Genomic DNA, 115,343 nt, shown 5'->3' with positions numbered 1-115,343 from the left:
TTTTTGCCGCTCTTCCTTGCCGTTCCATGCCTGTAACTTGCGGTAAATCGTCGACGGACTGACATCAAGGTATCCCGCCGCTCGAGGAATATTGCCATCACATGCTTCAATCGCTTGCTCGATTGCCATTTTTTCCGTCATCCATAATGGCATAATCTCAGATGCGGTCATCGCTTTCGGCTCAATTAATTTAGCCACAGACGACGGACGGTCAAGCGGTTGATTCAACGGTGGCGGTAACATGTCCAACGTAATCTCTTTACCGTTGTTTAGAACAACGATATTGCGTAGCACGTTTTGTAACTGACGAACGTTACCCGGCCACTCATAGCTGTTGAATCGCTCGATGACATCAGGCGCAAAACGTATGAAGCTTTTTCCTTCTTCGTGTGACATGTAACCTAGCAGTGAGTATGCAATTTCAATAACATCTTCGCCTCGTTCGCGTAAAGGCGGTAAATGCAAAGGAATGACATACAAACGATAGTACAAATCTTCACGGAATCGACCTTCTTGTACCTCTTTCCAGGGATCACGGTTAGTGGCACAAACAAAGCGCACATCCACGCTCTTCATTTTTGAGGAACCCACTTTTTGGAATGTGCCCGTTTGAATAAATCGTAGCAACTTGGTTTGTAAATCCAAGTCCATCTCACAAAGCTCATCTAGAAAAAGTGTGCCGCCATCCGCTAACTCAGCTGCCCCTTGACGATCATTCGCAGCGCCAGTAAAGGCCCCTTTTACGTGACCAAACAGTTCACTCTCAATCAAATCTTTTGGAATTGCAGCACAGTTAATTGCAATAAAAGGTTTGTCACCACGTTTACTTGCTGCGTGAATAGCCTCGGCACATACCTCTTTACCAGTACCACTTTCACCTGTGATAAAAATACTCGCTTTACTGCTCGCCGCTGAATCTATCGTACGGTAAACCTGCTGCATGGTTTGGCTACTGCCGATAAACCCCTGATAGCTCTGATTACCTGGATTATCGGCTTCATTTTTTAGCTTGGTCGCTTTACGAATTGCATTGTTAACCGTGACACGTAAACGGTCTGCTTCACACGGTTTAATTAGAAAGTCTTGTGAGCCATGACGCATGGCCTCAACAGCGGTATCGATAGAACCGTGAGCGGTCATAAAAATTATAGGTACGTCGGGATGACTCTTTTTAACGGCATGTAAAACGTCCATCCCCGTCATATCTGGCAGACGGAGATCGAGTAAAATAAGATCTGGAATTCGATGATTTAGGCTCTCAATGGCATCCCTACCTGTGCCGACAATATTGATATCTATGCCAAGCGGTGTCAGGTATGAGCGGTACAGAGCCGCAACAGATGCGGTGTCCTCGACCATTAAAAGGTAACGAGACTTTGGGCCTTCGGGTTTTTGTTGCATAACCTAGCTATTATTTTGTTGTGTTTTAAACAATAATCGCATTACGCTTTGCATTTTGCAAATAACATTAGCTAAATTATGGGCAAAGGAAAAAATTCAAAAATAATATCAATTATTTAAAAAGTGGCACAAACCATGCTGTAACGATAGTGACCCCTCGGGTCACCTAGCCAACTGACGTTGTTAGTGAACGATATGTTCACAAAACAAGCCAATAGACCCGACTGCCTATTGGCTTCTTTTTTTTACAAGCGACCTAAAATGCTTGGATAGTTAAATCGGTAAGTTTGTTCAACTATTTGCGATGAACTGCGCTCGTAGTTTTTCAATCTCGTCACGCTTTTGTGCCGCTAACTCAAATTCTAAATCTTGCGCATGCTGATACATCGCTGCCTCCAGTCGACTGATTTCTTTTTCTAGCTGCTGAGGGGACAGTGCCTCGTAAGTTTGCAAAGGCTCCGCCACTTTCGATAATGGTACCTGTTTAGTGTTACGCTGGCGTTTAGACTTAGTGATATCGCCAAGTTCCATGATGTCTTTGATATTTCGTTTGAGCGCTTGTGGCGAAATACCCATTTCTTCGTTGTACGCTTCCTGCTTCTCGCGACGACGGTTAGTTTCATCCATCGCCTTTTTCATTGAGTTGGTGATTCGGTCAGCGTATAAAATCGCCTTACCTTCGATGTTTCGTGCAGCACGACCAATGGTCTGAATGAGTGAGCGTTCAGACCGCAAGAAGCCCTCTTTATCCGCATCCAAAATTGCAACTAACGAGACCTCTGGCATATCCAGGCCCTCTCTCAATAAGTTTATTCCCACCAGCACGTCAAATTCCCCAAGACGAAGGTCACGGATAATTTCCACACGCTCAACAGTATCAATGTCTGAGTGTAAATAACGTACCTTAACATCATGTTCGTGAAGGTATTCGGTGAGATCTTCAGCCATTCGTTTGGTCAGTGTTGTAACCAGAACTCGTTCATCTTTAGCAGCGCGAATACGGATCTCAGACAATAGGTCGTCGACTTGGGTCGCTACTGGACGAACTTCCAACTCAGGGTCAAGCAAGCCTGTAGGACGAACGACTTGATCCGCTACATCACCCGCCGATTTTTCTAGTTCGTAATTTCCAGGAGTAGCAGAGACGAAAATCGTTTGTGGCGCTAGTGCTTCAAACTCCTCAAACTTCAGTGGACGATTATCCAAAGCTGAAGGTAACCGGAAACCAAACTCCACCAGCGTTTCTTTACGCGAACGGTCGCCTTTATACATGGCACCTATCTGCGGTACTGTCACGTGAGATTCATCGATGATCAACAAGCCATCATGAGGTAAGTAGTCAAACAGGGTTGGTGGCGGCTCACCTTCCGAGCGTCCACTGAGATAACGAGAATAGTTTTCGATACCGGAGCAAAAGCCCAACTCATTCATCATTTCGATATCGAATTGAGTGCGCTGGCTAATTCGCTGCTCTTCCAGTAGCTTGTTGTTATCTAGAAGCTGCTTTTTGCGCACTTCTAGTTCGACTTTAATATTTTCAATCGCTTCAAGAATGCGATCTCTTGGCGTCACATAGTGCGTCTTGGGATAGATGGTATAGCGCGGCAAGTCTCGTTGTTTCACCACGCCTGTCAATGGATCGAACACACTGATGCAATCCACCTCATCGTCAAACATCTCAACGCGCACAGCGTCTTGGTCTGATTCAGCAGGGAATATATCAATCACCTCGCCACGGACACGGAACTGCCCTCGCTCAAAAGCAACATCATTGCGCGAGTATTGGAGCTCCGCTAAGCGACGAAGCATATCACGCTGATCAATCACATCTCCACGTCGCAAATGAAGCATCATTTGTAAGTAGGATTCCGGATCACCCAAACCATAGATAGCTGAAACCGAAGCAACGATAATAGCGTCTTTCCGTTCCAATAAAGCTTTAGTGGCAGACAGTCGCATTTGCTCAATGTGGGCGTTAACCGAAGCGTCCTTTTCAATGAAAGTATCTGTTGTGGGAACGTATGCTTCAGGTTGGTAGTAATCGTAGTAAGAAACAAAATACTCAACCGCATTATTAGGAAAGAATGACTTCATCTCACCATATAACTGAGCAGCAAGCGTTTTGTTTGGCGCAAGTAATATTGCAGGTCGTTGGGCTTGAGCAATCACATTCGCTAGTGTGAAGGTTTTACCTGAGCCTGTGACCCCCAACAAGGTTTGATGTGCTAGCCCAGCATCGAGCCCCTCAAGCAACTGATTGATCGCTCCTGGTTGATCGCCCGACGGCTGATAATCGGAGACCAATTCATAGACTTTACTCATACCCTTCCTCAATTTTACTGCGCTTTGGCTGTATATATATACACCTTAGCTAATGAAATCTACGTCTATCGAGAATTTAACCATCATTGTTAATAAATTTTCTTGTTTGTCTAGAATGCTATAGCCATACAAAAGTGACTCTGATATAGTACTTCGCCCTAGTTGAAGAGCTACACACATTCTTTACATTATAGTTTCCACAACTTTTCCCCAAAAATTAGCTTAAAACTTTCTTATCCCCAAAAGATTGATTTTTATCCACTTTGAATACCTTTTGATTAACATCGATAAATCTCTGTTTTATTTGCTTATTTTACGCATAACTCTGACTAAAGATTCATTAAATAAAAACTTAGTTGCATATCAATTTTCTTTACCCAGATCTCATCAACATACTTATCCACAAATTTAGTGGATAACTAACCTCGAGCCTTTACTGGCAAGCCATACAGAAAAGTAAAGCCCTTAACTCAATATTTTTTTCTAAAAATGTATTTTTTTACTGTTGACAGTAGTTTGAGTGCTCGGTAAGATTCGTCCCGCTTTCAAGCAAAGCAATTCCTCCTTAGCTCAGTTGGTAGAGCGACGGACTGTTAATCCGCAGGTCGCTGGTTCGAGCCCAGCAGGAGGAGCCAGATTATAGAAAAGCCGTGTCGCAAGACACGGCTTTTTTTGTATCTTAATCGCCATGAAATCTAAGCCAATCTAGGCGTCATAAAATCACACCGAAATAAGTTCAAATTACAGAACTCATAACATTGTCATAGATAGTGTTCTCACAGTACCACACATTTAATTCTGTCTCTTTTCTAGCAAAAAACAATCATAACCAATTGAATCTATTATTAATGCAATTTAATCATTGAAAAAATGAAAAGCATTCATTTTACTCATATCAAATAAATCCATACGATTAAAAGGGTTAAGAATGGTTCCGTCCTACTCGTCGCCTCCATTCTAATTATCAATAACTTAGGGATTTACTTATGACTATTCCGACAACTGACATGCTAGATGCATGGGCTGGATTTACTGCTGGTGAATGGCAAAACTCTGTCAACACTCGTGACTTCATCCAAAAAAACTATACACCCTATGAGGGAGACGAGTCTTTCTTAGCCGAGGTTAGCAAATCCACTTCAGCATTATGGAACCAAGTGCTTGAAGGCATAAAACAAGAAAGCCGCACACACGCCCCTATTGATTTTGACACAGACTTGCCCTCAACAATCACTTCCCACGATGCAGGCTACATCAACAAAGATCTGGAAAAGATCGTTGGCTTACAAACTGATCAACCGCTAAAACGTGCAATCATCGCCAATGGCGGGATTCGCATGGTAAAAAACTCGTGCGAAGTTTATGGCCGCGAATTGGATCCAACGGTTGAAAAAATCTTCACTGAATACCGTAAAACTCACAACAAAGCGTGTTTCGACCTTTACACCAAAGAAATTCTAGCCTGTCGTAAATCCGGCATCATCACGGGCCTTCCTGATGCTTATGGCCGTGGTCGTATCATTGGTGACTATCGCCGTCTCGCCCTATACGGTATCGACTTCTTAAAAGCAGACAAAAAAGAACAATACAATTCAACACAAACGTTCTTAGAACAAGGCAACGATCTTGAGAAAACACTTCGTCTTCGCGAAGAAATAGCCGATCAAGTTCAAGCACTTGAAGACATTCGTCAAATGGGTCTGAAATACGGCATTGATATGTCGCTACCTGCAAAAACAGCACAAGAAGCGATCCAATTTACCTACTTTGGCTACCTAGCGGCGGTTAAATCGCAAAACGGCGCAGCAATGTCACTGGGCCGTACTTCGACTTTCCTAGACGTCTATCTAGAGCGCGATATCGCAAACGATTTGATTGATGAATCACAAGCGCAAGAAATGATTGACCACTTCATCATGAAGCTACGCATGGTTCGCTTCCTACGCACACCAGAATACGATTCATTGTTTTCTGGCGACCCAATCTGGGCAACCGAAGCCATGGCAGGTATGGGTGTTGATGGCCGTACACTAGTATCTAAAACGACATTCCGATACTTACATACGCTACATACTATGGGCCCTGCTCCTGAACCAAATATGACGATTCTTTGGTCAGAGCAATTGCCTGAAGCGTTCAAACAATATGCTGCAAAAGTGTCGATTGATACCTCTTCGGTTCAATACGAAAACGACGATCTAATGCGTCCTGATTTCGACAATGACGACTACGCGATTGCCTGTTGTGTGAGCCCGCAGGTTGTTGGTCAGCACATGCAATTCTTTGGTGCACGTGCCAACCTTGCAAAAGCACTGCTTTACACCATCAATGGTGGTATCGATGAAAAATCGAAAGCGCAAGTGGGTTCGGTAGTGGACAAAGTTCAAGATGAAATTCTCGACTTTGACGCTTTGATGCCTCGTTTCGACAATATGTTGGAGTGGCTAGCAACGCAATACGTCACAGCGTTGAACATCATCCATTACTCACATGACCGTTACAGCTACGAGGCGTCACTGATGGCATTGATGGATCGCGACGTGCACCGCACCATGGCGTGTGGTATTGCAGGTCTGTCTGTTGTCGCTGACTCTTTGGCGGCAATTAAATACGCAACGGTAAAGCCTGTTCGTGATGAAGATGGCATCGCCGTTGATTTTGAAATCGAAGGTGATTATCCAAAATTTGGTAACAATGATGCCCGTGTTGATGACATCGCTTGTGATCTGGTTGAGCGCTTCATGAAGAAAATTCAGAAGATGCACACCTACCGCGAAGCAGTGCCAACTCAATCGATCCTAACGATCACATCTAACGTGGTTTACGGCAAAAAAACGGGTAATACACCAGATGGCCGTCGCGCAGGTATGCCTTTTGGCCCGGGTGCAAACCCAATGCACGGTCGTGATGAAAAAGGGGCGGTTGCGTCTTTGGCATCGGTATCTAAACTGCCGTTTGCTTACGCGAAAGATGGTATTTCTTACACCTTCTCAATTGTGCCTAACGCACTGGGTAAAGATGAATTAAGTCAGAAGAAAAACCTAGCCGCGCTAATGGATGGTTACTTCCATCACGAAGCAAGCAACGAGGGCATTGCGATTGAAGGTGGTCAACACCTTAACGTCAACGTTCTAGACCGAGAGATGTTATTGGATGCGGTTGAACATCCAGAGAAATACCCTCAGTTGACGATTCGAGTGTCTGGTTATGCGGTACGTTTTAGCTCTCTAACGACAGAGCAACAGCAAGACGTCATCACTCGTACCTTCACGAATAAGATATAAACACAGTCCATCAAGCACTCAGAAAGTTTAAATAATTAGCTTGTAAATATGCATTGCCCGCCCCTCTTTTCTACCTGGGAGAGGCGGGCTTTTTTTAAAATCACACATTAGATGAAAATTAATAGGTAGTATCCTCTCGCTAACAATACATTCAGCAAACGATTCAATTTCTTATTGATTCATCAAAATAGATCAAATAGACGACTATTTTTCCATCGTGTATGTAAAACCACATCGTTCACTGGTTGTTATTGGTGTCACAAAACACGATAATATCAAGATCGGATTTTAAGAACGTAATAACTATGACCGAATATGTTTTGTTGTTGGTCGGCACTGTGCTGGTGAACAACTTTGTACTGGTGAAGTTTTTGGGCCTATGTCCTTTCATGGGCGTGTCCAAAAAACTGGAAACAGCAATAGGTATGGGCTTAGCGACAACTTTTGTGCTAACGCTCGCGTCAGTGTGTGCGTATTTAGTGGAAAGCTACATCCTTCGTCCACTGGGTATTGAGTACCTTCGAACCATGAGTTTTATTTTGGTGATAGCCGTTGTGGTGCAGTTCACCGAAATGGTTGTGCACAAAACCAGCCCGACGCTTTATCGCTTGCTTGGCATTTTCTTACCGCTGATCACAACAAACTGCGCAGTATTGGGCGTGGCACTTCTTAACATTAATGAAAACCATAACTTTATTGAATCGATCATCTACGGCTTCGGCGCCGCTGTTGGTTTCTCATTGGTGTTGATACTTTTTGCATCCATGCGAGAGCGCATAGCCGCCGCCGACGTTCCTGTACCTTTTAAAGGTGCATCAATAGCAATGATTACAGCAGGTTTAATGTCACTCGCCTTTATGGGCTTTACAGGTTTGGTGAAGTAAGCGATGAGTACGATTTTAATTGCGATTATCGCGTTAGCGGTTCTGGCTGCGATTTTCGGCGCGATACTTGGTTTTGCTTCTATTCGCTTTAAAGTTGAAGCGGACCCTATTGTGGATCAAATCGACGCCATTTTACCGCAAACTCAATGCGGTCAATGTGGCTACCCTGGTTGCCGCCCTTATGCTGAAGCAATTGCAAATGGCGACCACATAAACAAATGTCCACCTGGTGGTCAGGCAACAATCGAAAAGCTCGCCGACTTAATGGGTGTTGAGCCAGAAGAATCTGCGCACGATCTCGACAGCAAAATTCCAACCGTTGCGTTTATTCATGAAGACATGTGTATTGGCTGCACTAAGTGTATTCAGGCGTGTCCGGTGGATGCAATTGTAGGCGGAACAAAGGCGGTCCATACCGTAATCAAAGACGAATGTACGGGCTGTGACTTGTGTGTTGCCCCATGTCCGACTGATTGTATTGAAATGATTCCTGTGGCAACGACCACAGAAAGCTGGAAGTGGCAACTTCACTCCATTCCGGTACTTAACATTACGGATGCTGCCGACAATGCAGCGAACGTGAAAGATTCAATTAAGTAAGGTTTCACATGTTGTCTTTGATTGAACAAATTCGTACAGGCGCGCTTTGGGATTTCCCAGGTGGTGTGCATCCGGCAGAAAATAAAAAGCAGTCCAACAAAACTGAACTCGCTCATGCGGCTATCCCGTCAGAAATTGTATTGCCGCTAAAACAGCACATTGGTAAAGCGGGTAACCTACTGGTTGCCGAAGGTGACTACGTATTAAAAGGTCAGCCATTAACGCAATCGGAGACCGGCTTTACGGTTCCAGTGCATGCTCCAACATCAGGTACGCTCACCGCGATTGAGCCACGAACTGTCGCGCACCCTTCTGGGTTAAGTGAATTGTGCGCTGTCATCACGCCTGATGGTAACGATGCATGGTGTGAAAGAAACCCCGTCGCAGATTACCAACAAGAAACCCCTGACGCACTGATTGATGTTATTCGTCTCGCTGGTATTTCTGGTATGGGTGGCGCAGGCTTCCCTACTGCAAAAAAAATCCAATCAGGTTTTGCTCGTACCGAGATTCTTATCGTTAATGCAGCAGAGTGCGAGCCATACATCACGTCTGATGACAAGCTCATGCAAGAACATGCCGAAGAGCTTATTCAAGGTATCGAAATTGTCGAACATATCCTGACACCAAAGCTCACGATTATTGGCATTGAAGACAACAAGCCAGAAGCAATCAAAGCGCTAGAAGCTGCGGCTATAAACAAAGATATCGTTATTCGCGTTATCCCGACTAAATACCCTTCTGGCGGTGAAAAACAGCTGATCAAAATTTTAACCAATAAAGAAGTACCAAGTGGCGCGATTCCAGCCGATATTGGTATTTTGGTTCAGAATGTTGGTTCTCTTTACGCTATAAAACGCGCAGTCATCGACGGTGAACCGATGATAAAGCGCATCGTGACTCTCACTGGTAAAACCTTCAAACAACCACGCAACGTTTGGGCATTGTTAGGGACACCAGTACAAGCACTGTTGGATGAGTTTGGCTATAAAGCAGATAAGAAGTTACAGCGTTTAATTATGGGTGGGCCAATGATGGGCTTTACCCTTCCTCACTCCCAAGTGCCGATTACCAAGACAGCAAACTGTATCCTTGCTCCGACTCGTCGTGAGATCTCTCCGCACCAGTATGAGATGGAATGTATTCGCTGTAGCCAATGTGCAGAAGCGTGCCCTGCTTCGCTGCTGCCTCAACAACTGCAATGGCATGCAAAAGCTGAAGAGTATGACAAACTCGAAGAGTTAAACTTAAAGGATTGTATCGAGTGCGGCGCTTGTGCGTTTGTGTGTCCAAGTGAAATTCCGCTCGTACAGTACTACCGCCAAGCGAAAGCAGAAATTCGAACTAGAACACAAGAAGCGGAAGCTGCAGAGCGAGCAAAACTGCGTTTCGAAGAGAAAAAAGCGCGTATGGAACGCGAAAAAGCAGAACGTGAAAATCGCTTCAAGAAAGCTGCCGATCAACGCCGTAAAGAGATGAAGTCTTCTGGCGGCGATGATGCGATAGCAGCAGCAATCGCACGAGTGAAAGCTCAAAAGACAGAAACCACAGAAAAAACAGAGCCAGCAGTAAAACCAGCCGTAGCGGCAGCCATTGCCAAAGCGAAGGCGAAACAAGCGGCAGCAGCTAAAGCAGGCTCTAGTGAACCTGATAACTCAGAAATGGCAAAACTGCGCGAAGAACGCAAACGTCTTGCTCGCGAACGGAAAGCGCAAAAAGAACAAGGCGAAACGCCAGACAATAACGCTGATGATAAAAAATCGGCAGTTGCGGCCGCCATCGCCCGAGCTAAAGCGAAAAAAGCACAACAAGAAGATTCAACTGAATCTGTAGAATCGGAAACGTCTGCGCAGCAAGACGGCGATCCGAAAAAAGCCGCGGTTGCTGCTGCCATTGCACGTGCCAAAGCACGTAAAGCGAAGCAAGCAGACTCAACTGAAGCGGAAGAAGCTGACGCACCTGCTGAGCAAACCGACGATTCGAAAAAAGCCGCAGTTGCCGCTGCAATTGCTCGAGCCAAAGCGCGCAAAGAGAAGCAAGCAGACTCAACCGAAGCGGAAGAAGCTGACGCACCTGCCGAGCAAACCGAAGATCCGAAAAAAGCCGCCGTGGCTGCCGCGATTGCACGTGCCAAAGCACGTAAAGCGAAACAAGCAGACTCAACTGAAGCGGAAGAAGCTGAAGCACCTGCTGAGCAAACCGACGATCCGAAGAAAGCCGCAGTGGCTGCTGCCATTGCACGTGCCAAAGCGCGTAAAGCGAAACAAGCAGACTCAACTGAAGCGGAAGAAGCTGAAGCACCTGCCGAGCAAACCGACGATCCGAAAAAAGCCGCCGTGGCTGCTGCCATCGCTCGAGCCAAAGCGCGCAAAGCGAAGCAAGAAACGCAAACAGAGCCTGTTGAAGAAGCAACCTCCGAAGAACCAGAAGTGGATCCGAAGAAAGCCGCGGTTGCCGCAGCAATTGCGCGCGCGAAGGCACGCAAAGCGCAACAAGAAGCTAATAAAAATAATACTGAGGAGAACGAGTAGTGTCGTTTTTTATTGCCAGTTCACCGCATACCCACAGTCGTCGTAGTACGCCAGACTTAATGAAATGGGTGGCACTTTGCGCACTTCCAGGTTTAGTAGCTCAAACCTACTTCTTTGGCTGGGGTACGCTTATTCAGCTGATTTTTGCCATTGCAGTCGCTGTATCCCTTGAAGCCTTAGTCATGATCTGTCGTAAACGCTCACCAATGAGAGCGCTACGTGATAACAGTGCAATAGTTACCGCTTGGTTATTAGCCGTTGCTATACCACCATGGTCTCCGTGGTGGATTATGGTGATCGGGCTTATTTTTGCGATAGTAATCGCTAAACACCTCTATGGTGGCCTTGGACAAAACTTATTCAACCCTGCAATGGTCGCTTATGTGGTCTTGTTGATCTCTTTCCCAGTACAAATGACGAGTTGGAGTGCACCGACATCACTCATACCTGATCATGTAAATTTTGCAGATACACTCTCTTTAATTTTTACGGGCTATGATTACGACGGCTTATCACTTCAGCAAGTTCGCTCAGGAGTTGACGGCGTGACAATGGCGACACCACTTGATGCATTTAAGACTGGCATTCTTACAGGTGCCACTCCAAGCGAAGTAATGTCGCAGCCAATATTTGATGGCTTAGGTGGTATTGGTTGGCAATGGGTAAACCTTGCTTACCTTCTTGGCGGCATAGTCATGATCAAAAAGCGTATCATCCAATGGTATATTCCAACAGGTTTCCTTGCGAGTCTGACTCTGTTTAGCCTAGTGTTCACGTTGCTGACGCCAGGGGAAACTGCGTCGCCAATTTTGCACTTGTTATCTGGTGCAACCATGCTTGGCGCATTCTTTATTGCAACCGATCCCGTTTCGGCGTCTACCACCGTCAAAGGACGTTTAATCTTCGGTGCGCTTATTGGTGCTTTGGTCTTTATAATTCGCAGTTGGGGCGGTTTCCCAGATGGTGTTGCATTTGCAGTGTTGCTTGCAAATATGTGTGTGCCACTGATCGATTACTACACCAAACCTAGAACTTACGGTCACTGAGGTAAACATGTTAACCGCTATTAGAAAAAATGGTCTGACACTCGCGATATTTGCCTGTGCAACAACCGGATTAGTCGCCCTGACTCAGTACCTAACAAAAGACCAAATCAAGGTACAAGAGCAAAAACAATTACTTTCTGTTTTGAATCAAGTCATTCCAGAAAGCATGCATGACAACGCACTCACGCAAGCTTGTACAATGGTCACGTCTCCAGATCTGGGGACATTACGTGCGATGCCAGCCTACCTCGCCACGAAGAATGGTGAACCAACAGCAATCGCAATAGAATCTATCGCGCCAGATGGCTACAATGGTGAGATAAAAGTAATTACTGGGATTGATAATCAGGGCAATATTTTGGGGACACGCGTCCTAAACCACCAAGAAACCCCTGGTCTGGGCGATAAAATCGATCTTCGTGTCACCGACTGGATCCTGAGCTTTACAGGAAAGCAAGTCACGGAAAACAATTGGAATTCGTGGAAAGTTCGTAAAGATGGCGGCGATTTCGATCAATTTACTGGTGCAACGATCACGCCAAGAGCCGTCGTAAAAGTGGTGCGAAATACCGTTAACTACGTAAACCAATCTCGTAAAGACATTCTTAGCCAGCCGTTAGGCTGTGAAGGAGAGCAGTAATGAATGAGAATAAATTACTGATGAAAAACGGTATGTGGAGTAATAACCCTGCTCTCGTACAGCTGCTGGGTCTGTGTCCACTACTAGCGGTTTCTTCCACGATAACCAATGCATTAGGTCTTGGTATTGCAACCTTACTCGTGCTAGTTGGATCCAACGTAACAGTTTCTCTTATTCGTAACTATGTGCCAAAAGAGATCCGTATACCTGTATTCGTGATGATCATTGCCTCACTCGTTACCTGCGTTCAGTTGTTAATGAATGCCTATGCGTACGGTTTGTACCTGTCTCTAGGTATCTTTATTCCTCTGATTGTAACGAACTGCATTATTATTGGCCGAGCTGAAGCATATGCTTCAAAAAATGATGTTGCACCCGCTGCGCTAGATGGTTTGTGGATGGGCCTTGGTATGACGAGCGTCTTGGTTGTTTTAGGTGCCATGCGCGAATTAATTGGTAATGGCACACTATTCGACGGAGCAGACCTTCTCCTAGGAGACTGGGCTTCAGCTCTACGGATCCAAGTTTTCCAATTTGATAATAGCTTCCTGTTAGCGCTTCTCCCACCTGGTGCATTTATCGGTGTTGGGCTGTTGATAGCGCTCAAAAATGTCATAGATAATTCAATTCAGGCACGTCAACCAAAAGAAGAAAAACCAACCATAGAACGTGCTCGCGTCACTAACGCATAACAAGATAAGGCTCTGTCATAGGAGCCTTTTTCATAAACCGCAGAGACGGTATTGGAAGTCAGCAATGAACAAAATAAAAAGAATCGAAATTCTTGAGCGATTACGAGAAAACAATCCGAATCCTCAAACTGAGCTTAACTGGAGCTCCCCTTTTGAGCTGCTAATCGCTGTATTACTATCAGCTCAAGCAACCGATGTAAGCGTCAATAAAGCCACCGACAAGCTTTTCCCTGTAGCGAATACACCTCAAAGCATTCTTGATTTGGGAGTCGATGGCTTAAAAGAATACATAAAGACCATCGGTTTGTTTAACTCAAAGGCAGAAAACACAATCAAGACTTGTAAGATCTTGTTGGAAAAACACAATGGTGAAGTTCCTGAAGATCGTGCAGCGTTAGAAGCGCTGCCAGGCGTAGGTCGCAAGACCGCAAACGTCGTGCTCAACACCGCTTTTGGTTGGCCAACTATTGCCGTCGATACGCACATTTATCGCGTGTCGAATCGCACTAAATTTGCGATGGGAAAAACGGTTGATGATGTCGAGCAGAAGCTATTAAAAGTTGTGCCAAAAGAGTTCAAACTCGATGTGCACCACTGGCTCATTCTTCATGGTCGTTATACGTGCGTAGCAAGAAAGCCTCGCTGCGGTAGCTGCATTATCGAAGATTTGTGCGAATATAAAGAGAAAGTATACCCAGATAGCTAACGCTATTTGTAAATCAAAGCTAGGAGCAAAAAATGTCAAACGGTCGAATTCTCCACACTATGCTTCGCGTAGGTGATCTAGACAAATCCATCAAGTTTTACACTGAAGTTATGGGCATGCAGCTGCTTCGTACTAACGAAAATAAAGAGTACGAATACACGCTAGCGTTTCTTGGTTATGGTGACGAATCCCAAGGTGCAGTGATCGAACTGACTTACAACTGGGGTAAAACTGAGTATGACTTAGGTACCGCTTTTGGTCATATCGCCATTGGTGTTGATGATATCTACACAACTTGCGACGCTATCAAAGCGGCGGGCGGTAATGTGACTCGTGAGCCAGGTCCAGTAAAAGGCGGAAGCACGCACATTGCATTCGTAAAAGACCCAGATGGTTACATGATTGAGCTTATTCAAAACAAGCAAGCTTCAGCAGGTCTTGAAGGCTAAGCGGCACTTCTAATAATCACTTGTACTGCAAGTTGAACTCCGATTACAGGCAGGTCTGCGATCTGCCTGTCCTTTTATAAACAAAACTCTTTACTTGATAATAGTTATCGTTTAGATTTATCCGCAACTTCGATATGCGGGATTACGATAATGATCAGTGAATGGGAAAAACACACACTTCTAGCCGATACGGCACTTCAACTAGATGACCCTGTTCGCAGCATTCTTCATTACCAGCAAGCCCTAAGCCTGAGTGAAGATATCAGCGAATGTGTGGAAATTGAGGCGGACGAGCGATTATTAATTTCTGTGATTTCTTGTCATAACTTAGCTCAGTTCTGGCGTTGGGCTGGAGATACTGACTATGAACTCAAATACCTTCAACTGGCCTCTGAGAAAGTCTTAACACTTATCCCACAATGCCCAAATAAAGAGTGTGCAAGCTTTATCGACTCGATAGGATGCTGTACTAAGGCGTTGATAGACTTTATGAAGCGTCACCCTAATCCAGCTATTGCCAAACAGGTTGAAAAAATAGATACCGCAACCAATTGCGAAGTCATTGCCAAATTCCGCTTAAACTAACATTCAAATTATACAGCAGGAATCACCGAAAGGTGCTTGGCAAAATACCACTAAAATATTATTAACAACGTCAGTAAATCAAAAACGCCGAAGCTTTCAGCTTCGGCGTTTTTATATGCATCACACTTGGGTTCGCCCTAGAGATATCACGACTCGGCGGTTTTTGTCTTTTCCTATTGGCGAACCGTTATCTGCAATAGGACGACGCTTGCCGTACCCTTGCACTTGAATTCGATCTTCCGGTAGCCCTAGAGACTGAAAATAGTCACGAAGTGACTCTGCACGTCGCTCTGATAAACTTTGACTCGCACTTTTACCATCGGTTGAATCTGTGTAAGTCGCCACCAGCACGAGATCGATATCTTGATTATGTCGGATATAATCTGCAATTTGTGATAAACGCTTTTTAGAAGCCTTGGTTAACTGATCACCTTGTCTTTCATAGTGCAAAATCGTAAAAGCAATGTCCTCAAAACTGTATTTCAATAAGTTTGAAATACAGTCGCTAAACGCGTTGTACTTGTTTTGAAATAGTACTGATGACAATGCGACTTCAATTCTCTGATCTCGGCTCTGCCAATCTTGGTAGCTAAAAGTCGGATAACGGCCTTTTTCCAGCTCAGACAAAATGCCCCATGCTGTTTGCCCTCCGACATAACCATCAAACTGTTTAAAAAACTTTAGGTTTGTAATTCGATCGGCGTGTTCACCTGGTCGCCAAGGTGGCGGCATAGAAATGAGACTGACGTTACGTGTTTCTCCCATCGGGCGACGCATTTTTAACTCAAAGTCTAAATTGATTTTTTTATTCGCACGAGATGAAAATACCGCATCTCCAAAGCTTGGAATGGGGTGCACAAGCTGACATTCTAATGGTGTATTGACCACCATTTCCCATTGAGATTGCTGTGGAGTTGCAGCATAACGTTTGCCCATCAAAGCGAAGCTGCTTGTGCTAAACAACGAAAATACAACACCACTGGTAATCAGCCATTTCTTCATCTAATACTGTCTCTTAAACGGCAGTCTGTTGCCGTCAATTTGCATCAATAAAACCACTTCAACCGGCATGCAAAAATCTCGCCAATATAGGGTTATCTGTCACACTGCCATTAATGTGAGCCACCGTGTTCCAATCACCTTAACCGCCACTTAGCGTTTTACTTCCTCATGTTTTATCGGTTTACATGATGCAAAGTATGGCGAATAAACGTCTACATAATATGCAATACAAACTTATTGATTGGATGCAAAATAGAATTCCGGTTTTCTCTTAAATTGCGGTTTTTCTCATCGGTATAATCTGCAATAATGCAGCCTTCGTCACACAAAAATAAGCCAACATGACACTAGAAAATGAAGCTCTAACCTTGAAAAAACGCTTTCGTGGTTATTTCCCTGTGGTAGTAGACGTTGAGACCGCTGGTTTCAATGCTCAAACTGATGCACTTTTAGAAATCTGTGCCGTTACGTTGAAAATGGACGAACATGGCGTGTTGCATCCGGCCTCCACCATTCATTTTCATGTGGAACCATTTGAAGGCGCTAACTTAGAAAAAGAAGCGCTTGAATTCAATGGTATTCGTGACCCTTTCAGCCCTCTTCGAGGTGCTGTTTCTGAGCAAGAGGCGCTAAAGGAAATTTATAAGCTTATTCGCAAAGAACAAAAAGCCGCAGATTGCTCACGTGCAATTATGGTTGCTCATAACGCAGCATTCGACTTGGGTTTTGTAAATGCAGCAAATGAACGCTGTAAACTAAAAAGAGTCCCTTTTCATCCCTTTGCTACTTTTGATACGGCTACATTAAGTGGCCTTGCTTATGGCCAAACAGTTCTCGCTAAAGCATGCAAAACAGCCGGGATGGAATTTGATAACCGTGAAGCACACTCTGCGCTTTACGATACACAAAAAACAGCAGAATTATTCTGCGGTATTGTCAACAAATGGAAGGCCCTCGGCGGTTGGCCGCTTGTCGACGAAGAATAATAAGTAAACACAACATATTAGGAAAAGTATGAATCCTGTCGTTATATCAGTGTGCGTCATGCTCGTGTTAGCATTGATGCGCGTAAACGTGGTGGTTGCCCTCACGTTTAGTGCCATCGTAGGCGGCCTAGTCGCAGGCATGAGCCTTGGGGATACGGTTGCCGCATTTGAAAGTGGTCTAGGTGGCGGTGCAACTATCGCGCTAAGCTACGCCATGTTAGGTACTTTCGCTGTTGCCATCTCGAAATCAGGCATCACGGATCTACTGGCCAAAAGTGTTATCAAGCGCTTAAATGGCAAAGAAAACTCCGCTTCCACTACTGGCTTAAAGTACGCCGTGTTGGTGGCATTAGTGCTTGTTACGATGTCGTCTCAGAACGTAATTCCGGTCCATATCGCCTTTATTCCAATTTTGATTCCACCTCTTTTGGGCGTATTTGCGAAACTTAAGCTCGATCGACGTTTGGTCGCGTGTGTTCTTACCTTCGGTTTGATCACACCTTACATGATCTTGCCTGTTGGTTTCGGCGGTATTTTCTTAAACAACATTCTGTTAAAGAACCTACATGACAACGGTTTGGAGAATGTGGTTGCAAGCCAAGTCCCAACCGCCATGTTACTGCCTGGTGCAGGTATGCTGTTTGGTCTATTACTGGCTATCTTTGTTAGCTATCGTAAACCGCGTGTCTACAAAGAAACTGAGTTGACTGTCGTTGACGAAACCGATCATGTCATCAATAAAAAGCACATCTTGGTTGCGGCACTTGGTATTGTCGCTGCATTGGGTGTTCAGCTTTACACGGGTTCAATGATTATCGGTGCTCTAGCTGGCTTTATGGTGTTTACTTTCGGCGGCGTTATTGCATGGAAAGAGACGCACGACGTGTTCACTAAAGGTGTACACATGATGGCAATGATTGGCTTCATCATGATTGCAGCAGCAGGTTTTGCAGCAGTAATGAAGCAAACTGGCGGTGTTGAAACACTAGTACAATCGCTATCAACCAGCATCGGTGACAATAAGCCTCTAGCTGCACTACTGATGCTGATCGTTGGTCTATTAGTAACAATGGGCATTGGTTCATCGTTCTCTACGATTCCAATCCTTGCAACTATCTATGTGCCTCTTGCGCTAGCATTCGGTTTCTCGCCGATGGCAACGATTGCCCTGGTAGGTACTGCAGCTGCGTTAGGTGATGCAGGCTCTCCAGCTTCTGACTCTACATTAGGCCCTACATCTGGTCTAAATGCCGACGGTCAACATGAGCACATTTGGGAAACAGTCGTTCCAACCTTTATCCATTACAATATCCCTCTAATCATCTTTGGTTGGATTGCAGCAATGGTGCTTTAATACTATTGTTTGGATGGATATACATTAGTTACGAAAAAGCCGCTCAATGAGCGGCTTTTTGTTATTCATAACTGTGGTTATTGCGCTGGCATATTGTCAATAATACGCTCACGAATCAGCTTCAAGGTTGGTTCTGTCGACAGGTAATCGACGGCAATCGGAAAATAAGCGTCGTTAATTTTTAGAACCAAGCTAGGGTAAGAGTTCACACCTAGGCTCTTTGCAAGGCTCAATTGATCTTCGAACACACCTTCTAAGAAAGAGCCATCCATGTCATTCTTGAATTGCTGAACATTCAAGCCAATTTCTCTCGCTAATTGCAAGTGAGTGGCTTCTTCATGAGGAGGCATCGCACGTAAGTAATACGCATGCTGAATCGCTTCTAGCATCTGCTCATAAGAATCTTGAAAGCCCGCTGCAATAACCGCACGACAAGATTGGTAAGTGCTTCTTACTGGTGTACAAAGCTTCCAGAAATCGTAGTTAAACTTAGTGCCTAACTGGCGCTCAATCTGCTTCCAAATACCTTCGAGTTTTTGTTGCATCTCGGGCGGCATCGGTAAATTAGTATCTGGCGCAAGACCACCAACCACATACTCAAACTGAATCACACCTGGCAGTTGCTGTTTTAGTTTATCCAGCGTTGGTTTGTACCCCCAACACCAACTGCACATTGGGTCATGCACGTAGTAAAGCTTTATATCCACTTTAATAATTAAACCTTTAAAATCATTTAGTTAAATCAAACAAAAACATTAAGTGGCGATGAAGTGGCGACACATTTAAATCTAATTGCTTGGTTTAGGCTTCGAAGTTAACAAGTTGTCCGGCAAAGAAGCAGGCTTTGGCTCTTCTCATGCACTCCCCACGAAAACAGCGATTTCTTACCGTTAACTTCAAAGTCATTTCAAAATCTCAGAGTAATTATACAGTCTCATAAATTGAAAAACTTATTTATCTTGGCAATTCACCTTCAAGCCTGTCTATACAAGGCTTCGTAAGCTTCACAATTGATCGTCTCTTTCTTCTTTTGATCGTCTTCATTTATGACGAAAAACACACTCACTCCATTATTTTCAAACACTTACCAATCACCACCTGATCTTTCCAGATCATTAAAATTGCAATTTCCTGAAATTCTTTTCAACTTTTGAAATTTCTAAAATGGCTCTAGAAGCGATTCTTAGAGGTCTTGGGGATTCTCGAACCCCGCTATGGCTAAGGCTTCGCTTGATATCTACCGTGTTACGTAAGCAGCTGAATTTCGACATTTGAGAATTGCGAAAAAACCAGATCGAAAAGCGCGCAGGTGGGGAGGAGGAGTGCGGATTCCGTCACATAGATGTGAGTTTACGCGTGTAAACTAATTGTATGTAGTGACGTTAGTCTCAGTGTTGGATGCTATTCTTAAATTTGGATCTGCTTATTGGAAGAAGTGTGTCGATTATGGCTACGATACAGAGGGCTCTAGTCGATTCACTAAAACACTCTAAAGTGGATGAACCAGGGCGTCACTCTAAGTACAAATCTAATTTACGTGATGAGAAGGAATTATAATGAGTATTGCGCAACAAGTTGATGATGCGAAGTTTTTAGCAGATAACAAAAGATATTTAGGCGCACTTACTAACTTAATGCTAGCTGTTGCGGCCTCATCCAGAAAAACTTTTCCAAAAGGTAAAACTAAATCGCTAGAAGACCCTAATAAGAATATGTCTGACAGAGAAGCTTTTACCTTATTCGTTGGAGGTAGAATCAACCAGATACTGTTCTGCGAAATTGGTAGTGCACACATAGGCAACAGTGGAATTAGTATCAGTTTTAAAGGAAAGCAGCATGACGTTGCTTATATTCTATATAAATACTACCGCTGTGAACTAGTCCATGAAGGTGAGCTACCAGCAGGAATTGAATTCGGTCCTTCAAGTTCTGCTCATAATTTGCTTTTTAGAAATAGCGGGCTCAATGTATCGATTGGTTGTGGCAGCACTATGGTCCTTGATTACGGCTGGATCGAGCTATTAATAGAAGTAATAGTGTACGCGCCATGTAATGCAAAGGCTTTTGGAATTAGATCGTTCAACTTAATTCCAATTGAAGGCACGACCGAAAAGGAGCATTGTGACTTAATGGTTCAAACTTATGGAATAACATCAGATCGCTTTCAACTGCTAAAGGAAGTTGCGCGTCACTTGACTCCTATACGTATCGTTAGTGATGACGATGAGCAATTAATTAGGGGGTTCGGTAATCTCGTATCAAAGGAAATTATTAACCGCGGATCTATAGTTGGACTTAGTCGTCAAAATTTATCGGATATAAATGGGAACCTACTACCTAAAGGTCTTAATATTTTGAAATATATTGGAGTTTCTTACAACTTGGTTGAAGTTGACGCTTAAACCAACATTTTGTACTAGTCCTCCATGAATATTTAACCATTCTCATACGTTTACACTATTGAATGCTGCCCGGCAGAGCTGCCACTCGATATGTTTGCCTTGGCATTTTGTGTGATTTCGTCATACACAGCATTGGCGATCGCTTCTGCCATCTTTCCTGCCATGGCGAATTCACCTGTTAGAACGAACCCTTGTGCTTGTAGTTCACTTGCCAACTTTGCTTTCAGAGATGCTTTACTCATTGCCATGTTATTTACCTGCCTTAACTGTCGATGACAAATCAGAGTGAGGCTTGCCTGTGTAAGCACAAATACAGTCACCTTGCACAACACCTTTACCACCATTCATGGTGATGAGGTCAGCCACTTCTATGATTTTCTTGGCAGTCGTGGTTTTATTGTTTGTGATTTCTTCTATTTTGTCTTCCAACACTTTGATGCGTTGATTTAAACATTCGGTGATGTTGTCTTTGTCTGTCTTGCTTTCAAAGTTACCTTCTTCGTCGACCAGTTGGTAAACACCTTGGCGTTGTTGATATCGGCTTTCGCCTTGCTTAATCGCGGGTAACTTGAATCCCAATGGCAGAACACAACGAATAAAAGGCTTATCCGGCTGGCCGAACATAAAGCCTATTTCTACAATGCTTCCGATTGCCGGTGGCTCCAGTCTACCGGCGTATTCACCCACACCTGGTATTGGAAGTGGTACCGCCTGAAGTGGTGATTTGTCTTTGAACTCCACGCCCTTTTCATCAAGCAGCTGAACGTCCACCGCATAATGCGGGTAAAAGCGATCAGACATGTCGCCCTCTTCAGGCAGCTCAGGTAGCGCAACCACCTTACCCCATCGTGGCAAATGCCAGCGTCCGGTCAGTTCTGGAAACAATCGGAAGATAATCCTCTTAATTGCATTTACGTCCATGTTAGCTTCACCTCTGTTCCTTGGAAATCAACGCCGACCAAACGCAGGCCATTGACGATTGCACCCGGTCTTAACTTAGGGCTTGCGGGTATTTTCACGGACTTGGCCGCAGTGTGCCCCGTCATTAGGCTATCAGGAATAGTTACCGGCTTATCTGCCCAGTAAGAATCCTTCCAAGTGCCCACATAGATTTGGCCGTTACCCTGCTGTTGCCAAAACAGGTCTTCAATACCGAAGGCTTGAGACAGCTCGTCCATCACTCGATAGCCATTACCATCACTGTAAAAGCAAGGGATTGATGTTTTGCTGTAGGTCGCTTCTGGTACCACAAACTGCAGTCCAGTTTTGTTGGTCACATCGCTGAGTAATTGCATTAACGTTGGGTGGCGAAGCGTGATATCGAGCGGCTTAAACAACAATGCCGCCAACTCGCGACAAAACAGTTCTGACCATCCTTTTTCTGATGCTTGAACCCGTTCGATGTAACCAAGAAATACCCGCGAGATGCTTTCACCCCACCCGATATCCACCGCGATAATGGTATTAACCTTCGGAGAGCCTTCAACGGAAATCGAGCAGCGACCAGGTGTATTCACATCAAAGAGAATGCGATGATTCTTTGCTTTAACCTTTTGATTCCCAAGATAGGCGCGGCAAACAAACTTATGGTTTGGTTCCATAACCTCCCCCTATGACAATATTTCGTCTAGTGATTTGAGAAACTTAATGATGCCTGTGAGTTCGACACTGGTATCCGGCGGAACGTCTTCACTTTGACCCGTTTCAACCGGAGTGGTTACCCCTTGCACCTGCTGCTGTGTTGCTGGCTTATCTTCCTGACGCTGTTCAACACGCTCAGGGACAGACAAGTGCTCGACTAACTCAAAAGCCACGTTCCATTGTCGGTTGCTCTCTTGCTCATCGGCTCGAATAGTGCCTTGGAACTTCACCTGGCGAATCTTGAGTGCCGCAGCCGTGTTATTGCTGATGCGGTAAATCTGGCGGGCACTGTTATCTTGCCCGCCTGCCATGGTGAACAGGTTGCTTAGGGTTTCACTCTTATTGAATGGGATCACGCCACTTACGGACAACACTTTGCCTTTGTTGCCCGTTTCAGCTTGGTCAGTCGATGAGGACTGGCCGGACATATCTTGTCCGGCGAGCTGTTGGCGAACGCTAATGCGCAGGTTCTTGAGTGAGATTTGAGTGCCGTTTAGGGTTAGCATCTTTAGTCCACTTCCTAGGCAACTGGCTCAAAACGGCTATCTGAAAGATACCCATTAAACATCATGGAAGGCGTAACACTACCTGTTATCACCACATCTTTTTCAACTAGCACTCCTTGAGAGCTGCGTAAATAACTCGCGGTGTATCCTGCATCCGTTTTTAAAATGCTACATCCTCTGAGATGATGCGGACCAAACTCTGGCTTTCCGGTACTATCAACGGGTAATGGCATGATTTGGCAATTGTGAAACCACGCGATACCGTCTGAAGCAAATGAGCCGGAATATTGATCATAAGCCACACATGATCCACCGTGAACTTCCAAGTAATGGGATACCGTAATTTCAACATCAAACATGGTGCACTGGCTAATCAAAATACGAAGCTTGATTCTATCCGCACCAATGTTTCTTTCATTAGTATTTGGAGCATATTGAACCAGCGTTTCTGCACCAGGAGAATTACCCTCGTTATACCTTGGATTACGGTTCGCATTAAAAATTCGAGAAACAGACCAAACCGCATTGTGCGCCCCATCCGCAGCATCGCCCGCTTCAGCATTCATTTTGACATACAAATCCTTAGGTCCGTTCACGGCAGATATGTAGGCATTAGGGTTTTCTTTTGAGTAGTTGACGTTGTCGATAATGACTCGCGCAGGAAGTCGAGTCCCTGTAGTAATGGCATTGTTTGAGAAATCCACACAAACAACACCAAACGCCTGATAAGTGAGATGAGAGTCCGGAGCTTCAATCACCACGTCTTTGATGATGATATTTCTTGCCCACTCGACGATATGGCTTGCTCCATAGTCGCCATCACAATGGAACTTAACTATCTGCAATCCAATATCACGCGACATGCTGGTATCCACAATCATTCTCAGACCATCAATTTCTATGGTACCTCGCCATTCACTTGCATAGTCAGGACGCAACTGAACTACATCACTAAAACCGTAATCTTTAGAATTAAGCTTGGTCGACTTTCCAAAGAACTTAGAGCAGTTCTTTAGCTTGAGGTAACCGCCTCCAGAACCAACCAATATCCCCCATTCTTTAAAATGGGTGTCTTCTGCTAAGAGATCCCAAAGACCGAAGTGCCCATCAAATCGATTGATTTTACAGCTCTTCAACGTCACCCCATTGACGAGGTTCATACCCGCGAAACCATAACCACAATAGGCGTTCAGGTTTTCCAGATATAAGTCCACGACGCCCGTTCCGGAAAGGCCGTAAGTGCCGTCTGTCCCATCCAAACGAGTCGGTGCTTCTGCGTTAACGTCGATGAGACGAACGTCAGCACACATTGAATAGCTCATTGGAGCACGGATATTTTTTTGGTCTGAATTGGTTTTATCTTTGAAACCAACTAGGTGCCAAATCGTATTGTTGCGCGCTATTTCTAAGAAGATATGGCTAGGACTGCCATTTTGGTCGAGGAACCCTCCCTTAATGGTAATGTAGCACTGCTCCATATTACGATACTGAACGGTCAGTGATTCAGATTGCGTGTAATCAAATCGTAAAGGCTTATTCAACTCACCGTTTTTACCCACTCGGTTTGGCTCTCGTTTATTTTCAAACGTAGAGGATGATGGGTAACGCTTGATATGAGGCGTATCAGAATCAATGAATATAAACGCGTTATGAAGAGTCGCCAGTGATGGCAACCAACTTGACGATTCGTAGAACTCACTTTTATTCAGCGGCAAAAGGAAGGTTTCCAGCGGGTTTCCTTCCGCTCGAAATAGGACGGGCATGCTCCAAGTCGCCGGGTTTCCAACACTTGAATCAATGATGAATTCTGTCATTCCCCAATCCACATTCGTGTTAATAACCACTAAGTGGCTATCATCAATCAGTGCTTTCCCATCTTCATTCTGAACTGGAACCAGCTTTAGATTCGCGCAATCATGACAGTCTTTAATTTGCTGCATTACCGAAGTTTGACCGTCTAATACCGCACCAAACTGGCGATAATTCAAAGGGCTGCTGACAATTTCAAATTCCCTACCCTTCGAATCGTAGACTAACCCAATGTCGAGATGCGACTTACCCGCTTCTTCAAGCTTAACGTTCCCTGTAAATGTAAATTCTGCTGAACCTTTATCGCCTGGCGAATAGTAGCCTCTGGTGATGACATGTTCACAGTCCAAGCTTCTATCAGTGAATGACGTAAAAGTTGGTAATGACATTGTCATCATTTTCGTGCCACCAATGCCTCGCAAATCACTCACTGTTCCATCAGCCAGCACCTTCGCAATTTTGCACACGAAATGCGAGATACCTTTACCAGTCGATGAATCGATGTAATCGTCTTTCTCTTCGGCCGTGATAACGAAATCAAACAGAGTCACCTGCTCACCTGTTGCTGTACCTTCGCGGTGCGCATCGATGTAGATGAACGAGGGCTTATTGGGTACCTGAATACTTCGGTCAAATTCCATGCTCACTCGGTTACCTGATACATAACCGGCACCCGATTTGATGTTGTATGCACTGCCTGATGGCGTCACCAAGAAACCATCTTCGATAAACCAGTCTTTGCCGTTCTGGTCGATGATGGATTGCGCCACATCACTGTCCATCTTCTTCATTCGATCAGTGGCGTTGTATTGCCAGCTGGATGCATCCACCGTGATGTTGGTGATTTCCGCGATGTCTTTGTATTCAAGTACGACCGAACGCACCAAGGTATTACCCGCAACACCTGGTTCATCTGCCGTCTTTGGTGTTAGCGCGTGATGGTCAATCGTGACTAATACGCCATATTCAGAGCAGTATGCGCCTGTCCAGTTGAACTCAAACGGACCAACATCGCTGGTCAAGGTGGTGCTGTAAATCACCGAGTCAGCAGAAAGTCGGCCGCGTTGCTCAACCTGCTCTTGATGAACAATGTCGTCAGTTGGTACCACATCATCTGGCTGTGGGAGCTCTGGGCGGTTGGGAATATTCGCAAATATCATTTTGTCGATGATAAGCGGCTTTTCTTCAGCGTTGAGCTGTGCCAACAGTGCTTTACCTGCGGCAGTTAAAATTGACTTGTCAGTGGTATTTGCCATGTTTAGTAATTCCTTAACCCTTCACTGTGGCTTGGTAATATTCGCAGTCGACGTTCAGCACACATGGAAGCATGCCAACGTTGAGCCTAGTCTTAACGTGAGACGTGGTGTATTGCGCTTCGACGTTCTTGCTTCGAGCGGCCAACGGCATTTCAACATAACTGGTGTATTGATATCGGCGGCAAGTACGCCCGTACTGTCTAATGACGGTATCTAACAACTTAGGGACATTGGTTAGGTCACCGTCGCGGATTTTTACGCTGATCACATCCCAATCCACATTAGCCAAACGCTCATCTTGTCCAATGTGCGGATAACCCAACTTGGCAAACATATCTTCCCAGCCTGCTATCGTGCCCGCGTCACGTGCGAAGCCATAAGCGTGAGCCACACGGGTTCGAAATAACGCTTCCGGCTCTTGGCCTAGGCGTTCTATATCGCGTTGCCAGGCAAGGATATTCACCAGTGCTATTGGTGCAGTAAGTGGGTCATGCTGCTGCAATGGCATTTCGAATGCCGACCTCACATGTCCCCAGTAGTTACGCATGGCTCGGGCGAACTTAGCCAGTTCGCCACGTCCCATCCAGTAACGCAGATTAATCTCAGGAATTTTCAACGGTCACCCCCAGAGAATTAATGCGCGGTACCGTCAAGTTATTGATGATGTCGGCATTATCGAATTCGAGCGATTCAATCTCCGAAAACTGCTCATGCAGCTCTTGCCCTAATCTTGAGAAACTGAATCGAAGCACCGGACTAGTAACTGTTGGCGAGTAATCGGTGTTCTCACGGAAAGCCGCACTAATAAACTGCTCCACTTTCATTTTCAACGCATCTCGGTCTTCCATCGTTAATGAACGAAGTGGCCAAACCCGGCAGACAATATCGTGGGCTGTTTCTGGCATGGCGAGGACTTGCAGATCATCACCATGTCCGTGCTGACCTTCGACACGGATGTACTCATTCAAATCCGCCAACATTTCTGCCGATGGTTCCCCCGTATCTAAAAGGATGAACGCGTTGGCGGTACCTGGACCACGCGGAGCGTTGTGCTCAAAATAGACATTATCGTCATTGATACCTGCGCGACTGGTGAGCAGTGAACGGTAAGCTGCGTCAATGTGCCATCTTGCTACTGCGCTCCATTGGTTACGAATACGTAGGCGGAGTTCGTCATTACTCTCTTTGTCTGCCCCAGCTTCATTCAACCATTCAGCAGGGTTGGTCACTGCGCCAATGCCCGGAATGGCTGTTGGTAAAATGTGGTAATACCCTTCACCTAGGTTGTAAGCCGCGCCCTCGTTCTCTGCCTCGACTTCTGCCATCACCATGGTGTCGTTCTCAGGCATCGTGGTATCAGCAAGCACCTTCACCCGGTAAATCGTGCCGTTAATCGGTTCGGTCTGTACCCACGTATCTTTGGGGATCACCAACGCAGGGCCTTTAACCGCAGAACGTTGAAAAGCGATCATTCCTTTGGCTTTGGTTGCCCCTTTTCGGGTGAGTTTGCATTGCCACGCCAACAAGTCGAGCCATTGGTCTACAGCGGTCGCAACAAACATATTCGGCAAGACATAGCCAACCAATAAGGTATTGATGAGCCACATCGTGACTTTCACTACGGTGGCTTCAATGAGTCGCCAAAATGGAGAAAACGGCGAGTCGTTTGAGATGATGGAACCTTCTTTATCCATCTCCTCTTTGAGTACTTTCTTCCACCCTGCTTCATCGGTTGGGATACCGGATTGCTTCACCAGTTCGGAATAATCCGGTTTTGGAATATCAGTCATTAACGCTCTCCGTTATTCACTATCTCTAATTTCAACTCGCCAAAGTCCATGGTGTCGGCAAACACGTAAATCGTGCCCTCAGTCGGTTCATCCAAACGCACGGTACCCGGTACCAATCGAACATCTTCTTCAACCAGCAATTCCAGCTTGGTGCGGATATCGGCTTTCTTGGATGGGCTTCGCTCAGCGATTAAATCCACCGCTAAGTTGCTCTCGATGATGGCGTGTTTGATGTCTTGGGCAATAACCGCTCGGTCTTGAATCAAGATTGGGTTGCGGCCTGCATCGAGCACCACATCCCCGTTCTCAATCAAAATGTCTTGGTATTTGTAATCCGCCATTAGCCTGCCGCCATTTCTATTTCACTCGCCATGTCTTGCGGGCTGTTCATGTAGGTTGGATAAATCGCCACACCACCGTAGTTCGTCGAACTGGTTTGATAGCTGGCAATGTTCTTGGCTGCGCCCCCAGGTTGAATTTGAGCACGAGGCGTAGCACTTTGAACGGATTTAGATTTCACTTGAGTAGCTTCATCATCGCTACCGAAGCCCGGTATCCAATCAATGAGTCCTTTCACGGAATCCCAAATTCCCGCTAGGCTCTGGGTAATCCAATTGAACACTCCGGAAAAAACCTCCTTAATTGAGTTGGCCATATCACCGATAAAGGCAAATCCACTAGTGTCGGTAAAGCCGCTCATGACCCATTGCCAACCTGCCTTGATGAACTCAAACATGGCTCTGAATGGAAGTGTGATTAAAGTGATTGCCCCTTCTAGTACTTGGAACCAGGTTGTGTCACCCAACGAGGCTTTCAGATCATCCCAGTAGAAGATCAGCGCACCCACTGCGGCGATTGCGGCAACGACAGCACCAGTAATGAATCCTATTGGGTTCGCCATCATTGCGATGTTTACCGCTAGCATTGCAACGCGAAGCGCTGCCATTCCTTTGGTTAGTAAAAAGTTCACCCCTGTAAACATCTTCATGGTGAGCATATAAGTCGCCATGACTTGTTTACCGACACCCATCATTAAGGTAAAAACACCACCTGCTGCTGCTGCACCTAAAATCGCCATGGCAGCAAAACCAATGTACTTGGTCAGGTTCGGGAACATCTCTGTCCATTCGATGATTTCTATCGCACCATCAGCCAAGCTTGAAATCACAGGCAAGAGAGAAGGCAACAACGCGGCACCAAAAGCAGTGCGAACTGCAAACACGCCTTGTTCGAGTCGTTCCCATTGGTCGGTCATCGCTCCGGCCATGTTAATTGCCGTATTTAAGTTACTAGCATCATTTAGGTCTTTGACGCTGGATTGCAGCTCATTCGTTTTGCCTATCAAGTCGGTGATAAGCAGCACGGCTTCATCCGAGCCGAAAGCTTGCTTAATCTGATCAATTTCCAGTGAATCTAAATCACCGAATTGGTTGCGTAGTTTCGACATAATGTCGAACATGGGCAGCATTTTTCCGTTGCTGTCTGTAAACGACATACCAAGCTTGTCTTGTGCTTTGACAACACCGTTCATAAAAGCTTTGTAACGAGTCCCCGCCTCACTACCAGTCATAGAGCCTTGTAGTAGGCCAAGCACGGCCATTTGCTCTTGAATGGCTACGCCGTGAGTTTTACCTAATGCGCCAACACCTTTAAACGCATCCGACATGCCTTGACCCGTGGTTTTGAACCTCTCGACAGATTTTGCGGTCATACCTGCAACTTGTTCAGCCCAGTTGTCTTTACCAATCCGATCGGCTTGGTCTTTAAAAACCGAGTACATGGTGCCCATGTAGTTGGTAATGGTGGCTGTATCTGCTTTAGTCGCAGCGGCTAAAATAGCCGAGCTTCTTGTGACACCCGCCAGTTCATCACCTGTCATATCTCCCATAGCAGATTTGATATCATACGAAGCCGCCACAAATTCAGTGGCCGACTTACCATATTCAACCGAAAACTTCATTGCGGTTTGGGTAAGGGTTTTTAGTTGGTCATCGGCAACACCAAGTGATTTCACTTCACCTAATGCCCTGTCCATCTCAATTGCTGGCATCAAGGCTTGTTGCAATGCAAAGCCAGCACCCACCATGCCTGCCGCGCCAGCCATCATGGTATGAGTACCCTGACGGTAGGTATTGGTGACATCATGCAAATTGCGTTGAATATTGCCCAGAGGTTTAGAAATCTGGTCAATCAATCCAACTTGAAATCTGAGTGCTTCTGGTAACATCGTGTTCCTTATCAGCTAAACGCCCTGGCAACCCCATTGGCGGTGGCAGCTTGCATGTTTTCCCAATACTGACGCTCTAACCAAATTGCCCTTGCAAGGTTCTCTTCGCTGTCTGTCTCACCCGGCAACCACTTACGGCGCCAGGTAAGCATTTGTTCGAGCTCGTTGGAGTCCATAGCCCGAACAAGGGCATCTATTTTTTTACTTTGATTTGCAGCTTCGGCGTGTACTCCTTGAGAACTTCACCCACAACCTGAATCGCTGCACCTGGGTTCTCGTTCGTCAGCTCACGGAATACTTCTTTGCTTTCTTCTGTAACGGTGTTCATCAGAAAGTTATGCGCAGAGTTCACGATTTCCCCCTGTGCCAACGCGTTCATGTAGTCGTTGTAATCCGCTTCTGTTGGGACGAACGTGATATCTGCATCACCGACCGTTAATACAATTTGCTTGCTCATGCTACATCTCTCTCTTTATCTAGCTTGGTTTCCAAACGGTCGAACCGTCCGTTAATTGAATCTTTCAAATCATCTACGGCTTCCCGTAGTTCGTGCTTGGTGGCGTACTTTTCAGCGACATCACCACGCAGTCGCTCAGTGGCTAGCTCATTGGCATGGATACGACGATCATGATCTCGGGCGGTGTTCTGCCCTTTATCCGTTCTGCCGAAAACCACATTGATGATGGCGATAAGCAGCGCTATCGTTGCCACAATCGCCGATATCCATGATGAATCCATCGCTATTCCTTCAGTGGCACTTCTTTCAAGCGTTTGCCTTGTAAAGCGTTGATGATGTCATCCACGGTTTCTTGCAGAACATCGTTTGTGCTCAGGCCTTTCAAGGTTTCCAAGCCCCATACCACAAGACGTGTGGCGAAGCGTTCAAGGATGATTGACCAACTGATTTGAAAGAACAGACCTTTCAGTACTTCCAACAATGTCTTGCCAACGATTCCAGTTATGAAACTCATGCTGCTTCTCCGATTAGCGATTGATATGCTTGCAGGTAATCTTCTGCGGTTGCTTTCCCTGCGCTCGTGTTCCAGTACTTCTTCGCGTACCGAGCCAAGCCTTCTAGGTCATCGGCTTCAGGCAAGGCTTCCGGGAACCGAATTAAATTGAGTCGTGCGGTTGCCACTGCGAACTCGGGTGAAATCACCATGTAACGAGGGTCTAAGTGCTCAACGGGGCAAAACATCGACAATGCATCCAACAAGTGAGGGCGGCTGTTACCTAACCACTCGACAAGCCAGTTGAAGGTGGCTGGCTCCATTTGGGTAAAGCCCAATGCAGGACCACGCACTTGTTTTGAGTAAGTAAACTTTCCAGACTCATGGGCAATAATCATCAGGATCAGATTAATGGCCGCTTGAGTGTTCATTGTGCCTTTACCACCGGATGCCATGTCTAAGTGGTCAAGGACTGGCTTCATGATTTTCTCAACAAAGAGCTTTGCTAAATTCATCGGGTCATTCGCTCCAATTCGCTTTGACACTGGGTGCAGTAGATGCAACCTGGTACTTTTTGGCGGCGTTTTTCTGGGATTGGGTCGCCACATTCGCCGCATTCATGTGCGCTTTCCCGTTTTTCAATTTGCTTAGCCCTTGCCAGTTGGTTGGCAAGCGCCACTTCTGTGAATTGGGTTTCAATACCGCAGGCATGGTCGATAACATCTGCCATCATGCCTCCTTGTTATTGAACCAAGTCTTCGGTTTCATCCGGACGTAGGTACGGCACACCGTTGATGCTGACAAAGTCTGGGCTTGTCACCTCGAATGGCAGCTTGTGAACTAATGCACTACCGCCATTCGAATCGGCATCAAGTAGGTCAGAGATTTTGATACGACATCCGAAGGCTTCAATTTTGAGCTCATCTTTATCAATCTTGCCGTAGAACAACGCGTCAAAATCAGGCATTCCTCGCCAAGAGCCGGCTTGTTTCGCTGCTTTGCTTAGTAGGTTAAATTGCTGCGTGGTCAGCTCCATCTCACCGCTAGCCTCAACATCTCCGTCGACGTAACCATCTGGCACACCAGAGGTTTTATTGACGGCGGAATTATCGGTGATGGATAACGAGACTTTTTGTGCTTTGAGCTTGTAGTCACCCAAAGAGAAATGCATGTTCTTGCCAGAAATTCTCATGGATTACGCCTCCAAATCTGCAGGGTTAGCAAGATCAAGCGCGATGTTGACCACGATGTGTTTCGGGCAGTTATGAGGACGAACCATCAAACCTATCGACACTTTGGTTTTGGTTACCCACTGAATGGTGACGTCACCATCTTCTGGCGGCATGATTTCACCAGGGAAGGTAATGCCGCCAACTTCTGTCGTTTTCGACATATCACGCATATCTTTGCGAAAGTAAGTGCGGTTCAGCTCAATGCTTGCAGGCGTTGAGTTAAGAATGCGGTCGGCAATACGTCGAATAGCTTTGATACGCACACGGCGGTTAAGCTTGTGCACCGGGCGAACGTATTCGAGGTACTGATAATCACCGCCTTTGGATTCCAATGTGGTTGCGTCCGACCAGTACACCCCTTCTAAATCGGCGTACCATTGCGGCAGTGAGTAACGTGCGTCGGCTAGCGTTGCGATGGTGCTCATCTCTAATGCTTTGCCTGCGCTGTCCGTTGGCATGTCACCCAAGCTCAATACTGAGCCTGTTGCGACACGCATTGGGCTGTCTGCTACCGTGACGTTTCGATCACATAGACGACCAGCAAGTACACCCACGTTATTGCCGTTAAGCTGAGGAACGGGTGTCACGAGGTTTGCAGAAACATCTTTCACCAGATCAAGCATAACGGTTTCGTACTCTGCCCACGTTTGGCCTGTATCCGGGTCTGAATCAATACCGGCACAAGCTGCAAGGAAGAACACCCAACGGCCAAGTTTGCTAGTCAGTTCGGTTGCTTTCGACTGCATATCATCAAACTGAGTTTTTACCGTGACTGGGTCACAAATGGCGATGCCTTCGAATGAGTCAGTCAGATTCGCCAAATCAACAGCGTGTTGCCAGGTATCATCTGCATCTAAGCCAACAATCGCACCCGTCCAGTTTTGTTTGCCGTTAAGCTGAGCGGCTTTCACGTTCAGACCAAGCGCATCATCGGCGACAACTTCGTCAAGGTTGGTCATGTTATTAATGCGGGTCACTTTGCCTTGCAGTTCTACCTGGTCAGTGCGCCCGATGAAAAGCACGTGACGTTCTATCTCAGGGATACCGCCTTGTGCCAAATTGAGATTGTTAACCTCTACCTTTCCGGTTGCCATTGGTTATTTCCTCTGTTTTGCCTGCTCAAATATCTTGATGAGCTGGCGGTTCACTTCACGTTCTTTACTACCGAGAATCTGACGCTCTGCTAATGGAATATCCCAACTGGTGATATTTGGTTGATTAGAGAGTTCTCGAATAAGTTGTCCTGCTTGTCCGTGGGTGATGGTTGCCATCAACTCACGTAAACTGGGTTTCTTTCGCCCTTTTCCGCTTTTTCTTGGTACCGTGTAACCCAGTTCTCTTAGCTTTCTCGCTTGCCCTTTGGTACAAAGTGCTGAGTAATCTGGTTTACCCCATCGCTTTTGCATTTGGCGCTTGGTCATCTTTTGCTTTTGACCAAGGTGGTGCCTTGCTGCGATTTTTGCGGCTAACTTGTTACTCCAAGTCAAATCAAGCTGGTTGGCGTTTCTCACATAAGGCGTTAAGCCCTTTGCCATCCGCTTTAAAACCTTGCCTTTCTTCTTTCCTTTCTTTGGTTGCAGAGCGCGTCCGTTAATGTCTTTTTGGGAGCGAATGCGTTTGCGAGTATTGGCTTTTTCCCAACGGCCAAGGGTTTTCAGTATCCAGACTCGCTTTTTAGGTGGCAGAGCCAGCATGGCCAGCTTTTCCTGCATGTTGAGCACATCGCGCTCATTGACCTTAATTTGCGGCTTCATTCACCAACTCCGCTTCTTCTGCGGTGTAGATTTCAACGGCCTGTACTCGGTAGGTTTCCCCTCGCCAAGTGATCATTCCCGCAGGGTCAGGGATCAGCTCAATCGGCTCCATCATTTCCAGTTCAATGGCAACGTCGGCTACTTCACTGCTGATCACATCAACCGAAAGATCTGGGTCGCCTAACTCATCTTCATTACGCGTGGTGTCGTAATCGCTCAGCCAACAAGCAACCAGAGCAAGTAAGCAGCGAGGGTCGAGAAGTCGGTGTGGAAACTCTTCAATACTGATCACGGCGTTGTACTTCCAGTGACAAGCGATATAACCGCCGTTCCCTCGGTCTTCACCGTTTGGCACGATAGAGCCGTTTTCCTGCCAGGCGTCGATTTTGTTATCGAGTACATTGGTATTCAGGTGACTGACGATGTAATCCGTCAGGTGTTCCAGCTTGGTTTTGTTGTAAGTGGTTTCGCTCATATCGAGTCAATCCCATTCGCACTACGGCCTAGCAGCAAACGCACATCAACATTACTCTGGGTGATAAAACGTGCCTCTTGTTCCGGTTCATCCGTTGCCACGCTTTCACCCTCTTTTCGGCGGTCTTGGGTCGCAAACTCTTTCAGCAGCTCAGCATGAGCCCGACCATAAACCGCACGTTTGTAGAGCATGATTTTCGGGTTGCTCAGCACTGGCTTTTCACCATCGACGATCAAGCTTTCTAATCGTTCTTGGATATTTAGCGAGGCGATGGTCACCGCATAGTTCAAAGAGTCGTTATCAAACGTATGTGGAACACGACGTAAACTGCGAAATTCAGCCGTGGATAAATCCGGCCATCCTTCACCTGGTATGGCGATATCGACTGCGCTGTTAACATTTCCGCCAAAGCTCATAACGGTTCCTTGCTTATTTAAATTAGGGCGCCTCTAAGCCACTGGGTCGACGGTATCGAGTTAGCCGATTGGCTTCTCTTACCTCACCAGCCGAGGCGCGGTGGCGTAGGAGTCTTTACAAATTCTTGCCTTCGTTAATGGCGCGAATACGGGCTTCAATCTTTTTGATTTGGGTACCCACCCCCACTTTGCTGTTCTTATCGTGAGCGTGTTGAAGCAGAGCCAATGCTTTTTCCAACGTTTCCACATTTCCGACTGCCGTGGCTTGCGGCTGGCCTTCTTCATTTCGAATCAGGTATAAACCCGCGAACTTGTACCACTTGGCGTGAACCTTCTCGTGCAAACGCCAGTCTTTCTCTACCTTTTCGAATACCTGGGAGAAATAAGGCTCGATGGAATGACCACGTTCGGATTCAGTTTCCGCCCATGCCAACACTTCGTCAGCACAGAACGTCGGCCAGTCACGACGGAAGTTTTCTGGTGTAGGTAAGTCCAGCTCAATGGCTTTCATGCACCATTCGATTGCGATATCCAGCTCTTTAATGTCGAATAGCCAAACCACCAAGTTGGTGAAAATTGGGTTTTCGAACGCTTCGCCACTTTCTAAGTAGGCCTGAACGTACGGCTTGTACTTCGGTACCAGCACTTCACGCTTATGCTTAATTCGATCAGCGATGGCATTTAAAGAGCGCAAATACTTGCGGTCTTCTTCAAACTCAATCAGCTTGATGTGCAGGCTGTCGGTATCTGCACCGGAACTCACTCCCGGTGCAGACTGGTTAGCTTGCTTTTCAATGAGCTGTCGACGCTGTTTTGCTAATGGGCTAACCATGCGTCACTCCTTAAGCTGCAGGCTCAACCACGGTCACCGCTTCAATCGCAGCGAACTTGTTCAGGTTGCCTACGGCATAACCTTCCATGCGGATGTGGTTACTCTCAAATCGCATACGATCAGTATTGTTCTCTTGCTTGCGCCATTGGGTACCTGACTGAGTCAGAATCTGTAGATTCTTCAAGCTAGTGACCCAAACCGCATTCGCTGGAAAGAACGGTGGTGTGTATGCTTTTTTGCCAGCAATGGTTTTCGCCAAAGATTGAGCCGCTTTATGCTCAGTTGGTGTGTTGGCTGATTCCAATAGTCGGTGCTGCTCAGCAGCGACTAAGTTAGAGCCGATCACCACAACTAGGTCGTCGTCTTGGCGATATTGCTCTGCAATGGTTGTGTTGATTAGGTCTTGAACCAACGAGTCCAGGTTCTTGTAAGAATCTGCCGTTGCGCCTGTTGCATCCAGTTGTGCAGCAGGCAATACCTGAGCAGCTTTCTTCTCTTTGACGATGGTCAGCCAGCCTTTGTTAACGTCCTGACCAAGTGGATTAGCAACGGGGTCGGTTGTTGCAGCGACACTTGTACCGTTGAAGCCGATGCGCAGCATGTCTAATGCAAAGCGTTTGGTGATGGCACTTTTCATTAGATTCATCCACTGGCCTTTACTGCCAGAGTTAATCCATTGAGCCATGAGTTCCCAAGGGATGTGCGCACCTGAATCTGTTTTTACTAGTTGATAGGTGTTGCCATTTTGACCCACTTCCACGCTGAAGCGGCCATCTGCACGACCCGTTGACAGACCGTCGTCACCTACATCAACCACTTGCCCTTGGATTTGGTCAACAAGTCCTGTGTGGATCATGCCTAGAAATGCATGGGAATGTTTTAGTGCTTCACGAAGCTTGGTTTCCATTACCGGTGTGATGGAAAACATTTTCTCGTCTGCTTCGGCATTCGCTGCTTTAAGAGTGCCGCTGATAAATTCTGCTAGATAAGTTTTAAAATGTACTTTGCTCATTTAGTAGAACTCCATTGTGGTGTTAGCGCCCTCGCCTTCCGGCTCTTGACCCGGAACTTCTTTCGAAAGTTCAGCGAATTGGTTTTCTAAACCGTTCACTTTCTCAATTAACGGTTTTAACTTTTCATCCAAAGAGGCAGAGAACAGCTCAATGGTTGCACCCTGCTCTTCTGGCTCTGGCGTTTCTGGTTCGTTTTGCAAGTTGAATTCTTCAGCAAGTTCTTTCTTGAACTCACCTTTAAATGCAGAAAACTGTTCTTGCAGAGCGGCTTTAAGTTGCTCTTCGGTCACTTCAGTATCCTCTGTTGATGTAGTTTCTGGCACTTCATCGCCAGAAGAGAAAAATTCATTGAATGCCGCGAAAAAGCGGTCTTTGCGCGTGAAGCAATCGGAAAAATCGACTTCTTCCAATTCGCTACACTCTAATTCGGTGGTTTCGCCAGATTGACGAGAGAATTGAAGGCGCGATGTACCTGTGGAGGCTGGGGAGTCAGTCGCAGCTAGGCCCATTAAATAGCAACGCCCTTCGCCCTTGTAATCGGGATTAGGCTCGATGGATGTGAACAGCTTTTGCTTTTTGCGGTTGGCTTCAAGCATGAATTCATTTGGCTCAAGCTTCGCGAACAGACGTAGTTTGCCATCTTCTTCTTCCGCTTTAAGCTCAACAACATTGCCCCAGTTTTCACCGTAGCCATAAAATCGACGGTGTTCTGGCCAGATTAGCGCGGTGAACTCTTTCGGGTCATAGCTTGCCGCCATTTGCTCAATCCAATCACGGGTAATCTTGCGCCCGTCTACGGTTGGCCCCTCAGTAGCAATGATTTTCCAGTCACTAATCTTTGGCATTTTGGTACTCTAACTTGTCATTCACATATCGGTGTGAGCAAACAATACGCCTTTGAATAACGGCTTTCAGCCACTTCATTTCCTAAGAATTCGGATTTAGCCAAAATCCGAATTCATCCGAATTTTAGTTAGTCATTTGCGAGTTTTCGGCGCGTATGATGCAGCTATGGCATATTCAGATGAAATAAGAGAAGCCGCGAAAAAGCTCTATTTACGCGGTGTTCCTCCAAAAGAAATTGCAGCGCAACTGAACCTCAATAGTGAGCGCATCCTTTATACCTGGGCGGAGAAATTCGGCTGGGCTTTGTTGCTGAACGAACTTTCTGTTGAGGAAATGATTAACCGCCGTTTGGCGGTGCTGATAGATAAAGATGAAAAAACCGATCAGCAGCTCAAGGAAATGGACAGGCTTATCGATCACCACGTTAAGCTGTTAAAAGCTCAAGCTGATGCAAAAGCCAAAGCAGAGCGACACCTTTCACCAGGCAGCTCACCAAAGAGTGATGGTGACTCATCAAAACAAAGCAGCAGTAACGGCAACCGCAAAAGAAGCCGTAAGAAAAACAGCATTGAGCACCTGACAGAAGATGACTTTAAAGGCTGGCACGAATCTCTGTTCGAATACCAGCACACGATGCGCAATAACATCAAACAGCGTATTCGTAATATTCTTAAGTCTCGCCAGATTGGTGCTACTTACTATTTCAGTGGTGAAGCCTTAGAAGATGCGATTCTGACTGGTGATAACCAAATTTTTCTTTCTGCATCACGCGCACAGGCTGAGGTTTTCCGCAGCTACATCATTGCGATTGCGAAAGAATTCTTAGACATCGAGTTAACCGGCAACCCTATCATTCTCTCTAACGGTGCCGAGCTGCGCTTTTTGTCCACCAACAGCAAAACCGCGCAGAGTTATCACGGCCACGTTTATGTCGATGAATATTTCTGGATCCCTAAGTTTGACGAGCTGAACAAACTTGCTTCAGCAATGGCAACGCATAAGAAGTGGCGAAAAACCTATTTTTCTACGCCATCGTCGAAAATGCACCAGGCTTACCCGTTCTGGACTGGCGACCAGTGGCGCAAAGGTAAAGACTCCCGCGCCCACATCGAATTCCCGACTTTTGATGAATTCCGAGACGGTGGCAGACTCTGCCCAGACAAGCAATGGCGTTATGTTGTCACTATTGAAGATGCCGCGAATGGTGGTTGTGACCTATTCGACATTGATGAACTGCGCGAAGAATACAGTGATGACGACTTCAAAAACCTGTTTATGTGTGTGTTTGTCGATGGTTCGTTGTCTGTCTTCAAATTCTCTGACCTTGAAAAAGGCATGGTGGATGCCGCTCACTGGCAGGACTTCAAGCCAAATAACAAACGACCGTTTGCCAATCGAGAAGTTTGGTTGGGTTACGACCCAAGCCGAACCCGAGACAATGCCTGTTTGGTGGTTGTCGCTCCGCCTGTCGTCGCGGGTGAGCGTTTCCGTGTTTTAGAAAAGCACTATTGGAAAGGCCTGAACTTCCAATATCACGTTGCGGAAATAGATAAAGTATTTCAGCGCTACAAAGTGACTTATATCGGAGTCGACACCACTGGTATTGGCGGCGGTGTTTGGGACTTAATTTCGAAGAAATACCCACGTGAAGCTCATGCTATCCACTACAGCAACGAAAACAAAAACCGCTTGGTAATGAAGATGATTGATGTAGTAGAAGCCAAACGCCTGCAGTTTGATGCCGAACACAAAGACATTGCTATGGCGTTTATGGCGATTAAGCGCGTGCCAACGGCCAGCGGTAACGCCATGACCTTTAAAGCAGAGCGTAGTGAAACGACCGGACACGCCGATGCATTCTGGGCGATCTCTCACGCCATCATTAACGAGCCGTTAGATCACTCAACACCAACTAAATCAACCTGGGCCACTGCAGCATGACCGAGCAAATGAACACTTTAGTCAAACAAGAAGAACACGCGCCAGAGTCGGTCTATCACATCGACTCCTCACCAGAGGCCATCGACTCAAACAGTTGGATGACCACCTATTCAGATTTGTTTTACAACGATGGTGACGACTATTGGGAGCCACCAATTTCACGCAGTGGTTTAGCCGATATCGCTCGGGCCAACGCCTATCATGGCTCACTGTTGATTGCCCGGGCAAACTACGTAGCCGGACGTTTCCAAAGTGGAGGCGCAACCCGCCGCCGTCATATCCAAGCTTTTTGCCGTGATTACTTCACCTTTGGTGATGCTGCTTTTCTTAAAATCCGCGACGGTTTCAAACGTGTGGTTCGCTTGCATCCATTACCTGGCATGTACCTTCGCAGACGCAAAAACGGTAATTTCGTCATTCTGGAACGCGACAACCAGCAGCGCGAATATAAAAAGGAAGATGTGATTTTTCTGCCTCAGTATGACCCACAGCAGCAAATCTACGGTTTGGCGGATTATCTGGGCAGCATTCAGAGCAGCTTGCTGAATAAAGACGCAACCTTATTCCGTCGTCGCTACTATAAGAACGGCGCACACATGGGCTTTATTTTCTACGCAACCGACCCAAACCTTAGTGAAGACGATGAAGAAATGTTGAAGCAGAAGATCGCCAGCTCTAAAGGCGTGGGTAACTTCCGCAGTATGTTTGTAAACATTCCTAATGGTAAAGAGAAAGGGATTCAATTGATTCCGGTTGGCGATATCGCCACGAAAGATGAGTTTGAGCGCATCAAAAATATTACCGCGCAGGACATTCTTGTCGGCCACCGCTTCCCAGTAGGTAAAGCTGGCATTATTCCGCAGGGCACGACCAGTTTAGGCGACCCAACGAAGATAGGCAGTGAATACGCCAAGGATGAGATCATTCCTGTATGTGAGCTGATTATGGATGAGGTGAACTCAGACCCAGAGGTACCTAAACACTTACGGCTTAATTTTAATTTAATACATGGAGACACTGCCTAACCACCCATCCAAAACTGTATAAAAACACAGCCTTTTGACGTATGATTATTAAGTCAGTCAATAAGCTAGGTGTTTTATATGAGAGTGTTGTGCCCGGAGTGTGGAAGCAAAAGCCGTATCCAAAAATCCAACCGCTTAACCAACAGTCATTCAGATTTGTATTGCAGCTGCAGTGACCCCGAATGTGGACACACATTTGTGATGAATTTGTCTTATAGCCATACGTTGAGCCCATCGGCAAAAACGACAAGCCAACTGGCATTCAACTTGTGTAAGGCGTTGCCGCCAGAGGCACGGCAACAGCTCAAACACCAACTATCTATGTTGTAAATTAATTCGACATAAAAGCAGTACTCTCAGTTTCGCAAGCCATCTCGATAATACTCAAGATGGCTTTTTGTTTTTTGGAGTCCAACTGCCCTTTCACATCCGCCAGTATTAAGCCTGCTATGTAGGCACCTGCCGCTCGAGTTCGCTCTGTCGCCTCACTATTTGCTACACCATCAATGACGATCTCTAAAGCAGACAACATGATATCGTTTTGATTTTTATCCGACATATCAACACCCTTACTAATCACCAGTAAAATATACTGTATATACATACAGGTTTCTACAGTAGTTTTTAGACTTGATTCACTCATTAGGGATTTTTTGATACGTCGAATCCATGGAAATCAAACACAATTAAATTTCATACAATAAGTTACTCTCCGTCAGCATCATTCGCATTAGAACTCCTCTTCCATTTGAGCATCTTTCCGTTTTTTAAACTCTACAAGCTCTGGACTCAACAACAGTGTACCTACTATAGAATCAGCTCCATACTTATCTAAGGTAGACTCATAGTCGAACGGGTTTATAACGTCATATGATTCCGACTCTGATATTTTGCGAATTTTCGCAAAAGTTTGACTCAGTGAAGTATTGTGACCAAAAGCTCGTTGCTTATATAGACACACAAAATCAAACTCACAGGTATTTTGTTGTATTGTGTGATACTCCAGAAGGCCTTTCATATTTAGATGTTCGAACATCGAATAACGCTCAACTAAAAGTGTGTACTTCAAATAGTCTTTACTTGTAGTACGGCCAAAGGCGCAGTTGTTTGCTAGGCCAAAAATCAGGTTACTTGGTATCATCGCTCTCACCAAACTGGAATATGCTTTCTCATCCGCAGAAAGGTCTGAGCCTAAATATTCTTCAGAAAAATTTCTTTTCGTATTGTTTGGGTGATTACGAGCTATGAACTTTAACAACTGATAAAGGACACGATAGTATTTACATAAGCTATTGTTTCCTAATATATCTATGCTAGCACCTTTGGCTCCGTAGTAACTTTCGAACTCCAAAACTTTCTGAGCCTGCTCGTCTCCTGCAATCTCAGATAGTATTTTGTTGTGTTCTGATAGAAGTGTTGCAAAGGTATTATCAAACTGCTGCTGGCGAGCCGCTTTGACCTGCTCTGTTAACGCCTCAGCTTGCTTATCGTTGGCTTCTGCTGTTTTTGCTAGCTCTTGTCGCGTCATAGCTAACTCTTTCGACTGCAATCTAATGGTGTGAAGCAGAGCCATTAATGAACAGAACGCCAAAAATGGATTTAACAAACCACCAAAGTAATCTCCTTTAGTGCCCAAAATTCCTGCTTTATCTGCTAAAGACATTGTGTCCTCTGCATTGGGATAAAGCGTATTGTTGTATTCAACGTATAAATAAAACGTAAAGAATAATATCGACACAATCAAAATTGCGAAGACAATACTCCTAAGTAAATTTTCGTATTCTGATGAGTCGACATCAGTATTTTCTCTGCTCATATGCTTTAGTCATAGTAAAAATGGAGTAGTACCTTGGATTATTCAAGCAGTAATTTCAAGAGGTTAAAGATTATTTCAACAATTCAGGTCTCCTTGTATTTATTTTAGTTGAGCTGTTTTCCCCACTCTATTGCAAGTTAATGCCACCCCATTAGTTAGATTCATTTCGGCGTTATTCGACCATCTAGATAATCTGCGGTAACACCATTCCAATAGCATTGTTCACTTTCGTCGATTTCAAAGTGGGGAACGGGCTCATTCAGCAATGACTGCCAGTATGACTGATTGTCTTTAAATCGATGATATTCCGTTTGATAATAGTAGGTTGCACTCTGTTTGATGTCACTCAAATCCACATCTCTACAATTCAATGACCACCCTCTAGCGCCTGCAGCCCAAAGCATAAAATTATCGACCTTGTCCTTGGCCTGTTCGCCTTCAAAAGTGATGCAGAATCGATTACTCGTATTAACATGCACTCCCCTGCTATGTAAGTTCTGGCTCAGCTTTTCGGCCTGCTTCTCTAATCGAATGATTCGCTGATAAAGCTTGTTTTGGTACTCCTCAGGTTTATGCTGCTTTTTAGCGATCGCTTTAGCCTTGATGGATTGCTCTTTGGCATTTCGTAGCTTGCGGATTTGCCGTTTAATTGGTTTCTTCCATTGCTCAAGCTTGTAACCCAGCTCCTTAATAATCGCGGTCATGTTACCCGCTTCAAACGAAGCAAGAGTTTCCCAGGCAGGTGCTCTTGAGCACTTCGCGATGTTGTATCGATTTCCCTTGATAAGCCCTTGGTCAGCGTTTTCACCTTTCGCAGCATAGCCGACCGCTTTGATAATGTAAGAGCCAGCGGCTTTTGGCTTTTTGATTCGCTCTAATTTCGCAAACCCATGACCCCATATCTTTTCGAGCCGTTTCGCCCAGGGACTAAACAGATGTTCTGGGACTGTCCATCTCAGCAAAATATGAACATGTGGATTGGGCTCGCCATCTTCATTAGCCGGACATTCGGCTACCCAAATATAATGGAAGTCTGCAGGTTGATTCGTTGGGCCAACATCGCTGGGTTGAACGTACTTAGCTACTTTCTCGTGAGTTAAATCACAGTACTTTTGCCCGCTGTCTGTATCGGTTTGAATTGTGTGGTCTGCAACCCAGCCGCGCTGGTACATCTTCTTTGCACCATCGAGAAAACGAGAAACCTCTTTGCCTATCGTGGTCTCCAAGGTCTTTTCCATCGAGAATTCTTGCTTTGGCTTTTGTTTGAGATCGCAATACGGCCCAGCAATGACGCCGTTCTGGTTCATCACCTTCACTCGCTTGCTATCTCTGGTCGGAAACAGCCAGTATTCACCGCCAATATCAGTGATTGGCTGGTCTACTTTCTTTTCATCGCGCTTTGGATGCACCGTCACCATGTTGCGTCTATAAATTATCGGGTAATGCGAACCCATGCTGACACAGTCACTTCCATCCAACATTCCCCCGAATATGGCCATACGCTGTGCCTTGGTGAACGTAAGCGTCAGGAACGTTGAGAACCCACCGTGACAAGCTGCAGTGTAAGCGCCTGCCTCAAAAATTTTAGAAACAGAACGAGAGGTAAGTTTTTCCGAGAACCTTTCACCGCAGTTTTCTGCAGGTGCAGCACTGGACGGCGTTTCAGTTACCGCCTGAAACTTGTAAGTCTCGTTCCAAGACCGGTGCATTAACTGCATCGAAATTGGAATCTTATTCGGTTCGCCTTTTGCTCGCTTACCATTCTGATTAAGAATGCTAGGTTTTGAGCGCTCGTTAACCTCATACAACGCGTCGTGACTGAAGTTAGCGTCGGTATTGCTTACGATATGTTTAGGACGCAGAGACTTACTCAGGCTCATCAACTGCCTAATTTGCTTATCCTTTCTGTGACGAAATTTCTCTGTCGGACTTTTGCGCCCTTTGACTAGCCTATACTCTTCGGCGATTCTCGCCGCCGCTTCGCGGTCGTGTTCCGAGAGATAATTTGCAGATTTATAGAAGTCAGTTCGCTCTTGAAGATCTCGTTCACGCTTAGACTTTCGGTTAGGAACGCGGTCATATATCGCTATTTTTTTGACCATGCCACTATCTAAAAGGGCTTGTTCCTGGTCTGAGTAAATTTTGGAACCTAAAAAACCAGCATTATAGCTGGCGTCATTTTTCCTGATTCGGTCCAGGGGCATCACTGCCCCACCGATATAGAGAAGGTCAGATTGGTTCATACTCTATCCCTAATTTTTCTTTCGAAAACTTAACAAATAGTCTCTGTGTATCAGGAGACTTCAGAAAACCTTCGACCTCTTCGAGTCGAATAGTCATGGTTATGCCCCATCCTTCCGGCCCAGCAAAATATGCAATAGCACACTTTTCATATGTCTTTGTTCGTCCTTCCAAAATTTGAATGACATCATCACCGACACTAACTGAAGTGATCCTTTTATTTTTCATACCGCCTCCAGTTCTTGGGTCGTTACCAACATAAAGCCGCCTTTCCCATTGCCTTTGCTCAAAACGCCTTTGGTTAAATGAGTGCAACTGAGGGATACGCACGCTTGTTCGATCGCTTGGTCTAGTGAGTCAAAGTCGCCAACCATTACATTGGCGACTTCTTTCGTGTCTTCATGGCGGATGATGCCGCCATCTGGGCAAAGCATTATTGCGGCGTATTGCATGACGCACGCTCCTGTTCTTCTAAGTAGCGACTCGCCTCATCAATAAAAGAGCGCCCGTCTTCCACCGTTAACTCTGCATCAATAGTCGTGTATCCGGCAGAACGCGTAATCTCATATCCAGCTTCGATGCAGTCACAACACTCTTCCAATCGGTCTTTCAACATTTCAATTAACTGGTTGGCCTCGCTCGAACTAATACTCATGCCGCATCCTCCGATTCCATTTGGTCGCGGCGAACAGCAATGCGTTCAATCAGGTAATCTTCAATATTTAGTAGTTCTTCTAGCGCACGCTCTTTATCAATCAATACAACGTTGTGAGCGTGATTTGTTGTGTTCTCATCAAACACAATCACGTTGAGAAGACTCATTTTTGATGAGTACTCGATACGAATACTGATGACATCTGAGCTATCCAACGCCAAAGCGAACAGACTATTGATGGTTGTTTGGATAGCGAGTTTGTTTGCAACTTCATTTAGATTCATCTTTTATGCTCCTACGCTAAGACGAAAAAAGCCCCCTGTTAAAGGGGCAAAGGCTTGGAGAATTAATGGGTACTACTGAATTGGTAATGTTTGAGGCGTCGAACGTCACCAAGATTGCGATCGAACAACGTCGCAATTTCTTTAATCTGTTGCATGCCGCTACGGATTTTTTGAAGCTCCAAATCATTAAAGCTTTCAAACTCTCGCACATGCTCCGAGGCTTTCAGATCACCAGCGACTAAAACCATACCGCGAAAACGCGGTGGCATAGCGCCCCACAATTTTTTCAACTTGCCGCGTGTAGCGGAACCATTGAACAAGGCTTTACAAGCGGCGATGCTCTCGCTGGCGTTAGGTATTTGCTTTTGTTGTTCTTGTTGAATAGCTAGCTGACTCATTAGTTCTCCTTAGGCTAAACCCGGAAGTGGCGCACCATTGGCGAGAAAATCTGTGCCCATTTGCATGAGTGGCTGAAAGCCGGTGGTGCGGTTTTCTAAATCGTTGACGAGCAAAACTAAGTTGCCGATGGCCGCTTGAACCTTGGCAATGGTTTTGCGCTTTTGACTGCGGGGTAAACGGTCTGCGCTGCACATGTGCATTGCATCGCTAGACAGCTCACCTGAATATTGGTTGTTAAGTAACGTGCGCTCTAAAAGGTTCTTATCTTCCCCGTCTTGAGGTAACTGAACCGTCACCACACCTAAGTCAGCAAAGAGTGTATTCACAATGGTGTAATCGCCGGATTCTTTACTCAGCAATGCCAAATCCACAGGGTCCAGTTTGTGAGGCTGTTCTGGATTTAGCTTGTTACGCAGCATTCTCCCAGTCAGGCCAATGCGTGGAGCCAGCTTTTCCATATTGTGATTGATGGCGAAGTCGCAGCATGCAGCGTTAAAAGATTGCTGTTTGCGTTCGCGGAATCCGCACATAGCGATATTTGCGTCCATGATCCACACTCTTACATGAAAGGCGGTACGAGAATGACAACCAACGCGAACACATTTAGCCACATTGGGCAGTGCGTTTTAGTTGGAATAAGAGAAGAAAAGCCCATTACTTACCCAAGCGCAGCAATGGCTTCACGTGCCGCCATTTCGTGCATAGCAACCATGTTAATCAGCGGCTTATCGCGGCGTTTGTCTTTTGGCTTGATGATCACGCGACCTTCAGTCACGTATTGCTTGATGGTGCCCATAGGCAAACCAGTAAGGCGGGAGTATTCTTCGTAAGTCACATATGGACTCAGTGGAGGTATCTTGTACGTTAACATGGTGATATCCTTGCATTTATGTCTATCTTCTTCGGTTGTCTCTTGCTTTGGTCGGCGTGACATCCGAAACACACAAGAATTATTGATCGTCATTTGCGAACTTTCAACAAAAAATGACAATTTAATTCGAAAAAGAGAACTTTTCAGTCATGAGCATTCGTAGAATAGAACCTTTCGATTATTTGAAAGGCACTGATTTCACAGAAAATTTGAAGCGTTTGACAGGGTGTAAGAACTTTCAAGAAATGGCGTTCGTATATGGCGTACCAAAAAGCACTTTCAGCACTTGGAATACTCATAATCGAACTTCTCATGAGCTTATGGTTAGAGCTCACTTAGCTTTGGGAATTCCAATCGTGGAGTTGGCGTTAAAGCCAGAAGATCGGCAGAAGGCTCACTCAGCAACAAAACATACTGCCGAAGACGCGAGCACTTCACCTTCACCGCAATACAACTCAGTCCAGATTAAAAGCTATTGCCTAACCAATGGGGAGCTTTTAGATACTGGTGAGTTACCTTACGCTATCCGCAGGTTTAACAGCTTTAACCTCAATGCTGACGCGACGATTGAAGTTGAAACTAATGAAGCTTTATATCTCGTTGACAAAAGCTCTACAAACCCAGCTTCGGGCAAGTATTTAATAGATATTGACGGTACTTTGTCGATCAACCTTATCCAACGCTTACCAGGCAAAAAACTGGCCGTTGTGTTTGGGGACAGTACAGTTGAAGTTTCAGAAAAAGATATAAAAGTAATTGGCCGAGTAGCGGTGACATTAAGGAAAGAATAATTAGGGAGTTACATATGGCATTTTCATGGCAGTGTCCGTATTGCAACCATAATGCGACGATAGATGATCAGCAATACTCAGTTGGAATACATGATTTTAGTTCAAACAACAAACACAAAGCGATACTAAGACTATTCACTAGAGCAATCGTTTGTCCAAACCCTGACTGCAAAGAATATAGTATTACCGCAGAGCTAGGATTAGCTCATCCCTATCACGTAAACAGTATTCAAAAGTCTCTTAATTCTTGGAAATTAAAGCCGCAGTCTACTGCCAGACCACTTCCAGACTACATCCCACAAGCTATTATTTCAGATTACGAAGAAGCTTGTTTGATTAAAGATCTCAGCCCTAAATCATCAGCGACTTTAGCTCGAAGATGTTTACAAGGCATCCTACGTGACTTTTGGCAAGTTAAACCAGCTCGTCTGGTAGACGAAATTAAGAGTATTAAAGACAAAGTAGACCCTATCACATGGCAAGCGATTGACGGTGTTCGCGGTATTGGGAATATCGGCGCTCACATGGAAAAAGATATAAACGTGATAGTTGACGTCGAACCACAAGAAGCTCAATTATTGATTGGTTTGTTAGAGCATTTGATTAAAGAGTGGTACATCAACAGGCACGAACGTGAAAAGCAAATGCAAGCGCTCATTGGTGTGGCCACTCAAAAGCAGGAAGATAAGAAAAAAGTCGCTGAGTAGATGCGCTATTGGCTGTCACCTCTCAGGTTATAGCTTGGGCAAATAGCTTTCCGCATAGCAATAATATTAACAAAAGAATAAGAGATCGAGAATGGTGTTGACTGGTATGGAAACAGTAGCGGCAGGCGCATTCACAAAACTTTTTGTGACTAAAATCTTTGGCGAAGGAGCTAAATATTCAGCCTCTTTTATAACAAAAACTAGGAAGTTAAATGACCTAGAAAAGTCCAAACAGAACTACTTGAAAGCCTGTGAAAGAATAAAACGAGTCCGAACGCTCAGCTACACCGAGAAAGATGCAGCATTCGATGAAATCTATGTGCCTTTAAACGTCAAGTCTAGCTCTAATGCTACGTACCTAATTGATAGCAATGTGAATATTGCGTACCAACGTGTGATTAATATCGTAGGGCGCGCAGGGCAAGGTAAATCGACAATTTTACGCAAATTGTTCTTAAATAAACTGGCTGAAGGGAAATGCCTCCCCTTCTTTTTTGAGCTTAAGTATTTCAAATGTGACACTCTCGAGCAAAACCTCATTAATGAATTTAAGAAATGGGGGCTAAACTTCGATGAAGAAACCGTTCTAGAATTTATTTCTAATAACGATGTCGTATTATTCCTAGATGCATTTGATGAAATACCTACTGAATACCTAGGTAAAGTGTTCGAGCAAATTACTCGAATTAACAATTCGTGCCAGTGCGAATTGATAATGACTAGTCGACCAAATACAAGTATCTGCAATGCAGAAAATATCGACGTATTTAGAATGGCGGACCTTACCACAGATCAAGTTGAGGCAATTTTGGATGTTGTTTGTACTTCCAGAAACCAAGCAACTCATTTAAAGCAAGCATTGAATAAAAAAGAGCATGTGCTTGAATTTATTAAGTCACCAATTCTCACCGTATTGCTTCAAATTGTTTTTGCTCATTCAAATGCTATCCCCACGTCACTTAATGACTTCTATAACCGAGTTTACCTTACTCTCTTCCACCGCCATGATGAGCTAAAGACTAATGTAGCCAGAGGTTTCAAAACAGACCTAACTTGCGATGAATCCGAAAAGGTATTTCAGGCATTTTGCTATCTTGGACTTAAAGAAGGCGATGTCGCTTTTACTAAAGAGAAAGCGCTGCAATACATGACCAAAGCCTTAGAGTTAAGGGGTTTTGAAGGGGTCAAGGCCGAACACTATTTTAATGATGTTTTTCACGTAACAAACATCATTCAAGAAGATGGCTACGACAACTATGTATTCTTCCATCGTTCGCTACAGGAATTTTATGCATATAAGTTTGTAGCTGGATATTTTAGTAGCGACCAACAAAAAACATTTTTTACTCGTTGTATTGAAAACATAGCTTTCAGGAGAAACTTCTCTCTGGTGCTTAGCTTTTTTGATGACGATAGAGAAGCGACGAGCTATCTAAAATATTATTACCTACCACTATATGGCATTATTGTTGGAGAAGATAAAGAATATGATATCGAACAAGCAGCTATTAACGTAATACATCAAATGTCAATAAGGTTAGGCTGTATAAATAGAACCCAACGCCTGACTCATCACGAAATGAATGACATAAGTGAAATTGAATTGGTGGCTACGGTGTCAGCAAACCACCTTCTTGAAGAGATACGAAATTTTAAAAGTAGTCATGGAAGACGAGTAAATAACGCCATTCATCATCCAGCCTTCGCTTTTGGAGACGGCCAAACAAGAAATTTGAATGATGTTCTTGAGGCACTCGAAGGCAATTATAAGTTTATTGATGATGAAGATATGGGCGACATAATTTTTGATGGTAGCGACTACATAAACAAGGTAATGTCTCAAAGTCAAAGAGAACACTATTTACGATCTTTCAAAAAGCTTATTGAAGAAGAAGGTTTAATATCAAAGTTCAAAGAGCGGAAGGCTAGGCTAACTCGCCTTGAAGATAGTTCGAAGAACATTGTATCTGATGATTTGATCTAATTAGAGATTGGAGCGGATATCCGAAGCTCCTAGCTAGTTCTGATCAGTAACAATCAGTCAAAAATGAATAATAGATAGAACCAAAATGCCCAAAACACTAAGGTCGGTACACTATCTATTATTCTCATCATTACGCTATGAAATGCCTCCGGCCAAGTCATTTTACTTTCTTGTAGATTCATAGGACACCTCATGGAATTACAGACTCAACTTACCATTCATAAAGATTTTTCTGATCATGTGTACAGTATACTTGATACACATTCAATCAAACACCACGAACTCCAAACTTTCTCAACAGGTCATTTAGATTCGGTAATACTCATACTACAAAACGCACCTTGGGAAAGTATCGCCGCCGTTATCGGTTCTCTTTGCTACTTAAAATCAGAGAAGGCCAAAGCAGGAGCACGGAAAAAAGTTGTCATATCTTATCCAGATAACAGCAGGGTTGAGATTACTGGTGACTACTCTGTAGAAGACATCCAAAAAGTCACGCATCCACATAAGCAACTCTATGTCTCAATGTTTGAAGAAAATGAGCGTCCATAATCGCTATACTACTGCATAGACGAAACCCCTCTTCCGTTTGCTTAAACTAACACTTTCGGCATTAATGATATGAATAACATTGTAAGTTCTGTATCAGACCCAAGCTTTACCCAAACAGGTAAAGGTCTTATGACGATCTTCATCATTGGTTTGATAAAAATTTTTCTAGGTATTCATTTTACAGATTCGACCATTTCTATACCTTGGCTTCCCCAAGTTCATTTCGAGAACTTGAACAACATTTTTTACCTTTACCTTCTTTTAGTGTTCTACGCTACTTTGCGATATCGACTCCACCAAGAAACAGAATTTCAAAAGTACGCTATAAAAGCACTTTCCAAAGGAATAAAAAGTGGCACGTGGGGCAAAATGTTTATAGGAAAGTACATCCTTGGTACCAATGAAGCTTTCTCTATTCAATATCAACTAAATGACAAAAATAAATGGCCACAAGAGCAATCAGTGATTATTCGTTCATATAATGATGAGTTTCCGACAGAGAGTTTCTATCTAATATTTGAAGACGCTGCACACGTTACCGCTGCGGCAGCAAGTGTTTCTTGTTCTTTGGGAAAACTGCAGAAAGCCATTGCTGATGAAGCCACAGCTAAGAAATGGGGAAATTTCATCGATTTAACAAGAGAACAAAATGATTCACAGAATATTTATTATCGAAGTAACCGTATCACTAATAAGTTCATGGGGTTACAACTCCTTCTTATGGTGAAGTATTATCAGTTGAAGTTTACCTGGCAAGATGCCGGTGCTCTTGATTTATACTTGCCATGGTTTTGCAATATTGGGTTACTTGCATTCTGTTTATACAGGGACGTATACCTACCTTTTTTATAACGCTCTAAGCGTCAAACAAAAGTTAATAAGTTCTTATTAACTTTTTACGGAACGAAAGGCACTATCCAATCGTGAGTCTCAATTGTTGGCACTCCGCCAATGAAAAGATTACTAAGGAGATTTTATGAGCATAGTTGTACCTAAAGAAGAAACATTCGAAAAATATGAGCTGATTGATAGAAAGCCATTTGCTGATTATCTTACCACTTTCCTGAATACCAAAGCTGAAAAAGGTTATGTAATTAACCTTAACGCTGAATGGGGAGCAGGTAAAACGACTTTCTTACAATGCTGGTACAATGAACTCACCCAAAAGCACCCAACAATTTATTTTGATGCTTGGCGTTCGGACTTTTCCAAAGACGCGATGTTGGCTTTGATTGATTGTTTTCATGCCCAGTTAGCTAACCCAATAACTGGTAATGAAGAGCTAATAAAGTCGTTATTTGATAAAGGTAGCTATTTTATTCGAAAGTCCGTTCCTTCCCTCCTAGTTGGGTACTTGAAACACAAAACAGGAACTTCTGAAGATGAGTCCCTAATCGAAGATATTAATAAGCAGTTTGGTATAGAAATCGCTGAGAAAGAGTGTGGCGACGCATTAAAAGACATCTTAAAAGATATTCTAGAACAACGACAAAGAGTTGAAGGAATCGAAGCCTTCCAAAAAGTACTTGTAAAACTGGCGAAAGCTTTCGTAGATACATACGAAAAAGATCCAAACCCAAAACAGTATCCTGTCTACGTGCTTATAGATGAACTCGATCGCTGTAGACCAAGCTACGCCATCGAGATAATCGAGAGTGTTAAGCATTTCTTTAACACAAAAAACTTCGTCTTTGTCATCGCTACTGATACTGAACAGCTCCAGCATTCTGTCAAAGCGGTTTACGGTGAAGGCTTCGATGCTTACTCATACCTAAGCCGATTTTTTCACAAGACAGTAACCCTGCCAGCACCAAGCATAGAAGATTACTTGGTCTCCCGACTATCACCAATAGTCGAGGCTGACTTTGAATTTGATGCACCTTTCTTACTTGATTTCCTAGTTGGGATATTCGAATGGCATAATATGACGTCACTTCGTGAAATCGACAAGGTAATACAAGATATCGAGATAGCAAAATCAACTGAAAACGCTAGCTTCAAAATCATTCCCCTAGTATTACTTTCCGTTCTAAAGAGACTATATCCACAAACGTTTAGCGGATTCATTAATAGTGCTCTAATACCTTATCGCTCTCAACAACAAAATGGGTCAAGCGACACAGTTTTTTTACCTAGAAATAATAACGTTAGCTCTATTTCACTTAATAGCAACGCGGTCATAGCCTTCGAAAACGCACTGTATTATGTTATCCAGTCTGTAGATCGAATTCCAAGTGAAAGTATAGAACAACTGAAAGATTTAGGTATGCATAGCGTCTCTACTGGCGTTTTTGCTATTTGTAACGCTTATAGGATAAATCCGGATAGTGAGTTAAAAGGTAAAAAGGGTTGCAGTAAAATACTAAATTTAGCTGGGCATTTTGAGTAAAAACAAAAGCCCCATTAACTAGGGGCTCATTTATTCAGAATGGGAGATACTTCGACCTAATAAGTGCCTGAATTACTATGCTCTACTTTTTCGGCCTCATCTTCAGCTACAACATTCATTTTACGGAATGACAAATACTTCGTGAAACCAGTGGAAATGATGGCCTTATTGTTAGGAGAAATACCGACATGACCAACGACTATCACGTCAGAGCCATCAAGCTCACCAACATCTTTAATCTTAAAGTTTCTAAGGAGCTGGTCTTTTAACTCTGGTCTAAGACTTATGCTAGGTTCAGTCCTATAGTCACCATAGTTCAGCCAAAGAACTCCATTATTATCAACGTTTAAGTTGTTTATTGGACCCCAGAATATGTATTCTTTTCCTGTGTGCTTGTCACTTGCTTCTGATATGGGAACTAAGAAGTCTGCAAGTTGGCCTTTAATTATCTCTCTTCCACCGTCCGTCACAATGTTAATCGTCTGTCCCTTATCCGCATAATTGGGGTTACGACATAGGTTTGTTAACAGTGCCCTCAAAGATTTATTTAGTGGGAAACCTGAGCCAGAACCAACTCCAGATGCCGGCCTTGCCGTTACTCGTGTTGATTCCTCTTCACCGTGCTTGCCGTTATCTTGAGATACATACAATGAGTTGTTATTGGCTTTATCTAGATCAACACGAATGTCAGAAGATAAATCTCCTTCTCCCGCTGATTCATCTTCCCCATCAGGTTTCATCAATACCGTCGAAGCGTCGCAATCAGGTTTATGGCGAGCACCAAAACATGCCATACGGTCGATTTTTGCTGTCTTATACCCCTTAACAAACCAAGCTTTTTCTCCACAAACTTTGCAGTCAATTAATCCTCGAAATTTAACCGGATCGTCTTCATACATTTCCGTTGTACAATCCGACCCATCTTCCCTATAGATACAAACAAGCATATTCACCTCAACACATAAACTGCCGTACTAATCCCGATTTATCAGCAATTTGTATATCGGTCAAACCGTAGTCTTCTCTTTGCGATATAGAGCATACTCATTCTTGTTCGTTCATTCTCAACTTAAACATTGCAAAAACTACCACACACAAATACTGTATATAAAAACAGTCACATTTATCTCATTATGACAATCCGAAACCTCAAAGACAGCAGCAAAAAACCTTGGCTTTGTGAATGCTACCCACAAGGTCGAGCTGGTAAACGCGTCCGTAAGCGCTTCGCCACCAAAGGCGAAGCTACCGCTTTTGAGTTGCATCTAATGAAAGAGGTGGATGACAAACCATGGTTAGGGAGTAAACCCGATCACCGTCGATTATCTAACTTGGTGGAACTTTGGTACATGCTCCACGGAAAGAACCTAAAATCTGGCGAACATACTCGTCTACGTTTAGAGAATATGGTTGAAGACTTAAGCGACCCGATCGCAGCTCAACTAAACTCGAAACACCTCGCGACTTACCGAGCAGCACGCATGAACAAGGGGCGTGGCCAAGAACACAAAGAGCTTTCTATTGCATCCAACAATGTGGACTTTGGGCTACTAAAAGCGATGTTCAACAAGTTAATAAAGCTTGGTGAGTGGAAGCTACCAAATCCAGTTAGCGGTATTGAGGCAATCAAAAAGCCTGAGTCCGAGCTTGCGTTCCTGACCGAAAAGGAAATTCGCTACTTATTTGAAGTTGCTCAACAAAGCCCAGTTGGTGATGAACTAACGAAGATATATAAAATATGCCTAGCGACAGGAGCGCGAATCAGAGAAGCGATTTATCTGAAAGGTACCAACCTGACGAAATACCGCATTACCTACAACAACACCAAAGGCAAACGGAACAGAACGGTACCGATTTCTGAAGAGTTGTATAGCCAAATTTATAAGCCAACCAATGACCGCCTTTTTACTTGCGGTTACGGCGTAGCATACAAGTGGTTAACTAAAGCCCTCCCCCATTTACCTGAAGGACAAGCGACTCACGTTTTACGTCATACCTTCGCGAGTCACTTCATGACGAATGGCGGTAACATTCTTGTACTGAAGGAAATCCTAGGCCATCAGCATATCGACCACACGATGATTTACGCCCATTTTTCACCAAACCATTTGAGCGATGCGGTACGCTTTAACCCACTAACAAATCTCAATATCTAGCCGCCACTAATGGCGACAAAGTGGCGACAAAGGTCAGCTTTCTTCGTTATTCATAAGTCACCATCAGATTGGTGATTTTCTTAAACTCTATATGTAGTAAGGGATAGCAAAGATTGAAGAGGTTAGGAAAGACTGCAGCACATAATAAAGCTTTATGTTCATTCCACTAACCTAAAAAGAAAAAGGAGCCAGTACGGCTCCTTCGTATTCTATCGCTAAATGTGAGTATTTACGAATTACTCAGCTTGATCTTCAGCGCGCGCTGCTGCTTCTTTGATTAGAGGCTGCAGTTCACCTTTTTGGAACATTTCTAGAATAATGTCACAACCGCCGATAAGCTCACCTTCAACCCATAGTTGAGGGAAAGTTGGCCATTGCGCGTACTTTGGTAACTCAGCACGGATATCTGGGTTTTGCAGAATGTCTACGTAAGCGAACTTCTCACCACATGCCATTAGTGCCTGTGACGCTTGAGAAGAGAAACCACAGCTAGGTAGTTTCGGTGATCCTTTCATGTACAGCAGGATTGAGTTTTCAGAGATCTGCTGTTTGATTTTGTCGATAGTTTCCATCGCTTCCTCATTCATGGGTTTGAACTTTATTTATTTGCCACATTCTACTCAATAACGACAGAATAAAAACCATATAATTAATAAGGCTTAATTTTAGGTTGCTCATTGGCGAGCAATGCAGCACTTCACCACTGCTAACCTCTTAAAATATTTTCATATCGGGGTTTTAATAAAGTAAAAACTTGCTAAAATACTTAGCAAGTCAGCCTTAAAGGCGACATAGCTATAAAAAAACACTGGAAGCAATCGAAAGGTCATCCTTTCAAATCAATGGAGAATCGAGTAATGGCATTTGAACTACCAGCTCTTCCTTACGCGAAAGACGCACTAGAACCACACATCTCAGCAGAGACTCTAGACTACCACCACGGTAAGCACCACAACACTTACGTTGTTAAGCTTAACGGTCTTATCCCTGGTACTGAGTTCGAAGGCAAAACTCTAGAAGAGATCATCAAGACTTCTACTGGTGGCGTATTCAACAACGCAGCGCAAATCTGGAACCACACGTTCTACTGGCACTGTCTTGCTCCAAATGCGGGCGGCGAGCCAACTGGCGCAGTTGCAGACGCAATCAACGCAGCATTCGGTTCTTTTGAAGAATTCAAAGCGAAGTTTACTGATTCAGCAATCAACAACTTCGGTTCTTCATGGACTTGGCTTGTTAAGAAAGCTGACGGCTCTCTAGAGATCGTTAACACTTCTAACGCTGCTACTCCTCTAACAGAAGAAGGTACAACACCACTTCTAACTGTTGACCTATGGGAACACGCGTACTACATCGATTACCGCAACGTACGTCCTGATTACATGAACGGCTTCTGGGCTCTAGTAAACTGGGACTTCGTAGCTGAGAACCTAGCGAAGTAATATACTTCCCCCTAAGTTCAATTTAGTCTTATTCAAAAGCTCGCTATTTAGCGGGCTTTTTTGTTTCGCCTTCCCTAGCACCTTTAAATAATTCCCTCTTTTACTAAAGTTCTTCTTATCCACGCCGTTAAAAGAGCATCGAGCGAGGAACATCATGCAAATTCATACGTTAGACAAAGCTGCAATTATCAACGAACTTCAGTTCGGTAATGGTATTAACCATGCCGTACACGAAGGTCGTCGTGCGGATTTCTCGCTGATTCTGTCTATGTTCTCTAATGATGTTCGCGATGTGGTCCCGGTTGAAGAGGTCCAGGAAGTCATCACCAGTGACAGTATTTTTCGCCAACAATTGGGTTTATCGCAACCTCAAGCTCTTCGTTCTGATAGCAGCAGCTATGAACTCGCAGCTGAACAAGCGAAACAGTTTCACGATGCAGGATTGCCTTCCGCAAAGCTGAGCCATTACCTAAAACCAGATGCGCTGACTTACCTGCCTGAAGACACATTCAACCTACCAGAGGAGGTTTATCACAACCTATCTGGTCATGAGCGACGCAGATTGGGCGAACGAAACAAACAACTGATCCCAGATGCTGGGCTATATAATCAGCTAGTGACGGCTCAACGTCAGCATCAAATTCAAGCTAAAGCATAGAGATCCGCTTTTTATCCAATAGCTTGCAATACCTACACGTCAGAAATGTGACGTCTTACAAATTACCGCACAATAGTCCTCACTCGAAAGCGTTAGTTTGAAGCCTTTCACACTGAACCCAACGAATTTCAACCATGCTATTAGCACAAACCACTGGTGTATTGTTTTTCACATATGGATACAGTGAAGGTGCTATGGATATCAAAGAATCAATTATTCTCGTCACGTCTGCAGGTTCGGTTATAGGAAGAACCTGTGCAAATCACTTTGCTCACCTTGGAGCAACGTTGATTCTTTGTGACCAAAATTCTAGCGCTTTGAGAGCGAGCTATGAGCAAATCAGCGCTTTCACTGACAAAGTGTATGCGATGAATGTGTGTAGTGATAACACAACGTCCATTAACTTATTGTTTGACCAGATAGAATCACAGCTACGTGCGACACCAGATGTGATTGTTAATTGCTGGACCAGCTCTCCTATGCCTGGCTTAATGGCGCCAGAACCAATGAGTACTTACATTGATCACTTGTCGTCTGCGGCACGCTTCCTTTATACCTACGGCCAAGTAGGAGCAGAGCGCTTTCGAGCCAGAAACAAGAAAGGCGTCATTGTTAACGTCATTTCTCATGACAACCATGAAGACTTTACGGGAGTTGAAAGCATGGCGGCGTTGGTGTCAGGTTTTACTCACAGCTGGGCAAAAGAACTCACACCATTCAACATTCGAGTGGGCGGCGTTATTCCCTCGGTAAATCATACAAAAGAAGAGCTCAACGAGAGGCACTGGGCTGAGATCCAAGACGAACTAGTCCGCAACACAGCATACATCGTCGCGAATGAATACTTCAGTGGCCGAGTAGTTGTGACCGAAGTGTAAGCATACACAGCAACTCTGTTTTCCCAAGCCAGATGTAACTCCTGCACCAAAATAAAAAAAGCCCCAGTCATTTGACTGGGGCTTTTACCTTTTCCCGATTAAGGTTCCGTGCTAGCGAAAACCTTGCTCACTCGATTTTTTAATTACGCGTCAGCTTTTTCTTTCTTTGCTTTAGGTGCTGCTTTTGCTGCTTCTTGGTCTGCTTTCTTCTTGATAACAGTTGTACCTTCGAAAGTTTCGCCTTCAACAAATGCTTTACCGTAGTAAGAAGCCATCAACACATCTTTAAGTTCGCTGATTAGAGGGTAACGTGGGTTCGCACCAGTACATTGGTCATCGAACGCTTCTACCGCTAGCTCATCCAGTTTCGCTACGAAATCTGATTCAGCAACACCTGCCGCTTGGATAGACATTGGGATGTCTAGGTTAACTTTTAGTTCATCCAACCATGCTAGTAGACGTTCAATCTTCTGAGCAGTACGGTCACCTTCTTGGCTTAGGCCTAGGTGGTCAGCAACTTCAGCGTAACGACGACGTGCTTGTGGACGGTCGTATTGAGAGAACGCAGTTTGTTTAGTTGGATTGTCGTTCGCGTTGTAACGTACCACGTTAGAGATAAGTAGTGCGTTAGCTAGGCCATGTGGCAAGTGGAACTCAGCACCCAGTTTGTGAGCCATTGAGTGACAAACACCTAGGAATGCGTTCGCAAATGCAACACCAGCGATAGTAGCTGCGTTGTGTACTTTCTCACGAGCGATTGGGTCATTTGCACCGTTCGCATAGCTTGATGGTAGGTACTCTTTTAGCATCTTAAGTGCTTGAAGAGCTTGGCCATCTGAGTATTCGTTAGCAAGAACAGAAACGTAAGCTTCTAGAGCGTGAGTTACGGCATCGTAACCACCAAATGCTGTTAGAGACTTAGGCATGTTCATTACTAGGTTCGCATCAACGATTGCCATGTTTGGCGTGATTTCGTAGTCAGCTAGTGGGTATTTCGCACCAGTCTTGTCGTCAGTAACAACCGCGAATGGAGTAACTTCTGAACCAGTACCTGAAGTTGTAGTGATACATACAAGCTCAGCTTTTTTACCCATTTTAGGGAACTTGTAGATACGTTTACGGATGTCCATAAAGCGCATTGCTAGTTCTTCAAAGTGAGTTTCTGGGTGCTCGTACATTACCCACATGATTTTCGCTGCATCCATTGGTGAACCACCGCCTAGCGCTAGGATAACGTCAGGTTGGTAGCTAGCCATTTGAGCCGCACCTTTTTCTACTACAGACAGTGTTGGGTCAGCTTCAACATCGAAGAATGTTTGAACTTCCATGCCTTGAGCTTTTAGTAGGCTTACTACGTCATCTGCGTAACCGTTGTTGAATAGGAAACGGTCAGTTACTAGGAATGCACGTTTCTTACCTTCTAGGTCGCCCAGTGCGATTGGAAGGCTACCACGACGGAAGTAGATTGACTTAGGTAGTTTATGCCACAACATGTTTTCAGCTCGCTTCGCTACAGTTTTCTTGTTGATTAGGTGTTTAGGACCTACGTTCTCAGAGATAGAGTTACCACCCCAAGAACCACAACCTAGCGTTAGAGATGGCGCAACGTTGAAGTTGTACAAGTCACCGATACCGCCGTGAGTAGTCGGGATGTTGATTAGGATACGAGCTGTCTTCATCTTGTCACCGAAGTAACGGATACGATCAGCGTTAGTATCTTGGTTAGTGTAAAGACCAGATGTGTGGCCGATACCACCAATCTCAACCATAGTTACCGCTTGAGCAACCGCGTCTTCGAAGTTGTCAGCACGGAATAGACCTAGAGTTGGAGATAGTTTCTCGTGAGCGAATGCGTCATCGTGAGATACTTTGCCCAGACCTTCACCAACAAGAACTTTAGTGTCTGCTGGAACTTTAACGCCTGCCATTTCAGCGATTGCTGCTGCTGGCTGACCTACGATTTTCGCGTTTAGCGCGCCATCGATAAGAAGCACTTTACGAACTTTATCAGCTTCTGCTTTGCTTAGGACATAAGCTTTGTGAGAAGCAAAACGCTCTTTCACTTCGTCGTATACTTCATCAACTACGATTGCCGCCTGCTCAGAAGCACATACTACACCGTTGTCGAAAGTCTTGGACATAAGGATAGAAGCAACAGCACGTTTGATGTCTGCTGTTTCATCGATAACAACAGGAACGTTACCTGCACCTACACCGATTGCTGGCTTACCAGAAGAGTATGCTGCTTTAACCATGCCTGGACCACCAGTTGCAAGGATAAGCGCGATGTCATCGTGTTTCATTAGAGCGTTTGAAAGCTCAACAGAAGGCTGGTCGATCCAACCGATGATGTCTTTTGGTGCGCCTGCTGCTACTGCTGCATCTAGAACGAGTTTAGCTGCATCGTTAGTTGAGTTTTTCGCACGTGGGTGTGGTGAGAAGATGATACCGTTACGAGTCTTCAAAGAGATTAGAGATTTGAAGATCGCTGTAGAAGTTGGGTTAGTCGTTGGTACGATACCGCAGATGATGCCTACAGGCTCAGCGATAGTCATAGTACCTAGGTTGTCATCCTCTTCTAAGATGCCACACGTTTGTTCGTCTTTGTATTTGTTGTAGATAAACTCAGAAGCGAAGTGGTTCTTGATTACTTTATCTTCAACAATACCCATACCAGATTCTTCTACCGCTTGTTGAGCTAGCGGGATACGGGCCTGGTTAGCTGCAAGCGATGCTGCACGAAAGATTTTATCTACTTGCTCTTGAGAGTAAGTAGCGAACTCTTCTTGCGCTTTCTTAACGCGAGCAACCATTGCATCTAGTTCAGCCATATTAGTTACAGGCATAGGGAATCTCCTAAAATTAACAAATATTAAAAACTTTTTACTAAGGCTATTACTTATCGTTTTTACTGTTTATCAGTCACTTAGAAAACAAACGTCTTAGTAAATTGCTTTCAGGACTGAGTATAATATTTCAGAGTGTGAAAAAAATTGACTTGGATCAGTTCTCACCACCTAAATACTACCAAAGTGGTGCCTCATCACACCAAAATGACATAAATCACTGATAAACAAATAAATTAACTTTCATTTTTTATTGAGTAAAAAAGAAGCAAATGGACAAATAAATAAAAGAAACTACAACAACCTGTAAAAAAGTTTCATTTTTAACCAACAAAATTACATGTAGGCCCAATTCTTTGTGCTACTGAGAGTATATCGAACCGAATACATCTCTCTACAAACCACCTTGGTTTTTATCAAAAATGTGCGAATGTTAACGTTTATGTAAAACAGCGCAATTTATCAGCAACTTTATACGTAACATTTCCTTTCCAGATTAGATACAGTTTATTAAAGAATTAGTTTTTCTCACTTAAATGGCAGGGAATGCGTTAGTTTTTTTCATTTCTTACAACCTAACTTTTGCCTTACATTACGCCCAAATTACCCCTTCTCCTTTTCACTAATGTGAACTTTGATGAGTACGCAACATGCAAACTTTTGAACTTGCTATCTTCTTGCAGTTTTTTCTCGGTTTGGTCGCCGCAGTAAACCCTGTTGGTATCATGCCTGTGTTTGTGTCACTAACCGGGCATATGACTCCAGACGAAAAGCGCAATACGGCAACAACAGCAAATGTGGCTGTTGCGATCATCCTGATCATTTCGCTTTTTGCTGGTCAGTTACTGTTAGACATGTTCAGTATTTCTCTGGATTCGTTTCGTGTGGCTGGCGGGTTGCTATTACTTAGCATCGCATTCTCGATGATGAGCGGTAAACTGGGGGAAGATAAGCAGAACAAACAAGAGAAAACGGAATACGTCAGTCGTGAACAGATTGGTGTGGTCCCTCTTGCAATGCCTTTAATGGCAGGTCCTGGTGCAATCAGTTCGACTATTGTTTATGGTGCACGCTACCCAAGCATGTTCGATACCGTGGGCATTAGTATTACGATTGGTTTGTTCTGCCTTTGTTCATGGCTATTGTTCCGCTCTGCCCCATTGATCGTACGATTTTTAGGTCAAACTGGAATCAACGTCATTACTCGTATCATGGGTTTGATATTGGGCGCGCTTGGCATAGAGTTCATTGCGAATGGCTTACGCAACTTATTTCCAGGATTAGCCTGAGTTTCTATAAAATTGTATGATAGAGCGATTCAACAATGGATCGCTTTGTCATGACGACTGACTCTCTTAAACATACTCTATATGTCACCATTTTTGGTACTCATACCAAAGCTGGTAAAACGTTCGATATTGCTCTCATTATCGCGATCATCAGTTCGTTAATCGTACTGGTGTTAGATTCGATACCCTCCGTTCGGGCCGAGTGGGAAAAAGAGCTGAAGTTTATTGAATACACATTTACTGGCCTATTCACGATTGAATACCTTCTAAGGCTTTATTGCTCTCCTAAACCTGCCGCCTACGCAAAGAGTTTTTATGGTGTCGTCGATTTACTTGCGATTTTGCCCACCTATTTAGCACTCTTCTTCCCATCCGCTTCGTTTATGGGTGTGATCAGGGCGCTGCGAGTGATGCGAATATTCCGCATACTCAAGTTAGTCCGATACCTCCAAGAGTCCAATATCCTCTTACGTTCACTGCTTATGGCGCGCAGAAAGATTTTTATCTTCTTTAGTTCCGTCGCCATTATGGTAACGATTTTCGGCTCGTTGATTTTTATCATTGAAGGACCTGAAAACGGATTTACTAGCATTCCTAAGAGTATTTATTGGGCGATCGTGACCATCACAACGGTTGGGTATGGTGACTTGGTCCCTCAAACAGACCTAGGTAAAGGGCTTGCATCACTCACCATGTTACTGGGTTATTCCATTTTGGCGGTACCTACAGGTATTTTCACTGCCGAACTGCACCAAGAGATGCAATCGCACAAAGTATTGGTGAAATGCCCAAACTGCTCCCACGCAGGGCACGACTCTGACGCAATTTACTGTAAACATTGTGGTAGTGAACTGGCCGATCCAGACAAAAGAGTCGTTCGAACGGAAGACGACGCATGAAAAAAGAGCTCCCTAAGGAGCTCTTTTATTTTGTCATCAAATAAAGGATTGATGTGATTATGCTTTCTCAGACAGAATAATTCGCAGAGTACGACGCAATGGCTCCGCAGCACCCCAAAGCAGTTGGTCACCAACAGTGAAAGCATTTAGGAAATCATCACCCATTGCCATCTTACGTAGACGACCCACTGGTACAGACATTGTGCCCGTAACTTTTGCCGGCGTTAGCTCTTGAGCAGTGATGTCACGGTCGTTAGGAATCACTTTCACCCAATCGTTATGAGTGGCGATGATTTCTTCGATTTCGTCCATTGGTACATTTTGTTTAAGCTTGATAGTAAGTGCTTGAGAGTGACAACGCATCGCGCCAATACGCACACAAGTACCGTCAATTGGGACAGGTGAACTTTGAGAACCCAAAATTTTATTCGCCTCGGCGCCCGCTTTCCACTCTTCTTTACTCTGACCATTATCGCGCTTCACATCGATCCATGGGATCAACGAACCAGCTAGTGGCACACCGAATTTATCGGTAGGGAAAGAGCCGCTGCGCATTGTATCCGCGACTTTCTTATCGATATCTAGGATAGAGCTTGATGGGTTTGCAAGTTCAGAGCTAACAGAGTCATTGATAACGCCCATTTGCGAGATCAATTCACGCATATTTTGCGCACCAGCACCAGATGCGGCTTGGTAAGTCATTGCGCTTGTCCACTCAACAAGACCTTTCTCAAATAGACCACCTAGCCCCATTAGCATTAAACTAACCGTACAGTTACCACCGACAAATGTGTTCGTGCCACCGTGGATGCCTTGTTGGATTTGCTTTAAGTTCACTGGATCAAGTGTGATGATCGAATCTTCAGCCATACGTAGCGTAGAGGCCGCGTCAATCCAGTAGCCTTTCCAACCAGCCTGACGAAGTGCAGGGAAAACTTTTTCTGTGTAGCTACCACCTTGACAGGTGATTACCGCATCAAGCTGTTTTAAGCTTTCAATATCATACGCGTCTTGCAGTAAGCCTGCGTCTTTTCCTAAGTTAGGAGCAGGAATACCAACTTGAGAAGTACTGTAGAATACTGGTTCGATTAGGTCGAAGTCTTTCTCTTCAACCATACGCTGCATAAGGACTGAACCAACCATACCGCGCCAACCAACTAAACCAACTCTCATCGTATTAACTCTCCATGTATTAAAAAACCTACCCCATAGTTAATTTTTCACAGCAAAATCTCAACCCCTATTTTGTAAATAAGCGCGTTTTTTAACCTTTTCCTCTGAAAAACCGGGTTACACGAGATTTTTTAGTGTTTGGTTTGCGGTTTTAACCATTTTTCAAGTAGGGAAAGCACTTTAGTCCCCTAATTGGTCTTACCACTCAATGAGAAAATAACACATGAAGCACAATAATTTCACATTACACAACATTTAAAACCAAAAAAGTTAAAACAAACCAACAGTTAATTTCACAAGCAAACGTTTTTACCGACGAACATCAAGATAAAACACCAAATGTTCGAAATATAATTTTTGTTAATGTATGTTATGCGCGATTACAACAAGGAGCGCCTTCCTCTATTGCTCCAAGATTGACAGAGGCACATATGAAGCAAGTTACACCACGCCTACCAAGCTTGATACAGGTATTTATCTCGCTCGGTTTATTTCTCCTGCTGGCATTTTCGTTCACAGCCAAGCTAGACCTACCGATTCAGCTAGCGCTATACATCGGTTGGTTCATTGTCATGATATTGGGCATAAAGCTTGGCCATCAGTATAAAGATCTGGAAAAAGCAGCACTAAATGGCATTTCCAATGGACTTGGAGCCGTTTTAATCCTTTTGGCCGTTGGCGCGCTTGTAGGTACTTGGATCTCTGGTGGTATTGTTCCAACCATTATTTACTACGGCCTTAAAGCAATCCACCCTTCCATCTTTTTGCTCGCGACCATGATCATCTGTTCATTGACTGCGCTAGCGACTGGCACATCTTGGGGTGCGGCTGGCACGGCAGGTATTGCAATGATGGGTATCGGTCAAGGTCTTGGTGTTCCTGCGCCAATCACTGCAGGTGCCGTACTTTCAGGCTGTTACTTTGGTGACAAAATGTCGCCTCTATCGGATTCAGTAATCCTTGCTTCATCTATGTCTAACGTTGAAGTGATGGAACATATTAAAGGCATGTTGCCGATAGCACTCATTAGCTACATTATTACAGGCATTATGTTTACTGCATTTGGCTTCCACTACGCAGGTCAAGTTGACATGAGCCAGGTAGACTCTGTCATTAAAGCGATGGAACAGCAGTTCTACATCACCCCTTACTCATTTGTTCCTGTGATCATCGTATTGTCACTTCTAGCGATGCGTATGCCTTCATTCCCAGTGATCAGTTTTGGTTCTCTGCTAGGTATTATTTGGGCAGTGATGATCCAAGATGTCGATTTCCTAACCGCGTTTAACACGGCTTGGGCTCCGTTTGCAATCTCATCTGGCGTAGATTTCATTGACTCAATCCTTAACCGTGGCGGCATGTCTTCAATGCTTGGGTCGGTAGCGGTTATCGTATTCGGCCTTGGTTTTGGTGGTCTACTAGATAAAGTAGGCGTGCTAGAGACTATCGCGAAGCTGTTTGAAAAACGCGTTCAAAGTGCAGGTTCATTGGCAACAAGCACAATTGGTACGGCCTTTATGGGCAACGTATTTGGTTCAGCGATGTACGTTTCACTTATCCTGACCCCAAAAATCTGTGCGAAGAACTATGACCGTCTAGGCTACAAACGTAAGAATTTGTCTCGTAACGCAGAATTTGGCGGCACGCTAACCTCAGGTATGGTCCCTTGGAGTGACAACGGTATCTACATGGCCAGTATTTTGGGTGTTGCTACACTGTCTTATGCCCCGTTCATGTGGCTGAGTTTTGTATGTATCATCGTAACGATCTTCACTTCTTACATGGGTTGGTTTGTTGATAAGTGCGAACCAACAGCAGAAGCAGTTGAAGAAGCTGAAGGCGAATTAAAGCAGCAAACCGCTTAACTTCGCAGAGATAGGAAGAACCTCCCTTTCGAATTCAATACTAAAAAAGAGCGCTTTAAAGCGCTCTTTTTTTATTTCCAAAACAAATCGTTAGCTTTGTTTGACTGGCGTTTTCACGGCTGCACGCTTCCCAAACCAATAGCCCAAGCCAAGCGGTGCAAAGAATATAACGGCAATGAACAGAATAAAGTAGATGATGGTACTTTTGACAAGTTCAATCAGCTTAGTCATTGCGAGATTCACAACCTCTTGCGACACTCGATCCATATCTTGAGCAAACTTCTCGCGCTCATGGGTAATGATCTGTGCGATTTCTTGGCGCTCTCTGGCAACCATCAGCTCTATAGCTTGGCGTTCTTCACCCAACTGAGATAAACGCGCCTCCGTCCTTTGATCGATATCGTCAACCAAAGGTTGTAACTCCAGCGCCATTTGTTCTGCCAAATAACGCATGTACTCTGGGTTGTTATCGATAAAATCCCTCATCGAATCAGCGGTAACTTGCAAACTATTGAGCGCCGCATTGACTTTTTCGATGCTGGCAGAGCTATTCAAGGCCAACAACTGCGCTTTCCACGTCATTATTTTTGGTGTCTGTTCTGATACCAGACTTAGACGATCAGAGACATCCCCAAGTGCTTCTGGCATCGTGCCTAACGTTGTAACGGCTTCCTCTTCGCTAATTTGGTTTGCATCTAACCACTTACGGTAAGCCGGAGTCCTAATCATGCTTAAATCAGCGAATGGATGCTGCTTGGCGAACTCTGCAACAAACGTTTGTGTCTTGATGTATGCTTCTTTCTTCAATAAAGATTGAGCCAGTTTATCTACCTCTTTCGCTAAATAAACGGAAACTAACTTGGCCTCATCAGACGCAAAGAGCTCATTACCAGAAGCGGTAGTAAAGAACTGTTCCATTTGTAGCGTGAAAGTCCATGTATCAATCAGTGCAGCCATTGGGGACACTTGATACGCAGAAGCTTGGATGCCTTCTTCAGCATTTATCTTCCAAAGTAAAATATAAGATTGATGAACTTTATCATGAGGCTCATATTGTTCGTGTAGTGCATCTGCTGCTTGCTCAACCTGAGCAAAAAACTGCTGCGCATACTCACGAGTCAAAAGACGCATATTGAGCTCTTGTTTGGTAAGAGGGACGGTTTGACTCTCGATCTTGACTTCGAGCAGGGAGCACCCTGAAAGCATCATAACCAGCCCTATCAACATCATTGAAGACATTCGGCGAACGGACATGAAAACACCTTTAACAAATTGTATAGAACGGGAATAAAGCGAACTAAGTCATATAGTTCGAGCCTTTATTACCTCAACTCTTATGACATTAAGTCAGAGCAATATCAATCTGTTAGCGCTTCTGTTATCTTTTCACTATTGAGAACATTATTAGCAAAAAGTATGGTTTGTTTTAGGACATCATCTAAACATGCCAACTTCTCTTCCGGCACTTTTTGCCCTTGTTTAATCAACAGTTCAATATCACCCGAAATACAGTGCAATGGCATTGCACCTAAACTCCCTGAGACCCCTTTAAGACTGTGTGCGGCTCTTTGCGCTTGCTCTTTATCCTCTTCTAACAGCTGATACATTTTAGTGCCATCGCCAGAGTGATCCTGAATAAAGACCTCCAGTAACATCCGCACAGCGCCCTCGTCACCAGACAGAGAATCTAACATTTTATTGATATCTATGTACGGCTCACGTTCCACTACTTCCACTTGTGATGAATTCACCTCATTACAACTTTCTTCGTTCATTTGGACGTTTTGAAAATTTTCAGACTGAGCTGAGGGAACAGCGTTAGCTCCATTTTCATCATCGCCAACTTGCTCTGACTTTTTATCATCGGTTCTGGGTAGTGGTATCGGTTGAATCGTTTTTGGGGAGAAGGCTCCCCATGAAATGAGGAAAAGGAGCAAACCACTGATTACAGACAACCAAACAATAAAAGTCATTAGCTTCTGTTCCAACTGATCATTTATCGAAGTTAACTGGTTCGGGAAATCTGGATTAAGCAGTTGATTAGATAAATAACTGCCCTGTGCCTGAGCAGATAGTGCGCTTGAGGTTTGAGCAAGCTGGCGCTGAAGAGCGCTTCGCTCTTCGGGAGAGAGCGTCTCTGATTCAATAAAAAGTCGGTCTAAGTCACGGTAAGTATCGCTATTCGTTGCAGAGTCACTAAAGACAGACTCAAAAACAAGCGCACCTAAGCGATAGTACATTGCCTGAATTTGCTCAGAGTTTTCTGTTCGAGCACGGCTGCTTCGTAACTGTTCTGCTAACGAAACCAATTCACTGTCACTTCTTACAAAAGCTCGAGCACTTTCTAAAAATCGGTCGGTCGTATAAAGTAATTGAGTGATGTCTGGTGTGATTTTCCCTTCAGAAAACTCACTTTCAAGCTGTAAGCGAACTGCATAAGCTAACTGAAGTTTCAGTGAAATTTGGTCGACGTGTTTAACACGGTAAGGCAGATCGAAGTTAAAAAAGTGCCTGACTTCTTCAACTTTACTTCCTAACTCATTTACAGTCGAAATCGTTTGAATCGTTTGTTTGGCTTGCAGCCAAATGCCAAGTGCTAAAACACACCACAAAACGAACCAGAACCAAACAAACCGCCGTATTCCTTCTTTTAGCTTCAGCAACACTTGCCCCTCGCATATCTCCATTAATTACAAGCATATACTATGGATGTTTCTTATTCACATAAAAAAAGAGAGCCGTTTGCTCTCTTTATTTAACGATATGATTTTAATTGCGACTTAACTGATCTTTTAGATTTGGAGGCGTCCCTTTAATCGTTAAGGTATCCGTCTCTGGATCATAAAAAATACGCTCGCCAAGTAAGAGACTATCGAAGCTAATATTCAAACCACCACCAGCTCCAACAAATTTAGTCAGTTTGCGAACCGTCGCACGATCACCTGGGAAAGACTCTTCAAGTTCGTACCCTTGCTCTTTGGTAAAATCCATAAAGCTTGTGCCATCTTGGCTTGGAGGAAGTTCTCCAGAAAGCTCTGAGATTTGAACTTCATCACCGGATTTAATTTGCTCATTGCAGTAGTCGTAAACTTGTTTCTTGTACTCGTTCACTTCTTGCTTTTCTAGCTTCGAGTCAGCACAAAAATCATCCACCGCCTGCATCAACACTAAGTTTTGTTGTTTAGTATCTAAGCCAATATCCGCTTGCAGAAAATCTAGGAAGAAGTCCGCCACTTTACGGCCAACGCGTCCTTTAATGTATTGCAGATAACGATTGGATTCCTTGTCGGTCTCGTAGCTCGACAGGTCGATGCGTGCGGCAATATCCATTTTGGTGATATCTAAGTAATCTGTCGCACTGATGTCCAAACCTTCGGTCACTTTTAAACTCTGATTCATTGGTAAGATACCGATGAACAAGTAGTCCGTTGCTAAACTCTGATACTCAGCGAAAACCAAGATACCTTCATCCGCAAATGGGTACTTAATCAACTCTTCTTTCAAGCGATTTGCACTAATTTGTGAGAAGTCGTAAAAATCTCGCTCTCCTTTGCGCATTTCTTGAAGCCAAAATTGAAATTCGCTGTCTGACTGGAAAGCGCCAAAACCTTTACCAGCTTTAGAATGGAATACTCGGTGAAGCTCAGCGACTAAGTTTTCTGTAGATGCATCGTTCTCTAATGATGCTGGACGAAAGTTTACAACCAGCTCGTCCTGATCGTTTTTGCACAGTTGATGCAGAATAACGTTTGAAAGATGAAGACTCATAGTGATTTTATCTTGCTACAAGGTTTTAGTTGATGGGCATTGTAGGTTATCATAAGCCGCTTTTACTATCATTATTAGAGTCTTTATGCCGATTACATCTAAATATACTGACGAGCAAGTAGAAAAAATTCTTGCTGAAGTAGCAACAGTTCTTGAAAAACATGCTGCTTCTCCTGAGTTGACGCTAATGATTGCCGGAAATATCGCAACCAATGTCTTAAATCAACGTGTTGCTGCTTCACAACGCAAAGCGATTGCTGAAAAATTTGCTCAGGCGCTAATGTCTTCTTTAGAAACACCAAAAACACACTAATCACGGACAATAGAACACATACATGGTAGACAGCGGAAACTCATACGGCGAACGTGTATCTCGACTAGTTGGTTGGGGTCACTGGTTTGCATTCTTCAATATCGTTGCATCGATGTTGATAGGCACACGCTACATTGTTCAGTCTCCTTGGCCCGAGACGTTACTTGGTCAGTTTTATCTGGCGGTTTCTTGGGTTGGTCACTTTGGCTTTCTAGTTTTCGCACTTTACTTGCTTGTTCTATTCCCGTTGACGTTTATCCTGCCATCGCGGAAGTTGTTCCGTTTGGTGGCAGTGATTTTCGCAACCGTTGGGCAAACCATATTATTAATTGATACCCAAGCGTATCAGTCGATCAATTTGCACTTAACTCCCGTTGTCTGGGAGTTACTATTCAGCGAAGACAAAAGTGCACTCAGCACTGACCTACAACATTTATTTGTTGTGATGCCGCTGATCTTCCTTATTCAACTCGCACTATCCGAATGGGTATGGCGAAAACAGCGCAAACTATCTCATAAGCACGTAGGACGCCCTCTCGCGGCCGTCTTTTTCCTCAGCTTTATGACCAGCCATTTGGTTTACATTTGGGCAGATGCGTATTTTTACAACCCAATTACTAGCCAGCGTTCAAACTTCCCGTTGTCTTACCCGATGACAGCGAAGAGTTTTATGGAAAAACATGGTCTACTTGACCGTGAGGAATACCTAAAACGTTTAGCAGAAAACGAAGGCAACGTAGAGTTAGTCAACTACCCTCTTGAAAAGCTTGAGTTTAACCGCCGAGTTAATAAGCTCAATGTGTTGATGATCAGCATAAACAATTTACGAGCGGATGCGCTGAACCAAGAAGAGATGCCTAACCTCTATGAGTTTGCTGAAAACAATCAGAACTTCCGTAATCATTACAGCTCAAGTAATGATACATACGGGGCCTTTGGTTTGTTCTATGGCTTACCGACCAGTTATGCATCAAGCATCAAGGCGCAAGGTGCTTCCCCAGTATTGCTCGATGTACTGAAAGATCAGGGCTACAACTTTGGTTTATTCAGTGGCAGTGGGTTTGAAGATGATCTCTACTCAGAAATTATTTTCCGCGACTTGAACTTAGCGGAAGACCTAGATGGCACGCAAGCTCATACCGATAAACAATCTATCGCAAACTGGAATACATGGTTAGCAGAGAAAGCAAGTCAGCCATGGTTTAGTTACATCGAAGTCACCACCGTTGATAATTTTGAATCGATTCCTTCAAATAATGACGAAGAAATGCCCGCAAGTGAGCGATTCAAAAAAGCTTATGAATATGCAGTGAAGTCGGCGGATAGAACTATCGCAGGTATTATTGATGAACTAGAAACGACGGGACAACTGACAAACACCATCGTAATCATCACTTCTAATCACGGTAGTGAATTTAACGAAACCAACACGAACAGCTGGGGAGCAAACAGCAACTACAGCCGTTATCAATTACAAGTTCCGATGGTGATCCATTGGCCTGGAATGCTAGCTGGCGAATTTAATCACAGCACAAGTCACTTGGACCTCTCAGTTACACTGTTGCAAGATATGCTCGGCGTATCTTCCAACCCATATGATTACAGTAGTGGTCGCAACCTATTCGATGAAAGTCGTCGTCGCTGGATCTTGGCGGGCGATACTCGCGAGCTTGCCTTAATTACTAGCTCGCAAACCACAGTGATCGATAAGTTTGGCAACTACAAGCTGTATGACAAAAACTACAAACGACTTAGAGATGATGCACCGAAGTTGCCAGTTTTGATGCAAGGTTTAACTGAGTTACAGCGTTTTTATTCTAAAAACGATTAATACCTAGCAATCCATATACTATTCAAACTCCCCTTTTTGGGGAGTTTTTGTTTATTTAAACAACACAAACCACAAATTTGCGCAGTAAACATCCAATCAGTTCAACTAGGGGTTTACAACATTTTCAAAGCCTTATATTATGCGCCTCAACAACGGAGAGATGGCTGAGTGGTTGAAAGCACCGGTCTTGAAAACCGGCATACGTTAATAGCGTATCTAGGGTTCAAATCCCTATCTCTCCGCCACTTTTAGAAAAAGCCCGCTAAGAAATTAGCGGGCTTTTTCGCATCTCCAGACTTAAAAAGATTTGTACAAATCACTTATCACTTCTTGAACGCAACTAAGCACTCCGCCACACTCAGAAAGAACCCACAAAAAATTAATGCCCTTTTCGTTCGTTCCAGTGTCCCGTGTTGAATCAATTTGATATTTACATCTAGTTGTATCTACTCATCAATAAAGACTTCTTTAGCGGCATTGATAAGCTGCAAATGGATTGGGACGAGGTCAGCATGATTCGTTCGATATCCACCTCCAACGACAGCTGCGACAGGGATACCTCGAGATTTCATTGTTTGCATTAAAAATCTATCACGTTCTAAAATCCCTTGCGTCGACACATCAAAATATCCCAACTCATCGTCTTGATGTATATCGACACCAGCATCGTAGATAACTAAATCAGGGCGATGAAGATTAAGTGCCATATCGACCACTTCTTTAAACGCCATTAAAAAATCCTCATCACCTGTTCCTCGCACCAAAGGCACATCTAGGTCAGACTGAGGCTTCCTCGCTGGAAAGTTTTTATCACAGTGGAAAGAAAGCGTGATGATATCTGGCTCATCGTCACATAAAGTTGCTGTTCCATCCCCATGATGAACATCACTGTCAATGATCAATACTTTATCGACATGCTCAACTTCGAGTGCTTGCCTAGCCGCGATCACTAAGTCATTAAATAAACAAAAACCACTACCAAACTCTTTGTGTGCGTGATGATACCCACCACTCAAATGAATGGCCACTCCGTACTCAAGTGCCTTTTTTGCGGTCAGAGCCGTGCCCGCTGCTGAAGTTAGCGTTCTGGTAATGAGAGACTCACTCCAAGGAAAACCTATTCGGCGCATCTTCGCAGCTGGCATGTTTCCACTAACAAGCAACTCGACGTATTCCTCGTCATGAACACGTTTTACTTCCCCAACAGTTAATGCTTCGGGCTGGAAAAACTGCGTGTGCTCTTTCCAGTTATCTTTCTCCATATGCACCAATACCGATTCATAGAGGTACTGGTATTTCATAATTGGGTAACGATGCCCCTCTGGCAACTCAAGTTGAGAATAAATCGGGTGGTAGATAAATGGCAGCATGAGAAATTCTTAATAACAATGGTAACGAAATAGTATCAACTTAAAGGGTTGAATAAAACGCAATTTAATTGATAATGATTTTCAATATCAATTAAATTTAATATACATATGAATTCTACTTTCTTTGCTATTCTCGGCGCACTGTTTGGCTCTCTTTGTGCCCTGTCCCTATTTTCATCTCTTGTTGTTGGTGCGTGGTGGTTGGTTGATTTTATTGTGCTTAACTAACACAATGACTTTCAACTGAAATCAAAAAAACATAGGTGTTTGTATGAGTCAAACCGTCTTTATTACCGGAGCAAATCGCGGCATTGGCCTTAGCTTAACTGAGCTGTACCTGAAGCAAGGCCACCAAGTACATGCTACTAGCCGTTCCTTAGAGAACAGTTCAGAACTACAAACTCTAGCCTCACAATTCAGTAATTTGGTTTTGCACGAACTGGATGTCACTCACTACGAACAAGTCGCTAAGCTTGCCGATAAACTCCCTGCCATCGACTTACTCATCAATAATGCAGGATATTACGGCCCCAAGGGATATGGCTTTGGAAACACTGACGTAGAAGAATGGCGTAAAGCCTTCGAAGTAAACACCATTGCACCGTTAAAACTGGTTGAGCACTGTTACCCTCGCTTACAACAAGGCAAGATAAAAAAGATTGCTTGTATCTCATCAAAAGTGGGGAGCATGACCGAAAATACGTCCGGTGGCGGTTATATTTATCGCTCATCGAAAGCGGCGCTTAACTCGGTTGTGAAAAGCTTAAGTAATGATTTAACACCTGAAGGATTTACCGTTTTAGCGCTTCACCCTGGTTGGGTAAAAACGGCGATGGGCGGGCCAAATGCTTTGATAGATACGCAAACCTCCGCGCAAGGCCTAGCGAACGTGATAGAGCTGAGCACACCGCAGCTTTCAGGTCGATTTATTAACTACGATGGTACTGAGTTACCTTGGTAGCAGCATTAAGACACAACCATCACTAAACCAAATACCATCAAAGCCAGGCTTCATAATCGTGACTTGGTTGGCAAACATAATGTTCATCAGTGATCCACCAGCATAATTCACGCAATCTAACTTGAATTTATCTACATCCAATCCAGACTTAGGAAAAAGTAGAACAAATAAGGAGAAAGCACGATGGCAGCAGATAGGGATTTGGTTAATTTTAGCGAAGAGCACGAACTAAATTACTGCTTGAGAAGTGCTGGTAAACGCCAAACTCAAGCGAATCGAGATACATTAGTTGACTTGGGCAACCAGGTGAAAGAGGTACTGGACAAACGCGTGTTAACTCAAGGTGAAGTAAGAGGCGCGATCCAAAACCACGGTGACCTGTTCGAGTAATCTATTTTCAAGCATGCGCGGTGTTTAATTACACCGCGCTTGTCCTATGCCTGCTTACCTTTGGTTGCACGAGATTTAGTCGCGCCACCATTCTTTGAATAACTGCGCTTTTTACGTTTAAACGCAGGACGTTCCACCTTGGGTAAATGACGTAATGAATCAGGGATAGGGCCTGCTTTTACTTGTGCCATCAAGCTATCAATGCGTTGTTCCAGTGCTTGCATGAACGGCTGATATGCTTGATTTCTCTCTGCCATACCTTGTAACTGGTGCTCCCAATGAGCCGTCATATCAGGGTATGTTGAATCTTCTGGCAAGGCATGAATGAGACCTCTTCCCGCAGGAGAACTGAGAATTGACTTACCTTGACGCGTAAGCAGTTGGCGTTTGAACAGCGTGTCCAAAATACCAGCGCGAGTCGCTTCCGTGCCTAGCCCATCAGTGTCACGAAGGATTTTTTTCAGTTCTTTATCCGCAACGTAACGGGCGATCCCGGTCATCGCTTGCAACAGCGATGCTTCGGTAAAATGCTTTGGTGGCTCGGTTTTTCGGTCTTTTATTTCCCCTTCACGACAAGTTAACACGGTGCCTTCGGGTAGCGGTGGCACGGCATCAATACCTTCATCTTCCTTGTCAGTTTTGCCCATTAGCGCTTTCCAACCCGGCGAAACTAACTGACGACCTTTCGCGACAAACGTACCACCAGCGATATCGAAAACCAATTTCGCTTCTGCGTAAACCGCCGCCGGATAGAACTGCATGAGGTACTGGCGCGCAATCAATTGATACACTTTCATCTCATTGCCGGAAAGCGCATTCACATTAGCTTGCTTCGGTGTAGGGATAATCGCATGGTGCGCATCCACTTTTTTATAGTTCCAGGCTTTGGACTTTAATGTTAAGTCTGCTCCCTGAACGGCAACTTGCAACTCTTTTGCGTTATTCGCAATAGCAGTTGTCACCGTCCCTGCTTGTGAGTAGTGTTCCATCGGTAAATAGCGACAATCTGAACGCGGGTAAGTGATCAGCTTGTGCTTTTCATACAATGCCTGACAAGTATCTAGTACTTGTTGCGCACTCATACCATAGCGCTTCGCGGCATCGATCTGTAAAGCAGATAACGAATAAGGTAATGGTGCTGATTGCTTGGTTTGCTTTTGTTCCGACTCTGTCACTTTTGCGGGTTGATTTGCAATACGGTTTGCAACATTTTCTACCAACTTACGGTTTAATACTCGACCTTCTTCGTCCTGCCAAGGCTTACATGCCTCACTTGGCTTCCAACGAGCACGAATATCAAAAGTACCATTGGCATCTTGATATGGGATCAGAGCATGTAGGGTAAAATAGTCCTTCGGGACAAAGTTTTCGATTTCTTCATCACGACGCACCACTAAGCCAAGAACTGGCGTTTGCACTCGCCCTACCGAGAGAACACCTTGATACCCTGCTTTTTGACCAAGCAAGGTATAAGCACGAGACATGTTCATACCATACAGCCAATCAGCCCGAGAGCGGGCCAATGCTGAAACTGAAAGTGGGATAAACTCGCGATTACTGCGCATAGAACTGAGAGCACGTTTAACCGCAGGTAAGTTCAAGTCGGAAATCAACAAACGCTGTGTAGATTCCTTCTTGGTTTTAGATAACTTGCAATAGTCCAGAACTTCATCAACTAACAGCTGACCCTCTCGATCTGGGTCTCCTGCATGAATGACTTCGTTAGCTTCTTTGAGCAATTTACGAATCACTGTTAATTGCTTACTTGCACTTTTCCTCGGTCTGAGCTGCCATTGCTGCGGAACAATTGGTAAATCTGCCATATTCCACTTTTTATAACGCTCATCGTAAGCGTCGGGTTCGACTTGTTCGAGTAAGTGGCCGATACACCAAGTAACGATATCCCCGTTCCCACAGCGGATGAATCCTTGATCTTTCTTTTGAGGGTTTGGCAGTGCAGCGGCAATCGCACGGCCTAAACTTGGTTTTTCAGCAATAAACAGACGAGACATAACGTTTTGGAAATAAATATAATTAGGGCCACATTATCGAATGTAGCCCTAATAAATCAAGAAAAACTGTATAAATAAACAGTCAGTTTATTTAAGTTTTTAGTTATAGGAATTCAACAAACTGAGAAAGGTCACGCTCAGGAACTTTCATCGGTGTACAACCAGGCGTGCCTAAGTACAAGAAACCAACAATCTCATCGTCACCCTCTAAACCAAATGCTTGATGAACTTCTGGATGGAACATCCACTTACCTGAGCGCCAAAACCCTTGAAAGCCTTGCGCTACGGCTGCCATTTGCATCGCTTGTACAGCGCATCCCGCAGATAAGTGTTGCTCTAGTGCTGGTACTTTCTCATGTTCTGTTACTTTAGCAATCACCGTGATCACCATTGGTGCGCGAAATGGGGCATTCTTTACCTTTTCGACCACCGCTTCATCACTATTTTCAGCTTCTGCCGCTTTTACCAATATATCTGACAGTTTTTTCAAACCATCGCCCTGTGCGATAACGAAACGCCAAGGGGTTAATCCCGCATGGTCAGGCGCACGAAGGCCAGCACGAATGATGTTCTCAAGTGCTTTACCTTCTGGAGCAGGCGCGGATAACTTCGCGATAGATCGGCGATTGAGCAAAAGATCGAGAGCGTCCATGAAAGAATCCTTATTGAATATCGTTGTTATTTTGTTTACGCCACTTTAGCACAATCTGCTCCTGCGAATAACAACCGGTTTTCTGTGGGCTTGATAACGTGCTTCACTTAACATCAATCTGGGTTTAATGTTAATTTATTCGCGAAATGAATAAGTTGAACATAGGCAGGTTGATGAACAAGGACAAACAAAACAGCATTTACGAAAAGATCGTTAATGACGAAGATGCCCGTGCCTGTAAGGCGATTCCTGAATCAGCTTGTCATCAAGTTCCCGGCAACTTTCTTAAAATCATTCTCGCTCAGTTTTTAACGAAGGTCGGCGATGCGTTAATCAACCCTAAAGTCACGTTGCCGTGGATACTACAAAGTCTCGGGGCACCGGTTTATTTAATTGGTTGGCTGGTTCCTATTCGTGAGTCAGGATCCCTTATCCCACAACTTAGCATCGCGCACTACATCCGACGCATTCCAGTAAGAAAATGGGTCTGGGTAATTGGCAGCATCTTGCAGGCTCTTTCCATATTTGCAATCGGATTGGTCGCATTAACTCTAACAGGAGCAGCTGCGGGTTATGGTGTGGTTGCATGTCTTGTGATCTTCAGCCTCTCACGCGGTTTAAATTCCGTCGCATCAAAAGATGTATTGGGCAAAACCATCCCTAAAAACCAACGAGGTCAAGTCAACGGCTGGTCTTCAAGCGCTGCTGGCCTGGTTACGCTGCTTTTCGCTAGCCTTCTGGCACTAGCCTGGTTATGGGACGTAGAGCCGACAGAGCGCTTTTACGGTCTGAGTTTAGGCTTAGCGGGCGTCATATGGCTCATCGCGGCATTAGTCTATGCGCGAATTAATGAGTATGCCGGTGAGGTAGACGGTGGTCGAAATGGCGTCCTCGAAGCATTTAAACAACTCGCGTTACTTAAGACAGACGTGACCTTTCGTCGATTCGTTATCACGCGGACACTATTTTTATGTTCTGCGCTGAGTGCACCGTACTACGTTGTGCTGGCACAGCAATCTCTGGGTGGACAGCTCTGGGTGCTAGCTCTCTTTATGTTTGCGAGTGGCTTAGCCTCCTTTGTGTCAGGTCCTTTCTGGGGAAGAATGTCCGATCGCTCTAGCCGCAGTGTGATGGTCATAGGCGCAATGATGAGCGCGCTACTTGGTGTTGTGTTATTTGTTTACGATACATGGGTCACCGCTAGCCAAAGCTTCCTATTCGTGATTCCTCTGCTTTACTTTTGTGTTTGTATTGCCCACGACGGAATACGAGTCGGACGAAAAACCTATTTAGTTGATATCGCAGAAGGTGACAAACGGACGAGCTATGTAGCCGTGAGTAACACAGTGGTTGGGATAATGCTGCTTCTAATGAGCTCTCTTGGTGTTATGTCGAACTTCTTGAGCCTTTCAGCTGTGGTGTTAGTGTTCTCTTTTATTACTTTTGCTGGCGTGGTAATGGCCAAACAACTGCCAGATATCAGTGACTAGTTCTATACAAAAAAGCTGCACTCAAAGCGCAGCTTTTATGGTAAACACACATTAAAAGGCTAGAGTTTTACCGCCAATTTAACACCTTGACGAATCGCACGCACAGCATCAAGTTCACCCGCATGGTCAGCTCCGCCAATGATATGAATCTTCTCTCCAAGTTCAGACCATTTATCTTCAAACGGACGTACAGACTCTTGCCCAGCACAAATGATAACTTTGTCTGCATTAAGTACCTGCGCGCTTCCGTCTACATGAATGTGCAAACCTTGATCATCAATTTTATCGTAAGACACGCCGCCGACTAAATGTACGCCCCGTTTTTCAAGAGTACGTTTATGGATCCAACCTGTCGTTTTACCCGGACCTTTACCTACACGACCTTTACGACGCTGAAGTACCCAGACTTCTTTATCGCTGACCGCATCAGGGTAAGGGTATAAACCGCCCGGCTGAGACATCTCCTTGTCGATTCCCCATTCATGCAACCAGTCATCCAATGTTTGTCCAACTGGCTCTGTGAGCATGGTCGCGACATCTACGCCAATGCCACCAGCACCTACGATAGCCACTTTCTCACCGACTGGCGTTTTGTCTCGAATGAGAGTTTGATAGTCGACGACTTTCTCTGGGTTATCAATTCCATCAATATTGACTTTACGTGGCTCAACACCCGATGCCATCACTATCTCATCATATTCTGTGAGTAAGTCATAGTTCGCTTCCGTCGATAAGTGCAGATTCACGCCTGTTTCATCAATACGGTTAGCGAAATATCGTATGGTCTCTCGAAACTCTTCCTTACCAGGGATCTGCATCGCAAGACGGAACTGACCACCGATGCGGTCGTTCTTTTCGAACAAATCAACCTTATGGCCACGTTCAGCCAGTGTGGTCGCACAAGCCAAGCCCGCAGGGCCAGCACCAACAACTGCAATGTTTTTCTTCTTAAAGGCTGGTTCAACAACAATTTCGGTTTCATAGCACGCTAGAGGGTTCACTAAGCAACTGGCGCGCTTACCTTTAAACACGTTATCTAGACACGCCTGATTACAACCAATACACGTATTAATAAGCTGCGCTTTTTCCTGTTCGGCTTTAGCAACAAAGTAAGGATCGGCCAAGAATGGGCGCGCCATCGAAACCATGTCGGCATGACCTGAAGATAAAATGCGTTCTGCTTCATCTGGCGTATTTATACGGTTGCAAGTGATAATAGGAACCGAAACGTGAGGTTTAACTTTTTCCGTAACCCATGTAAACGCACCACGTGGTACTTGAGTCGCAATGGTCGGAATTCGAGCCTCATGCCAACCGATACCCGTATTAATAATCGTGACGCCAGCCTCTTCAAGTGCTTTCGCCAATTCGATAACGTCTTCAAAAGTGCTGCCCTGCTCGACAAGATCCAGCATAGAAAGACGGAAGATGATGATGAACTTGTCACCCACCGCCTTGCGTACCGCTTTAACAATTTCTAGCGGAAAACGCATACGTTTTTTATAGCTGCCACCCCATTCGTCGTAACGCATATTAGTACGTTTACATAAGAATTGGTTTATCAAGTAACCTTCCGAGCCCATTAACTCGACGCCATCATAACCAGCAAGCTGTGCTAACTCCGCACTATTAGCAAACGCGTCGATGGTTTTCTTTATCTGGCGGTCGCTCATTTCACTCGGAGCAAACTTTGCAATCGGCGCTTTAATGCCAGATGCACTTTGCGAGAATGGATGCATTGCATAACGCCCAGCATGGAGAATTTGCAACGCAATTTTACCACCGTGCTTGTGCACCGCTTCTGTCACAACTTTATGGGCTTTAGCATGTTTTGGCTTGCTGAATTCAGCACTCAACGGGTGTAAACGACCGCGTAAGTTAGGAGAAAAACCTCCGGTTACAATCAGTCCGACACCGCCTTTCGCGCGTTCTTCATAAAAAGCAGCGAGCTTCTGTAATCCTTCTTTGTGCTCTTCTAAGCCCGTGTGCATTGATCCCATCAGAACTCGGTTTCGTAATTGTGTGAAACCGAGGTCCAGTGGCTTTAATAGGTTTGGGTACATGGCAGACATCACTTAACATCCATTGTTATTATCATGGTCTGACCAGATTAAGCCTGCTCAACCAAAAAATCAAACAAGCGTTTACATTTTTGTAACACCGATCAATCTCGTGTGAAAATATGCCAATTGTTGAGTGGTCGTGATAAGCTAAAAAAATGTTATCTTTTGAGATCTTAGAGATAAGAACCCATACTTTGTTAGACTCGGCGTAACTATCTCGTTATGGAGACAAGATGAAAAAACTCTTCAAATTTATTGGTTTGATATTTAAAGGGATATGGAAAAGTATCACTTTCATCAGACTCGCACTGGCAAACCTAATTTTCTTGCTGATGATTGCCGTTTTCTACTTTGCCTTTACTTATACCGGAGACGGTCAACCTGTCGTCGAAAAAGAATCGGCATTGGTGATGAACCTTTCAGGCCCAATTGTCGAACAAAGACGTTATGTAAACCCAATGGACTCTTTTGCTGGTTCCCTTTTGGGTAATGAGCTACCGAAAGAAAACGTCCTTTTCGATATCGTTGATACTATTCGCTACGCGAAAGACGATCCTAAAGTGTCTGGATTAGTGCTAGCACTGCGAGACATGCCAGAAACAAATCTCACGAAACTACGTTACATCGCGAAAGCGTTGAACGAATTTAAAGCGTCAGGCAAACCCGTTTACGCCGTAGGTGATTTCTACAACCAAAGCCAATATTACTTGGCAAGTTACGCTGACAAAGTTTATCTGGCACCTGATGGTGGTGTATTGATTAAAGGTTACAGCGCTTACTCAATGTACTACAAAACGTTACTTGAAAAGCTTGACGTTTCTACTCATGTTTTTCGCGTAGGTACTTATAAATCCGCTATCGAACCGTTTATTCGTGATGACATGTCCGATGCGGCGAAAGAGTCAGCAACACGCTGGGTTACTCAATTGTGGAGTGCTTTTGTTGATGACGTAACAACAAACCGAAACATTGATGCGAAAGTGCTTAATCCAACCATGGATGAACTGATTAACGAGATGAAGTCTGTAAATGGCGATATTGCTCAGCTCGCAGTCAAACTGGGGCTAGTGGATGAACTTGCGACACGCCAAGACATTCGCACTCTATTTGCAAAACAGTTTGGTAGTGACGGCAAAGACAGCTACAACGCGATTGGTTACTACGACTACCTTGCAACGATTCGTCCCGATTACACACTACCTCAGCACGACATCGCCGTTGTTCTAGCCAGTGGCGCGATTATGGACGGTCAACAACCTCGCGGAACTGTTGGTGGTGACACGGTCGCAAGCTTGCTGCGTCAAGCACGCAATGATGAAAAAGTGAAAGCGGTCGTATTACGAGTAGATAGTCCAGGAGGCAGTGCCTTTGCTTCTGAAGTGATTCGTAACGAAGTAGAAGCTCTGAAGCAAGCAGGTAAGCCGGTTGTTGTATCCATGTCGAGTTTGGCCGCTTCTGGTGGTTATTGGATTTCAATGAGCGCAGACAAAATCGTTGCTCAGCCAACAACCCTGACGGGCTCCATTGGTATATTTAGTGTCATCACCACGTTTGAAAAAGGCTTTAGCAAGTTAGGTATTAATACTGATGGCGTTGGCACATCGCCGTTCTCAGGTGACGGTATTACCACTGGCCTTTCTGAGGGCGCGTCTCAAGTGTTCCAATTAGGTATCGAACACGGTTACAAGCGCTTTATTTCTCTAGTTGGCGAGAATCGCGATATGTCTCTAGAGGAAGTTGACAAAGTTGCTCAAGGTCGAGTTTGGACTGGCCAAGATGCACTATCCTTTGGTCTTGTCGATCAAATGGGTGACTTTGATGATGCTGTAGAGCTAGCGGCGAAACTAGCGAACGTGACCGATTACGGCATTTACTGGGTAGAAGAGCCTCTTTCACCTACTGAACTATTTCTGCAAGAGTTTATGAAACAGGTGAAAGTCTCTCTAGGTATTGATGCAACAAGCTTGCTACCAAAAAGTCTTCAACCCGTAGCTCAACAATTCGAACAAGACGCAAGCTTGCTCCAAAGCTTCAACGATCCTAAAGGTCAATACGCATTTTGTTTGAACTGCCAAGTGCAGTAGTTTTTCCATCAATATTACAAAGGGCACTTCTACTTGAAGTGCCCTTTTTATTAGGCTTTGCATCTCCTCAGATGACTTTCTGATGCTGTGCGTATAGCCTCGCATCTCAAGGTTATTTAGGTATATAATCCCCGCCTCTGTTCCCCTACACGAAAGAAAAAACGATGACTAGAAAACACATCTACATCGCTTACACCGGTGGTACCATCGGAATGCAAAAATCCGACCACGGCTATGTGCCTGTTGCTGGCTTTATGGAAAAGCAATTAGCAAGCATGCCCGAATTCCATCGTCCTGAAATGCCGGATTACACCATCCACGAATACGACCCTCTGATTGACTCATCAGATATGACACCTGCTGACTGGCAGCAGATTGCGAATGATATTCGTGACAACTATGACAAATACGATGGTTTCGTTATCCTACATGGTACTGACACCATGGCGTACACAGCGTCAGCATTGTCTTTCATGCTTGAAAACCTTGGTAAGCCAGTGATTGTAACGGGTTCACAAATCCCTCTCGCAGAGCTGCGTTCTGACGGCCAAGCAAACCTATTAAACGCGCTACATATTGCAGCAAACTACCCGATCAACGAAGTAACTTTGTTCTTCAATAATCAATTGATGCGTGGTAACCGCAGCACAAAATCTCATGCGGACGGTTTTAATGCCTTTACTTCACCAAACCTTCCTCCACTATTGGAAGCTGGGATCAATATTCAAGTTAGCAACAGCGTAACCGTTGGTGCACAACCAGAAGGTGAGTTTAAGGTTCACAACATCACGCCACAACCAATCGGTGTGATCACCATGTACCCTGGTATTTCACACGAAGTTATCCGCAACACGCTTCGTCAGCCCGTGAATGCGATGATTCTTCTGACTTTTGGTGTCGGCAATGCTCCTCAAAACCCTGAGCTGCTTGGTCACCTGAAAGAAGCCTCTGAGCGCGGCGTTATTGTCGTAAACCTAACTCAGTGTTTGGCAGGTAAAGTGAATATGGGCGGATATGCCACAGGTTGTGCGCTCGCAGACTCTGGTGTTATCAGTGGCTTTGACATGACGCCCGAAGCGGCGCTGGCAAAACTACACTACCTTCTAAGCCAAAACCTTTCTTACGAAGAAGTAAAAGAGAGAATGCAACAAGTACTGCGTGGTGAAATGAGCCTGTAAGTTCAAGCTTTCTGCGATCTAAAAAGCCCAATACAATTTGGGCTTTTTTCTTTCAAAATCAAAATAATAAAATTTTGAGAAATAAGGCGTAAGGATTAATCAATGTTCGGATTGACACGAACAATATCGCTCTCTTCTCCGCTGAATTGTTTTTTAAGCTCTTGTTTTGATTTAAAACTGATTTCACCACCGGCTGCAACCGTCATATGCTGCGCATCAGTATTATGTTTTGATTGATACAACATCACAGCTTGCATACACGAATCTCGCTGCTCTTTAGAAAGTGTTGTACCCTCAGGCCATCTTCCCGTTTCTACTGCATAGACTAAGCGATCATAAACTTCTGGAGTCATCGCTTGTAATAGTTGTTCTGCGTCCATAGTGTACCTTCTTATTACATTCTATCTACAGAACATAACGGGTTAAGAAACTGAGTCAAGAATACGAAAATGAATTGGTGTAACGGATCACAAGCAAAGCCATGAAAAGAACAAACTGGTTACTTCTCAGCCTCGCATGTTTTGTGCTATCGGGCTGTTTTGAAGGTAACGTGACAACCGAAGAGTTGTGCCAAAAAACACCAGAACTGCGTTGCGAGCAGCTCAATATGGATGACGGCCAATGTCGAATTCCAAGAACAAATTTGGTTTGGCATCGGTTTGAGCAATTGAAAAACCCATCGGAAGCCAACCAAATCATCGAATACGGTCTGGTCGCTGAATATAGGAAATGCTTAGAACTCGCCTCCCAAATCACCCCTATTGATCAAAGTGCTCTCAAAAGACAACGCTTTAATGCATTGGTACACAGTATTGATGAGCTAGAGCGCATTGTAAACGAGTTAAAAGGCTCAGAAGACCCGGCTACTTTGTATTTCTTATGGTCTCAAACGGGAGATACTCAAGCTCGGCGCGCATTTTTACAAATGGAAGGGTCTCCCCAATTAAATAATGCTGAGATGCAATATGCATTAGCCACTTTTTATACCAACCGAGATACCAAGAAAACCCTGGAGTTTCTTAATAACGCGTTGTCTTTATCTGATGAAGACAACATCAATCCGGTCATTCTCAAGTCAATGGCAAGTATTCATCAGGGGCTTGGAGACAAAGAGCAAGCGTATCTATGGGCAATGGTCGCGAAAAGATTCGACGTACCGCTTGCTGATGAAAAGCAGCTCCAACGTATGTTCAATTTCAGTCATCCAGAGCGATATAAGCAGTTGGATGAATTAGCCGAATCGGTGGCGAAAGCCATAGAGAAAGGTATCTATTCCCCAGCAATGATACCCAGTGAGATATAAACGAAAAACTCCCGCAATGAGCGGGAGTTTTTCTTTGGGTCAAACTACACTCTGTTTTCTACTTACAACAAATCGTATTGAAAGGATAAAACACTATCGAGCACAATTTTGTCGTTATTGTTCTGATTTGTTGAAAATTAACGACACAGAATTAACACAAAAACGCTCTCCTGTGGTCTGTGGGCCATCTTCAAAAACGTGCCCTAGATGGCTATCACACGTTGCACAACGAATCTCTGTACGTACCATTCCGTGACTTAGATCTTCTAAATAGCGCACCGCTTGATCGTTGATAGGCGCATCAAAACTTGGCCATCCGCAGCCAGAGTCATACTTGTTATCAGAGACAAAGAGAGGGGCATTACAACAGGTACAAGCATAAACACCAGTTTCCTTATTATGCAGTAGCTTACCGCTGAAAGGAGGCTCTGTACCTTGCTCTCGGCAAACACGGAACTCTTCATCAGACAGTTGCTCACGCCACTGTTCATCTGACTTCGTCACTTTTTTCCCGCTTTGTTCCACGACTTTCGGCTCCTTATTTACTGTTCTTGGTATTGACTTTTTTAGCAAAAAACTTGCTTCTCTTAACAGTTGTAGCACATACTTTCTCACCAGGACACCATGCGTAATTAATTTGATAAGAGCACTTATCTCACCAGTTATATTACGCCAACTGGGCTACAGAAGAATCAGTTAAAAGTTTAAAAAACGTACATTTGCAAAGAATTGTTAAAAAAAGCGTCGCTTTTTTTTGACTTTAAACAAGTTAAGTCCGATTATCACTTGCAGATGTTTACTGGATTCTGTAATTTTACTACCAGTTATCTTTAATCAGAAATTAAGTTGTGGAGCAACTATAATGACTATCAAAGTAGGTATTAACGGTTTTGGCCGTATCGGTCGTTTCGTATTCCGTGCAGCGCAAGAGCGTGCTGACATCGAAGTTGTAGGTATCAACGACCTTATCGACGTAGATTACATGGCATACATGCTTAAGTATGACTCAACTCACGGCCGTTTCAACGGTACTGTTGAAGTTGAAGGCGGTAACCTAATCGTTAACGGTAAAACTGTACGTGTTACTGCAGAGCGCAACCCTGAAGACCTAAAATGGGACGAAATCGGTGTTGACGTTGTAGCTGAAGCAACTGGTCTTTTCCTAACTGACGAGACTGCACGTAAGCACATCACTGCTGGCGCGAAAAAAGTTGTACTAACTGGTCCTTCTAAAGACGCTACTCCAATGTTCGTTAACGGCGTAAACTTCGACACTTACGCTGGTCAAGACATCGTTTCTAACGCTTCTTGTACTACTAACTGTCTAGCGCCTATCGCTAAAGTTCTTAACGACAAGTTCGGTATCGAATCTGGTCTTATGACTACAGTTCACGCAACTACAGCAACTCAAAAAACTGTAGATGGTCCTTCTGCTAAAGACTGGCGCGGTGGTCGTGGTGCTTCTCAAAACATCATCCCATCTTCAACTGGTGCTGCTAAAGCTGTAGGCGTTGTACTTCCAGAAGTAAACGGCAAACTAACTGGTATGGCTTTCCGCGTACCAACTGCTAACGTTTCTGTAGTTGACCTAACTGTTAACCTAGTTAACGGTGCTTCTTACGAAGACATCTGTAAAGCGATGAAAGAAGCTTCTGAAGGCGAACTAAAAGGCGTTCTAGGCTACACTGAAGATGCAGTTGTATCTCAAGACTTCATCGGCGAAGTTTGCACTTCAGTATTCGATGCTAAAGCTGGTATCGCGCTAACTGACAAATTCGTTAAGGTTGTATCTTGGTACGACAACGAAATCGGTTACTCAAACAAAGTTCTAGACCTAATCGCTCACATCTCTAAGTAATTAGAAAGTTAGCAATTAGCGAATAACTTCGTTAAAGAAAAGGCGGCTCTAGAGTCGCCTTTTTTGTATCTGGAATTTGAGAGAATGCAGGCTCGATGTTGCATTTAATGTGCGAAGCGCGTCTAAAAGCTCTCCCCAGCGATAGGAAACTACACATGGATTTAAAAACTCTCCCAGCCCTAACGGTGCTATCTGATAACGTCACTATCGTTGAAGTTGATCAGATAAAAATCGTCCGCGTGATTCATGACAAAGCAACGGCAGGCATCTCGCTACACGGTGGTCATGTCGTGTCGTTCACGCCTAAAGGTCAAGAAGATCTGATCTGGATGAGCGAAAAAGCTGTCTTCGATGGTAAAGCTGCTCTTCGCGGTGGTATTCCGGTTTGTTGGCCTTGGTTTGGGCGTATTGCTGCTCCAGCTCACGGCTTTGCCCGCACCGCAGAATGGGAGTTGGTTGAACATCGTGAGAACCATAACGGTGTGATTGTTGAACTTGCTCTGTTCCCGACAGAAGAAATCCACGATATTTGGCCCCATATGTTTGACGCTCGTTTGGTGATTGAAGTGGGCGATGAGCTAAAAGTGACGCTCAAAGTCATGAACATTGATGACGAGGCTTGGACCTTCTCTGGCGCATTACATACTTACCTAAACGTTGGAGACATTAAGCAAGCACAAACGACAGGCATGGGTGCCGAGTACATTGATAGCTTGAAAGCTGATGCGGTATGCCAAGGTGGTAATGTTCTACAACTAACTGACACCATTGATCGCGTTTACACGCAACCAGAAGCGAAAATTTTGGTAAAAGACCCGGTATTGGATCGTACGCTAAGCGTACACAACCAAAGCCACAACTCAGCAGTATTATGGAACCCTTGGGCAGAAGGTGCGCAAAGCATGGGTGACATGGCTGACGATGGTTATCAAACCATGTTGTGTGTGGAGTCTGCTGTTCATGCACCAAGTATTGAGCAAGGTCAAACCCTCCAACCAGGTGAGACACATGAACTTGTCACTGTCATTTCAGCGCAGTAAGAATCACCATATAAAGGCCGGGATACCCGGCTTTTTTTGTAATAAAAGCTCTGCTTAGATGGTCCTATCTTTACTAACTTATTGGTTACTGGTCACTTTTGACGGTTTCATTAATAAATATCAAAAAAATTGATCATGTAAACCGATAGCATACCGATACAAAACTCATAAATAATAAAAATATCAGGAATTAGTCTATGTTAGAGAGATACCGAAATCAAAGTGTCGGATTCCAGTTGAAACTGGTGATCACTTTGTGTCTATTCATTGCTTTCAGCAGTATTGCAGCGCTTGTTTACCGCAACGCTTCCGATGTTCTATTGGAAAGCACACTGAAAGAACACCAATCTAAAGTAGAATCAATGGCAAAAACTATTGCTGGCCAATTCGATGCTTACCTGCACACCGCTAAAGTCCTCGAATCTACTTTTCGCAATGGCTACCTTGCCGGTGTCTATGTCGAAAATTACACGGTTGACTTCATGGGACATGAAGTACCAAACATCACTCAATACAGTGAAAGCTTAATTAATGACACCAAGTTGGTCGACAGTTTCACACGTGATACCGGCGCTATAGCAACGCTATTCGCACCATTGGGTGACGACTTTATTCGGGTGTCCACCTCCCTAAAAGATCCACAAGGTCAGCGAGCGGTCGGAACCACGCTAGGCATCAACCATCCTGGTTATCAGCAACTTAAAGCAGGACAACCGTATTACGCTCAAATTAAATTGTATGGCGAGCGCTACATTACCTACTATGCCCCAATCAAAGATGCGACAGGAAAGGTAGCAGGCCTATCGTTTATTGGCTTACCAGTAGACCAAGCGACACAAACCTTATTCGATGCACTCGAAGAGATAAAATGGGGCGACACTGGTTACACCATTATCGTTGATAACGACGAAAACAATCTTGGTAAATACCTACTTCATCCAGCAAAAAGCGGCTCAGATTCGTCAATACTAGAAGTCGCCGACTACAATGGTCACAAGCCTTTTGGCCAGATTTTCGAACAATCTAGTGGATTAATTCGCTACCCTTTCGAGTACCAAGGTAACGTAGGCGAAAAGTATCTTGTCTACACAGAGGTTCCAGGTTGGAACTGGAAACTGCTAGGTGGTACGTTTATCAAAGAAGTAACAAAAGGTAGCGACACGCTTCTCACACTCATTGCCATCATTTCTTCGGTAGCGGCAATCATTACTTTTGTTGTACTGACGCTTTTCTTGAATCGCAGCTTACAACCTCTCACAACTCTAAACTCATACATGACTCGCTTAGCGGGCGGCGAAGTCAGCTTGAACATTCCAGCGTCTCGTAAAGCATCAAAGAATGAAATTACGAACCTGAGCTCGGGTGTCGCCAGTATGGCAAGTCAGCTCAATGAACTCGTTGGTAAGATCCGTTCAACAAGCGACTTAGTGGAGAGCAACTCCACCAGCGTTGCCAACGATGCACATAGCAATTTGACCCAAGCCGACCGACAACAACAAGAAGTCGAGCAAGTTGTGACAGCGATTGAAGAAATGGCCTCTTCCGCTCAATCTGTCGCACAACAAGTCGAAAGCATTGCGGAAAACGTACGCTCAGCAAATACCGATAGTCAGTCTGGTCTCGCGATTGTTGAAGGCGTATGTATCGACGTTGCTCAACTTAACGATCAATTGGATCAATCAGCAACGGCTATCGAGCAAGTAAATCGCGATAGCGAGAGTATTCAAACCGTCACTAAAATGATTGATGAAATTGCTGAGCAAACCAATTTACTTGCCTTGAATGCCGCCATTGAAGCAGCACGAGCAGGTGAGCAAGGGCGTGGCTTCGCAGTTGTAGCAGATGAAGTGCGCACACTTGCGCACCGAACCCAAAGCTCAGTTCAAGATGTCGTGGAAATTATCGAGAAACTAAAAGGGTCGACTCATAATGCAGTTAATATGATGACAGACAGCCAACGCAGTGCAAACCAGGTCTTGGACAAAGCACAAGACGCGGGCACAGCATTAGAAGCCATCGCAGTACAAGTGCAGTCGATAGCCTCTCAAGCCGACGCCATTGCAGCGACTTCAGAAGAACAAGCTCAAGTTTCACAAGAAATTGCAGCAAATGCCCATTCTATCAGTGAACTTAACCGAGAAAGCCGCAACACGAGCGCAAAAACCTCGCAAAGTGCCATTGAACTTCAACAACAAGCACGAAACTTGAAAGAGCAAGTCGACTTCTTCCACTAATACTTAATAAGAGCCGACCCAGTCGGCTCTTTTTGTTTCACTTGAGACCATGCTTTTTGATAGAATTTGCCGCCCTACTTTCTGTTCGAGATCGTCATGAACTATCAATGCCCTCTATGCCACCAAGCTCTAGCGTTAAATGAAAAAACATTTAAGTGCGAAAACAATCATCAGTTTGACTTAGCAAAAGAAGGCTACGTTAACTTGATGCCAGCGCACCACAAACGTTCTAAAGATCCTGGTGACAACAAAGAGATGATGCAAGCTCGTCGTCGATTCCTCGAAGGAGATTACTACAACCCAATGCGCCAAGAAGTGGCGCAGCTGTGTGCAACATACACTGAGGGGAGCACCCATCAATTATTAGATATTGGTTGTGGTGAAGGTTACTACACAGATCAAGTACAAAAGACGATAGAAACACAAGCGAACCATGCCACGATTTATGGCTTAGACATTTCCAAAGTTGCCATTCGTTACGCGGCGAAGCGTTACACGCACTGCAACTTTAGTGTGGCTTCTAGTCACCGACTTCCCTTCGCAAATGAATCCTTAGATGCCATTTTGCGCATTTATGCCCCGTGTAAAGCTGAGGAGCTGCAGCGCGTTGTAAAAAACGACGGCGTTGTTGTCACGGTTACTCCTGCTAGTCGCCACTTATACCAACTGCGTGAGCGGATTTATCAAGAAGTTCGTCTTCACAATGAAGAACCAGAACATATTGAAGGGTTTGAATTAGAGCACCAGCAGCATCTTAACTATGTTATGGACTTGAAAAACGGAGCCGCAGTCGATTTATTGCAAATGACGCCATTCGCATGGAAAGCAACCGATGCTCTTCGTGAAGAGTTGAAATCCGCTACACTTTTCCAATGTGAGGCTGATTTTATGTTGCGTGTATATCGCAAAAAAACACTCAATTAATACGTCAAAAAAACAACAAACGCAAATAGTTATCATTTATATTGATTCATTGCTCAGCCTCCATTAATATCATCCGGACATTTTTGGAGGCTTTTCAATGCGCTTTTCTACTTTGAGCTTGCTCTTTGCAGGCTTACTTACTGGTTGCTCTTCATATACGCACACCAACTCTCACGCAACCTCAGCGGAAGTCACTAGTTTTTACGACTACCAACTATACACCCCTTCTGGCGAGCACATCGCTCTAAGCAAACTGCCAATTGAGCTGCAACAAGCAGATGTCATTCTTATTGGTGAATGGCACACACACGCCGGCATTCATCGCTTTCAAACCGATATGCTCAAACAACTTACGTCCTACGACCGCTCACTCGCGTTATCTATGGAACAATTTACCCGCGACAAACAACCTGTTGTTGACGCTTACCTACGTGGGGAGATCGGCGAACAGTACTTAATGAAACAAGCCAACGCTTGGCCCAATTATGAAAGCGACTATCGCCCTCTCGTGGAGTTTGCTAAGCAGAAAAATCTCCCGGTCATTGCAGCAAATGCACCAAAGAGCATTGTCCGATGCATTGGTCGACAAGGGCTAGATTACATTAACAAGCTCGATGATGATCAGCGGATGTTCATTGCACAAGCCATCAACACTGGTAGTAGTCCGTACAAAGAAAAGTTCATGGCATCCATGCATCACGGTAAGCCAGAGCAGACGGAAAAACAGTTTGCAGCTCAAGTTACTTGGGATGAAACTATGGCGGAATCTATCGTTAGCTATCTAGACGACAACCCAGGCGCTCAGATTGTCCATGTTGCGGGCAAGTTTCACACCGAGCAAGGGTTGGGTACGGCAGCATCAATCTTAAGCCGCAACCCGAGCTTAAAAGTGGTTGTAATTAGCCCAACAGATAACGTGCTTTCTGATAATACAGACTATCAGTTAGAGGTTCTCGCACCACCAGTACGGTATGTACAAGATGCTCACCGCATGGCGGCATATCAACATCTAACTAAACGCAATAACGATCTTCAATGTAAGTAGCTGGTCTTCAATTTAAGTTACTACCTTGCCGTTGCGTTGCATCATCACACCGCTTCGAGTTCATAGAGTGACAAGGGTCTGCTTCCTGCTGGTCTATTTTTTGCTTATGATCACCAATAGAAACTAGAAGCGGCAAAAGCAGACCTGTTTTTATCCAAATAGCTTCAGAAATAAACTTTGCCGCCGATAAAAATATAACTGCTTTTTACCCGCACTCAGTGACCGAGTGTCGATGTTCCAAGGAGTATTCGATGAATCCAGTAGGAAGCACTTCTGTTAATAGCTATGCCAAACAACCTGTCGCCTCTAAACAAGCAAGTATTGCACAAGAAGAAACTAGTGCTTCGCCGCTGAAAGTCGAACACAATAAGGTGACGCTTTCGACCGAAGGCAAAGCGCTACTTGCCGCTCTGCAACAAATCGAGCACGACAGCAAAAAAATAGAAGCAGAAGATAAATCTGTTGGTGAAAAGGTCGAATCTTTCACACATGGTGCGCTTGGCATGGATCACCCCGATAAAATCGAGAAAGAAGAGGATGGCTCATATTCTGCGGGTCAATACCTTTCTGCGGCACTTACCGTTGGTGGCATCATACTGGCATTAGTCTGATAACCAGTCTGATAATCGTCACGACAACAAATCCTATTTGAACCAAACACTTACTGCAGCCCATAATTTAATAAGCCAAAGAACGATATGATGCAAACGTAAGTGAATTCGACCGCTCTTGTGCCCCGATAATATATGCTCGTTTATTGCTCCCTAAACTAGGTTTCTTGTGAAGGCACTGAATGGATAACTTTAGTCCATGCTTTCAACTCCTAAGCGTAATCCAAGCCCACGTTTGTGGGCTTTCTTCTTTCCAAACTAACGAACGTTAGAGAGCGACTCATTTTTTCTGCAAAACCAAACAAAAACGACAATTTGGTTAAACTTTTATTACCGACACAAAACTTTCATAAATCATTGCTTTAATGCCTGCGCTTTCAATAAACAAGGAAAATATAATGAAGCGCTTAGTATCTCCAATCGTTACGGCAGTGGCTGCATCTACCCTCTCTTTCAACGCACTCTCAGCTGAAATCAAAAACGTCATTTTGATGATCGGCGACGGCATGGGTCCTCAACAAGTTGGTTTACTCGAGACCTACGCAAAACACGCACCTAACTCGGTTTACAAAGGCGAAAGCACAGCGTTATACAAACTCGCTCAAGAAGGTGTGATTGGATCATCACTAACCAATCCAGAAGACGCAATTGTCGTCGACTCTGCGTGCTCAGCTACGATGCTAGCGACAGGAATCCCTACCGCTTCTGAAGTCATTGGCATTGATAGCCAAGGCAACCATGTCGAAACTATTTTGGAAAAAGCCAAAAGTAAAGGTAAAGCGACAGGGCTCGTCTCTGATACGCGTATGACCCACGCAACGCCAGCAGCATTTGCCGCTCATCAACCACATCGCTCCCTAGAAAACAGTATTGCGGCGGATATGCTCGAAACAGGCGTAGACGTGATGATGTCTGGTGGACTTCGTCATTGGATTCCAAAGTCGACAAACGACAAGGGAGAGACATACGAGCAACTTGAAAAGCTCACTCAAGGTAATGTCTACCTAAAATCGAAACGCAAAGACGAACGCAACTTGCTTGCCGAAGCGCAAGACCAAGGCTATAGCTTAGCTTTCAGCCGCGATATGCTCACACAAGCTAAAGGTGACAAATTACTTGGACTTTTTGCTTACTCGGGCATGAACGATGGTATTGCCTACAGTCAAAGCAAAAACGATCCAAAACGCACGCAGCCATCGCTGAAAGAAATGACCACCAAAGCAATCGACATTCTTTCAAAAGACAAAGACGGTTTTTTCTTGATGGTTGAAGGCGGCCAAATTGACTGGGCTGGCCACAGTAACGATGCAGGTACGATGCTGCATGAAATGCTTAAATTCGATGAAGCGGTAAACTCAGTTTATGAGTGGGCAAAAGGCCGTGATGACACCCTGATCATTGTTACTGCTGACCACGAAACCGGCTCTTTTGGCTTTAGCTACTCATCAGCAAACTTGCCTAAACCACAAAAACGCGACGGCGAAGCATTCAAAAATCAGGATTACGCGCCAAACTTCAACTTTGGTCAGTTCGAGATCCTCGATGGTTTATACAACCAAAAGAAAAGTTACTACGGCATGATCAGTGAATTCCAAGCGCTTGATAAGAAAGAGCAAACTCCAGAGAAGTTTGCGGAAGTCGTGAACGCAAATAGCGATTTTTCGATTACGCCTGAGCAAGCAGAACGCGTATTAGCAAGTAAACCAAATCCATACCGACTCGCTGGACACAAATACTTAAGCGAAGAGAACGTACCGACAATCAATGACTTTGATGCTTTCTTTCCTTACAACGACCGTGGCAACTTGCTAGCGCGTGAGCATGCAACAAAGCAAAACACAGTATGGGGGACGGGTACTCATACGCATACTCCTGTCAACGTATTTGCTTGGGGACCTGCAGAAACTATCCTTCCGGTATCAAAAATCATGCACCACTCGCAACTAGGCGAGTACTTGAAGCAACAAATTAAATAATCAACTTGCACTTACTTCACAACTCGTGATGTTTCAACGCTCTCGCAAGGGAGCGTTTTTTTATGCATGAAAACAGTTGACGTTTTAAATCGTACACCACAATAATTATGGGTCTTTAATTATATGAATAAAGAAAATGTGCGAAATCTTTGCTAAGCAACCCCAAGACAACTATCAGTTCATCACCCGCTCTATCCGTATTGATGGTCACGCGACCAGTGTAAAACTTGAAGCGAGCTTTTGGACAATTCTTGAGGAAATCGCTAGTGCTCAAAACATGACGGTTCCTAAATTCATAAGCACTGTTTATCAAGAAGCACTCGAATACAATGGTGAAGTGAACAACTTTGCCTCCTTACTTCGATGCGCTTGCCTCACTTACGCCCGCCAACCTCAAGAGACCACTCGTCAAGCACTTGCGCAACTTAACAGTTAATAGCAACCAACCGAGCAATAACCATCCTAGGCTATGCATCCGTATTATAAACCCTTGAGCATCTTCTAATTTGTCGTACTAGAGTACTACCCAGACTCCTTTTGAAATCGCTAACCTGTACGGACTATCAAGGAGTACCTATGACAAAAATGATTCACACCATGATCCGAGTAAGTGATCTGGACCGCTCTCTACAATTTTACTGTGACGTACTTGAACTAGAAGTCGCTGATCAATACATCTTTGATGGCTTTTCTCTAACCTATCTAGCCAACCAAGAAACTGGCTTTGAATTGGAACTGACGCACAATCACGACCAAAGTGAGCCCTACACTCACGGCTCAGGTTACGGCCACCTTGCCGTCAGCGTGGAGGACATTGAACAAGCCCACAAACGCATTAAATCTCTCGGCATTGAAACTGGTGACATCAAAGCCTTTGACCATCAACAAAAGCATTTAGCAACGTTCTTTTTTGTAACCGACCCTGATGGTTACAAAATTGAGTTCCTGCAACGCCAAGGGCGTTACCTATAACAAAAAGAGTAAACATTATGATTCACTTGACGGCTACCTTTCATGCACAACCGGGAAAAGAACAAGAGTTGAAAGAGGTACTTACCCGAGCGCTTGAACCTACTCGCAATGAAGAAGGTTGCGTTCGTTATCAATTGTTCCAAGATAAAGACAATACATGCCACTTCGTTTTTCAGGAGCAATTTAAAAACCAACAAGCATTTGAGCTTCATGGTAAAACAGAACACTTTGCTCTTTTGATTAGCCAGATCGACAACTTGTTAGAATGCGAGCCTAAACTGGTGTTCTTTAACGAACTGTAACTATAGCGCTAACCGAAGATCAAAAAAGGCACTCTATCTAGAGTGCCTTTCACTAGTTGGGACCTGTGATTAAGCGTCTTGCTTCTCCACCATATGCAAATGCACATCTTGTTGTGGGAAAGGAATCGAAATACCTTCTCGGTCGAAGCGTAGTTTCACCTCTTTTGTCACATCCCAGTATACATCCCAGTAATCATCCGTTTTTACCCAAGGACGCACAATAAAATCTACAGAAGACGTATTTAATGTATGAACTTTGATCATTGGCTCTGGAGTGCGAAGTACCGAAGGGTGAGAGGTAATGATATCAGACAATACTGACTCCGCTTTTAAGAGGTCATCCGCATAGCCAATGCCAAACACCATATCCACGCGGCGAATGCGTTCATGCGTGACGTTCTTAATAACATCTCCCCAGATTTTGCTGTTAGGCACAATAATAATTTGGTTATCAAACGTACGGATTGTGGTGTTCACCAAACTCATATGGCTTACCTTGCCATCTACACCGCCAGCATACACAAAATCACCAACATCAAATGGGCGATAAATAAGCAGCATCATACCCGCCGCGAAGTTGGATAACGTGTCTTGCAACGCGAAACCAATAATCACACCAGCAATACCGAAACCGGTTAGGATTGGCGCTAGGTTCAAGCCAAGCTGAGATAAGCCTACCATGATACCGATCACCCACACGAATTTGCCGGACATCGAGATAAAGAAGTCCTGCATCAAGTGGGAAAGTTTTAAGTTTTTCGATGCAACTGCCTTACGGACCACTTTGCGCGTTAACTTAGCCAGTCCACGAGCGATCAATAAAATCAGCGCAAAAACAAACAACTGGAAGATATGCTGCGGTGCATTCTCGGCAAACCAATCCAGTGCCGAGTTGGACCAGTGACTCAGTATTGACCACACAACTTTGGTATTCAGTAAATCATGGGTGATATTACCCGTCACTTCAAAAATTTGGCGTTTGTATTCAGACGTTTCTAAACCGACTTTATCACCAATTGAAATCAGGTTGCGTAAGCTTTCTGTCGCAATATTTAGCCTTTGTTTAGTAATGAGCTGACTAAGTTGCAACGACGCTTTTTCCGACTCTGGGCTAGACGAAAGTTGGGAGCCAATGATCTCACTTTGCTGACTCAAGTACTCAATTGAAGCAGACAGTAAGCGCATACGTTTATCAATTTTATCTTTTAGTTCCGCTTCTGCGCGCTCGTTTTGGGCCCCTAGCTCCTTCAACCAAGCGAGATTTTGCCAGCTCGAATCGAAGCTAACATCAAGATAACGCTGTAGCTCTCGATAATCATTAACAAGAGCAAGCTTCTCTTCATCCTTAGCCTTATTTAAATCCTCGACGACTTTCTTTATTTTTTCCGATAGATAGTTCGTTGCGTCCTCAGAGTATTGTTCTTGTTTTTTAACTAGCAAGATCAGCTTGTCGCGAGAGATAGTTTCACGTTCAATCGCTGACGCTAACTGGCTTCTTAATTCTTCATTCTTTTGGAATAGTTGCAGTTGAAGGGCATCACGCTCGTCGCCACTCGCTTGCGAGAGGCTTTGGGATAAATCCACAATCTCTCGGTTCAAGTTGTCAATCGAGATTTCGGCAGCAGAAGGCTCTTGGATATCGTCAGTAGCAGTCGCATGAACAGCCATTGGGGAGAACATAATGACGGCAAGTGCGAATAATGTCACCCAAGATGTCAGGCGCAGTTTCTGGGGGAAATGAAACGTCATGTTTACCTCATAGGAAACAATCCTGATCAAAACAATCAGGAATAGAAGTGTAAAGCGTTGAAATCATACTCCTAAGTTTACAACACTAAACAATAAACTGAGCATCATTTCGTTAGCGAGACGTCAAAGTTGGGAGCCCCAATAGCAAACAAGCCTTTCATTTAATCAATGAAAGGCTTGTTTTTATTCGACTAAGGACGGCTGGGATGATTTAAAATATGGTCTTCCCAATCCACCACATCAATCTCGTAAACAACTTTGTTACGGACACTTTCCCCAGCCGCATGCATTGCGGACTTAGAGCCTGTAATCAACGGATGCCATTCTGGTAAAGGCTGCTTTTCAGCCAACAGACGGTAAGCGCACGTGTGTGGCAGCCAAGTAAAATCGTCGATGTCTTCTCGGGTCAGCTTGGTGCACTCTTCACCCGAAGTGAAACGGTTTGGGTAATCCTTACATGAACACGTTTTACTGTTCAGCCAGCTACAAGCCACATTGGTATAGTAGATTTCATCGGTATCTTCATCCATCAACTTATGCAAACAACATTTGCCACAACCATCACAGAGAGATTCCCATTCCTCTTCTGTCATCTGCTCTAACGATTTACTTTGCCAAAATGGAGTGCTCATACTTCAGGTCTCACCAAGGGAATTTAGGGGGCGATTTATACTCTTCTCAACGCAAAAGTTCAAGTTTTGAGAAGATCTTGCATCCTTCCCACATAACGGTGGAGATATTCAACTACTTTCGTTTTACTGTTCTATCCTTAAACAAGTTTCCATTACTCAATTGATCAAGAAGGCATTAAGGAGTTTTCATGGGTATTATTTCTTGGATTATTTTGGGCTTAATCGCCGGCGCACTTGCTAAATGGCTCATGCCAGGAAAAGATGGGGGCGGTTGGATTGCAACAATGTTACTTGGTATTGCAGGGGCATTTGTAGGTGGCTTCCTTGGCGGCATTCTCGGTTTCGGCGGAGCAACTGGCGTCAACATTGGTAGTATCATTACCGCAACACTAGGCGCATTTATTCTGTTGTTTGTTTATAACCGTTTCTTAAAATAATCACGATGATTTAAAAGCAAAAAACCAAAAAGGGAGCGTAATGTTAAGCGCGCCCTTTTATTTTTTTCTTTCTTCACTCTTCCAATCCACGTCAAAATGACCATAATTGCCCCCTTAATTTTTAAGAGGTTTACATTATGGATTGTCGATTAGGATGTGGAGCGTGCTGTATTGCGCCAAGTATCTCTTCACCAATACCTGGAATGCCCAAGGGCAAACCTGCAGGTGTTCGTTGTGTGCAACTCAACGACGACAATTTGTGCAAGCTATTTGGTAAGCCTGAACGCCCCAAAGTCTGTCACGATTTTAAACCGTGTCCGATTGTATGCGGCAACACCAATCAAGAAGCACTCGACAACATCACTGAATTAGAACAATTGACGTAATGCGACTCTAGACCACACGTTTAAAGTTAGTACCTCGGTTGTTTCTCTCCGAGGCAGTAATCAAAGCAAACTCAAGATTTAGCACTTCCCCCCCCCCCTCTGCTTTTTATCTCACCCTTGAGAACTCTTGCCACATAGCGTTCCATTTGCGGTTTTTGCGCGATCTTCCTCACAATTTATTGACAATTCTCGACTATGTTCAGCGGGTCATTTAATTAAAGATCAGGAAAGAACATGAATAAGTATTTGGCTGAGGCTTTTGGCACGTTCTGGCTAGTGTTGGGCGGCTGTGGTAGCGCGGTGTTGGCTGCGGGTTTCCCTGAAGTGGGTATTGGTCTGTTGGGCGTTTCTTTGGCATTCGGTTTAACCGTTCTGACGATGGCATTTGCTATCGGTCATATTTCAGGTTGTCACTTGAACCCTGCAGTGACAGTTGGCCTTTGGACTGGCGGTCGTTTTGAGACAAAAGACGTTGCTCCCTACATCATCTCACAGGTGATCGGCGGGCTTATCGCAGGTGGCGTGCTTTACGTTATTGCATCTGGACAAGCAGGATTCGATGTTGTGGGTTCTGGCTTTGCCGCCAATGGTTATGGGGAACACTCTCCAGGCCAATACTCGATGATCGCTGCACTTGTGACTGAAGTTGTCATGACGATGATGTTCCTGATTGTCATTATGGGTGCAACAGACAAACGTGCGCCACAAGGCTTTGCACCTATCGCAATTGGCCTGTGTTTGACTCTCATTCACCTGATCAGCATTCCTGTCACCAATACGTCAGTAAACCCTGCTCGTAGCACGGCAGTCGCAGTATATGTGGGTGACTGGGCGGTTTCTCAGCTATGGCTGTTCTGGGTTGCGCCTATTGTGGGTGGCGTGCTTGGTGCGGTTATCTACAAAAACCTTCTTGGTGAAGAATCGAACGATTAATCGTTCCCAACTCCCAAGATCAAAAAAGCCGCTGAGTTCAGCGGCTTTTTATTAAATTCTGTGTCGACCTAATAGCGAATGTGACAACGTCGTGCCATCAACAAGCTCTAGCTCCCCACCGACAGGCACACCATGCGCGATGCGGCTGGCATCAACTTGGTGCTCTTTACATAGCTCTGCGATGTAATGGGCAGTGGCTTCACCTTCAACTGTTGGGTTTGTCGCCAAAATCACTTCGGTAATATCACCGCGACGTAAGCGGTAATCAAGGACATCTAATCCAATATCACTTGGACCAATACCATCTAATGGCGACAAATGCCCCATAAGAACAAAGTACCGACCAGAATATTGGCCTGTTGCTTCAACGGCTGCGATGTCTGCCGGGCTTTCTACCACACAAATTTGACCATTTTCTTGGCGTTTTGGGTTGGTACAAATGTGACAGACTTCTTCTTCGGTGAAGGTTCGACACTCAGTACAATGACCTATTTCTGTCATTGCCTGACTAAGCGCATCTGCAAGCTGCAAACCGCCTTTTCTATCGCGCTGTAACAAATGAAAGGCCATACGCTGCGCTGACTTGGGGCCAACCCCAGGTAGACAACGTAAGGCCTCCATCAATTGCTCCAGCATATGACTGGTACGCATTAAAAGTCCGCTTAATTAAATATCAGCAGATTAGAATGGCATTTTCATACCTGGTGGTAGTTGCATACCGCCAGTTACAGAAGCCATTTTCTCTTTTTGAGTTTCTTCAACACGACGGGCTGCATCGTTGAACGCCGCAGCGATCAGATCTTCAAGCATTTCTTTGTCGTCTTCCATCAAACTTTCATCGATGTCAACACGACGTACGCTGTGACTACCAGTGATAGTAACTTTAACTAGGCCAGCACCAGACTCGCCAGTTACTTCCATATTCGCGATTTCTTCTTGAAGCTTTTGCATGCGATCTTGCATTTGCTGGGCTTGCTTCATTAGGTTGCCCATACCGCCTTTACCAAACATGTTTATCTCTCTGGTTTAATGAGGTGTTGCATCAATTAATGGGGTTATACCTTTGGGTTTTCAACCCCATTCCATTCGATTATTAGATAGGGCGCACACTATCTTTATCAAGCTCTGCAGCAAAACGACGTTCAATAAATTGAACATTTGGATCGTTTTCTAAACTGTTCAGCGCTTGCTGTAATTTCTCTTGGTAGAGCCTATCTCTCAGTTCAAGTGGTGTTTCTCCACTCTCCCCTATTTCGATGCTCATGTGGCATTCTTCACCTAACACGGTATTAAGTGCTTTGAGCAATTCGGCTTGAGCTCTATCAGTACTCAAATGAGCTTGGCTGCTTCTCAATAGTAACGAAACGGTTGTTCCTTCCTTACTATAATGAGAGTTTAGCGCAAGTTGCTCTACCAGCTTAGGGATCTCCATTAAGCTGATTAGCTTCGCCCATTCATTATGTTCTAATGACTCATCGATGAGCTTTTGTGCCATTTCAGGCGTTTTCTCATGCTCAAGTGCCTGCTTGAGCTGCGTAGGTGTCAGTTTTGTATTTACTTTTGTCTCAACAGGCTTGCTTGGACGCCAGCGATACGCTTCTTCAACTTGTGGCTCCGTCGACTTCGGAGCTGAGTTTGGCGACACCTGCGCGGAATTGCCATGCAATTGCGCTACTCGGTCGATAACCGATTCTGGTTGTGCAGATGCCGCTTTAGGCTTTTTTGAGCCACCATTTTGAGGAGTGTTCTGTTGTAGGCCTTGACGCTGAGAACGTAATTGGTGACGTAAACCGCTTAGACCACCGCGCGCCGGTGTTGAAACGCTCTCTTGCACTTGTTGAGGTGGCGTTTCATGCTGCGGTGCAGGGTTTTCGCTCATCGGCGGCGCCATATCATACTGTGGCGGAACCGTCTCATATCCACTCGCGTGATATTCAGGTTGTGAATTGGATGAAGGTTGAGGCGCCACTTGTGGTGAGCTTTGTGCTGGACTCGGCTGCTGAGCTCGAGGAGCTGCTACTGTCCGAGCTGGCGCAGCCTTTGGTTGACTGGTACTTTGAGCCGGAGATGACGCTGGCTCGCAGTTACTAGAAACAACATTTGCCCCACTGTTATTTGATGGACGGAACGCCATCATACGCAGCACAATCATTTCCAAACCGACTCTCCCATTTGGCGAGAGGGTCAAATCTTCACGACCTTTCAATGCAATTTGATAGTAAAGCTGAACGTCTTGCGGGCTTAGAGCTTTACTCAACAGCTCAATTTTCTCTGCATCTGGTTGTGCTCGGTCTAACGACGCGGGCAACGCTTGATACATCGCAATTCGGTGTAACTGTGTTGCGACTTGCTGCAACAAACCATCCCACTCAACACCATTTGCCGCTAATTGTTGGATTTTATCCATAGCTTGTTGAGGTTTCTTGCTGCTGATTGACTCTAGTAAGTGAATCGCTTGGTCGGTATCAATCGTCCCCAACATGTGGCTGACAATATCGGCTTGCACCGCACCGTTACCTAAAGCAATTGCTTGATCAGTCAAGCTGAGAGCATCACGCATACTGCCATCTGCAGCATGTGAGATCATACCCAGTGCTTTTGGTTCTGCCGATACTTGCTCTTGACCCAAAATGTAGTCAAGTTGCTGGTGAATATCATCAACGCTGATTGGTTTCAGATGAAACTGAAGACAACGCGACAATATAGTGACAGGCAGCTTTTGTGGATCAGTTGTTGCGAGTAAGAACTTCACATACTCTGGCGGCTCTTCCAGGGTTTTCAACAACGCATTGAAAGAGTGACGCGATAGCATGTGCACCTCATCGATGAGGTACACTTTAAAACGTCCACGAGCAGGTTTGTATTGAACGTTGTCTAACAGTTCACGAGTGTCTTCAACTTTAGTACGTGATGCTGCGTCGATTTCAAGAAGATCGACAAAGCGACCTTCATCAATTTCACGACAAGTATCACACTTACCACAAGGTGTCGCGGTAATGCCGGTTTCGCAGTTCAAGCCTTTGGCAAACAGCCTACCGATACTCGTTTTACCCACACCACGAGTCCCGCTGAACAGATAAGCATGGTGTAAACGGTTTTGCGCCAGTGCGTTTTCCAACGCCGTCAGGACATGTTTTTGTCCGACAACTTGGTCAAACTGATTAGGACGCCATTTTCGCGCTAAAGCTAAATAACTCATTGAATGTATTAATGTCCTTCAAAATCGCAAATGCTGTACACGTTTAGACCTAGTGCTTCTAAACGTTTATCACCACCGATTTCTGGTAGGTTGATAACGAACGCAGCGTGCTCAACTTCACCACCCAGTTGGCGAATCAGCTTAGTCGTCGCTTCAATAGTACCGCCCGTTGCCAATAAGTCGTCGACAACCAGTACTTTGTCGCCTTCAACGATGGCATCTGTATGGATTTCTAGTGTATCAACGCCGTATTCAAGCTCATAAGATTGAGCAACAGTAGGACGTGGTAGCTTGCCTGGTTTACGCACTGGTACAAAACCAACACCTAGCTCAAGCGCTAAAGGCGCGCCAAATAGAAAGCCACGAGCTTCCGTACCCACAACCTTGGTAAAGCCCATATCTTTGTAACGTTCAACAAGTAAGTTGATCGTTGCTTGGTATGCTTTCGCGTCTTCAAGAAGGCTCGTCACATCACGAAATAGAATGCCTGGCTTTGGGTAGTCTTGGATGCTTTTGATGCTAGATTTGATCAGTGAAATTGTTTCTGTAGTCATAATACCGATTTACTTAGATTGGCTCATCGCCCTCTCTAATCGCAGTATCACGAGGGCAACGAACAATAGGTTTTCACCACTATGTGCTTATTTTCGTAAAAGTCACAGGCGCTGAAAATACAAACGCCCACTCGAAGAGCGGGCACACTATTCTCTACAATCTTAGTGATTTTCTTCTCGGTCAGCAACCAACTCAATCACAGGCAGTCGCATAAACCAGCTGAGTAAAACGATTAGCATCACTAAAAGACCAATTTTTACCCAAACGAGGGGGACAACAACGATTGAAACCATGAAACTAAGCGCAATAAAAATCGCACCACGCTTTTTTACTTTTGAAGTAACAGCCCGATGCTTATGCCAATTGTCGAGAATGGGTCCAAACGTTTTGTGGTTATGTAACCATTGATGAAATGCGGGGCTACCACGCATAAAACATGCGCTAGCAAGCAAAATAAAAGGTGTGGTGGGTAAAAGTGGAAGGGCTATGCCGGCTATGCCGAGCACAATACAGAGTCCACCAACAGTATTGAAAAAGTAACGCTTAATACGAATGGTGAACTCCGGTACAAAATAGCTAGATTAAAAGCCTGCGTAACCATTCATTACACGAAGCCAGGTTAGCGTTGCAGGAAGTGTTGGGATCAAAAGAACTGCAATAAAACCTAAAAAGTAAAAAATATTATAAGGCTCTTTAAAATCTTTGTCTGCCATGATGTGTCTTCTCACTAGTTGACTTTGCTTCTCCCAAGGTACAGCGTTAAATTATCGTTGCACAAATGGGTCATTATTGTTTTAAGCGCTGACTATACATTAAACAGCCAAATCTAAACACCAGTAAAAAGTAAGGTTATTAAACTAAACGTATGTTGTTTTGGTGGTCCTAAAAAGATAATAAGCAGCGTAAGGACGCTGCTTATTGGTTTGCAAGTCATAATTATACTAGTCGGGATTTCCGGGTAATACTTAAACTAAAACTTGAAGAACCTAAACACCCGATAGACAACTGTCCTGCAACACTAAGCGGTAAATCGCGGGTGATGAAGTTTTTCATACTTCCTCCCCCTAAACGGTTACCTGCTGCGATGTGTTGATTCGTATTTCCGTCAGACCAATGGCTATCTAAACCCGCAGGCAATATAGAGACCGAGGATGAAGCGAGGTCGGCGACACCAAACACAGCATTGACTGCACCCGCACACTCCGAACACTCAATTCCTTTTTCAATGATCCCTACCATGTCCTTAAGATCAGCACTGAAACTTTTCAAGTTACGGAGATAGTCGTCAAACAATGCCCTAACGAGCAATGTCGTCGCAACTCCATCATTAGCTTGGGAAGCAGAATCAACGAGATAAAACGCAAATTGACCATTCATTAACCAACGATAATCGAAAACCAAGGGCATCACATCCGTCGATTGCAATAAACGGTACGAGCAGCGCCAATCTCCCTGAGCAGCATCCTTCTCTGGCAATAGCGCTTGCAGTAAATCTCTTGCCGCACTCGGATTCTGTTGCAAATATTCCAGATGCCAATACAGCTCTTGTTCATCTGGGATTTCACCACCATCATCAACCCTGAACCACTGACTTGAAAAGTCACGTTGTTCTGAGAAGTGGCTATCGGTATCTTCTAGCGTATTCTCTATCGCCTGAGATAGGTGCTCATAATTACCTATCGGTTTAGGAAGAAAATCTTTAATACCAAATCGCAACGCTTTCGCGACATCGGACATTTCATCCGTGCCTGATACCACGATAAGCGGCATATATGGGTATTCGAGACTAACTTCTTCGACGAACTCGATACCATCTAAGACCGGCATCGATAAATCACATAAGATAAGATCGGGTTGGCATTCCCTGAGTTGTTGAAGCGCTTCTAGGCCGTTTTCTGCTTCTACTACTTTAAAACCCTGACTTTCTAAATAGGCATTGGTTACTTTACGAAATATTGGATCATCGTCCACCAACATTATTAGTTTTTGATTAATCACTTCCTGTGCCGAGACCATTGCCGTTTGACTGTGAGTCTTAAACATACCTTTATCCCTCACAAAGCTCAGTCAAAAAAAACAGATTTATTAATAAGTCATTATTTTTGTTGTGTTTACTTCCAGCAAAACGTGTCACAGCAAGACCTGAGGCCGCTTCGCCTTGTTATAAAACTTAGCTCGGAAACTGCATTAATACAAATATTACGGCGTATAACAGTATTTACTCAAACAGGGTTGCTGTGTTCAAATGATGCAACATGTTGACTTAAAGCAAGCTTTGATCACAAAGTTAATTATAAATTAACCGTAATCGGTAATTTAATGTGTCTGGAAATATGAAATTAGATGACTTAAACCTGTTTCGACTGGTTGTCGAAAATGGGAGCTACACCGCAACTTCGCGAAAAACCATGATCCCGGTTGCGACCATCACCCGACGCATTCAAGCGCTAGAAGACTCTGTCAATCTTCGACTATTGAACCGTCATGCTCGCAAACTTTCACTCACTGAAGCAGGGGAACGTTTTTACCATGAGTGCTCTCCTTTACTACAAAGGCTAACAACCGCAGCAGAGGAAATCACTGACGACTGCCGAGGAGCATCCGGCAAGATTAAGATATCCGCGCCTTACAACTTAACTAAACGAATGATGATGCCGATGTTCAACAGCTTTATGAAGCAGTACCCGGACATCAACATTGAGCTAACGACAGAGAATAATGCGGACAAGCTTGACCCTACTGAATGGGATGTAATTTTTCGAGTGGGACCGCAACGCGACTCTAGCCTCATCGCGCGTAAGATTGGCGAAGTGAAGGATATTCTCGTTGCAAGCCCTGACTATCTAACCTCGAATCCTGCGCCACACCATGCAGAAGAGCTATCTAACCATTCATTGCTAAAAGGGTACCCACTTATTAAGTGGACCTTGATTAATAGCAAAGGCGAGTCTGTGGTGAATGTTGATCGTGGTCGTTTTCAAGCAAACGCGCTCAATGTGGTGCGCAGCGCTTGTTCCGAAGGTTTAGGCATCACACTAATGCCAGATGTCATGATCAAAGAGTACATCGAGAGCGGCGATTTGGTACGCGTACTGCCAGATTGGAGTGCAAACCCGCGCGACATTTATATGCTTTACAACCACAAAGACCACCTGCCAGAGAAAGTTCGCCTCTTTATTGACTTTGTGATCGCTTATAACATTCACTAACTAGATAGCGAAAACAAAAAACCAGAGCCGAAGCTCTGGTTTTTTTACGACTTAAGAAAGCGCATCCTATGCGCCTTCGTTATGAAGCTCTAGGTTTGCTAAATCCTGTTGGATTTCAAGTTGTGTTTTCGCATCATCATTACGAAGACCATCTAAGAAATCTAGGTATTGTTGGTCGATATCACCCGTTACGTATTCGCCGTTAAACACGGAAGTATCGAACTGAGTAATGTCTTGGTTTCCAAGACCTACCGCCTCTACCAAATCTTCTAGACGTTGATAAATAAGCGCATCGGCACCAATCTGCTTACAAATTGTATCGTTGTCACGGCCATGGGCAATAAGCTCTGTAGCACTTGGCATATCAATGCCGTATACGTTCGGGAAACGAACTTCAGGAGCCGCTGAGACCATGTACACTTTCTTGGCACCAGAATCACGAGCCATCTCAATAATCTGCTCTGACGTTGTACCTCGAACAATAGAGTCATCCACCAGCAACACATTCTTACCTTTGAATTCCGAACGAATAGCATTCAACTTGCGACGTACTGATTTCTTACGTTGTTGCTGGCCAGGCATGATAAACGTACGTCCAACATAACGGTTTTTCACGAAACCCTGGCGATAAGGGATATCGATCGCTTGAGCGATTTGCAGTGCAATGTCGCAAGACGTTTCAGGGATAGGAATGACAACATCGATATCAAGGTTTGCGTAATCTTCACGAATACGTTCGCCCAGCTTTTTACCCATTTCAACGCGAGCGCTGTATACCGAAATTTTATCGATGAACGAATCTGGACGAGCAAAGTACACGAACTCGAAAATACAAGGGTTCAGCTTAGGATTGTCTGCACACTGCTTCGTGTAAAGCTCACCGTCAAACGTTGCGTAAATCGCTTCACCAGGTGCAACATCACGGACGAAATCAAAACCGACCGCATCCAATGCCACCGATTCAGACGCAACCATGTACTCTGCTCTGCCGTTAACTTCACGCTTACCTAAACACAGCGGGCGAATACCGTGTGGGTCACGAAATGCAATCATACCATGACCAATGATCATGGCGGTCACAGCATAAGCACCGCGAATTGTGCGATGAACATTGGTGACTGCGCGGAATACGTCTTCGGTCGTGACATTTCCTTTTACTGAGTCAATTTCGTGCGCCAGTACATTTAGTAATACTTCAGAGTCTGAAGTGGTATTGATATGACGGCGATCTTTTTCAAACAGCTTCTGACGAACTTCGTTAGCGTTGGTCAAGTTACCGTTGTGGGCAAGTGTAATACCGAAAGGAGAGTTTACGTAGAAAGGTTGAGCTTCTGAAGCACTTGAACTGCCTGCTGTAGGGTAACGAACATGACCAATTCCGACCTCGCCTTGCAGGCGCTGCATGTGTCTTGCTTCAAATACATCCTTGACTAAACCGTTCGCCTTACGCAGACGAAAACGATTGCTTTCTATGGTACAAATACCAGCGGCATCTTGGCCACGATGCTGTAACACCGTTAACGCGTCATAAATAGACTGGTTTACAGGCGTTGTGCCCACGATTCCAACAATACCACACATGTCCTAATCCTCGATTTGCGACAGTAGCTGGCACTACTAGATAGTGCCAGACAGAAAACTTGATGTTGCTTGTAAATGCTCGAAGAATGGGGCGATGATACGGCTGAACTCAGGGATCAACTGTGAATCTTTCCACCAATCCGAGCTTGGGAATGCAGTAAACGCATCCATAAAAAACAGCACCGCAGAAACAATTAAGACTCCGCGTAGACCACCAAATACAATCCCGAGAATTCGGTCCGTACCTGATAGCCCTGTTTTTTGTACCAGTTGACCAATGACGTAATTCACCACTGCACCAACTACCAAGGTTGCGACAAATAACGCCGCAATCGCCGCTCCGTTACGAAACATATCATCTTCGATGTTGGTGAAGTACACCGCCAATTTGGCATAGTAATTACTGGAGATAAAAAACGCTCCGAACCAAATCACCAAAGACAAAGCTTCTTTAGCAAAACCGCGAACTAAACTGATCAGAGCTGAAAATCCGATCACACCTAAAATGATAAAATCTATCCAATTCATCTTTTCTTCATCTTAAGTTGGCGCGCATTTTAACAGAAAAAATGCTGACGCAAACGTTTTCTTATGGATTTAATGGCTTAAATTTAAGCAATTGACCTTTTGAACCTGTAATTTTTTGTAATTCTTGAACTTGTCGTTCAAGTTTACTTTTTGACACATCAGGGCCAACAATCACTCTCGTAAACTCGTTTTCTTTCTTTGTGTGAGCTTGATAACCACGCTTTTGCAAATCCGCGACAAGCGCGACAGCATTTTCGTGATTCTTAAGTGCCATCAACTGAATGATCCAAGCTGAATCTTCATATTGATTTTTCTCTTGAACAGGACGAGTGACGACCTCAACTTGCTCTGGTTGTTTGATGACCTCAGGTTTAGATGTTGGCGCTGGCTCGGGCTCAGAAACGGCTACTTGAGCATCCTCACTTTCTTGCACTACAGCTTCAACCGGAGAATCCGGTAACGTAATGTCGTCTTCCACTGGCTCTAATATTTCGAAGTTTTCCACATCACTATCAAGTTCTGGTTTGATAGGAATACTGGCAAATTCTTCTTTGTAGTGCAGTTTCTTACCATCTAGCACATCGGGAAGAACAATGACTCCGACTGCGACTAGAATGATGGTGCCGACTAAACGACTTTGGAATTTACTTGCCATCAAAATACCTTTACTTATTTATTATTTGATTGCCAATGTTCCAATACCTCTCCGACGGTATGGAATGAGCCAACCACCAGAATAACGTCTCCTGCCTTTGCGTGGCTTCTCGCACTCTCGAAGGCGTCAACAGGGTTTTCAAAATGAACTTGCCCATCAGGTAAGTATTGGCACAATTCATCAGCGGTCGCCGCTCTCGGTCCAGTAAGCGACGCTGGATACCATTGTGTTGCAACTGGAGTTAGCGCTTCAATGGTTGCTTTAATGTCCTTGTCATGCAGCATTGCAACCACAATATGGATATTCTTACCCAGATATTGTTGCTTCACTCTTTCTACCAAATACTCAGCAGAGTGCGGGTTATGAGCGACATCAAGGACTATTTCAGGTTCGTGATGCAGTACTTGCATACGCCCCGCCAAACGCGCATTATTCAAGCCATTGACAATATTTATGTCAGTGATTTGCAATTCCGAAGCCCCTAGTGCCATCAGTGCAGTGGCTGCATTTTGTAATGGTAGCGATGGGATTGGTAAATCCTCTAACTCAAATGCCCCACTGCTCCATTTCCAACCATTATCAGTTAGTTGGTAATCGTACTGAATACCTACTTGGAAGAACTCAGAACCAATATCGTCAGCATGAGCCGCCACGGTCGCTGGTGGCGTCGGTTGACCACAAATTGCTGGCTTCCCTGAACGGTAAATGCCCGCTTTTTCAAAACCAATAACATTGATGTCATCACCAAGCCAATCCACATGATCGATCGCTAAGCTCGTAATAACAGAAACATCATGGTCAACAACATTAGTGGCGTCTAGACGGCCGCCAAGTCCTACTTCAAGTAAGACAACGTCAACTTTCTCTACTTGGAAAATACGTAGCGCAGCAAGCGTACCGAATTCAAAGAGGCTAAGGCTAACATCACCACGCTGCTTTTCTACATAATCGAATGCTTCACAGTGCTTGGCATCTACAACGTCAACGCCATTAATGCGTACACGCTCGTTGTAACGAATCAGGTGCGGAGAACTATAAACACCGACTGAATAGCCAGCATCAAGTAAAATGGCTTCCATTAACGCACACGTTGAGCCTTTGCCATTGGTTCCGGCAACGGTGATTACGGTTGGAGCTGGTTTGGTAAGATTGGCTTTGTTTGCTACCGCTTGGACACGGTCTAAGCCTAGATCAATTGCTGAGGAATGAATATTTGCTAAATAATCAAGCCACATCTCTAATGAAGATGTGGCTTGAGGAATTGGGTTTTGGGTCATCTAACTTTAACCATTAAATTCTTTGGTTTTTATGTTAGTTGATACTTTACCCTTTTTCGTCCGCTTCTGGTACAGAATATGGCTCTTCATTTGGAGATTCGTTAACCGAAACCACCAAAGGAGACTTGTGGTTAGTCATCTTAGCGATAAGACCACCCACACGCTGACGCATTTCACGACGGTCAACGATCATATCAATAGCACCGTGATCAAGCAGGAACTCACTACGCTGGAAACCTTCAGGAAGATCTTCACGTACAGTTTGCTCGATTACACGACGACCAGCAAAGCCAATGAGGGCCTTAGGTTCACCGATGTTGATATCACCCAACATAGCCAAACTTGCTGATACACCACCCATTGTAGGGTCAGTTAGAACAGAAATAAACGGCAGACCTTTTTCTGATAAACGCTCAAGCGCAGCACTGGTTTTTGCCATTTGCATAAGAGACATTAAAGCCTCTTGCATACGAGCACCACCACTTGCTGAGAAACAAACAAGCGCACAGTTATTTTCAATGGCTGCATCCACTGCTTTCACAAAGCGAGCACCAACGACTGAACCCATTGAACCACCCATAAAGGAGAATTCAAACGCACACGCCACAAGCGGCAGACCAAGCAATTCACCCTGCATCACAACTAGCGCATCTTTCTCACCGCTATTTTTTTGTGCAGCAGAGATACGCTCTTTGTATCGCTTAGAATCTTTAAATTTCAGTTTATCCTGTGGCTCAAGTTCAGAACCTAATTCAACTCGATTACCTTCATCTAAAAATGTTTCCAAACGACGACGCGCTTTCATACGCATGTGATGGTTACACTTTGGACAAACTTCTAAGTTACGCTCTAGTTCAGCATGGTATAAAACCTGTTCACAAGAGGTACATTTAGTCCACACACCTTCTGGGATAGAAGCTTTGCGTGAACTTACTAGATTGCTTTTCTCTAAAATCTTTTCAAGCCAACTCATGGAAGACCTTTTCTCTCAACTCTTCCGCTTCATTGCGAAAGATATAAATTCGACATAATACCGACGGATTAAACCATATCTTGCAGCTACTGTAGATAAAAAACTGGTTGTACCTATTTTTGATATCGTAAATAGCGTATGTTTTCCGTTCACATTCAATGTAAACACTACCGATATTTTGAAATAAGTTTGTAAAATTAGTTCAAATTATCTGGTAAAAACAGTGGACCGATCGGCACTTCAGGTAACCCAAACTCTTCTGGGTAGTCTACATCTACCAGGTACAGACCTTCCGCTTTCGCTGTCGCACCCGCTAGTTTGCGATCTTTGGCTTCTAATAACCACTTGATCCATTCAGGACTCTCTTCGCCACGTCCAACTTTTATCAAGCTACCCGTGATATTACGAACCATATGATGCACGAACGCATTGGCTTTAATATCAATAACCACATAGTTTCCATGGCGCGTAACGTTCAGATGCATCAAGTTTCGAAATGGGCTGCGAGACTGACAATGCGCCGCGCGAAACGACGTAAAATCATTTTCGCCAAGTAGGAACTGCCCTGCTTCATGCATTTTTTTCTCGTCGAGCTCACCATGATAGTGACTAACCCCCGAGTTTAGGATGCCTGGACGTAAAGCATGATTGAAAATAATGTAACGATAACGGCGAGCTGTCGCTGAGAATCTTGCATGGAAATCATCTGAAACTTCCTTAGCCCAACGAACCGCTATATCGCTTGGCATGTTCGCGTTTGCGCCCATGGTCCAAGCTACCATTTTTCGAGTAACGTTGGTATCAAAGTGCACAACTTGTCCCGTGCCATGCACGCCTGCGTCTGTCCGACCAGCACACTGAACTTCAACTGGGTGATTAGCGACGACGGACAATGCTTTCTCTAGCTCTTCTTGGACACTTTTCACTTCTCTTTGGCGCTGCCAACCAAAGTAGTTTGTACCGTTGTACTCGATACCTAATGCGATTCTCATCTTAACCTTCGAACTCTAAAATGGGGCGGGAAGTATATACTCAAGTCACCTCAAGTTGCCAGTTTCACCAAGGGTGACATAAAGGTAGCATCCTACTAACGGGACACAAAAAGGGTAGCAAACGCTACCCTTTTGTTTCGGTTTATCGGCCATTAATGGCGTCAATCAGGCTTTTTGCTTCGCGGCGAATATCATCCTCACCGTAAACAATCGCCTCTTCTAGTAGTTTAATCGCCCCTTGAGAATCGTTCATCTCGAGATAGATTTTAGCCAAATCCAGTTTCCCAGCCGCTTCAGCATTGTTATCTACGTCAATATCGCCGATCTCGCCGATAACATCTGGAAACTCGTTCAATCCGACATCGAGCTTAAGGTCTTCTTCTTCGAACTCACCACCTTCTCTGTCGACCTGAGCCATCAATTCATCAATCGTCATAAATTGATTTTTCTTCGGGTCGAAGTCATCCAAGTCGCTTTGCTCTGCCCAGTTTTCTTGCGCGATCTCTGGCTGACTTAGTGCATCACTCGAATTCCAAACATCACGCTGGTCCTCAGGCACTTCTTCAGTAGAACTTACGTTATCAGCAGCGGGTTTAAAGCCATCCCAATCATCTCCAACATCAAGCATGGTTTCAAAATCCATACCTGCACTTGCGATGGTGTCACTGTCTAGTTTACCTTCAAATACTTCTGAGTTTGCGTCTTCCGCAAGAAGGTTAGCCATTGATGATTCATCATCCAAATTACTGAGCGGCTCACCCTCTGTCGCTGTTGGCTGCACTTCTGGGTCAGTATCAAAGCCGTTTTGCTGCGCAAATACTTCAAACAAAGCATCATGATCGTTATCGGCTTGAATAGCTGGTCTCGATGTCTCTGCTTCAACCTTAGGGCTCTCTGGCGCACCCTCGTTCATTGACGCGAGAACATCTTCCTCATTGAACTCTGGAAGATCTTGGTCGTCAAAACTTAACTCTTCATCCTCACCGGAGATTGGTTCTATATCTGCAGTCTCAGAGCTCGGTAATTCTGGCTCTTCTTCCATCGACGCCAAGGCATCTTCTTCGCTGAACTCTGGCAAATCGAGCTCATCAAAATTGAACTCTTCTTCGGACTCAGCTGGCAAGTCGGCTTCAACCTGTTCTGGCTCAACGGACTCGGACGTTTCTAACGCAGGTTCGCCAGCCATAGACGCCAGTGCATCTTCTTCACTGAACTCTGGCAAATCGAGCTCATCAAAATTGAACTCTTCTTCGGACTCAGTTGGCAAGTCGGCTTCAACTTGTTCTGGCTCAACGGACTCGGACGTTTCTAACGCAGGTTCGCCAGCCATAGACGCCAGTGCATCTTCTTCACTGAACTCTGGCAAAT

117 protein-coding genes and 2 tRNA genes (1 of these 119 only partly in view) are annotated in these 115,343 nt (G+C 44.5%); 53 read left to right on the top strand and 66 right to left on the bottom strand.

Translation table 11 applies throughout. From position 1 onward, the window contains the following. Together luxO and uvrB are read right to left on the bottom strand one after the other, a co-directional pair. A protein-coding gene (gene luxO, locus R7P67_RS12435; protein ID WP_005380768.1) for a quorum-sensing sigma-54 dependent transcriptional regulator LuxO crosses the window boundary here: on the bottom strand, window positions 1-1,401 show its 5' portion. The gene continues 6 nt to the left of window position 1, outside the view; 1,401 of the gene's 1,407 nt are visible here — the first part of the coding sequence; the start codon lies at window positions 1,399-1,401; the stop codon falls past the left edge of the window. A gap of 291 nt (window positions 1,402-1,692) precedes the next feature. Then, complete coding sequence (gene uvrB / locus R7P67_RS12430) at window positions 1,693-3,723, bottom strand: excinuclease ABC subunit UvrB (RefSeq protein ID WP_262653383.1); 2,031 nt, start codon at window positions 3,721-3,723, stop codon at window positions 1,693-1,695. Window positions 3,724-4,282: 559 nt separating this feature from the next. Here uvrB and R7P67_RS12425 point away from each other — a divergent pair. The 11 genes from R7P67_RS12425 to R7P67_RS12375 all read left to right on the top strand — a co-directional run bounded on the left by R7P67_RS12425 (window position 4,283) and on the right by R7P67_RS12375 (window position 15,140). Continuing rightward, window positions 4,283-4,358, top strand: a tRNA-Asn gene (locus tag R7P67_RS12425). A gap of 351 nt (window positions 4,359-4,709) precedes the next feature. Continuing rightward, a complete protein-coding gene (gene pflB / locus R7P67_RS12420) occupies window positions 4,710-7,007 on the top strand; it encodes a formate C-acetyltransferase (protein WP_318085998.1) in 2,298 nt (765 codons plus the stop codon). A 305-nt stretch (window positions 7,008-7,312) separates the two neighbouring features. Beyond that, window positions 7,313-7,891: an electron transport complex subunit RsxA gene (gene rsxA, locus R7P67_RS12415; RefSeq protein WP_005380762.1), complete on the top strand. Its 579-nt coding sequence runs from the start codon at window positions 7,313-7,315 to the stop codon at window positions 7,889-7,891. Between the two features lie 3 nt (window positions 7,892-7,894). After that, complete coding sequence (gene rsxB, locus R7P67_RS12410; RefSeq protein ID WP_005380760.1) at window positions 7,895-8,491, top strand: electron transport complex subunit RsxB; 597 nt, start codon at window positions 7,895-7,897, stop codon at window positions 8,489-8,491. An 8-nt stretch (window positions 8,492-8,499) separates the two neighbouring features. Then, window positions 8,500-11,022: an electron transport complex subunit RsxC gene (gene rsxC / locus R7P67_RS12405; RefSeq protein ID WP_262653377.1), complete on the top strand. Its 2,523-nt coding sequence runs from the start codon at window positions 8,500-8,502 to the stop codon at window positions 11,020-11,022. After that, the gene (gene rsxD, locus R7P67_RS12400; RefSeq protein WP_213987316.1) at window positions 11,022-12,068 is read left to right on the top strand and encodes an electron transport complex subunit RsxD; all 1,047 of its coding nucleotides are present in this window, start codon (window positions 11,022-11,024) and stop codon (window positions 12,066-12,068) included. The genes rsxC and rsxD overlap by 1 nt, the downstream gene beginning before the upstream one ends. A gap of 7 nt (window positions 12,069-12,075) precedes the next feature. Continuing rightward, a complete protein-coding gene (rsxG, locus tag R7P67_RS12395; RefSeq protein ID WP_213987315.1) occupies window positions 12,076-12,708 on the top strand; it encodes an electron transport complex subunit RsxG in 633 nt (210 codons plus the stop codon). After that, window positions 12,708-13,400: an electron transport complex subunit E gene (locus tag R7P67_RS12390; protein WP_005380745.1), complete on the top strand. Its 693-nt coding sequence runs from the start codon at window positions 12,708-12,710 to the stop codon at window positions 13,398-13,400. Before rsxG ends, R7P67_RS12390 begins: the two co-directional genes overlap by 1 nt. A gap of 64 nt (window positions 13,401-13,464) precedes the next feature. Continuing rightward, the gene (gene nth / locus R7P67_RS12385; RefSeq protein ID WP_005380743.1) at window positions 13,465-14,106 is read left to right on the top strand and encodes an endonuclease III; all 642 of its coding nucleotides are present in this window, start codon (window positions 13,465-13,467) and stop codon (window positions 14,104-14,106) included. 32 nt (window positions 14,107-14,138) lie between these two features. Next, window positions 14,139-14,555 (top strand): lactoylglutathione lyase, encoded by a 417-nt coding sequence (gloA, locus tag R7P67_RS12380; protein WP_005380739.1) that lies wholly within the window; start codon window positions 14,139-14,141, stop codon window positions 14,553-14,555. Window positions 14,556-14,705: 150 nt separating this feature from the next. Continuing rightward, window positions 14,706-15,140, top strand: a complete 435-nt coding sequence (locus R7P67_RS12375; protein ID WP_005384886.1) for a DUF2753 domain-containing protein — start codon at window positions 14,706-14,708, stop codon at window positions 15,138-15,140. 120 nt (window positions 15,141-15,260) lie between these two features. On the opposite strand, the gene motY is transcribed toward R7P67_RS12375, so the two are convergent. Beyond that, the gene (gene motY / locus R7P67_RS12370) at window positions 15,261-16,142 is read right to left on the bottom strand and encodes a flagellar protein MotY (RefSeq protein WP_005384887.1); all 882 of its coding nucleotides are present in this window, start codon (window positions 16,140-16,142) and stop codon (window positions 15,261-15,263) included. A gap of 341 nt (window positions 16,143-16,483) precedes the next feature. Here motY and rnt point away from each other — a divergent pair, with 341 nt between their 5' ends. Continuing rightward, on the top strand, window positions 16,484-17,128 hold the full coding sequence (gene rnt / locus R7P67_RS12365; RefSeq protein ID WP_005384888.1) for a ribonuclease T: 645 nt from the start codon (window positions 16,484-16,486) through the stop codon (window positions 17,126-17,128). 28 nt (window positions 17,129-17,156) lie between these two features. Next, window positions 17,157-18,482: a Na+/H+ antiporter family protein gene (locus tag R7P67_RS12360; protein ID WP_017821192.1), complete on the top strand. Its 1,326-nt coding sequence runs from the start codon at window positions 17,157-17,159 to the stop codon at window positions 18,480-18,482. Between the two features lie 77 nt (window positions 18,483-18,559). Here the strand turns inward: R7P67_RS12360 and R7P67_RS12355 are convergent, their stop codons facing one another. Then, window positions 18,560-19,189, bottom strand: a complete 630-nt coding sequence (locus tag R7P67_RS12355) for a DsbA family protein (RefSeq protein ID WP_064354203.1) — start codon at window positions 19,187-19,189, stop codon at window positions 18,560-18,562. An 849-nt stretch (window positions 19,190-20,038) separates the two neighbouring features. Here R7P67_RS12355 and R7P67_RS12350 point away from each other — a divergent pair. Further along, complete coding sequence (locus tag R7P67_RS12350) at window positions 20,039-20,884, top strand: hypothetical protein (RefSeq protein WP_318085997.1); 846 nt, start codon at window positions 20,039-20,041, stop codon at window positions 20,882-20,884. Between the two features lie 50 nt (window positions 20,885-20,934). Here the strand turns inward: R7P67_RS12350 and R7P67_RS12345 are convergent, their stop codons facing one another. The 23 genes from R7P67_RS12345 to R7P67_RS12235 form a co-directional block, all read right to left on the bottom strand. After that, window positions 20,935-21,132, bottom strand: a complete 198-nt coding sequence (locus R7P67_RS12345) for a hypothetical protein (protein WP_318085996.1) — start codon at window positions 21,130-21,132, stop codon at window positions 20,935-20,937. A gap of 1 nt (window position 21,133) precedes the next feature. Continuing rightward, a complete protein-coding gene (locus R7P67_RS12340) occupies window positions 21,134-21,805 on the bottom strand; it encodes a hypothetical protein (RefSeq protein ID WP_025518650.1) in 672 nt (223 codons plus the stop codon). Then, entirely contained in the window at window positions 21,796-22,485 is a 690-nt protein-coding gene (locus R7P67_RS12335; protein WP_213966737.1) for a hypothetical protein, read from the bottom strand. Before R7P67_RS12335 ends, R7P67_RS12340 begins: the two co-directional genes overlap by 10 nt. Before the next feature lie 9 nt (window positions 22,486-22,494). Further along, window positions 22,495-23,031 carry an adenine glycosylase gene (locus tag R7P67_RS12330; protein WP_318085995.1) on the bottom strand — a complete coding sequence of 179 codons (537 nt, stop codon included), beginning with the start codon at window positions 23,029-23,031 and terminating at the stop codon, window positions 22,495-22,497. Window positions 23,032-23,045: 14 nt separating this feature from the next. Then, the gene (locus R7P67_RS12325; protein WP_318085994.1) at window positions 23,046-26,096 is read right to left on the bottom strand and encodes a phage tail protein; all 3,051 of its coding nucleotides are present in this window, start codon (window positions 26,094-26,096) and stop codon (window positions 23,046-23,048) included. A 13-nt stretch (window positions 26,097-26,109) separates the two neighbouring features. Then, window positions 26,110-26,712 (bottom strand): phage tail protein, encoded by a 603-nt coding sequence (locus R7P67_RS12320; RefSeq protein ID WP_318085993.1) that lies wholly within the window; start codon window positions 26,710-26,712, stop codon window positions 26,110-26,112. Next, window positions 26,699-27,886, bottom strand: coding sequence for a baseplate J/gp47 family protein (locus tag R7P67_RS12315; protein WP_318085992.1), 1,188 nt, complete (start codon window positions 27,884-27,886; stop codon window positions 26,699-26,701). The genes R7P67_RS12320 and R7P67_RS12315 overlap by 14 nt, the downstream gene beginning before the upstream one ends. Beyond that, window positions 27,886-28,227, bottom strand: coding sequence for a DUF2590 family protein (locus R7P67_RS12310; protein WP_065302671.1), 342 nt, complete (start codon window positions 28,225-28,227; stop codon window positions 27,886-27,888). The genes R7P67_RS12315 and R7P67_RS12310 overlap by 1 nt, the downstream gene beginning before the upstream one ends. Further along, window positions 28,227-30,113 carry a phage tail tape measure protein gene (locus R7P67_RS12305; RefSeq protein WP_318085991.1) on the bottom strand — a complete coding sequence of 629 codons (1,887 nt, stop codon included), beginning with the start codon at window positions 30,111-30,113 and terminating at the stop codon, window positions 28,227-28,229. Before R7P67_RS12305 ends, R7P67_RS12310 begins: the two co-directional genes overlap by 1 nt. 11 nt (window positions 30,114-30,124) lie before the next feature. Further along, a complete protein-coding gene (locus R7P67_RS12300) occupies window positions 30,125-30,265 on the bottom strand; it encodes a DUF6890 family protein (RefSeq protein ID WP_164673212.1) in 141 nt (46 codons plus the stop codon). A gap of 41 nt (window positions 30,266-30,306) precedes the next feature. Further along, window positions 30,307-30,570, bottom strand: coding sequence for a putative phage tail assembly chaperone (locus R7P67_RS12295; protein WP_025517572.1), 264 nt, complete (start codon window positions 30,568-30,570; stop codon window positions 30,307-30,309). Next, window positions 30,567-30,851: a hypothetical protein gene (locus R7P67_RS12290; protein WP_025517570.1), complete on the bottom strand. Its 285-nt coding sequence runs from the start codon at window positions 30,849-30,851 to the stop codon at window positions 30,567-30,569. The genes R7P67_RS12295 and R7P67_RS12290 overlap by 4 nt, the downstream gene beginning before the upstream one ends. 2 nt (window positions 30,852-30,853) lie before the next feature. Then, window positions 30,854-31,084: a hypothetical protein gene (locus R7P67_RS12285; RefSeq protein WP_031856782.1), complete on the bottom strand. Its 231-nt coding sequence runs from the start codon at window positions 31,082-31,084 to the stop codon at window positions 30,854-30,856. After that, window positions 31,081-31,545, bottom strand: a complete 465-nt coding sequence (locus R7P67_RS12280) for a hypothetical protein (RefSeq protein WP_250155519.1) — start codon at window positions 31,543-31,545, stop codon at window positions 31,081-31,083. Before R7P67_RS12280 ends, R7P67_RS12285 begins: the two co-directional genes overlap by 4 nt. A 29-nt stretch (window positions 31,546-31,574) precedes the next feature. Continuing rightward, window positions 31,575-31,793: a TraR/DksA C4-type zinc finger protein gene (locus R7P67_RS12275; RefSeq protein ID WP_085342828.1), complete on the bottom strand. Its 219-nt coding sequence runs from the start codon at window positions 31,791-31,793 to the stop codon at window positions 31,575-31,577. Between the two features lie 12 nt (window positions 31,794-31,805). Then, window positions 31,806-32,255: a phage protein gene (locus R7P67_RS12270; protein WP_025605246.1), complete on the bottom strand. Its 450-nt coding sequence runs from the start codon at window positions 32,253-32,255 to the stop codon at window positions 31,806-31,808. A gap of 3 nt (window positions 32,256-32,258) precedes the next feature. After that, window positions 32,259-33,389, bottom strand: coding sequence for a DUF2586 domain-containing protein (locus R7P67_RS12265; RefSeq protein WP_318085990.1), 1,131 nt, complete (start codon window positions 33,387-33,389; stop codon window positions 32,259-32,261). A gap of 3 nt (window positions 33,390-33,392) precedes the next feature. Then, complete coding sequence (locus tag R7P67_RS12260) at window positions 33,393-34,049, bottom strand: virion morphogenesis protein (protein ID WP_318085989.1); 657 nt, start codon at window positions 34,047-34,049, stop codon at window positions 33,393-33,395. Then, on the bottom strand, window positions 34,033-34,524 hold the full coding sequence (locus R7P67_RS12255) for a phage tail protein (protein ID WP_281946384.1): 492 nt from the start codon (window positions 34,522-34,524) through the stop codon (window positions 34,033-34,035). The genes R7P67_RS12260 and R7P67_RS12255 overlap by 17 nt, the downstream gene beginning before the upstream one ends. Further along, window positions 34,521-34,940 carry a head completion/stabilization protein gene (locus R7P67_RS12250; protein WP_158174084.1) on the bottom strand — a complete coding sequence of 140 codons (420 nt, stop codon included), beginning with the start codon at window positions 34,938-34,940 and terminating at the stop codon, window positions 34,521-34,523. The genes R7P67_RS12255 and R7P67_RS12250 overlap by 4 nt, the downstream gene beginning before the upstream one ends. A 115-nt stretch (window positions 34,941-35,055) precedes the next feature. After that, the gene (gene gpM / locus R7P67_RS12245) at window positions 35,056-35,772 is read right to left on the bottom strand and encodes a phage terminase small subunit (protein ID WP_318085988.1); all 717 of its coding nucleotides are present in this window, start codon (window positions 35,770-35,772) and stop codon (window positions 35,056-35,058) included. Between the two features lie 10 nt (window positions 35,773-35,782). Further along, window positions 35,783-36,784: a phage major capsid protein, P2 family gene (locus tag R7P67_RS12240; RefSeq protein WP_318085987.1), complete on the bottom strand. Its 1,002-nt coding sequence runs from the start codon at window positions 36,782-36,784 to the stop codon at window positions 35,783-35,785. Then, on the bottom strand, window positions 36,785-37,630 hold the full coding sequence (locus R7P67_RS12235; RefSeq protein ID WP_318085986.1) for a GPO family capsid scaffolding protein: 846 nt from the start codon (window positions 37,628-37,630) through the stop codon (window positions 36,785-36,787). Between the two features lie 166 nt (window positions 37,631-37,796). Here R7P67_RS12235 and R7P67_RS12230 point away from each other — a divergent pair, with 166 nt between their 5' ends. The 3 genes from R7P67_RS12230 to R7P67_RS12220 all read left to right on the top strand — a co-directional run bounded on the left by R7P67_RS12230 (window position 37,797) and on the right by R7P67_RS12220 (window position 40,927). Beyond that, on the top strand, window positions 37,797-39,572 hold the full coding sequence (locus R7P67_RS12230; RefSeq protein WP_318085985.1) for a terminase large subunit domain-containing protein: 1,776 nt from the start codon (window positions 37,797-37,799) through the stop codon (window positions 39,570-39,572). Beyond that, the gene (locus R7P67_RS12225; RefSeq protein ID WP_318085984.1) at window positions 39,569-40,597 is read left to right on the top strand and encodes a phage portal protein; all 1,029 of its coding nucleotides are present in this window, start codon (window positions 39,569-39,571) and stop codon (window positions 40,595-40,597) included. The genes R7P67_RS12230 and R7P67_RS12225 overlap by 4 nt, the downstream gene beginning before the upstream one ends. Window positions 40,598-40,675: 78 nt before the next feature. After that, window positions 40,676-40,927, top strand: a complete 252-nt coding sequence (locus R7P67_RS12220) for an ogr/Delta-like zinc finger family protein (RefSeq protein ID WP_079765352.1) — start codon at window positions 40,676-40,678, stop codon at window positions 40,925-40,927. 1 nt (window position 40,928) lies between these two features. Here the strand turns inward: R7P67_RS12220 and R7P67_RS12215 are convergent, their stop codons facing one another. The 10 genes from R7P67_RS12215 to R7P67_RS12170 all read right to left on the bottom strand — a co-directional run bounded on the left by R7P67_RS12215 (window position 40,929) and on the right by R7P67_RS12170 (window position 46,863). Then, window positions 40,929-41,156 carry a hypothetical protein gene (locus R7P67_RS12215; protein ID WP_318085983.1) on the bottom strand — a complete coding sequence of 76 codons (228 nt, stop codon included), beginning with the start codon at window positions 41,154-41,156 and terminating at the stop codon, window positions 40,929-40,931. A 171-nt stretch (window positions 41,157-41,327) separates the two neighbouring features. Then, entirely contained in the window at window positions 41,328-42,260 is a 933-nt protein-coding gene (locus R7P67_RS12210) for a putative phage abortive infection protein (protein WP_318085982.1), read from the bottom strand. Between the two features lie 314 nt (window positions 42,261-42,574). Next, a complete protein-coding gene (locus R7P67_RS12205; RefSeq protein ID WP_318085981.1) occupies window positions 42,575-44,656 on the bottom strand; it encodes a hypothetical protein in 2,082 nt (693 codons plus the stop codon). After that, window positions 44,643-44,882 carry a hypothetical protein gene (locus R7P67_RS12200; RefSeq protein ID WP_258663817.1) on the bottom strand — a complete coding sequence of 80 codons (240 nt, stop codon included), beginning with the start codon at window positions 44,880-44,882 and terminating at the stop codon, window positions 44,643-44,645. The genes R7P67_RS12205 and R7P67_RS12200 overlap by 14 nt, the downstream gene beginning before the upstream one ends. Next, on the bottom strand, window positions 44,879-45,106 hold the full coding sequence (locus tag R7P67_RS12195) for a hypothetical protein (RefSeq protein WP_054576243.1): 228 nt from the start codon (window positions 45,104-45,106) through the stop codon (window positions 44,879-44,881). Before R7P67_RS12195 ends, R7P67_RS12200 begins: the two co-directional genes overlap by 4 nt. After that, on the bottom strand, window positions 45,088-45,309 hold the full coding sequence (locus R7P67_RS12190; protein ID WP_258663819.1) for a hypothetical protein: 222 nt from the start codon (window positions 45,307-45,309) through the stop codon (window positions 45,088-45,090). Before R7P67_RS12190 ends, R7P67_RS12195 begins: the two co-directional genes overlap by 19 nt. Continuing rightward, the gene (locus R7P67_RS12185) at window positions 45,306-45,593 is read right to left on the bottom strand and encodes a hypothetical protein (protein ID WP_258458524.1); all 288 of its coding nucleotides are present in this window, start codon (window positions 45,591-45,593) and stop codon (window positions 45,306-45,308) included. Before R7P67_RS12185 ends, R7P67_RS12190 begins: the two co-directional genes overlap by 4 nt. A gap of 62 nt (window positions 45,594-45,655) precedes the next feature. Continuing rightward, window positions 45,656-45,991, bottom strand: coding sequence for a hypothetical protein (locus R7P67_RS12180; protein ID WP_258586115.1), 336 nt, complete (start codon window positions 45,989-45,991; stop codon window positions 45,656-45,658). A 9-nt stretch (window positions 45,992-46,000) separates the two neighbouring features. Next, the gene (locus R7P67_RS12175; RefSeq protein WP_225495479.1) at window positions 46,001-46,540 is read right to left on the bottom strand and encodes a phage regulatory CII family protein; all 540 of its coding nucleotides are present in this window, start codon (window positions 46,538-46,540) and stop codon (window positions 46,001-46,003) included. 110 nt (window positions 46,541-46,650) lie between these two features. After that, the gene (locus R7P67_RS12170) at window positions 46,651-46,863 is read right to left on the bottom strand and encodes a hypothetical protein (RefSeq protein WP_017821157.1); all 213 of its coding nucleotides are present in this window, start codon (window positions 46,861-46,863) and stop codon (window positions 46,651-46,653) included. Window positions 46,864-47,012: 149 nt separating this feature from the next. Here R7P67_RS12170 and R7P67_RS12165 point away from each other — a divergent pair, with 149 nt between their 5' ends. The 6 genes from R7P67_RS12165 to R7P67_RS12140 all read left to right on the top strand — a co-directional run bounded on the left by R7P67_RS12165 (window position 47,013) and on the right by R7P67_RS12140 (window position 53,286). Next, the gene (locus R7P67_RS12165) at window positions 47,013-47,654 is read left to right on the top strand and encodes a phage repressor protein CI (protein WP_318085980.1); all 642 of its coding nucleotides are present in this window, start codon (window positions 47,013-47,015) and stop codon (window positions 47,652-47,654) included. A gap of 14 nt (window positions 47,655-47,668) precedes the next feature. Beyond that, complete coding sequence (locus R7P67_RS12160) at window positions 47,669-48,361, top strand: DUF4145 domain-containing protein (protein ID WP_318085979.1); 693 nt, start codon at window positions 47,669-47,671, stop codon at window positions 48,359-48,361. Window positions 48,362-48,467: 106 nt separating this feature from the next. Next, window positions 48,468-50,345, top strand: coding sequence for an NACHT domain-containing protein (locus R7P67_RS12155; protein WP_318085978.1), 1,878 nt, complete (start codon window positions 48,468-48,470; stop codon window positions 50,343-50,345). Between the two features lie 192 nt (window positions 50,346-50,537). Further along, the gene (locus R7P67_RS12150) at window positions 50,538-50,897 is read left to right on the top strand and encodes a hypothetical protein (RefSeq protein WP_318085977.1); all 360 of its coding nucleotides are present in this window, start codon (window positions 50,538-50,540) and stop codon (window positions 50,895-50,897) included. A 69-nt stretch (window positions 50,898-50,966) separates the two neighbouring features. Then, window positions 50,967-51,749, top strand: coding sequence for a hypothetical protein (locus R7P67_RS12145; RefSeq protein ID WP_318085976.1), 783 nt, complete (start codon window positions 50,967-50,969; stop codon window positions 51,747-51,749). Window positions 51,750-51,873: 124 nt separating this feature from the next. After that, window positions 51,874-53,286 (top strand): P-loop NTPase fold protein, encoded by a 1,413-nt coding sequence (locus R7P67_RS12140; protein WP_318085975.1) that lies wholly within the window; start codon window positions 51,874-51,876, stop codon window positions 53,284-53,286. Window positions 53,287-53,342: 56 nt separating this feature from the next. On the opposite strand, the gene R7P67_RS12135 is transcribed toward R7P67_RS12140, so the two are convergent. Beyond that, on the bottom strand, window positions 53,343-54,185 hold the full coding sequence (locus R7P67_RS12135; RefSeq protein WP_318085974.1) for a hypothetical protein: 843 nt from the start codon (window positions 54,183-54,185) through the stop codon (window positions 53,343-53,345). Between the two features lie 234 nt (window positions 54,186-54,419). On the opposite strand from R7P67_RS12135, the gene R7P67_RS12130 reads away from it, so the two are divergent. Then, entirely contained in the window at window positions 54,420-55,442 is a 1,023-nt protein-coding gene (locus R7P67_RS12130) for a tyrosine-type recombinase/integrase (RefSeq protein ID WP_318085973.1), read from the top strand. A 236-nt stretch (window positions 55,443-55,678) separates the two neighbouring features. Here the strand turns inward: R7P67_RS12130 and R7P67_RS12125 are convergent, their stop codons facing one another. Further along, on the bottom strand, window positions 55,679-56,014 hold the full coding sequence (locus R7P67_RS12125; RefSeq protein ID WP_017635833.1) for a Grx4 family monothiol glutaredoxin: 336 nt from the start codon (window positions 56,012-56,014) through the stop codon (window positions 55,679-55,681). Window positions 56,015-56,299: 285 nt separating this feature from the next. Here R7P67_RS12125 and sodB point away from each other — a divergent pair, with 285 nt between their 5' ends. From sodB to R7P67_RS12110, 3 genes are all read left to right on the top strand, one after another. Continuing rightward, a complete protein-coding gene (gene sodB, locus R7P67_RS12120) occupies window positions 56,300-56,884 on the top strand; it encodes a superoxide dismutase [Fe] (RefSeq protein ID WP_005396533.1) in 585 nt (194 codons plus the stop codon). A gap of 154 nt (window positions 56,885-57,038) precedes the next feature. Continuing rightward, complete coding sequence (locus R7P67_RS12115) at window positions 57,039-57,542, top strand: VC2046/SO_2500 family protein (protein WP_262653353.1); 504 nt, start codon at window positions 57,039-57,041, stop codon at window positions 57,540-57,542. Between the two features lie 134 nt (window positions 57,543-57,676). Beyond that, on the top strand, window positions 57,677-58,420 hold the full coding sequence (locus tag R7P67_RS12110; RefSeq protein WP_318085972.1) for an SDR family oxidoreductase: 744 nt from the start codon (window positions 57,677-57,679) through the stop codon (window positions 58,418-58,420). Window positions 58,421-58,563: 143 nt separating this feature from the next. Here R7P67_RS12110 and adhE read toward each other — a convergent pair whose 3' ends face one another. Beyond that, the gene (gene adhE / locus R7P67_RS12105; protein WP_005380731.1) at window positions 58,564-61,266 is read right to left on the bottom strand and encodes a bifunctional acetaldehyde-CoA/alcohol dehydrogenase; all 2,703 of its coding nucleotides are present in this window, start codon (window positions 61,264-61,266) and stop codon (window positions 58,564-58,566) included. A 650-nt stretch (window positions 61,267-61,916) separates the two neighbouring features. Here adhE and R7P67_RS12100 point away from each other — a divergent pair. Both R7P67_RS12100 and R7P67_RS12095 read left to right on the top strand, forming a co-directional pair. Next, complete coding sequence (locus R7P67_RS12100; protein ID WP_005380729.1) at window positions 61,917-62,555, top strand: YchE family NAAT transporter; 639 nt, start codon at window positions 61,917-61,919, stop codon at window positions 62,553-62,555. A 35-nt stretch (window positions 62,556-62,590) separates the two neighbouring features. After that, the gene (locus R7P67_RS12095; protein WP_005380728.1) at window positions 62,591-63,454 is read left to right on the top strand and encodes an ion transporter; all 864 of its coding nucleotides are present in this window, start codon (window positions 62,591-62,593) and stop codon (window positions 63,452-63,454) included. A gap of 57 nt (window positions 63,455-63,511) precedes the next feature. Here the strand turns inward: R7P67_RS12095 and asd are convergent, their stop codons facing one another. Continuing rightward, window positions 63,512-64,627 carry an aspartate-semialdehyde dehydrogenase gene (asd, locus tag R7P67_RS12090; RefSeq protein WP_005380727.1) on the bottom strand — a complete coding sequence of 372 codons (1,116 nt, stop codon included), beginning with the start codon at window positions 64,625-64,627 and terminating at the stop codon, window positions 63,512-63,514. A gap of 431 nt (window positions 64,628-65,058) precedes the next feature. On the opposite strand from asd, the gene nhaC reads away from it, so the two are divergent. Further along, window positions 65,059-66,492, top strand: coding sequence for a Na+/H+ antiporter NhaC (gene nhaC / locus R7P67_RS12085; RefSeq protein WP_005380726.1), 1,434 nt, complete (start codon window positions 65,059-65,061; stop codon window positions 66,490-66,492). 90 nt (window positions 66,493-66,582) lie between these two features. On the opposite strand, the gene R7P67_RS12080 is transcribed toward nhaC, so the two are convergent. The 3 genes from R7P67_RS12080 to yejK form a co-directional block, all read right to left on the bottom strand. Further along, window positions 66,583-67,746 carry a chemotaxis protein gene (locus tag R7P67_RS12080; protein WP_182039060.1) on the bottom strand — a complete coding sequence of 388 codons (1,164 nt, stop codon included), beginning with the start codon at window positions 67,744-67,746 and terminating at the stop codon, window positions 66,583-66,585. 104 nt (window positions 67,747-67,850) lie between these two features. After that, window positions 67,851-69,179: an Hpt domain-containing protein gene (locus R7P67_RS12075; RefSeq protein ID WP_081007968.1), complete on the bottom strand. Its 1,329-nt coding sequence runs from the start codon at window positions 69,177-69,179 to the stop codon at window positions 67,851-67,853. An 82-nt stretch (window positions 69,180-69,261) separates the two neighbouring features. Next, a complete protein-coding gene (gene yejK / locus R7P67_RS12070; RefSeq protein WP_151515024.1) occupies window positions 69,262-70,260 on the bottom strand; it encodes a nucleoid-associated protein YejK in 999 nt (332 codons plus the stop codon). An 85-nt stretch (window positions 70,261-70,345) separates the two neighbouring features. Between yejK and R7P67_RS12065 the strand changes: the two genes are divergently transcribed. From R7P67_RS12065 to R7P67_RS12055, 3 genes are all read left to right on the top strand, one after another. Next, window positions 70,346-70,573, top strand: a complete 228-nt coding sequence (locus R7P67_RS12065; protein WP_005380722.1) for a YejL family protein — start codon at window positions 70,346-70,348, stop codon at window positions 70,571-70,573. Window positions 70,574-70,595: 22 nt separating this feature from the next. Continuing rightward, window positions 70,596-72,404 carry a DUF3413 domain-containing protein gene (locus R7P67_RS12060; RefSeq protein WP_005380721.1) on the top strand — a complete coding sequence of 603 codons (1,809 nt, stop codon included), beginning with the start codon at window positions 70,596-70,598 and terminating at the stop codon, window positions 72,402-72,404. 154 nt (window positions 72,405-72,558) lie between these two features. Then, window positions 72,559-72,649 (top strand) — tRNA-Ser (locus R7P67_RS12055). A 201-nt stretch (window positions 72,650-72,850) separates the two neighbouring features. On the opposite strand, the gene R7P67_RS12050 is transcribed toward R7P67_RS12055, so the two are convergent. Further along, window positions 72,851-73,774 carry a histone deacetylase gene (locus tag R7P67_RS12050; protein ID WP_262653349.1) on the bottom strand — a complete coding sequence of 308 codons (924 nt, stop codon included), beginning with the start codon at window positions 73,772-73,774 and terminating at the stop codon, window positions 72,851-72,853. A 271-nt stretch (window positions 73,775-74,045) separates the two neighbouring features. Between R7P67_RS12050 and R7P67_RS12045 the strand changes: the two genes are divergently transcribed. Then, window positions 74,046-74,735 carry an SDR family oxidoreductase gene (locus R7P67_RS12045; protein WP_017635826.1) on the top strand — a complete coding sequence of 230 codons (690 nt, stop codon included), beginning with the start codon at window positions 74,046-74,048 and terminating at the stop codon, window positions 74,733-74,735. 183 nt (window positions 74,736-74,918) lie between these two features. Further along, window positions 74,919-75,125 carry a hypothetical protein gene (locus R7P67_RS12040; protein ID WP_005380717.1) on the top strand — a complete coding sequence of 69 codons (207 nt, stop codon included), beginning with the start codon at window positions 74,919-74,921 and terminating at the stop codon, window positions 75,123-75,125. A 44-nt stretch (window positions 75,126-75,169) separates the two neighbouring features. Here R7P67_RS12040 and R7P67_RS12035 read toward each other — a convergent pair whose 3' ends face one another. Then, window positions 75,170-77,137 carry a DNA topoisomerase III gene (locus R7P67_RS12035; protein WP_262653346.1) on the bottom strand — a complete coding sequence of 656 codons (1,968 nt, stop codon included), beginning with the start codon at window positions 77,135-77,137 and terminating at the stop codon, window positions 75,170-75,172. Between the two features lie 103 nt (window positions 77,138-77,240). After that, window positions 77,241-77,789, bottom strand: a complete 549-nt coding sequence (locus tag R7P67_RS12030) for an NAD(P)H nitroreductase (protein WP_005380711.1) — start codon at window positions 77,787-77,789, stop codon at window positions 77,241-77,243. Between the two features lie 173 nt (window positions 77,790-77,962). On the opposite strand from R7P67_RS12030, the gene R7P67_RS12025 reads away from it, so the two are divergent. Next, window positions 77,963-79,279, top strand: coding sequence for an MFS transporter (locus R7P67_RS12025; protein ID WP_262653343.1), 1,317 nt, complete (start codon window positions 77,963-77,965; stop codon window positions 79,277-79,279). A 59-nt stretch (window positions 79,280-79,338) separates the two neighbouring features. Here R7P67_RS12025 and R7P67_RS12020 read toward each other — a convergent pair whose 3' ends face one another. Then, window positions 79,339-81,351 (bottom strand): NADPH-dependent 2,4-dienoyl-CoA reductase, encoded by a 2,013-nt coding sequence (locus R7P67_RS12020; RefSeq protein ID WP_005380708.1) that lies wholly within the window; start codon window positions 81,349-81,351, stop codon window positions 79,339-79,341. 224 nt (window positions 81,352-81,575) lie between these two features. Here R7P67_RS12020 and sppA point away from each other — a divergent pair, with 224 nt between their 5' ends. Together sppA and ansA are read left to right on the top strand one after the other, a co-directional pair. After that, entirely contained in the window at window positions 81,576-83,426 is a 1,851-nt protein-coding gene (sppA, locus tag R7P67_RS12015; protein ID WP_005380705.1) for a signal peptide peptidase SppA, read from the top strand. 164 nt (window positions 83,427-83,590) lie between these two features. Next, entirely contained in the window at window positions 83,591-84,604 is a 1,014-nt protein-coding gene (ansA, locus tag R7P67_RS12010) for an asparaginase (protein WP_017635822.1), read from the top strand. Between the two features lie 95 nt (window positions 84,605-84,699). On the opposite strand, the gene R7P67_RS12005 is transcribed toward ansA, so the two are convergent. Beyond that, entirely contained in the window at window positions 84,700-84,984 is a 285-nt protein-coding gene (locus R7P67_RS12005; protein ID WP_005380700.1) for a YeaC family protein, read from the bottom strand. A gap of 101 nt (window positions 84,985-85,085) precedes the next feature. Here R7P67_RS12005 and R7P67_RS12000 point away from each other — a divergent pair, with 101 nt between their 5' ends. Then, a complete protein-coding gene (locus R7P67_RS12000) occupies window positions 85,086-85,907 on the top strand; it encodes a DUF2989 domain-containing protein (RefSeq protein WP_262653340.1) in 822 nt (273 codons plus the stop codon). 114 nt (window positions 85,908-86,021) lie between these two features. Here the strand turns inward: R7P67_RS12000 and msrB are convergent, their stop codons facing one another. Next, window positions 86,022-86,432, bottom strand: a complete 411-nt coding sequence (gene msrB / locus R7P67_RS11995) for a peptide-methionine (R)-S-oxide reductase MsrB (protein WP_033907350.1) — start codon at window positions 86,430-86,432, stop codon at window positions 86,022-86,024. 337 nt (window positions 86,433-86,769) lie between these two features. On the opposite strand from msrB, the gene gap reads away from it, so the two are divergent. The 10 genes from gap to R7P67_RS11945 all read left to right on the top strand — a co-directional run bounded on the left by gap (window position 86,770) and on the right by R7P67_RS11945 (window position 96,869). Next, complete coding sequence (gene gap, locus R7P67_RS11990; RefSeq protein ID WP_047104409.1) at window positions 86,770-87,765, top strand: type I glyceraldehyde-3-phosphate dehydrogenase; 996 nt, start codon at window positions 86,770-86,772, stop codon at window positions 87,763-87,765. 155 nt (window positions 87,766-87,920) lie between these two features. Then, window positions 87,921-88,805: a D-hexose-6-phosphate mutarotase gene (locus R7P67_RS11985; RefSeq protein ID WP_262653339.1), complete on the top strand. Its 885-nt coding sequence runs from the start codon at window positions 87,921-87,923 to the stop codon at window positions 88,803-88,805. A 197-nt stretch (window positions 88,806-89,002) separates the two neighbouring features. Continuing rightward, window positions 89,003-91,039: a methyl-accepting chemotaxis protein gene (locus tag R7P67_RS11980; protein WP_025767192.1), complete on the top strand. Its 2,037-nt coding sequence runs from the start codon at window positions 89,003-89,005 to the stop codon at window positions 91,037-91,039. 96 nt (window positions 91,040-91,135) lie between these two features. Continuing rightward, a complete protein-coding gene (gene rlmA / locus R7P67_RS11975; protein WP_062730495.1) occupies window positions 91,136-91,963 on the top strand; it encodes a 23S rRNA (guanine(745)-N(1))-methyltransferase in 828 nt (275 codons plus the stop codon). A 97-nt stretch (window positions 91,964-92,060) separates the two neighbouring features. Continuing rightward, window positions 92,061-93,008, top strand: a complete 948-nt coding sequence (locus R7P67_RS11970) for a ChaN family lipoprotein (protein ID WP_053349599.1) — start codon at window positions 92,061-92,063, stop codon at window positions 93,006-93,008. Between the two features lie 251 nt (window positions 93,009-93,259). Then, a complete protein-coding gene (locus R7P67_RS11965; RefSeq protein ID WP_053349598.1) occupies window positions 93,260-93,619 on the top strand; it encodes a hypothetical protein in 360 nt (119 codons plus the stop codon). 398 nt (window positions 93,620-94,017) lie between these two features. Beyond that, entirely contained in the window at window positions 94,018-95,595 is a 1,578-nt protein-coding gene (locus R7P67_RS11960) for an alkaline phosphatase (protein ID WP_047104402.1), read from the top strand. 136 nt (window positions 95,596-95,731) lie between these two features. Then, entirely contained in the window at window positions 95,732-96,031 is a 300-nt protein-coding gene (locus R7P67_RS11955; protein WP_005384938.1) for a ribbon-helix-helix domain-containing protein, read from the top strand. 140 nt (window positions 96,032-96,171) lie between these two features. Continuing rightward, window positions 96,172-96,567 (top strand): VOC family protein, encoded by a 396-nt coding sequence (locus R7P67_RS11950; RefSeq protein WP_005380685.1) that lies wholly within the window; start codon window positions 96,172-96,174, stop codon window positions 96,565-96,567. Between the two features lie 17 nt (window positions 96,568-96,584). Then, window positions 96,585-96,869, top strand: a complete 285-nt coding sequence (locus R7P67_RS11945; protein WP_005384942.1) for a putative quinol monooxygenase — start codon at window positions 96,585-96,587, stop codon at window positions 96,867-96,869. A 69-nt stretch (window positions 96,870-96,938) separates the two neighbouring features. On the opposite strand, the gene R7P67_RS11940 is transcribed toward R7P67_RS11945, so the two are convergent. Further along, window positions 96,939-98,618: a mechanosensitive ion channel family protein gene (locus R7P67_RS11940; RefSeq protein WP_005380681.1), complete on the bottom strand. Its 1,680-nt coding sequence runs from the start codon at window positions 98,616-98,618 to the stop codon at window positions 96,939-96,941. A 191-nt stretch (window positions 98,619-98,809) separates the two neighbouring features. After that, window positions 98,810-99,250 carry a YcgN family cysteine cluster protein gene (locus tag R7P67_RS11935; protein ID WP_074191653.1) on the bottom strand — a complete coding sequence of 147 codons (441 nt, stop codon included), beginning with the start codon at window positions 99,248-99,250 and terminating at the stop codon, window positions 98,810-98,812. A gap of 188 nt (window positions 99,251-99,438) precedes the next feature. Here R7P67_RS11935 and R7P67_RS11930 point away from each other — a divergent pair, with 188 nt between their 5' ends. The 3 genes from R7P67_RS11930 (at window position 99,439) to aqpZ (ending at window position 101,006) form a co-directional block, all read left to right on the top strand. Continuing rightward, window positions 99,439-99,687: a GlsB/YeaQ/YmgE family stress response membrane protein gene (locus R7P67_RS11930; RefSeq protein WP_005380625.1), complete on the top strand. Its 249-nt coding sequence runs from the start codon at window positions 99,439-99,441 to the stop codon at window positions 99,685-99,687. A gap of 137 nt (window positions 99,688-99,824) precedes the next feature. Then, window positions 99,825-100,073: a YkgJ family cysteine cluster protein gene (locus tag R7P67_RS11925; protein WP_017820793.1), complete on the top strand. Its 249-nt coding sequence runs from the start codon at window positions 99,825-99,827 to the stop codon at window positions 100,071-100,073. Window positions 100,074-100,307: 234 nt separating this feature from the next. Then, window positions 100,308-101,006 (top strand): aquaporin Z, encoded by a 699-nt coding sequence (gene aqpZ / locus R7P67_RS11920; RefSeq protein ID WP_054575356.1) that lies wholly within the window; start codon window positions 100,308-100,310, stop codon window positions 101,004-101,006. 51 nt (window positions 101,007-101,057) lie between these two features. Here the strand turns inward: aqpZ and recR are convergent, their stop codons facing one another. The 7 genes from recR to R7P67_RS11885 all read right to left on the bottom strand — a co-directional run bounded on the left by recR (window position 101,058) and on the right by R7P67_RS11885 (window position 106,803). Next, complete coding sequence (gene recR, locus R7P67_RS11915) at window positions 101,058-101,657, bottom strand: recombination mediator RecR (protein WP_005380619.1); 600 nt, start codon at window positions 101,655-101,657, stop codon at window positions 101,058-101,060. 30 nt (window positions 101,658-101,687) lie between these two features. Beyond that, entirely contained in the window at window positions 101,688-102,017 is a 330-nt protein-coding gene (locus R7P67_RS11910) for a YbaB/EbfC family nucleoid-associated protein (protein ID WP_005380618.1), read from the bottom strand. An 82-nt stretch (window positions 102,018-102,099) separates the two neighbouring features. Then, the gene (dnaX, locus tag R7P67_RS11905) at window positions 102,100-104,205 is read right to left on the bottom strand and encodes a DNA polymerase III subunit gamma/tau (RefSeq protein WP_262653336.1); all 2,106 of its coding nucleotides are present in this window, start codon (window positions 104,203-104,205) and stop codon (window positions 102,100-102,102) included. 8 nt (window positions 104,206-104,213) lie between these two features. After that, complete coding sequence (gene apt / locus R7P67_RS11900; protein ID WP_005380615.1) at window positions 104,214-104,759, bottom strand: adenine phosphoribosyltransferase; 546 nt, start codon at window positions 104,757-104,759, stop codon at window positions 104,214-104,216. Window positions 104,760-104,921: 162 nt separating this feature from the next. Then, window positions 104,922-105,308, bottom strand: a complete 387-nt coding sequence (locus R7P67_RS11895) for a YbaN family protein (protein ID WP_080276930.1) — start codon at window positions 105,306-105,308, stop codon at window positions 104,922-104,924. A gap of 33 nt (window positions 105,309-105,341) precedes the next feature. Continuing rightward, on the bottom strand, window positions 105,342-105,473 hold the full coding sequence (locus R7P67_RS11890; RefSeq protein ID WP_005380608.1) for a hypothetical protein: 132 nt from the start codon (window positions 105,471-105,473) through the stop codon (window positions 105,342-105,344). Between the two features lie 223 nt (window positions 105,474-105,696). Then, on the bottom strand, window positions 105,697-106,803 hold the full coding sequence (locus tag R7P67_RS11885; RefSeq protein WP_005380606.1) for a response regulator: 1,107 nt from the start codon (window positions 106,801-106,803) through the stop codon (window positions 105,697-105,699). A gap of 290 nt (window positions 106,804-107,093) precedes the next feature. Between R7P67_RS11885 and R7P67_RS11880 the strand changes: the two genes are divergently transcribed. Then, entirely contained in the window at window positions 107,094-107,969 is an 876-nt protein-coding gene (locus R7P67_RS11880; RefSeq protein ID WP_005384959.1) for a LysR family transcriptional regulator, read from the top strand. Window positions 107,970-108,035: 66 nt separating this feature from the next. Here R7P67_RS11880 and purF read toward each other — a convergent pair whose 3' ends face one another. The 7 genes from purF to R7P67_RS11845 all read right to left on the bottom strand — a co-directional run. After that, window positions 108,036-109,550, bottom strand: coding sequence for an amidophosphoribosyltransferase (gene purF / locus R7P67_RS11875; protein ID WP_005380592.1), 1,515 nt, complete (start codon window positions 109,548-109,550; stop codon window positions 108,036-108,038). Between the two features lie 36 nt (window positions 109,551-109,586). Continuing rightward, on the bottom strand, window positions 109,587-110,078 hold the full coding sequence (locus R7P67_RS11870; protein WP_005380590.1) for a CvpA family protein: 492 nt from the start codon (window positions 110,076-110,078) through the stop codon (window positions 109,587-109,589). 61 nt (window positions 110,079-110,139) lie between these two features. Next, entirely contained in the window at window positions 110,140-110,733 is a 594-nt protein-coding gene (locus tag R7P67_RS11865; protein WP_042522511.1) for an SPOR domain-containing protein, read from the bottom strand. Window positions 110,734-110,747: 14 nt separating this feature from the next. Further along, window positions 110,748-112,010: a bifunctional tetrahydrofolate synthase/dihydrofolate synthase gene (gene folC / locus R7P67_RS11860; RefSeq protein WP_005380586.1), complete on the bottom strand. Its 1,263-nt coding sequence runs from the start codon at window positions 112,008-112,010 to the stop codon at window positions 110,748-110,750. A gap of 46 nt (window positions 112,011-112,056) precedes the next feature. Further along, complete coding sequence (accD, locus tag R7P67_RS11855) at window positions 112,057-112,983, bottom strand: acetyl-CoA carboxylase, carboxyltransferase subunit beta (RefSeq protein ID WP_005380583.1); 927 nt, start codon at window positions 112,981-112,983, stop codon at window positions 112,057-112,059. Window positions 112,984-113,180: 197 nt separating this feature from the next. Next, window positions 113,181-113,975: a tRNA pseudouridine(38-40) synthase TruA gene (gene truA, locus R7P67_RS11850; protein WP_005380566.1), complete on the bottom strand. Its 795-nt coding sequence runs from the start codon at window positions 113,973-113,975 to the stop codon at window positions 113,181-113,183. 142 nt (window positions 113,976-114,117) lie between these two features. Then, window positions 114,118-115,343: FimV/HubP family polar landmark protein (locus R7P67_RS11845; RefSeq protein WP_318085971.1), on the bottom strand; the 1,226-nt coding region annotated here is incomplete at its 5' end.

It is taken from the genome of Vibrio sp. Vb0937 (assembly GCF_033338855.1).
This window is presented reverse-complemented; position numbering and strand designations above follow the sequence as displayed.

Coding starts and splice junctions, on each gene's coding strand:
- uvrB (WP_262653383.1), bottom strand. CDS start 3,723: ATGAGTAAAGTCTATGAATTGGTCTCCGATTATCAGCCGTCGGGCGAT.
- pflB (WP_318085998.1), top strand. CDS start 4,710: ATGACTATTCCGACAACTGACATGCTAGATGCATGGGCTGGATTTACT.
- rsxA (WP_005380762.1), top strand. CDS start 7,313: ATGACCGAATATGTTTTGTTGTTGGTCGGCACTGTGCTGGTGAACAAC.
- rsxB (WP_005380760.1), top strand. CDS start 7,895: ATGAGTACGATTTTAATTGCGATTATCGCGTTAGCGGTTCTGGCTGCG.
- rsxC (WP_262653377.1), top strand. CDS start 8,500: ATGTTGTCTTTGATTGAACAAATTCGTACAGGCGCGCTTTGGGATTTC.
- rsxG (WP_213987315.1), top strand. CDS start 12,076: ATGTTAACCGCTATTAGAAAAAATGGTCTGACACTCGCGATATTTGCC.
- R7P67_RS12390 (WP_005380745.1), top strand. CDS start 12,708: ATGAATGAGAATAAATTACTGATGAAAAACGGTATGTGGAGTAATAAC.
- nth (WP_005380743.1), top strand. CDS start 13,465: ATGAACAAAATAAAAAGAATCGAAATTCTTGAGCGATTACGAGAAAAC.
- gloA (WP_005380739.1), top strand. CDS start 14,139: ATGTCAAACGGTCGAATTCTCCACACTATGCTTCGCGTAGGTGATCTA.
- R7P67_RS12375 (WP_005384886.1), top strand. CDS start 14,706: ATGATCAGTGAATGGGAAAAACACACACTTCTAGCCGATACGGCACTT.
- motY (WP_005384887.1), bottom strand. CDS start 16,142: ATGAAGAAATGGCTGATTACCAGTGGTGTTGTATTTTCGTTGTTTAGC.
- rnt (WP_005384888.1), top strand. CDS start 16,484: ATGACACTAGAAAATGAAGCTCTAACCTTGAAAAAACGCTTTCGTGGT.
- R7P67_RS12360 (WP_017821192.1), top strand. CDS start 17,157: ATGAATCCTGTCGTTATATCAGTGTGCGTCATGCTCGTGTTAGCATTG.
- R7P67_RS12350 (WP_318085997.1), top strand. CDS start 20,039: ATGAGTATTGCGCAACAAGTTGATGATGCGAAGTTTTTAGCAGATAAC.
- R7P67_RS12345 (WP_318085996.1), bottom strand. CDS start 21,132: ATGGCAATGAGTAAAGCATCTCTGAAAGCAAAGTTGGCAAGTGAACTA.
- R7P67_RS12340 (WP_025518650.1), bottom strand. CDS start 21,805: ATGGACGTAAATGCAATTAAGAGGATTATCTTCCGATTGTTTCCAGAA.
- R7P67_RS12335 (WP_213966737.1), bottom strand. CDS start 22,485: ATGGAACCAAACCATAAGTTTGTTTGCCGCGCCTATCTTGGGAATCAA.
- R7P67_RS12330 (WP_318085995.1), bottom strand. CDS start 23,031: ATGCTAACCCTAAACGGCACTCAAATCTCACTCAAGAACCTGCGCATT.
- R7P67_RS12325 (WP_318085994.1), bottom strand. CDS start 26,096: ATGGCAAATACCACTGACAAGTCAATTTTAACTGCCGCAGGTAAAGCA.
- R7P67_RS12315 (WP_318085992.1), bottom strand. CDS start 27,886: ATGACTGATATTCCAAAACCGGATTATTCCGAACTGGTGAAGCAATCC.
- R7P67_RS12310 (WP_065302671.1), bottom strand. CDS start 28,227: ATGGCGGATTACAAATACCAAGACATTTTGATTGAGAACGGGGATGTG.
- R7P67_RS12305 (WP_318085991.1), bottom strand. CDS start 30,113: ATGTTACCAGAAGCACTCAGATTTCAAGTTGGATTGATTGACCAGATT.
- R7P67_RS12300 (WP_164673212.1), bottom strand. CDS start 30,265: ATGCTTACCTGGCGCCGTAAGTGGTTGCCGGGTGAGACAGACAGCGAA.
- R7P67_RS12295 (WP_025517572.1), bottom strand. CDS start 30,570: ATGAGCAAGCAAATTGTATTAACGGTCGGTGATGCAGATATCACGTTC.
- R7P67_RS12290 (WP_025517570.1), bottom strand. CDS start 30,851: ATGGATTCATCATGGATATCGGCGATTGTGGCAACGATAGCGCTGCTT.
- R7P67_RS12285 (WP_031856782.1), bottom strand. CDS start 31,084: ATGAGTTTCATAACTGGAATCGTTGGCAAGACATTGTTGGAAGTACTG.
- R7P67_RS12280 (WP_250155519.1), bottom strand. CDS start 31,545: ATGAAGCCAGTCCTTGACCACTTAGACATGGCATCCGGTGGTAAAGGC.
- R7P67_RS12275 (WP_085342828.1), bottom strand. CDS start 31,793: ATGGCAGATGTTATCGACCATGCCTGCGGTATTGAAACCCAATTCACA.
- R7P67_RS12270 (WP_025605246.1), bottom strand. CDS start 32,255: ATGAGAATTTCTGGCAAGAACATGCATTTCTCTTTGGGTGACTACAAG.
- R7P67_RS12265 (WP_318085990.1), bottom strand. CDS start 33,389: ATGGCAACCGGAAAGGTAGAGGTTAACAATCTCAATTTGGCACAAGGC.
- R7P67_RS12260 (WP_318085989.1), bottom strand. CDS start 34,049: ATGAAGCCGCAAATTAAGGTCAATGAGCGCGATGTGCTCAACATGCAG.
- R7P67_RS12255 (WP_281946384.1), bottom strand. CDS start 34,524: ATGAGCGAAACCACTTACAACAAAACCAAGCTGGAACACCTGACGGAT.
- R7P67_RS12250 (WP_158174084.1), bottom strand. CDS start 34,940: ATGAGCTTTGGCGGAAATGTTAACAGCGCAGTCGATATCGCCATACCA.
- gpM (WP_318085988.1), bottom strand. CDS start 35,772: ATGGTTAGCCCATTAGCAAAACAGCGTCGACAGCTCATTGAAAAGCAA.
- R7P67_RS12240 (WP_318085987.1), bottom strand. CDS start 36,784: ATGAGCAAAGTACATTTTAAAACTTATCTAGCAGAATTTATCAGCGGC.
- R7P67_RS12235 (WP_318085986.1), bottom strand. CDS start 37,630: ATGCCAAAGATTAGTGACTGGAAAATCATTGCTACTGAGGGGCCAACC.
- R7P67_RS12230 (WP_318085985.1), top strand. CDS start 37,797: ATGGCATATTCAGATGAAATAAGAGAAGCCGCGAAAAAGCTCTATTTA.
- R7P67_RS12225 (WP_318085984.1), top strand. CDS start 39,569: ATGACCGAGCAAATGAACACTTTAGTCAAACAAGAAGAACACGCGCCA.
- R7P67_RS12220 (WP_079765352.1), top strand. CDS start 40,676: ATGAGAGTGTTGTGCCCGGAGTGTGGAAGCAAAAGCCGTATCCAAAAA.
- R7P67_RS12215 (WP_318085983.1), bottom strand. CDS start 41,156: ATGTCGGATAAAAATCAAAACGATATCATGTTGTCTGCTTTAGAGATC.
- R7P67_RS12210 (WP_318085982.1), bottom strand. CDS start 42,260: ATGTCTTTAGCAGATAAAGCAGGAATTTTGGGCACTAAAGGAGATTAC.
- R7P67_RS12205 (WP_318085981.1), bottom strand. CDS start 44,656: ATGAACCAATCTGACCTTCTCTATATCGGTGGGGCAGTGATGCCCCTG.
- R7P67_RS12200 (WP_258663817.1), bottom strand. CDS start 44,882: ATGAAAAATAAAAGGATCACTTCAGTTAGTGTCGGTGATGATGTCATT.
- R7P67_RS12195 (WP_054576243.1), bottom strand. CDS start 45,106: ATGCAATACGCCGCAATAATGCTTTGCCCAGATGGCGGCATCATCCGC.
- R7P67_RS12190 (WP_258663819.1), bottom strand. CDS start 45,309: ATGAGTATTAGTTCGAGCGAGGCCAACCAGTTAATTGAAATGTTGAAA.
- R7P67_RS12185 (WP_258458524.1), bottom strand. CDS start 45,593: ATGAATCTAAATGAAGTTGCAAACAAACTCGCTATCCAAACAACCATC.
- R7P67_RS12180 (WP_258586115.1), bottom strand. CDS start 45,991: ATGAGTCAGCTAGCTATTCAACAAGAACAACAAAAGCAAATACCTAAC.
- R7P67_RS12175 (WP_225495479.1), bottom strand. CDS start 46,540: ATGGACGCAAATATCGCTATGTGCGGATTCCGCGAACGCAAACAGCAA.
- R7P67_RS12170 (WP_017821157.1), bottom strand. CDS start 46,863: ATGTTAACGTACAAGATACCTCCACTGAGTCCATATGTGACTTACGAA.
- R7P67_RS12165 (WP_318085980.1), top strand. CDS start 47,013: ATGAGCATTCGTAGAATAGAACCTTTCGATTATTTGAAAGGCACTGAT.
- R7P67_RS12160 (WP_318085979.1), top strand. CDS start 47,669: ATGGCATTTTCATGGCAGTGTCCGTATTGCAACCATAATGCGACGATA.
- R7P67_RS12155 (WP_318085978.1), top strand. CDS start 48,468: ATGGAAACAGTAGCGGCAGGCGCATTCACAAAACTTTTTGTGACTAAA.
- R7P67_RS12150 (WP_318085977.1), top strand. CDS start 50,538: ATGGAATTACAGACTCAACTTACCATTCATAAAGATTTTTCTGATCAT.
- R7P67_RS12145 (WP_318085976.1), top strand. CDS start 50,967: ATGAATAACATTGTAAGTTCTGTATCAGACCCAAGCTTTACCCAAACA.
- R7P67_RS12140 (WP_318085975.1), top strand. CDS start 51,874: ATGAGCATAGTTGTACCTAAAGAAGAAACATTCGAAAAATATGAGCTG.
- R7P67_RS12135 (WP_318085974.1), bottom strand. CDS start 54,185: ATGTATGAAGACGATCCGGTTAAATTTCGAGGATTAATTGACTGCAAA.
- R7P67_RS12130 (WP_318085973.1), top strand. CDS start 54,420: ATGACAATCCGAAACCTCAAAGACAGCAGCAAAAAACCTTGGCTTTGT.
- R7P67_RS12125 (WP_017635833.1), bottom strand. CDS start 56,014: ATGGAAACTATCGACAAAATCAAACAGCAGATCTCTGAAAACTCAATC.
- sodB (WP_005396533.1), top strand. CDS start 56,300: ATGGCATTTGAACTACCAGCTCTTCCTTACGCGAAAGACGCACTAGAA.
- R7P67_RS12115 (WP_262653353.1), top strand. CDS start 57,039: ATGCAAATTCATACGTTAGACAAAGCTGCAATTATCAACGAACTTCAG.
- R7P67_RS12110 (WP_318085972.1), top strand. CDS start 57,677: ATGCTATTAGCACAAACCACTGGTGTATTGTTTTTCACATATGGATAC.
- adhE (WP_005380731.1), bottom strand. CDS start 61,266: ATGCCTGTAACTAATATGGCTGAACTAGATGCAATGGTTGCTCGCGTT.
- R7P67_RS12100 (WP_005380729.1), top strand. CDS start 61,917: ATGCAAACTTTTGAACTTGCTATCTTCTTGCAGTTTTTTCTCGGTTTG.
- R7P67_RS12095 (WP_005380728.1), top strand. CDS start 62,591: ATGGATCGCTTTGTCATGACGACTGACTCTCTTAAACATACTCTATAT.
- asd (WP_005380727.1), bottom strand. CDS start 64,627: ATGAGAGTTGGTTTAGTTGGTTGGCGCGGTATGGTTGGTTCAGTCCTT.
- nhaC (WP_005380726.1), top strand. CDS start 65,059: ATGAAGCAAGTTACACCACGCCTACCAAGCTTGATACAGGTATTTATC.
- R7P67_RS12080 (WP_182039060.1), bottom strand. CDS start 67,746: ATGTCCGTTCGCCGAATGTCTTCAATGATGTTGATAGGGCTGGTTATG.
- R7P67_RS12075 (WP_081007968.1), bottom strand. CDS start 69,179: ATGGAGATATGCGAGGGGCAAGTGTTGCTGAAGCTAAAAGAAGGAATA.
- yejK (WP_151515024.1), bottom strand. CDS start 70,260: ATGAGTCTTCATCTTTCAAACGTTATTCTGCATCAACTGTGCAAAAAC.
- R7P67_RS12065 (WP_005380722.1), top strand. CDS start 70,346: ATGCCGATTACATCTAAATATACTGACGAGCAAGTAGAAAAAATTCTT.
- R7P67_RS12060 (WP_005380721.1), top strand. CDS start 70,596: ATGGTAGACAGCGGAAACTCATACGGCGAACGTGTATCTCGACTAGTT.
- R7P67_RS12050 (WP_262653349.1), bottom strand. CDS start 73,774: ATGCTGCCATTTATCTACCACCCGATTTATTCTCAACTTGAGTTGCCA.
- R7P67_RS12045 (WP_017635826.1), top strand. CDS start 74,046: ATGAGTCAAACCGTCTTTATTACCGGAGCAAATCGCGGCATTGGCCTT.
- R7P67_RS12040 (WP_005380717.1), top strand. CDS start 74,919: ATGGCAGCAGATAGGGATTTGGTTAATTTTAGCGAAGAGCACGAACTA.
- R7P67_RS12035 (WP_262653346.1), bottom strand. CDS start 77,137: ATGTCTCGTCTGTTTATTGCTGAAAAACCAAGTTTAGGCCGTGCGATT.
- R7P67_RS12030 (WP_005380711.1), bottom strand. CDS start 77,789: ATGGACGCTCTCGATCTTTTGCTCAATCGCCGATCTATCGCGAAGTTA.
- R7P67_RS12025 (WP_262653343.1), top strand. CDS start 77,963: ATGAACAAGGACAAACAAAACAGCATTTACGAAAAGATCGTTAATGAC.
- R7P67_RS12020 (WP_005380708.1), bottom strand. CDS start 81,351: ATGTCTGCCATGTACCCAAACCTATTAAAGCCACTGGACCTCGGTTTC.
- sppA (WP_005380705.1), top strand. CDS start 81,576: ATGAAAAAACTCTTCAAATTTATTGGTTTGATATTTAAAGGGATATGG.
- ansA (WP_017635822.1), top strand. CDS start 83,591: ATGACTAGAAAACACATCTACATCGCTTACACCGGTGGTACCATCGGA.
- R7P67_RS12005 (WP_005380700.1), bottom strand. CDS start 84,984: ATGGACGCAGAACAACTATTACAAGCGATGACTCCAGAAGTTTATGAT.
- R7P67_RS12000 (WP_262653340.1), top strand. CDS start 85,086: ATGAAAAGAACAAACTGGTTACTTCTCAGCCTCGCATGTTTTGTGCTA.
- gap (WP_047104409.1), top strand. CDS start 86,770: ATGACTATCAAAGTAGGTATTAACGGTTTTGGCCGTATCGGTCGTTTC.
- R7P67_RS11985 (WP_262653339.1), top strand. CDS start 87,921: ATGGATTTAAAAACTCTCCCAGCCCTAACGGTGCTATCTGATAACGTC.
- R7P67_RS11980 (WP_025767192.1), top strand. CDS start 89,003: ATGTTAGAGAGATACCGAAATCAAAGTGTCGGATTCCAGTTGAAACTG.
- rlmA (WP_062730495.1), top strand. CDS start 91,136: ATGAACTATCAATGCCCTCTATGCCACCAAGCTCTAGCGTTAAATGAA.
- R7P67_RS11970 (WP_053349599.1), top strand. CDS start 92,061: ATGCGCTTTTCTACTTTGAGCTTGCTCTTTGCAGGCTTACTTACTGGT.
- R7P67_RS11965 (WP_053349598.1), top strand. CDS start 93,260: ATGAATCCAGTAGGAAGCACTTCTGTTAATAGCTATGCCAAACAACCT.
- R7P67_RS11960 (WP_047104402.1), top strand. CDS start 94,018: ATGAAGCGCTTAGTATCTCCAATCGTTACGGCAGTGGCTGCATCTACC.
- R7P67_RS11955 (WP_005384938.1), top strand. CDS start 95,732: ATGTGCGAAATCTTTGCTAAGCAACCCCAAGACAACTATCAGTTCATC.
- R7P67_RS11950 (WP_005380685.1), top strand. CDS start 96,172: ATGACAAAAATGATTCACACCATGATCCGAGTAAGTGATCTGGACCGC.
- R7P67_RS11945 (WP_005384942.1), top strand. CDS start 96,585: ATGATTCACTTGACGGCTACCTTTCATGCACAACCGGGAAAAGAACAA.
- R7P67_RS11940 (WP_005380681.1), bottom strand. CDS start 98,618: ATGACGTTTCATTTCCCCCAGAAACTGCGCCTGACATCTTGGGTGACA.
- R7P67_RS11935 (WP_074191653.1), bottom strand. CDS start 99,250: ATGAGCACTCCATTTTGGCAAAGTAAATCGTTAGAGCAGATGACAGAA.
- R7P67_RS11930 (WP_005380625.1), top strand. CDS start 99,439: ATGGGTATTATTTCTTGGATTATTTTGGGCTTAATCGCCGGCGCACTT.
- R7P67_RS11925 (WP_017820793.1), top strand. CDS start 99,825: ATGGATTGTCGATTAGGATGTGGAGCGTGCTGTATTGCGCCAAGTATC.
- aqpZ (WP_054575356.1), top strand. CDS start 100,308: ATGAATAAGTATTTGGCTGAGGCTTTTGGCACGTTCTGGCTAGTGTTG.
- recR (WP_005380619.1), bottom strand. CDS start 101,657: ATGCGTACCAGTCATATGCTGGAGCAATTGATGGAGGCCTTACGTTGT.
- R7P67_RS11910 (WP_005380618.1), bottom strand. CDS start 102,017: ATGTTTGGTAAAGGCGGTATGGGCAACCTAATGAAGCAAGCCCAGCAA.
- dnaX (WP_262653336.1), bottom strand. CDS start 104,205: ATGAGTTATTTAGCTTTAGCGCGAAAATGGCGTCCTAATCAGTTTGAC.
- apt (WP_005380615.1), bottom strand. CDS start 104,759: ATGACTACAGAAACAATTTCACTGATCAAATCTAGCATCAAAAGCATC.
- R7P67_RS11890 (WP_005380608.1), bottom strand. CDS start 105,473: ATGGCAGACAAAGATTTTAAAGAGCCTTATAATATTTTTTACTTTTTA.
- R7P67_RS11885 (WP_005380606.1), bottom strand. CDS start 106,803: ATGTTTAAGACTCACAGTCAAACGGCAATGGTCTCGGCACAGGAAGTG.
- R7P67_RS11880 (WP_005384959.1), top strand. CDS start 107,094: ATGAAATTAGATGACTTAAACCTGTTTCGACTGGTTGTCGAAAATGGG.
- purF (WP_005380592.1), bottom strand. CDS start 109,550: ATGTGTGGTATTGTTGGAATCGTGGGCACAACGCCTGTAAACCAGTCT.
- R7P67_RS11870 (WP_005380590.1), bottom strand. CDS start 110,078: ATGAATTGGATAGATTTTATCATTTTAGGTGTGATCGGATTTTCAGCT.
- R7P67_RS11865 (WP_042522511.1), bottom strand. CDS start 110,733: ATGGCAAGTAAATTCCAAAGTCGTTTAGTCGGCACCATCATTCTAGTC.
- folC (WP_005380586.1), bottom strand. CDS start 112,010: ATGACCCAAAACCCAATTCCTCAAGCCACATCTTCATTAGAGATGTGG.
- accD (WP_005380583.1), bottom strand. CDS start 112,983: ATGAGTTGGCTTGAAAAGATTTTAGAGAAAAGCAATCTAGTAAGTTCA.
- truA (WP_005380566.1), bottom strand. CDS start 113,975: ATGAGAATCGCATTAGGTATCGAGTACAACGGTACAAACTACTTTGGT.